Origin of the sequence: Xenorhabdus sp. SGI240, from assembly GCF_040081915.1 — a bacterium.
Classification (GTDB): domain Bacteria; phylum Pseudomonadota; class Gammaproteobacteria; order Enterobacterales; family Enterobacteriaceae; genus Xenorhabdus; species Xenorhabdus bakwenae.
In genome coordinates, this window is the sequence record NZ_JBEBMB010000032.1 from 1 (window position 1) to 97,749 (window position 97,749).

73 protein-coding genes, 9 tRNA genes and 2 pseudogenes are annotated in these 97,749 nt (G+C 41.7%); 25 read left to right on the plus strand and 59 right to left on the minus strand.

All coding sequences use genetic code 11. The features are described from left to right. The 3 genes from ABLA76_RS08560 to ABLA76_RS08570 all read left to right on the plus strand — a co-directional run. Nucleotides 1-243, plus strand: a 243-nt coding sequence (locus ABLA76_RS08560; protein WP_348987602.1) for a transposase, incomplete at its 5' end; no start/stop codon positions are given. Between the two features lie 700 nt (nucleotides 244-943). Beyond that, on the plus strand, nucleotides 944-1,891 hold the full coding sequence (locus ABLA76_RS08565; RefSeq protein WP_348987603.1) for a glycosyltransferase family 9 protein: 948 nt from the start codon (nucleotides 944-946) through the stop codon (nucleotides 1,889-1,891). Nucleotides 1,892-2,066: 175 nt separating this feature from the next. Then, nucleotides 2,067-2,438 carry a YkgJ family cysteine cluster protein gene (locus ABLA76_RS08570; RefSeq protein ID WP_348987657.1) on the plus strand — a complete coding sequence of 124 codons (372 nt, stop codon included), beginning with the start codon at nucleotides 2,067-2,069 and terminating at the stop codon, nucleotides 2,436-2,438. Between the two features lie 16 nt (nucleotides 2,439-2,454). Here ABLA76_RS08570 and ABLA76_RS08575 read toward each other — a convergent pair whose 3' ends face one another. The 8 genes from ABLA76_RS08575 to ABLA76_RS08610 all read right to left on the minus strand — a co-directional run bounded on the left by ABLA76_RS08575 (nucleotide 2,455) and on the right by ABLA76_RS08610 (nucleotide 3,497). Then, nucleotides 2,455-2,619, minus strand: a complete 165-nt coding sequence (locus ABLA76_RS08575; RefSeq protein WP_348987604.1) for a hypothetical protein — start codon at nucleotides 2,617-2,619, stop codon at nucleotides 2,455-2,457. Nucleotides 2,620-2,758: 139 nt separating this feature from the next. Next, a tRNA-Val gene (locus tag ABLA76_RS08580) sits at nucleotides 2,759-2,834 on the minus strand. A gap of 22 nt (nucleotides 2,835-2,856) precedes the next feature. After that, nucleotides 2,857-2,932, minus strand: a tRNA-Lys gene (locus tag ABLA76_RS08585). Nucleotides 2,933-2,962: 30 nt separating this feature from the next. Continuing rightward, nucleotides 2,963-3,038: transfer RNA gene (locus ABLA76_RS08590), tRNA-Lys, on the minus strand. A 30-nt stretch (nucleotides 3,039-3,068) separates the two neighbouring features. After that, a tRNA-Lys gene (locus ABLA76_RS08595) sits at nucleotides 3,069-3,144 on the minus strand. Between the two features lie 46 nt (nucleotides 3,145-3,190). Beyond that, a tRNA-Val gene (locus ABLA76_RS08600) sits at nucleotides 3,191-3,266 on the minus strand. A gap of 45 nt (nucleotides 3,267-3,311) precedes the next feature. Beyond that, a tRNA-Val gene (locus ABLA76_RS08605) sits at nucleotides 3,312-3,387 on the minus strand. 34 nt (nucleotides 3,388-3,421) lie between these two features. Then, nucleotides 3,422-3,497, minus strand: a tRNA-Val gene (locus tag ABLA76_RS08610). A 269-nt stretch (nucleotides 3,498-3,766) separates the two neighbouring features. Here ABLA76_RS08610 and gltX point away from each other — a divergent pair. From gltX to ABLA76_RS08625, 3 genes are all read left to right on the plus strand, one after another. Next, entirely contained in the window at nucleotides 3,767-5,182 is a 1,416-nt protein-coding gene (gene gltX / locus ABLA76_RS08615) for a glutamate--tRNA ligase (protein ID WP_348987605.1), read from the plus strand. Between the two features lie 201 nt (nucleotides 5,183-5,383). Then, nucleotides 5,384-5,459: transfer RNA gene (locus ABLA76_RS08620), tRNA-Ala, on the plus strand. Between the two features lie 66 nt (nucleotides 5,460-5,525). Continuing rightward, nucleotides 5,526-5,601: transfer RNA gene (locus tag ABLA76_RS08625), tRNA-Ala, on the plus strand. 30 nt (nucleotides 5,602-5,631) lie between these two features. On the opposite strand, the gene ABLA76_RS08630 is transcribed toward ABLA76_RS08625, so the two are convergent. The 4 genes from ABLA76_RS08630 to zipA form a co-directional block, all read right to left on the minus strand. Continuing rightward, complete coding sequence (locus ABLA76_RS08630) at nucleotides 5,632-5,847, minus strand: DUF3820 family protein (protein WP_348987658.1); 216 nt, start codon at nucleotides 5,845-5,847, stop codon at nucleotides 5,632-5,634. A gap of 94 nt (nucleotides 5,848-5,941) precedes the next feature. After that, complete coding sequence (locus ABLA76_RS08635) at nucleotides 5,942-7,132, minus strand: nucleoside transporter C-terminal domain-containing protein (RefSeq protein WP_348987659.1); 1,191 nt, start codon at nucleotides 7,130-7,132, stop codon at nucleotides 5,942-5,944. Nucleotides 7,133-7,308: 176 nt separating this feature from the next. Beyond that, nucleotides 7,309-9,327 (minus strand): NAD-dependent DNA ligase LigA, encoded by a 2,019-nt coding sequence (gene ligA / locus ABLA76_RS08640; RefSeq protein ID WP_348987606.1) that lies wholly within the window; start codon nucleotides 9,325-9,327, stop codon nucleotides 7,309-7,311. A 61-nt stretch (nucleotides 9,328-9,388) separates the two neighbouring features. Continuing rightward, complete coding sequence (gene zipA / locus ABLA76_RS08645) at nucleotides 9,389-10,318, minus strand: cell division protein ZipA (protein WP_348987607.1); 930 nt, start codon at nucleotides 10,316-10,318, stop codon at nucleotides 9,389-9,391. A gap of 220 nt (nucleotides 10,319-10,538) precedes the next feature. Between zipA and cysZ the strand changes: the two genes are divergently transcribed. The 5 genes from cysZ (at nucleotide 10,539) to crr (ending at nucleotide 15,601) form a co-directional block, all read left to right on the plus strand. Next, nucleotides 10,539-11,315 carry a sulfate transporter CysZ gene (gene cysZ / locus ABLA76_RS08650; RefSeq protein ID WP_348987608.1) on the plus strand — a complete coding sequence of 259 codons (777 nt, stop codon included), beginning with the start codon at nucleotides 10,539-10,541 and terminating at the stop codon, nucleotides 11,313-11,315. 235 nt (nucleotides 11,316-11,550) lie between these two features. Continuing rightward, nucleotides 11,551-12,504, plus strand: a complete 954-nt coding sequence (cysK, locus tag ABLA76_RS08655; RefSeq protein WP_348987609.1) for a cysteine synthase A — start codon at nucleotides 11,551-11,553, stop codon at nucleotides 12,502-12,504. A 431-nt stretch (nucleotides 12,505-12,935) separates the two neighbouring features. Beyond that, nucleotides 12,936-13,193 carry a phosphocarrier protein Hpr gene (ptsH, locus tag ABLA76_RS08660; RefSeq protein ID WP_047767271.1) on the plus strand — a complete coding sequence of 86 codons (258 nt, stop codon included), beginning with the start codon at nucleotides 12,936-12,938 and terminating at the stop codon, nucleotides 13,191-13,193. A gap of 125 nt (nucleotides 13,194-13,318) precedes the next feature. Beyond that, the gene (gene ptsI, locus ABLA76_RS08665) at nucleotides 13,319-15,046 is read left to right on the plus strand and encodes a phosphoenolpyruvate-protein phosphotransferase PtsI (RefSeq protein WP_348987610.1); all 1,728 of its coding nucleotides are present in this window, start codon (nucleotides 13,319-13,321) and stop codon (nucleotides 15,044-15,046) included. 45 nt (nucleotides 15,047-15,091) lie between these two features. Further along, nucleotides 15,092-15,601, plus strand: coding sequence for a PTS glucose transporter subunit IIA (gene crr / locus ABLA76_RS08670; RefSeq protein ID WP_047767273.1), 510 nt, complete (start codon nucleotides 15,092-15,094; stop codon nucleotides 15,599-15,601). Between the two features lie 149 nt (nucleotides 15,602-15,750). Here crr and cysM read toward each other — a convergent pair whose 3' ends face one another. From cysM to ABLA76_RS08700, 6 genes are all read right to left on the minus strand, one after another. Then, nucleotides 15,751-16,632 (minus strand): cysteine synthase CysM, encoded by an 882-nt coding sequence (gene cysM / locus ABLA76_RS08675; RefSeq protein ID WP_348987611.1) that lies wholly within the window; start codon nucleotides 16,630-16,632, stop codon nucleotides 15,751-15,753. Nucleotides 16,633-16,764: 132 nt separating this feature from the next. Next, complete coding sequence (cysA, locus tag ABLA76_RS08680) at nucleotides 16,765-17,853, minus strand: sulfate/thiosulfate ABC transporter ATP-binding protein CysA (RefSeq protein ID WP_348987612.1); 1,089 nt, start codon at nucleotides 17,851-17,853, stop codon at nucleotides 16,765-16,767. A 14-nt stretch (nucleotides 17,854-17,867) separates the two neighbouring features. After that, nucleotides 17,868-18,713, minus strand: a complete 846-nt coding sequence (gene cysW, locus ABLA76_RS08685) for a sulfate/thiosulfate ABC transporter permease CysW (protein ID WP_348987613.1) — start codon at nucleotides 18,711-18,713, stop codon at nucleotides 17,868-17,870. Further along, nucleotides 18,713-19,546 (minus strand): sulfate/thiosulfate ABC transporter permease CysT, encoded by an 834-nt coding sequence (gene cysT, locus ABLA76_RS08690; protein ID WP_348987660.1) that lies wholly within the window; start codon nucleotides 19,544-19,546, stop codon nucleotides 18,713-18,715. The genes cysW and cysT overlap by 1 nt, the downstream gene beginning before the upstream one ends. Then, nucleotides 19,543-20,580, minus strand: a complete 1,038-nt coding sequence (cysP, locus tag ABLA76_RS08695) for a thiosulfate ABC transporter substrate-binding protein CysP (protein WP_348987614.1) — start codon at nucleotides 20,578-20,580, stop codon at nucleotides 19,543-19,545. The genes cysT and cysP overlap by 4 nt, the downstream gene beginning before the upstream one ends. Before the next feature lie 273 nt (nucleotides 20,581-20,853). Then, complete coding sequence (locus ABLA76_RS08700; protein ID WP_348987615.1) at nucleotides 20,854-21,429, minus strand: RpoE-regulated lipoprotein; 576 nt, start codon at nucleotides 21,427-21,429, stop codon at nucleotides 20,854-20,856. A gap of 336 nt (nucleotides 21,430-21,765) precedes the next feature. Here ABLA76_RS08700 and ABLA76_RS08705 point away from each other — a divergent pair, with 336 nt between their 5' ends. Then, nucleotides 21,766-22,008: a hypothetical protein gene (locus tag ABLA76_RS08705; RefSeq protein WP_348987616.1), complete on the plus strand. Its 243-nt coding sequence runs from the start codon at nucleotides 21,766-21,768 to the stop codon at nucleotides 22,006-22,008. Between the two features lie 195 nt (nucleotides 22,009-22,203). Here ABLA76_RS08705 and ABLA76_RS08710 read toward each other — a convergent pair whose 3' ends face one another. Then, nucleotides 22,204-22,626, minus strand: coding sequence for a GNAT family acetyltransferase (locus ABLA76_RS08710; RefSeq protein WP_285809954.1), 423 nt, complete (start codon nucleotides 22,624-22,626; stop codon nucleotides 22,204-22,206). A gap of 140 nt (nucleotides 22,627-22,766) precedes the next feature. Here ABLA76_RS08710 and hemF point away from each other — a divergent pair, with 140 nt between their 5' ends. The 4 genes from hemF to ABLA76_RS08730 all read left to right on the plus strand — a co-directional run bounded on the left by hemF (nucleotide 22,767) and on the right by ABLA76_RS08730 (nucleotide 26,732). Next, nucleotides 22,767-23,675, plus strand: a complete 909-nt coding sequence (hemF, locus tag ABLA76_RS08715) for an oxygen-dependent coproporphyrinogen oxidase (protein ID WP_348987661.1) — start codon at nucleotides 22,767-22,769, stop codon at nucleotides 23,673-23,675. Between the two features lie 248 nt (nucleotides 23,676-23,923). Then, complete coding sequence (locus ABLA76_RS08720) at nucleotides 23,924-24,997, plus strand: M4 family metallopeptidase (RefSeq protein ID WP_348987617.1); 1,074 nt, start codon at nucleotides 23,924-23,926, stop codon at nucleotides 24,995-24,997. A gap of 229 nt (nucleotides 24,998-25,226) precedes the next feature. After that, nucleotides 25,227-26,285: a M4 family metallopeptidase gene (locus ABLA76_RS08725; RefSeq protein WP_348987618.1), complete on the plus strand. Its 1,059-nt coding sequence runs from the start codon at nucleotides 25,227-25,229 to the stop codon at nucleotides 26,283-26,285. A 225-nt stretch (nucleotides 26,286-26,510) separates the two neighbouring features. After that, a complete protein-coding gene (locus ABLA76_RS08730) occupies nucleotides 26,511-26,732 on the plus strand; it encodes a protealysin propeptide domain-containing protein (protein ID WP_348987619.1) in 222 nt (73 codons plus the stop codon). Nucleotides 26,733-26,980: 248 nt separating this feature from the next. On the opposite strand, the gene der is transcribed toward ABLA76_RS08730, so the two are convergent. The 22 genes from der to trmJ form a co-directional block, all read right to left on the minus strand. After that, on the minus strand, nucleotides 26,981-28,477 hold the full coding sequence (gene der, locus ABLA76_RS08735; protein WP_348987620.1) for a ribosome biogenesis GTPase Der: 1,497 nt from the start codon (nucleotides 28,475-28,477) through the stop codon (nucleotides 26,981-26,983). A gap of 160 nt (nucleotides 28,478-28,637) precedes the next feature. Continuing rightward, a complete protein-coding gene (gene bamB, locus ABLA76_RS08740) occupies nucleotides 28,638-29,810 on the minus strand; it encodes an outer membrane protein assembly factor BamB (RefSeq protein WP_348987621.1) in 1,173 nt (390 codons plus the stop codon). Between the two features lie 16 nt (nucleotides 29,811-29,826). Beyond that, a complete protein-coding gene (locus ABLA76_RS08745) occupies nucleotides 29,827-30,447 on the minus strand; it encodes a tetratricopeptide repeat protein (RefSeq protein ID WP_348987622.1) in 621 nt (206 codons plus the stop codon). A 14-nt stretch (nucleotides 30,448-30,461) separates the two neighbouring features. Further along, nucleotides 30,462-31,739 carry a histidine--tRNA ligase gene (gene hisS, locus ABLA76_RS08750; protein WP_348987623.1) on the minus strand — a complete coding sequence of 426 codons (1,278 nt, stop codon included), beginning with the start codon at nucleotides 31,737-31,739 and terminating at the stop codon, nucleotides 30,462-30,464. A 103-nt stretch (nucleotides 31,740-31,842) separates the two neighbouring features. Then, nucleotides 31,843-32,964 carry a flavodoxin-dependent (E)-4-hydroxy-3-methylbut-2-enyl-diphosphate synthase gene (ispG, locus tag ABLA76_RS08755; protein WP_348987624.1) on the minus strand — a complete coding sequence of 374 codons (1,122 nt, stop codon included), beginning with the start codon at nucleotides 32,962-32,964 and terminating at the stop codon, nucleotides 31,843-31,845. 91 nt (nucleotides 32,965-33,055) lie between these two features. Next, on the minus strand, nucleotides 33,056-34,006 hold the full coding sequence (gene rodZ / locus ABLA76_RS08760) for a cytoskeleton protein RodZ (protein ID WP_348987625.1): 951 nt from the start codon (nucleotides 34,004-34,006) through the stop codon (nucleotides 33,056-33,058). A 116-nt stretch (nucleotides 34,007-34,122) separates the two neighbouring features. Next, complete coding sequence (locus ABLA76_RS08765) at nucleotides 34,123-34,485, minus strand: fimbrial assembly protein (protein WP_348987626.1); 363 nt, start codon at nucleotides 34,483-34,485, stop codon at nucleotides 34,123-34,125. A gap of 128 nt (nucleotides 34,486-34,613) precedes the next feature. Beyond that, nucleotides 34,614-35,792: a bifunctional tRNA (adenosine(37)-C2)-methyltransferase TrmG/ribosomal RNA large subunit methyltransferase RlmN gene (locus tag ABLA76_RS08770; RefSeq protein ID WP_348987627.1), complete on the minus strand. Its 1,179-nt coding sequence runs from the start codon at nucleotides 35,790-35,792 to the stop codon at nucleotides 34,614-34,616. Nucleotides 35,793-36,013: 221 nt separating this feature from the next. Next, entirely contained in the window at nucleotides 36,014-36,442 is a 429-nt protein-coding gene (gene ndk / locus ABLA76_RS08775) for a nucleoside-diphosphate kinase (RefSeq protein ID WP_047768450.1), read from the minus strand. A 295-nt stretch (nucleotides 36,443-36,737) separates the two neighbouring features. Continuing rightward, nucleotides 36,738-39,071, minus strand: a complete 2,334-nt coding sequence (gene pbpC, locus ABLA76_RS08780; protein WP_348987628.1) for a peptidoglycan glycosyltransferase PbpC — start codon at nucleotides 39,069-39,071, stop codon at nucleotides 36,738-36,740. Between the two features lie 57 nt (nucleotides 39,072-39,128). Continuing rightward, a complete protein-coding gene (locus tag ABLA76_RS08785) occupies nucleotides 39,129-44,132 on the minus strand; it encodes an alpha-2-macroglobulin (protein ID WP_348987629.1) in 5,004 nt (1,667 codons plus the stop codon). A gap of 347 nt (nucleotides 44,133-44,479) precedes the next feature. Then, nucleotides 44,480-44,908 (minus strand): enhanced serine sensitivity protein SseB C-terminal domain-containing protein, encoded by a 429-nt coding sequence (locus ABLA76_RS08790; protein ID WP_348987630.1) that lies wholly within the window; start codon nucleotides 44,906-44,908, stop codon nucleotides 44,480-44,482. A gap of 98 nt (nucleotides 44,909-45,006) precedes the next feature. Further along, complete coding sequence (gene pepB, locus ABLA76_RS08795; protein WP_348987631.1) at nucleotides 45,007-46,302, minus strand: aminopeptidase PepB; 1,296 nt, start codon at nucleotides 46,300-46,302, stop codon at nucleotides 45,007-45,009. 170 nt (nucleotides 46,303-46,472) lie between these two features. Beyond that, a complete protein-coding gene (gene iscX / locus ABLA76_RS08800) occupies nucleotides 46,473-46,667 on the minus strand; it encodes a Fe-S cluster assembly protein IscX (protein ID WP_047768460.1) in 195 nt (64 codons plus the stop codon). Between the two features lie 14 nt (nucleotides 46,668-46,681). Continuing rightward, nucleotides 46,682-47,017, minus strand: a complete 336-nt coding sequence (gene fdx / locus ABLA76_RS08805; RefSeq protein ID WP_047768461.1) for an ISC system 2Fe-2S type ferredoxin — start codon at nucleotides 47,015-47,017, stop codon at nucleotides 46,682-46,684. 2 nt (nucleotides 47,018-47,019) lie between these two features. Beyond that, nucleotides 47,020-48,867, minus strand: coding sequence for a Fe-S protein assembly chaperone HscA (hscA, locus tag ABLA76_RS08810; protein WP_348987632.1), 1,848 nt, complete (start codon nucleotides 48,865-48,867; stop codon nucleotides 47,020-47,022). A gap of 107 nt (nucleotides 48,868-48,974) precedes the next feature. Further along, nucleotides 48,975-49,496: a co-chaperone HscB gene (gene hscB / locus ABLA76_RS08815; protein ID WP_348987633.1), complete on the minus strand. Its 522-nt coding sequence runs from the start codon at nucleotides 49,494-49,496 to the stop codon at nucleotides 48,975-48,977. 42 nt (nucleotides 49,497-49,538) lie between these two features. Beyond that, complete coding sequence (iscA, locus tag ABLA76_RS08820; RefSeq protein WP_047768466.1) at nucleotides 49,539-49,862, minus strand: iron-sulfur cluster assembly protein IscA; 324 nt, start codon at nucleotides 49,860-49,862, stop codon at nucleotides 49,539-49,541. Nucleotides 49,863-49,940: 78 nt separating this feature from the next. Continuing rightward, nucleotides 49,941-50,327, minus strand: a complete 387-nt coding sequence (iscU, locus tag ABLA76_RS08825) for a Fe-S cluster assembly scaffold IscU (protein ID WP_047768467.1) — start codon at nucleotides 50,325-50,327, stop codon at nucleotides 49,941-49,943. A gap of 24 nt (nucleotides 50,328-50,351) precedes the next feature. Then, complete coding sequence (locus ABLA76_RS08830; protein WP_047768469.1) at nucleotides 50,352-51,566, minus strand: IscS subfamily cysteine desulfurase; 1,215 nt, start codon at nucleotides 51,564-51,566, stop codon at nucleotides 50,352-50,354. Nucleotides 51,567-51,628: 62 nt separating this feature from the next. Next, nucleotides 51,629-52,129: a Fe-S cluster assembly transcriptional regulator IscR gene (gene iscR / locus ABLA76_RS08835; RefSeq protein ID WP_348987634.1), complete on the minus strand. Its 501-nt coding sequence runs from the start codon at nucleotides 52,127-52,129 to the stop codon at nucleotides 51,629-51,631. Between the two features lie 252 nt (nucleotides 52,130-52,381). Then, a complete protein-coding gene (trmJ, locus tag ABLA76_RS08840; RefSeq protein WP_348987635.1) occupies nucleotides 52,382-53,116 on the minus strand; it encodes a tRNA (cytosine(32)/uridine(32)-2'-O)-methyltransferase TrmJ in 735 nt (244 codons plus the stop codon). Nucleotides 53,117-53,243: 127 nt separating this feature from the next. Here trmJ and suhB point away from each other — a divergent pair, with 127 nt between their 5' ends. Then, a complete protein-coding gene (gene suhB, locus ABLA76_RS08845; protein WP_047768528.1) occupies nucleotides 53,244-54,047 on the plus strand; it encodes an inositol-1-monophosphatase in 804 nt (267 codons plus the stop codon). Between the two features lie 86 nt (nucleotides 54,048-54,133). Here suhB and ABLA76_RS08850 read toward each other — a convergent pair whose 3' ends face one another. Next, nucleotides 54,134-55,375, minus strand: a complete 1,242-nt coding sequence (locus ABLA76_RS08850) for a 3-phenylpropionate MFS transporter (RefSeq protein ID WP_348987636.1) — start codon at nucleotides 55,373-55,375, stop codon at nucleotides 54,134-54,136. 86 nt (nucleotides 55,376-55,461) lie between these two features. Then, nucleotides 55,462-56,715, minus strand: a complete 1,254-nt coding sequence (gene glyA, locus ABLA76_RS08855; protein ID WP_348987637.1) for a serine hydroxymethyltransferase — start codon at nucleotides 56,713-56,715, stop codon at nucleotides 55,462-55,464. A 360-nt stretch (nucleotides 56,716-57,075) separates the two neighbouring features. Here glyA and hmpA point away from each other — a divergent pair, with 360 nt between their 5' ends. Further along, nucleotides 57,076-58,266: an NO-inducible flavohemoprotein gene (gene hmpA, locus ABLA76_RS08860; protein WP_348987638.1), complete on the plus strand. Its 1,191-nt coding sequence runs from the start codon at nucleotides 57,076-57,078 to the stop codon at nucleotides 58,264-58,266. A 188-nt stretch (nucleotides 58,267-58,454) separates the two neighbouring features. Here hmpA and ABLA76_RS08865 read toward each other — a convergent pair. Further along, nucleotides 58,455-59,489, minus strand: a pseudogene (locus ABLA76_RS08865) (IS66 family transposase); the annotation flags it as partial. Nucleotides 59,490-59,515: 26 nt separating this feature from the next. On the opposite strand from ABLA76_RS08865, the gene ABLA76_RS08870 reads away from it, so the two are divergent. Further along, on the plus strand, nucleotides 59,516-60,157 hold the full coding sequence (locus ABLA76_RS08870; protein ID WP_348987639.1) for an IS110 family transposase: 642 nt from the start codon (nucleotides 59,516-59,518) through the stop codon (nucleotides 60,155-60,157). Between the two features lie 432 nt (nucleotides 60,158-60,589). Here the strand turns inward: ABLA76_RS08870 and aroG are convergent, their stop codons facing one another. The 7 genes and pseudogenes from aroG to ABLA76_RS08905 all read right to left on the minus strand — a co-directional run. Continuing rightward, a complete protein-coding gene (gene aroG / locus ABLA76_RS08875) occupies nucleotides 60,590-61,657 on the minus strand; it encodes a 3-deoxy-7-phosphoheptulonate synthase AroG (RefSeq protein WP_348987640.1) in 1,068 nt (355 codons plus the stop codon). A gap of 230 nt (nucleotides 61,658-61,887) precedes the next feature. Next, nucleotides 61,888-63,132 carry an MFS transporter gene (locus ABLA76_RS08880; protein WP_348987641.1) on the minus strand — a complete coding sequence of 415 codons (1,245 nt, stop codon included), beginning with the start codon at nucleotides 63,130-63,132 and terminating at the stop codon, nucleotides 61,888-61,890. Further along, entirely contained in the window at nucleotides 63,104-64,954 is a 1,851-nt protein-coding gene (gene asnB / locus ABLA76_RS08885; RefSeq protein WP_348987642.1) for an asparagine synthase (glutamine-hydrolyzing), read from the minus strand. Before asnB (ABLA76_RS08885) ends, ABLA76_RS08880 begins: the two co-directional genes overlap by 29 nt. A gap of 29 nt (nucleotides 64,955-64,983) precedes the next feature. Then, nucleotides 64,984-66,831 (minus strand): asparagine synthase (glutamine-hydrolyzing), encoded by a 1,848-nt coding sequence (gene asnB / locus ABLA76_RS08890; RefSeq protein ID WP_348987643.1) that lies wholly within the window; start codon nucleotides 66,829-66,831, stop codon nucleotides 64,984-64,986. Between the two features lie 57 nt (nucleotides 66,832-66,888). Then, complete coding sequence (locus tag ABLA76_RS08895; RefSeq protein WP_348987644.1) at nucleotides 66,889-67,287, minus strand: hypothetical protein; 399 nt, start codon at nucleotides 67,285-67,287, stop codon at nucleotides 66,889-66,891. 42 nt (nucleotides 67,288-67,329) lie between these two features. Then, nucleotides 67,330-67,518: a hypothetical protein gene (locus tag ABLA76_RS08900; protein ID WP_348987645.1), complete on the minus strand. Its 189-nt coding sequence runs from the start codon at nucleotides 67,516-67,518 to the stop codon at nucleotides 67,330-67,332. Nucleotides 67,519-68,786: 1,268 nt separating this feature from the next. Continuing rightward, nucleotides 68,787-69,927 (minus strand): annotated as a pseudogene (locus ABLA76_RS08905) (IS66 family transposase); the annotation flags it as partial. Between the two features lie 341 nt (nucleotides 69,928-70,268). Between ABLA76_RS08905 and ABLA76_RS08910 the strand changes: the two are divergent. Next, entirely contained in the window at nucleotides 70,269-71,021 is a 753-nt protein-coding gene (locus ABLA76_RS08910) for a M48 family metalloprotease (protein WP_348987646.1), read from the plus strand. Between the two features lie 230 nt (nucleotides 71,022-71,251). Here the strand turns inward: ABLA76_RS08910 and glnB are convergent, their stop codons facing one another. From glnB to purL, 6 genes are all read right to left on the minus strand, one after another. Then, on the minus strand, nucleotides 71,252-71,590 hold the full coding sequence (glnB, locus tag ABLA76_RS08915) for a nitrogen regulatory protein P-II (RefSeq protein ID WP_045971762.1): 339 nt from the start codon (nucleotides 71,588-71,590) through the stop codon (nucleotides 71,252-71,254). A gap of 15 nt (nucleotides 71,591-71,605) precedes the next feature. Further along, nucleotides 71,606-73,228, minus strand: coding sequence for an NAD+ synthase (locus tag ABLA76_RS08920; RefSeq protein ID WP_348987647.1), 1,623 nt, complete (start codon nucleotides 73,226-73,228; stop codon nucleotides 71,606-71,608). A gap of 107 nt (nucleotides 73,229-73,335) precedes the next feature. Beyond that, on the minus strand, nucleotides 73,336-74,673 hold the full coding sequence (glrR, locus tag ABLA76_RS08925) for a two-component system response regulator GlrR (protein ID WP_047768480.1): 1,338 nt from the start codon (nucleotides 74,671-74,673) through the stop codon (nucleotides 73,336-73,338). A gap of 2 nt (nucleotides 74,674-74,675) precedes the next feature. Continuing rightward, entirely contained in the window at nucleotides 74,676-75,536 is an 861-nt protein-coding gene (qseG, locus tag ABLA76_RS08930; protein ID WP_348987648.1) for a two-component system QseEF-associated lipoprotein QseG, read from the minus strand. Between the two features lie 5 nt (nucleotides 75,537-75,541). Beyond that, nucleotides 75,542-76,981, minus strand: a complete 1,440-nt coding sequence (locus ABLA76_RS08935; RefSeq protein ID WP_348987649.1) for a HAMP domain-containing sensor histidine kinase — start codon at nucleotides 76,979-76,981, stop codon at nucleotides 75,542-75,544. Between the two features lie 657 nt (nucleotides 76,982-77,638). Continuing rightward, on the minus strand, nucleotides 77,639-81,526 hold the full coding sequence (purL, locus tag ABLA76_RS08940) for a phosphoribosylformylglycinamidine synthase (RefSeq protein WP_348987662.1): 3,888 nt from the start codon (nucleotides 81,524-81,526) through the stop codon (nucleotides 77,639-77,641). Between the two features lie 264 nt (nucleotides 81,527-81,790). Here purL and mltF point away from each other — a divergent pair, with 264 nt between their 5' ends. Beyond that, nucleotides 81,791-83,314: a membrane-bound lytic murein transglycosylase MltF gene (gene mltF / locus ABLA76_RS08945; RefSeq protein WP_348987650.1), complete on the plus strand. Its 1,524-nt coding sequence runs from the start codon at nucleotides 81,791-81,793 to the stop codon at nucleotides 83,312-83,314. Between the two features lie 206 nt (nucleotides 83,315-83,520). Here mltF and ABLA76_RS08950 read toward each other — a convergent pair whose 3' ends face one another. Together ABLA76_RS08950 and ABLA76_RS08955 are read right to left on the minus strand one after the other, a co-directional pair. After that, nucleotides 83,521-85,104 carry a hypothetical protein gene (locus ABLA76_RS08950; protein WP_348987651.1) on the minus strand — a complete coding sequence of 528 codons (1,584 nt, stop codon included), beginning with the start codon at nucleotides 85,102-85,104 and terminating at the stop codon, nucleotides 83,521-83,523. Nucleotides 85,105-85,115: 11 nt separating this feature from the next. After that, complete coding sequence (locus tag ABLA76_RS08955) at nucleotides 85,116-86,474, minus strand: hypothetical protein (protein ID WP_348987652.1); 1,359 nt, start codon at nucleotides 86,472-86,474, stop codon at nucleotides 85,116-85,118. 839 nt (nucleotides 86,475-87,313) lie between these two features. On the opposite strand from ABLA76_RS08955, the gene ABLA76_RS08960 reads away from it, so the two are divergent. The 4 genes from ABLA76_RS08960 to ABLA76_RS08975 all read left to right on the plus strand — a co-directional run bounded on the left by ABLA76_RS08960 (nucleotide 87,314) and on the right by ABLA76_RS08975 (nucleotide 97,719). Next, complete coding sequence (locus tag ABLA76_RS08960) at nucleotides 87,314-91,837, plus strand: inverse autotransporter beta domain-containing protein (protein WP_348987653.1); 4,524 nt, start codon at nucleotides 87,314-87,316, stop codon at nucleotides 91,835-91,837. Nucleotides 91,838-92,100: 263 nt separating this feature from the next. Next, nucleotides 92,101-94,047, plus strand: coding sequence for a hypothetical protein (locus ABLA76_RS08965; RefSeq protein WP_348987654.1), 1,947 nt, complete (start codon nucleotides 92,101-92,103; stop codon nucleotides 94,045-94,047). A gap of 371 nt (nucleotides 94,048-94,418) precedes the next feature. Next, the gene (locus tag ABLA76_RS08970; protein WP_348987655.1) at nucleotides 94,419-96,029 is read left to right on the plus strand and encodes a hypothetical protein; all 1,611 of its coding nucleotides are present in this window, start codon (nucleotides 94,419-94,421) and stop codon (nucleotides 96,027-96,029) included. Between the two features lie 187 nt (nucleotides 96,030-96,216). Further along, complete coding sequence (locus ABLA76_RS08975; protein ID WP_348987656.1) at nucleotides 96,217-97,719, plus strand: hypothetical protein; 1,503 nt, start codon at nucleotides 96,217-96,219, stop codon at nucleotides 97,717-97,719. Nucleotides 97,720-97,749: the final 30 nt, after the last annotated feature.

Genomic DNA, 97,749 nt, shown 5'->3' on the forward strand with positions numbered 1-97,749 from the left:
ACCGGAGAAACCTTCGCGGAGAGTGTGCATCATATATTGGGCGCGACGGTCGAAATAGCCAAACGCAGTGAACTCCATATTTTCAAGGTGATACCCAAGCGGTGGGTCGTCGAATGTTCATTTGGTTGGCTGGAAAAATGTCGACGATTGTGGAAGAACGGTGAGAAGCATTTGAATACCCGCCTTCAGTTCGTCAATCTAGCATTCCTTGTCGTGCTGTTGCGTAGAAAAAATACTGAATAAGCTCTAAGCCAGCCATACAGCGTAAAAGCAAACGTACTGGTAAAACCCAACCCAGAGATCAAACTTTTCTCCTAAGCTGTATTCAGATAACCCTTTGAGTTAATTTCCTGCATAGTACAGGTATTCCGGTTCTGAGCAGGAATTATGGCATATCAAAGGGTTAAAATGGCGTTCAAATCCCAATGGTTGCTGTAGATGGTCAAGATTTTGACCATCACAAATTGTGATATCCCATCTTGGGTATAGAGGAAATCACAACACCTTTTAACAGTGCAAAGCCCAAATTAGGGCTTAAGTGGTAACTCATTGATATCTAGTCACAAGCTTGATCTTTCATTCTGCTTATTCGTTCTTTTATTTAAAGGTAGTCAGGAACTGTAGTTAAAGGAATTAAAAAATTAACAAACTTGAGTGTTTTTACGGCAACGGCATCACAAATACATTCAAAATCAATCGCCGCATTGATTTTGTGGATCAAATAGCCTGTATACTCGATAAACTTCAAGTTGTAATTCGCAATACGACGCAAGGCCTTATATTTCCCCGCGCAGCGGGGAAATATAACACGCATCTTGAAGTTGGATTGGTATAGTCTCGACTATGTGTGAGGAGTTTGCTCAGTGATGTTAAAGAATGGTCTTAATTTAGCTATAATGAAATCAACTTTAAATGGTAGAAGTTTTAATTCTGACAATACCCTATGAAAATAGCCATACTACGTCGAAATGGACTGGGTGATCTCATTTGTACTCAGCCATTAATAAAGTTTTTACAAAAAACTTACCCCAACGCAGAGATCAACTTATTTATAGATTCTGGCAATACTGAACTCGCTTATTATTTGTGCCCTGAAATCAAGATCCACATCCTCCCTAGAGGCAATAAATACCTATCTATTATCAAAACTGCATTAGCATTTCGTCGAAAAAATTTTGAGATTGCTATATCAGCCAAACCTACACCTATGAAGCTAAATAATCTATTCTTATGGCTATTAGGGGCTAAAAGACGCTATGCTGTTGTTACAGATAAGCACTGGCATGCAAAGTTAGTTAACTATCCAGTGAAGCAGGAGCAAGTCAATGGTTACCATCAGGCATTAAAAGTATTACGTACATTTTCACCTAATGAGAGTAAATTATCTCCTGAGACTTTTCCTTATATCGAATTTAAAAATACTTTTCAATCTACTGAACAGCAGACTCCCATGGTTTTATTTTCTATATCTAACAGTAGAAAACACAGTCTTATTAATAATGAACGCCTCACTTTAATTGCAAATAAAATCCTGGAAAATTACCCAGATACAAAATTTTTTATTTCTTCATATAAGCATGACACCCCTTTAGCTGAAGATTTAAAATCACGTATAGGAAAAAATAGTGAAGTTGTAGTATCCGATTCTCTGGATTCTTTTTTAACTTTATTGAACAGCATGACACTCATTGTTGTCGGTGATGGTGGTATTTGTCATTTAGCCGCCGCGCTACAGAAAAAGCTTGTTGCCTTTTATGGTGTAACAAGACCGGAAAATTGGGCACCACTGGCTGCAAAAGATACAACCATCACATTGTATGACCCTGAAAATGTCAACAATATTGATTTAGGTAAAGTTTACCCAGCGATATTTTCTTTGCTAAAAGAGTAAACTATTAAATAATTTCAATTGTATCCAAAAGATATAAATTTATCTTGAAAATAGACATAATTTGGCAACATAATTTATTTTTAAGGGGGCTCGATTTCCATTGGAAAACGGGCTTTTTGCGGAAAGGTTATTTTACCTAAGTATAGGTCTTAAACATCAGATAGTGACATCGGGTATGAGTAAAACGTTAATATCTCAATCCAAGTTACAAGACAATCCCTGTATTAATTGCGGAGCTTGCTGTGCGTATTTTCGTGTTTCATTTTATTGGGCTGAAGCTGAGGATGGTGGCGGCACAGTTCCCGTATCTATGACCGAAAAATTAAATGATTTCAGACGCTATATGAAAGGCACCAATGAACCTCACCCTCGATGTATCAATTTATGTGGTGAAATTGGTAAGTCGGTTTCCTGTTCTATTTATGATAAAAGGCCCTCCCCTTGCAGAGAATTTCCCCAAGCCTGGGAAACGGGAGATTATAATGAAAGTTGTGATCGTGCCAGAGCTGCTTATGACCTTCCCCCTTTGCCAAAACCTCAAACATAGTTGATACTCGTTTGATTTACGTCATCCACGCATGAAAAATACCGGCATTATGAATGTTCCCCGTAAATAAACTTAAGGTGACGAGGGTTTTTTCGAGAATAGCCCCAATGACGTTAATACGGCCTTTAGCGTGCCCGTCGTGTGTACCAAAACAGCGCTGTCGTTTCAGGGCGTAATGCATAGCCGACTGCGAAACATCCAAGCGTTTTGCGCTTTTTCATTGATAATCATCGGGAAAATTTTGGATATCCGCGATGAGTACCGGGTCAGGAATTTTCGTGGCGGGTTTGGCGGGTTTATCGTGTAGTGCCTGATGGAAGTGGTGGGCGATACCAGATTCGAACTGATGACCCCCTCCTTGTAAGGGAGATGCTCTACCAACTGAGCTAATCGCCCACTTCATATCCTGCTACCTAAATGGTGGGTCGTGCAGGATTCGAACCTGCGACCAATTGATTAAAAGTCAACTGCTCTACCGACTGAGCTAACGACCCAATTAGGTAATTCTGATTTTGATATCTAAATGGTGGGTCGTGCAGGATTCGAACCTGCGACCAATTGATTAAAAGTCAACTGCTCTACCGACTGAGCTAACGACCCAATTAGATAATTTTGATTTTGATATTTGAATGGTGGGTCGTGCAGGATTCGAACCTGCGACCAATTGATTAAAAGTCAACTGCTCTACCGACTGAGCTAACGACCCATTCTAAATATCAATGTGATACTGGAGACGAAACAACCCGATGAAGTGGTGGGCGATACCAGATTCGAACTGATGACCCCCTCCTTGTAAGGGAGATGCTCTACCAACTGAGCTAATCGCCCACTTCACGATGACTATTAACGACATCAATACCACTGATTTATGATTGGTGGGCGATACCAGATTCGAACTGATGACCCCCTCCTTGTAAGGGAGATGCTCTACCAACTGAGCTAATCGCCCAATCATAAAATCATTTTTATCACTACGAGAAATATGGTGGGCGATACCAGATTCGAACTGATGACCCCCTCCTTGTAAGGGAGATGCTCTACCAACTGAGCTAATCGCCCGTCGTGATGGAGTCGCATTATAGGGATAGTTCGAAGTGAGTCAACGCTTTTTATCACTAAAACAATCGTTCGTCGTAAAATTAAACAGAATGAAATAATTGTAATCACGTTATGGTATCATTCAGATGGGTTATTTTAGCTTTTCTCAATAACCTGCCGTTAACGCCATTGAGGAATTGAAGTGCAGTGATAAAATAACCCCCACTGTTGTTACTTCAATCATCCAACACGCTCTCTAATAAAGAGAAACGTAATTAAGGCAATTCCTGATGAGTAAAATTAAAACCCGTTTTGCACCAAGTCCTACTGGCTATCTGCATGTTGGTGGTGCGCGTACTGCTCTTTATTCCTGGTTATACAGTCGCCACAATAAAGGGGAATTTGTTCTTCGCATCGAAGATACCGATCTGGAACGTTCTACCCAAGAAGCCATCGATGCAATTATGGACGGGATGAACTGGTTAAATCTGAATTGGGATGAAGGCCCTTATTACCAGACCAAACGTTTCGACCGTTATAACCAGGTTATTGACGAAATGTTAGAGCAAGGTACTGCTTACCGCTGCTATTGCTCTAAAGAGCGTTTGGAACAATTGCGTGAAACTCAGATGGCTAATGGTGAAAAACCACGTTATGACGGAAAATGCTGTGATAGCGAGTGCCAGCACAGTCACGATGAGCCACATGTTGTACGTTTCCGCAACCCACAAGAAGGATCTGTCGTTTTTAATGACAGCATTCGTGGCCCGATTGAATTCAGTAACCAGGAGCTGGACGATTTGATCATTCGCCGTACCGACGGCTCACCAACTTATAACTTCTGTGTGGTCATTGATGATTGGGATATGGAAATTACCCATGTTATTCGTGGTGAAGATCATATCAACAATACCCCACGTCAGATCAATATCCTGAAAGCGCTTGGCGCACCTGTCCCGGAATATGCCCATGTTTCTATGATCCTCGGCGACGATGGTAAAAAACTGTCCAAGCGCCACGGCGCTGTCAGCGTAATGCAATACCGTGATGATGGTTATCTGCCAGAAGCCCTGTTGAACTATCTGGTTCGTCTGGGCTGGTCACATGGCGATCAGGAAATTTTCAGCATTGAAGAGATGACTGCACTGTTCAGCCTTGATGCCATCAGTAAATCTGCCAGTGCATTCAATACGGAAAAACTGCAATGGTTGAACCATCACTACATCAATACCCTGCCAGCAGAAAAAGTTGCTGTACATTTAGCCTGGCATATTGAACAGCAAGGTATTGATACTCGCACGGGTCCAGAACTGGTTGATTTGATCAAACTGTTAGGTGAGCGCTGTAAGACGCTGAAAGAAATGGCTGAATCTTGCCGTTATTTCTATGAAGAATTTGCCGAATTTGATGCAGATGCGGCGAAAAAACATCTGCGCCCGGTTGCTCGCCAGCCATTAGACGTTGCCCGGGCGAAACTGGCCGCTATTACCGAATGGACCCCTGAGAATATCCATCACGCTATTCAGGCGACGGCTGACGAACTGGACGTTGGCATGGGTAAAGTCGGTATGCCACTGCGTGTTGCTGTTACAGGTGCGGGTCAGTCTCCAAGCGTTGATGTAACAATCCATGCAGTTAACCAGGCACGTTCATTAGCTCGTATTGATCAGGCTCTGGCTTATATTGCCCAGCGTGAAGCGCAATAAAATAAATAATCATTTACCGATGTTACGTCATAACGTAGCGTGAATAATCAAGGCACTCAACTTATTACAGTGCCTTGATTTTTGTCCTCAAAACGGGTCATTGGCGGCTTTTTCAGCGCTTACACGGAGAAGATTAATGAATTCATTGACAGAGTTCTCCGGTTTTCATATGATTCGCCCCGTTCTACAGGATTTTGATTTGGGGCTATAGCTCAGCTGGGAGAGCGCTTGCATGGCATGCAAGAGGTCAGCGGTTCGATCCCGCTTAGCTCCACCAAATACTTATCTTACTTATTCATCAGAGTAACCGGTATCTGGTATTCAAAACCTGAACCCCATTTGTGGGGCTATAGCTCAGCTGGGAGAGCGCTTGCATGGCATGCAAGAGGTCAGCGGTTCGATCCCGCTTAGCTCCACCAAGATTCTGAAATCCCTGAAGACGCAAGTTTTCAGGGATTTTTCAACGGTTTTACCAACCCGTCCAATCCTTCAATTTTTATTGCAAGCGTCATTTCCATCAACTTTCCCAGTTTTCCCTGTGGGAACTCCCCCTTGCGGGCAAACCAAAGTAAATACTCTTCCGGCAAATCAATTAGCATTCGCCCTTTGTATTTACCAAATGGCATAGCTGTATTGGCTATTGCCAACAAGTTTTCTTTGTTCATCATATCAGCCTTATTATCTCATTATGAATATAAAAAAGTGGCATCTGCCAGGATGCCACTTTCGATTGTTTTTTATCAAATCCAATGAAACAGATTAGACGCTCAAAATCAGTCCGGTAATTGCTGCGGACAGGAAACTCACCAGCGTTGAACCAAACAGCAATTTCAAGCCAAAGCGCGCAACAGCATTACCTTGTTGTTCATCCAGCCCTTTCACAGCGCCAGAAATAATCCCAATGGAACTGAAGTTAGCGAAAGAAACCAAAAATACGGACAGAATACCTTTCGAATGTTCACTTAGTTGAGCAGACATCCCTTGCAGGCTCTGCATCGCCACAAATTCGTTAGAAACTAACTTGGTTGCCATGATACTGCCGACTTTCAGCGCTTCATCACTTGGAATACCAATGATCCATGCAAACGGATAAAACACATATCCCATACACTCCTGGAAAGTAATACCAAATACCAGATGGAAAATTGCATTAATTCCTGCAATCAAGGCAATAAAACCAATCAACATCGCAGTGACAATCAAAGCAACTTTGAAACCCGCCAGAATATAATCGCCCAGCATTTCAAAGAAACTTTGCCCTTCGTGGAGGTTGCTCATATGGATATCTTCTTCATTCTCAACAGAGTAAGGATTGATGAGAGATAAGATGATAAAAGTGCTGAACATGTTGAGGATCAGTGCCGCAACCACATATTTTGCATCCAGCATCGTCATGTAAGCACCGACGATAGCCATAGATACGGTAGACATTGCCGTTGCCGCCATCGTATACATCCGGCGCTCAGACATTTTGCCCAGCACATTTTTATAAGCAATAAAATTCTCTGATTGCCCCAGAATCAATGAACTGACCGCATTAAATGATTCCAGTTTACCCATGCCGTTAATTTTAGACAGCACTGTACCTATTACACGAATGACAATGGGTAGTACTTTGATGTGTTGCAAAATACCAATCAGGGCGGAGATAAAAATGATAGGACACAATACATTCAGGAAGAAAAAAGCCAGATTCGCTTCTATCATGCCACCAAAAACAAAACTGGTCCCTTTCGCTGCATAAGACAATAGATGGACAAATAAATCGTCAAATCCTTTAACGACTCTCAAACCGACGTTAGAATTCAGGAAGAACCAGGCCAGAAAGAGTTCGATTATCAGCAACTGAATAATATAACGAATCTTAATATCCTTCCGGTTATTACTTGCCAAAACTGCCAGGCCGCCAATGACCACTAATGCGAGTAAAAAATGTAAAACATGAGATATAGCCATAAAGAAGAACTCCAAACACGATTCTGTGCAAATTTACATCTGTATTTTATGCAACACATAATAGTAAATCTTGATTACTGTCACACCAATTTACTATTTAGGTGGTTATATGTCTCTATTTAGCTAACTCGATCACACTTTAATAATCGCCTCCCTAAATAGAAGACATATTATTCACCTAATAAACGGAGCATTTCCTCTTCATCAATAACGTAAATTCCCAGCTCATTAGCCTTAGCTAATTTGGAACCCGCAGCTTCACCTGCAATAACCAGATCTGTTTTCTTAGACACGCTTCCTGTCACTTTTGCGCCTAAAGCTGTCAGCTTATCTTTAGCTTCGTCTCGGGATAAACGGTTCAGTGAACCCGTCAATACGACTGTCTTGCCAGCAAATGGACTATCGACTTCATCAAAGTTCAGGCTTTCAGTCGATTCCCAATGAATACCAATATTGTTAACCAGATCATCAATCACCACCTGATTGTGTGGCTCATTAAAGAAATTCACAACATGGCGGGCAACAACACTTCCCACATCTTGCACCGCAATCAGTGCCTCCATGTCCGCTGCACGTAATTTTTCTAACGTGCCAAAATGGGCAACCAGGTTGGCGGCTGTCGCTTCGCCAACTTCACGAATACCCAAAGAGTAAATAAAGCGTGCAAAAGTGGTTTTCTTCGCTTTCTCCAAGGCATTAATGATATTTTGCGCAGATTTAGGTCCCATTCGCTCAAGACCTGTTAATTTCCCGGCTGTCAGTCGGAAAAGTTCAGCTGGCGTTTTGACGTACTCTTTATCCACAAGCTGCTCAATAATTTTTTCGCCCATGCCATCAACATCCATAGCACGACGGGAAACAAAATGTTTCAGTGCCTCTTTGCGCTGCGCTGCGCAGAACAAGCCTCCTGTACAACGAGCGACTGCTTCACCTTCGACACGCTCTATATCGGAGCCACAAACCGGACAATGTACGGGAAAAATCACTTCCTGAGTTTCTGCTGGCCTGTTTTCATAAACAACGCCCACGACTTGCGGGATAACATCTCCGGCACGACGAATAATCACCGTATCACCAATACGCAGTCCCAGACGTTCAATTTCATCTGCATTATGCAGCGTGGCATTACTCACCGTAACACCTGCCACCAATACAGGCTCCAGACGAGCAACCGGCGTAATGGCGCCAGTACGCCCTACCTGAAACTCGACATCACGGATGACAGTCATCTGCTCTTGAGCCGGAAACTTGAAAGCCGTCGCCCAACGTGGCGCTCGGGCAACAAAGCCCAACTTTTCCTGTAATTCGAGGGAATCAACCTTGACGACAATTCCATCAATATCAAAGCCTAGTGTCGGCCGCTTCTGCTCAATGTCACGGTAAAAATCCATCACCCGTTGAGTGCCCTGGCATAACTTCACGTTGTCATTGACAGGCAGTCCCCACCGCTTGAATTGCATCAGGCGTTCATAGTGACTTGCTGGTAACTCTCCGCCTTCCAGCACACCAACCCCATAGCAATAGAAAGTCAGTGGACGCCTGGCAGTAATGCGGGGGTCGAGCTGGCGCAATGATCCAGCCGCCGCATTGCGGGGATTGGCGAAGACTTTATTTCCTGTACGACGCGCTTCTTCGTTGAATCTTTCAAACCCGGCTTGTTTCATAAAGACTTCACCACGGATTTCGACGCGGGCGGGAATATTATCCCCTTTCAAACGCAAAGGAATGGCACAAATAGTACGGACGTTGGCGGTAATATTCTCCCCCGTTGTCCCATCGCCACGAGTCGCAGCTTGTACCAATTCCCCATTTTCATACAGCAAACTGACCGCCAAACCATCAAGTTTTAGCTCACAACAAAACACCAAATCCCGGCCATCTTTCAGACGATCACGAACCCGTTTGTCAAATGCCAGGTAGCTCTCTTCATCAAATACGTTGTCCAGAGACAACATAGGGATCTCATGGCGTACCTGCTCAAACGCCGTTAACGGTGCTGCTCCCACTCGCTGGGTAGGAGAATCCGCAGTCACCTGTTCTGGATGCTGCTCTTCCAGCGCTTTTAATTCTCTCATCAGACGATCATATTCTGCATCAGGGATCTCTGGCGCATCCATAACATGATACAAATATTCGTGATGACGTAATGTTGTTTTTAATTCATTGATTTTTTGGATAATATTTTCCATGACTTACCACCAGAGATGAAAAACCCCCGACTAGCGGGGGCTTGATACTAAAAAAGAGGGGTTATTCACTGACATTGAGCGTATCACGGATACGTGCCTTATAGAGTTCGATCATCTGTGGTGTCAGCAATTTGCGCTCACCATCCAGAACTATACCTCCCACATCAGCAGCGATGCGCTGTGCCGCCTGTAGCATCAGTTTAAAATTCTGATGGGAATCACCATATGAAGGCACAAGCATAAATATGGAAACACCAGGAGTAGTGAAATCGACCATTTGGTCTGGGTCAAACGAACCAGGTTTTACCATGTTAGCTAAACTGAATAACACAGCACCGCTACCCGATGGGTTTAGATGGCGATGAAAAATATTCATCTCACCAAACCGGAAGCCTGCCTGTAAAACGCTTTGGAACAGTACTTCACCATTCAGCTCCTGCCCATGATGAGCGGCCACATGCAACACCAACACGGTCTCTTTTTTAGTCTGTTCAGATTTAGACTGTGCTTCATTTTTCGCTGCTTTTGGCTGCCCTTCCACGATGTCAGAGTCTGCTACCCTGGCCTCTTTCGATGCAACGGGTTCAACCGGATCAAACAAGCCAAGTTGTGGTTCTTCCTGTTGATCATCGACATCTTTCACCTTGACTGTAGAAGCATCAGATTGATGCCTGGCAAGTAAAGGGTCAGTACCATCATCAGGCACTATGGCCGACGATTCAGACGCATGACGTTCGATAACCGGCTCTGCCCGATGTTCAGTCTGCGGTTTGGCCGACTCCTGAACATTCGATTTTGGCATATTATCAAACTGTTCATCGCCATCATCATCCTTTTGCTCCTCCTGATGCCCCTGTTTATGACGTTTAACTGGGCGATCACGAAAGAGTGATGAACGCTCTTTACGGCTGGTCCACAACCCATGTAATAGCAAAGCTATTATGGCTATCGCACCAACAACGATTAATATCAGACGCAAATCCTGCATCATTGCTATCTCTGTTGTTTAAATTAATTGCCATCACGGCGGAATATTCTTTAGATAAGAGTATTTGTCAAATAGGACAAGTGCAAGTCTCTACATACTTTTCTTACCATAATGAGAGAATTTCTCTGTTTTTTCGGATGTTTTTTACTCATAAAACGACTGGTCAGTAGAAAACCCTGCCTATATCATACCGTCTCAATCATCTAAGAGAGAATAAGAAAATATGACGAATTCGACAAAATTGCCAAAATATGCGAGTGGATTTCACTATATTGCCCAAGGTTGGCAACTAATAACCCGTCCTGGCATTAAGAGATTCGTTTTATTACCTTTATTGGCTAACATCTTATTGCTGGGGGGTTCATTTTGGTGGCTATACCATAAACTGGGTGACTGGATACAATGGACTCTCGATAAAATACCAGACTGGATGCAATGGTTAAGCTATTTAATTTGGCCAATTGCAGTTATCTCTATCCTGCTGTTTTTTACTTATTTTTTCAGTACACTGGCGAATTTTATCGCTTCACCATTCAACGGCTTGCTGGCAGAAAAACTGGAGGCTGACTTAACAGGAATTCCGACACCTGATACTGGCGTTATTGACTTACTCAAAGACACGCCCCGTATTTTGAAACGCGAAGGCGTGAAAATTCTTTACTATATTCCGCGTGCATTTATCCTACTGTTACTTTACTTCATTCCAGGAATAGGCCAAACCGTCGCTCCCCTCCTTTGGTTTATTTTCAGTGCCTGGATGCTGACAATCCAATATTGTGATTATCCGTTTGATAACCATAAAGTCAGTTTTACCACCATGCGTAATACGTTACGCCAAAATAAAATAAAGAACCTGCAATTCGGCGCAGCGGTCAGCATTCTGACTATGATCCCGCTTGTGAACCTGTTTATCATGCCCGTTGCGGTTTGTGGAGCCACTGCGATGTGGGTTGATCGCTACCATGCTCAACATGCCCTGAATCGCACATCAGCAAACTAATTTAGTCGTCTGTTGACTACTTCTGCCTACTGCATCCCACAAAGCCCCGACAAATTATAAGCATATCAGGGGGCTTTGTTTAAAAATTCATGCCAATCTTAAATAATCAGAAGAATATAAAATGACCATCAATTATTCTTTTATATAATAAGAATAGACTGAAACCTTATTTCCATAAATAGGATGTTAGCGTATGGTTAATCAGTATTTACGGTATGTTAGGGGCAATCGAACAATGAGCAAAATTTATGAAGATAATTCGTTGACTATTGGTCACACTCCGCTAGTACGTTTAAAAAATTTCGCAAATGGCCGCATTTTGGCAAAAGTAGAATCCCGTAACCCCAGTTTTAGTGTCAAATGCCGCATTGGTGCCAATATGATTTGGGATGCTGAAAAACGTGGCATTCTGACCAAAGATAAAGAACTTATCGAGCCAACCAGTGGTAATACAGGGATTGCACTTGCCTATGTTGCCGCTGCTCGTGGTTATAAGCTGACACTGACCATGCCTGAAACAATGAGCCTTGAACGACGTAAATTACTGAAAGTACTCGGCGCAAATTTGGTGCTGACCGAAGGTGCAAAAGGCATGAAAGGCGCGATTGAGAAAGCCAACGAAATCCGTGACAGCAATCCTGACCGTTATATCCTTCTGCAACAATTCAGTAATCCTGCCAACCCGGAAATTCATGAAAAAACCACTGGCCCTGAAATTTGGGAAGATACCGATGGTAATGTAGACGTTTTTGTTGCTGGCGTAGGAACTGGCGGCACAATCACGGGTGTTGCCCGTTACTTAAAAAATACGCGGGGCAAACACGCTACTATCGTTGCGGTAGAACCCGAAAGTTCACCTGTTATCAGCCAAAAATTGGCGGGTGAAGAACTTAAACCAGGCCCACATAAAATTCAGGGAATTGGTGCTGGTTTCATTCCTGATAACTTAGATTTAACATTAGTTGACCGTGTATTTAAAATCAGCAATGAAGAAGCGATGCAAGTTGCACGAGAAGTTACTGAAAAAGAAGGAATTCTTGCCGGTATTTCTTCAGGGGCCGCTGTTGCAGCGGCTGTCAAAATAGCGCAAGAAGAAGCCTACAAAGACAAAAACATCGTGGTGATTTTGCCTTCATCAGCTGAACGTTATCTCAGTACAGCCCTGTTTGCTGACTTACTCAGTGAGTAAAAATTATACTTAGAATTTTTCACTACATTGACAAAAAGGCACCTCCAGGGTGCTTTTTTGTGCATCAGATCAAAGTTTAAAACTTTCCTAGATGATTTATTCAGGTAGCTTTAGTATTTAACCAGTAATTATTTTGATGCACGAAATTAATCGCCAACCAGACGTTATTCAATTAAAGCATTCTTCGAATAGCGTGTATTAACACCAAATCAACAATTGAGTACATCAAGTATGTTAATTTTTTGATAATGATTATTATAATCCCACTAAATTTCAAGTTAAAATTAGCCACGCAATAACTTGAAAAACGAAGGGAATACACTTTACTTCATTATCATTTTAACGGTCGTATAAGCCACAGAGTATTCAGCTATATCCAATGGAATTCTCTGTGGCTTATCAACGAATATTTAAGTTATTGAGGAAATACTATGTTCCAGCAAGAAGTTACTATTACTGCACCCAATGGCCTCCACACTCGCCCTGCGGCACAATTTGTCAAAGAAGCAAAAGGCTTTGCTTCGGACATTACTCTGACTTCTGGAGGCAAGTCTGCCAGCGCAAAAAGCCTGTTCAAATTACAAACGCTGGGATTGACTCAAGGTACAGTCGTAACGATTTCTGCTGAAGGCGAAGATGAACAACAGGCTGTTGAACATTTAGTTAAATTAATGGGTGAATTGGAATAATCGTCCGTTCAATTAAGCCAATCTATTCCATTCAGTTTATCCCCAGGCCAATAAAATCTGGGGATATTTAGGGTCTTCCCTAAGTCTTAATGAAAGGTAATCACCCGCAGTCAAGGTCATATAATATGATTTCAGGTATTTTAGTATCACCAGGCATTGCTTTCGGTAAAGCGTTATTACTGAAAGAAGATCCCATCATTATCAATCATAAAAAAATTATTCCTGAACAAGTTGAACAAGAAATTTCCCGCTTTAAGCAAGGCCGTGACAAATCTTCCGCACAATTAGAGATCATTAGAGAAACAGCCGAAAAAAATCTGGGTGCAGAAAAGGCTGAAATCTTCGAAGGCCATATTATGTTGCTGGAAGATGAAGAGCTAGAGCAGGAAATTATTACACTGATTAAAAAAAATCTGTTAACAGCAGATGCAGCCGTTCATTCCGTTATTGAAGATCAGGCCAATGCGCTGGAAGAACTGGATGATGAATATTTGAAAGAGCGAGCCGCCGATGTCCGTGATATTGGTAAGCGCTTACTGAGAAATATTCTGGATATGCCAATTATCGACTTAGGTTCCATTGAAGAAGAAGTCATCTTGGTTGCCAGTGACCTGACCCCGTCAGAAACCGCACAACTTAATCTGGACAAGGTATTAGGTTTCATCACTGACCTTGGAGGCCGAACGTCTCACACTTCCATTATGGCCCGCTCTCTGGAATTACCGGCGATTGTTGGCACAACCAATGCAACCAAGCAAATCCAAAATGGCAGCTACCTGATTCTGGATGCCGTCAATAATCACATTTATGTGAACCCATCTGATACTGAAATCGAGAAACTGAAAACGGCGAAAAGTGAGTATCTGACAGAAAAAACCGAACTGGCGAAGCTGAAAGACTTACCTGCCATCACATTGGATGGTCACCAAGTTGAGGTTTGCGCCAATATCGGTACGGTGCGTGACATTGCTGGCGCTGAACGCAATGGTGCCGAAGGTATTGGTTTATACCGTACTGAATTTCTGTTTATGGATCGTGATTCTCTGCCAACCGAAAACGAACAGTTTGAAGCTTATAAAGCAGTTGCAGAAGCTGTTGGTAATCAAGCCGTCATTATTCGTACAATGGATATTGGTGGCGATAAAGACTTACCTTACATGAATCTGCCAAAAGAAGAGAACCCATTCCTTGGCTGGCGCGCGATCCGTATTTGCCTTGACCGTAAAGAGATCTTACATTCTCAATTACGTGCTATCCTGAGAGCTTCTGCATTTGGTAAACTGCGCATTATGTTCCCAATGATTATTTCAGTTGAAGAAATTCGGGAATTGAAAGTTGAGCTTACGTTACTCAAAGAGCAATTACGCAATGAAAACAAAGCATTTGATGAATCGATTGAAGTAGGCATCATGGTGGAAACGCCTGCTGCTGCAACCATGGCTCATCATCTTGCAAAAGAGGTTGACTTTTTTAGTATTGGGACAAACGATCTAACTCAGTATACTCTTGCGGTAGACCGTGGTAATGAGCTGATTTCTCATCTCTACAACCCAATGTCACCAGCCGTGCTGAGCTTAATCAAGCAGGTTATTGATGCCTCACACGCCGAAGGTAAATGGACAGGCATGTGTGGAGAGCTTGCCGGTGATGAACGCGCCACGCTGTTGCTCCTGGGCATGGGGTTGGATGAGTTCAGCATGAGTGCAATATCAATTCCACGCATTAAAAAGATCATCCGTAATACTAATTATGATGATGCAAAAGCACTGGCAGAGCAGGCCTTGACTCAGCCAACAGCAAAGGAATTGATGGATTTGGTTGACACCTTTACCAGAGAAAAAACACTCTGCTAAAAATTAGCCAGAATACGGTCCCATTAAACAATTAGGAGAAGATTCATGGGTCTGCTTGATAAATTGAAATCTCTGGTTTCAGACGATAAAAAAAATAGTGGCAGTATTGAAATTATCGCGCCATTGTCAGGTGAGATAGTCAACATCGAAGATGTTCCAGATGTTGTTTTTGCCGAAAAAATCGTCGGTGATGGTATCGCGATTAAACCAACCGGCAATAAAATTGTCGCTCCTGTTGATGGCACCATTGGTAAGATCTTCGAAACTAATCATGCTTTTTCTATCGAATCTGATAGTGGCATTGAGCTGTTCGTCCATTTTGGCATTGATACCGTTGAACTGAAAGGTGAAGGTTTTAAACGCATTGCCGAAGAAGGTCAACGGGTACAAAAAGGGGATTTGGTTTTAGAGTTTGATCTGGCATTTCTGGAAGAAAGAGCTAAATCAACCTTAACTCCTGTGGTTATTTCTAACATGGATGAAATTAAAGAGTTAACGAAAGTAAATGGCTCCGTAGTCGTAGGTGAGTCAGTCATCATGCGAATCAAAAAGTAACAGAAAAATCATTGCGGGATATGTGCCTCTTTTTCTGTTAACCGATTCATTTTAATTGATGAACTGTTCGTAAATCGTCACTGCTTTATCAGGCTAGTCAGTTCAGGGTGTCTGATAAAACAGGACGATTTTTTACGGATGATAAAAGGTTAATTAAATACCCCTGTAGACAAGTACCTGTCACCACGATCACAAATAATCGCGACAATGACGGCACCAGGGTTTTCGGCGGCAATACGTAATGCCCCAGAGACTGCCCCACCAGAACTGACACCACAGAAAATACCTTCCTTTTGCGCCAACAAACGCATAGTCTCTTCCGCTTCCGTTTGGGTGATATCCAGGACCTGATCCACCAGCGCTTTCTGGTAAATTCCGGGCATATACGCTGGAGTCCAACGACGAATACCAGGAATATGACTATCTTCCGCAGGTTGTAATCCGGTAACGTTCACTCTGTCTGACTGAGATTTCAAATAGCGGCTTACCCCCGTAATCGTGCCTGTCGTTCCCATACTGGAAACAAAGTGCGTGATCCGCCCCTGTGTTTGCTGCCAAATTTCCGGGCCAGTCGTATTAAAATGAGCCAGTGAATTATCCGTATTATTAAATTGGTCCAGAACTTTTCCTTCCCCATTTTTCTCCATTTCTTGTGCCAAATCCCGCGCACCCTCCATTCCCAATTCTTTACTGACTAAAATTAACTCAGCACCGTAAGCCCGCATTGATGCCTGTCTCTCAACGCTCATATTTTCAGGCATCAATAATTTTAGGCGATATCCTTTTACCGCCGCGATCATCGCCAGTGCAATACCGGTATTACCACTCGTTGCTTCAATCAAAACATCACCCGGGACGATTTCCCCACGCAATTCCGCTTGCAGGATCATCGAAAGCGCAGCCCTGTCTTTTACGGAACCCGCCGGGTTATTACCTTCCAGCTTCACCCAAATCTCAGCGTCAATGCCTTCTGTCATTCGCTGTAATTTTACCAGCGGTGTATTACCTATAAATTCTTCCAAGCTTGCCACAGCATTACCTAGTTCGTATGAGAATGGATAAGCAAATAATCATATTAAGGAAACTGTAGCAAGACATTAAGCAAAAAATCCCTGCTTCCTTGCATGACGGAAAATAGGGATTCAATATAAAGGTAAATTAAATCAGGCTGATTCAGCAAATCTCAACACTTTTAAGGGTAAATTCCCCGCATACAAGCGGGCACCCGTGCCCCCAATAAAATAGTGATTTCCTCTAACGGGTATGGATGAATTATCCTGCCAAATCACCGACAGGTATTCATCACCCCACCCTATCGGCTGCACTGATAACAGGAAAAAATGACCGCGAGGGCTGACTTCCACGATTTGTACCGGCAAAGGGCAAGCAGGTGTTTGCCTGGCACTCAGCATCATATCCCAGGGCCGGAAAAAAACATCAACACGTCCTTGATGCAGCGGTGTGATATTCAATGGAAAAATTTTCCCGCCAATACGGAGTTGGGAACCTTTAATTTCACCATTCAGTTTGTTTATTTCTCCCATAAATTCAAGCACGAATCGGCTCTCCGGTTCATGCCATACTTGCTGGGGAGTACCAACCTGTTCAATGCGCCCTTGATTCATAAGTACCACCCTGTCAGCCACCTCCATTGCCTCTTCCTGATCATGGGTAACAAATACGCTGGTAAACTTCAATTCTTCATGCAACTGGCGCAACCAACGACGCAACTCCATGCGAACCTGAGCATCTAATGCACCAAAAGGCTCATCCAATAAGAGGATCTGTGGCTCAACCGCCAATGCCCTTGCTAATGCTACACGCTGTTTTTGTCCACCAGAAAGTTGCGACGGATAACGTTCTGCCAAATGGGCAAGTTGCACCATATCCAGCAATGCCATGACCTTACTACGCAACGCCTCAGCACTGGGACGCTGACGGCGAGCAAGAACCGTCAGGCCAAAAGCCACGTTATCAAATACCGTCATATGGCGAAATAAGGCATAGTGCTGGAATACAAACCCAACACGCCGATCTTTTGCATGTAGCCGGCTGACATCCTGGCCGTGGAATTTCAATTGGCCCGCACTCTGCTGCTCCAGCCCTGCGATGATCCTCAACAATGTCGTCTTGCCAGAACCCGATGGACCAAGCAGGGCGATCATCTCTCCAGATTCGATATCCAGTGAAATGTCATTCAGTATCTGAGATAGACCAAAAGATTTACTGATTTGATTGATTTCAATACTCATATCCCGCTCCTAACCTACCCATGCTGGCGGCTTAAACGCCATTGCAATGCACTTTTGACAATCAGAGTAATAATCGCCATCACCGCCAATAAGGCCGCAGCCGTAAATGCGCCAACCGTGTTGTAATCTTGATACAACAGCTCAACCTGCAAAGGCAGCGTATAGGTTTCACCGCGAATTGCCCCCGATACCACAGACACAGCCCCAAATTCCCCAATCGCCCGCGCATTGGTCAAAACGACGCCATATAACAATGCCCAACGAATATTTGGCAATGTCACGCGCCAGAACATCTTCCAGCCAGAGGCACCCAACAATATGGCAGCTTCATCCTCCTGATTGCCCTGGCTCAACATCACCGGCACCAATTCACGGACAACAAACGGACATGTCACAAACACGGTCACCAATACCATACCAGGCCATGAAAACATCAATTGGATGTCATAATTCCCAAGCCAGCTTCCTAACCAGCCATTCGCACCATAAAACAGCAGATAAAGTAATCCAGCCACAACCGGCGAAATCGCAAACGGAATATCAATTAATGTCAGCAATAATTGTCTGCCGGGGAATTGGAAACGTGTCACTAACCACGCCGTCATCACACCAAAAACTAAATTAAGGGGGACAGTGATAAGCGCAATCATCACTGTTAGCCAGATAGCGTGCAGCATATCGGGATCGAAAAGATTCCGGGCAACTATGTCGATTCCTTTGGAAAAGGCGGTCAAGAAAATCCATGCTATCGGTATGACCAACAGCAGAAGGGAAAAAAGTACACCAGTGCCGATCAGTAACCATTTTCCCCAATTTATAGCGGGGCGTTGTGCCACTGTGTATGCGGAAAATTCAGTCATTAATGTCCCCCGATCCGTTTACCAAAACGACTTTGCAAGATATTGACGCTAAACAGCAGTAATAACGACGCTGCGAGGATGACTGAAGCGATCGCACTAGCCGCCGGATAATCAAATTCTTGCAGGCGGACAAAGATCATCAGGGAGGCAACTTCGGTCTGCCAGGCAATATTGCCTGCAATGAAAATCACGGCACCAAATTCTCCCAGGCTACGCGTAAAAGAGAGCACAGTTCCGGCAATCAATGCAGGTGAAACCTCTGGTAATATAACCCGCCGAAAAGTCTGCCAACGGCTTGCTCCCAATGTCTGTGCTGCTTCCTCATATTCAGGGCCTAATTCTTCAAGCACAGGCTGAACAGTACGCACAACAAACGGCAGGCTAGTAAATGCCATTGCGACCGCAATCCCCAGCCAGGTATTGGCGACTTTGATATCGAAATGACCAAGCCAAGCCCCATACCACCCTGTTGCAGAAAAGAGTGTCGCTAGCGTTAAACCCGCAACTGCCGTCGGTAAAGCAAACGGCAAATCCATCAAACCATCTAATAAACTACGTCCGGGAAATTGGTAGCGCGTTAATATCCAGGCCATCAACATACCAAAAACCATATTGAATAAACTGGCAACCGCTGCGGCCAACAGTGTCACCTGATAAGCGGCAACAACCTGCGGGTTAGCGATGACTTGCCAATATTGTTCCCATGTCATACTGGAAAGCTGTACGACCAATGCGCTTAATGGCAATAGCAGGATAAGGCAGACATAAAACAGGCTACAGCCTAAACTCAGCCCAAATCCGGGCAAGACACGTTTGCTAAATACCCACATTATTTGCGCCCTTCTTTCAACAACTGATCAAGCGTACCGCCAGTATTAAAGTGAGTTTTCATCACTTGAGACCAGCTACCGAATTGTTCTTCGAGGCGAAACAGTTTGGTGACAGGAAAACGGGATTGCTGTGCTTTCATCACATTTTGATCAATCACACGATAACTAAAACTGGCTATGATTTGCTGGGCTGACGGACTATACAGATAATTTAAATACGCTTTGGCAACCGCTTCCGTACCTTTTTTCTGCACACTCTTATCCACCCAGGTCACCGGGAATTCAGCCAAAATATTGACCGGCGGTACAATGACCCGGTAATTATCTTCTCCATACTGTTTACGAATGTTATTGACCTCAGATTCGAAGCTAATCAGTACGTCCCCTATACCCCGTTCAATAAAGGAAGCTGTTGCCCCACGGCCTCCGGTATCAAACACCGCTACATTCTGTAAAAAGTGCTGCATCTGTTGGCGCACTTTAGCAGGATCATGCGGATTTTTTTGCTGAAAAGCGCCCCATGCAGCCAAATAGGTATAGTGTCCATTACCTGACGTTTTTGGATTGGGGAAAACTAATGTCACATCATTTCGCACCAAGTCTTCCCAAGATTGGATATGTTTGGGGTTACCTTTATGTACCAGAAACGCCATAGTGGAATAATATGGAGAACTGTTATTCGGCAAACGCTGCTGCCAATTGACGGGAATAAGATTGCCGCGATCGTGCAAGATCTGAATATCTGTGACTTGGTTATAAGTGACGACATCCGCCCGCAATCCATGCAAAATGGCCAATGCTTGTTTAGATGAACCGGCATGGGACTGCTTAATGGTCAACTTATCCTGCGGGTTCTGTTCATTCCATTGTTTTTCAAATTTCGGATTCAAGCTCAAGAATAATTCTCGCCCGATATCGTAAGAACTATTCAGCAACTCAACAGCCAAGGCGTTAGAGCTATAAACGTTGAGACAGGCAAAAAACAACAAGCTAGTCACTCCGTTTAATAATTTATTTTTTATTGCCACTATTTTCATCCAACACCTTACTCAGCACGCTATTTGACAACAATTTCTCTACTGTATCCAGAATCTTTATAACAGGGTAGTTTACTGGCTACTGTTTTATATACCGAATTTTTATGAGAAATGATGAAAAGCGATAAGATGTAGAAAATATCAGGTTACAGGTGCCAGCCGCTTTTCACGTAATCACGTAACTAAAACGGTTTGAACTCTGGCACACTGCCCTCATCATGCAAGTGGATTAAAAGATTTTTGACTTGATATAACGCTATTTATAGGTGTTTATCAGGATTTCCAAATAATACGCGAAACTTTCCAGCCCTTCAAAACATCATCAGAAGGCATTAATCCTTCAGGGCCTTCCCAAATTCCGGTAAAAACATAGCTGACATGCTGACTTTGTGGAGCGGTACAAATGACTGTAGGCGGCACAGTGAGATCATGGGCGCGCTGACATTTTCCAAATGCCTGGTTATAGAGACTGGAGAAAGGTGTACCTATTTTCGTTCCCCAGACTGTTTTAACTTCATCATCCAACACGTCAATACGATTAACTTTACCATTGACCAGACCGTGAAATTCCAGTTTTACCTGACCTTCTTCCATACCCTGAATCACACTCACTAACTTGCCATCTTGCATCTCCATACCACTACGCAGACGATATTTTCCCTCCAACCCGTTTTCGATCGCAGATTGAGACATATCCGTCTGTTTATTGATTTTTCCTAGACCCTGCTCAGAAACGCTTAGGGAACTGCCAAACCAATTAAACGGTGATAAAGCAGGCCATGACATTCTTAAAGTTCCGGCACAAGCCGTCAACAAAAATGAGCATCCGACTAAACTGCTGGCTACCATAACCCTCTTCTGTTTAGAACAGAAATTAAATGCAAAAAATTTATCCATCGCTGTTTTCTTACCTTTGGCTCTATGGAATTGTCATTTGATATCTATCAGACCACATTCTAAAAAAAACATTCAATTGCAAATATACAAACCATTCATCAACAGAAACATCAAAATCATGTTTAAAAGATGTTATTTATCAAATATTACACATCCATTTATAAAATAAACTGTATTATCAAATTAGCATAATAAATTTTTATCCTTATCTGCCTGCCTGCCAATGCTTATTTTCATATACCCCTGCTATGGCTCATTGGTCAGATGATATAACTCAGGAAAGAAATAATGAATATTCATTATCAATATCATGTTAATTATCAACAACCTTCTGACTGGATCGTATTAAAAGGAAAGTCTCTGTATTCTATTCCTGAACATTATTTTCTATCTAAGGATAAAAATGGGAATATTAAAGTGATGCTTTACATTGACAATGAAAAGCCGGCAATGTCAAAAGATCTTCTTGTTATAAAAAACAAATATATGAGAAGATGGGTACACTCTATTCATGCTTCATCAAAAAAGTAGTGGTTGAAAAAGATAATAGCTAAATAGAGTATATATTCTCGATAAACCTCAGGTTGCAATCCGCAAAACAACACAAGGCCTTATACCTCCCCGCTACGCGGGGAAATATAACACGTATCTTGAAGTTGGATTGGTATAAATAGTATGCTTCTATTCAGCCATTTTATTAGCGTGTATATTTATCTCACGATCCATTTAATCAATAATCAATCGCTTGCTAAACATGACATTTTCTTGGCCCAAATAATCATATTCCATTTTTTCACACATGCAGATTGTTGCATCATTTTCTTCTGGAACCACAATCAAAATACCAGGGCAACCTCTGGCCAATAATTTTTTTTCCAGGCGGGAGATCAATGCATTGGCGATCCCTCTGCCCCTGAATTCAGGATGGACTCCCAGATAATAGGCATAACCACGGTGTCCATCATAACCGCCCATCACTGTACCAACCACTTCTCCGGCAATTTCAGCAACCAGAAATAAATCAGCGTCATGGGTGAGTTTGCGCTCAATATCTATTTCTGGATCATCACCAGAGTTAATCAAATCACAACGTTCCCAAAGTGTGATAACGGCTTCAAAATCGTCTTGCCGAAATACCCGAATTTCCATAGTTAGTCAGCCTATTTAATAAGCAGTTGAATCAATGTTAATTATCACTGCTTTTATTTTGGAATCAATCTGAAAATGCGTTTACTGACACTAGCAGGTATACTGCGGAACTTCGTAACCTAACCAAAATGAAAGCAAAAATGAATACACCTAATTTATATCAAGTTAAGAATTTTTTCCTCTCATTACAGGATCACCTCTGCAAGCAGCTAGAGCAACTTGATGGTCAATCAACCTTCATGGAGGATGGCTGGCAACGAGACGCAGGTGGTGGCGGAAGAAGCCGTGTGTTGACGGAAGGTAAGGTTTTTGAAAAAGCCGGGGTGAATTTTTCACATATCACAGGGGCCTCAATGCCCGCTTCTGCCACGGCTCATCGCCCAGAATTAGCAGGTCGTAGTTATCAAGCTATGGGGGTGTCTCTGGTTATTCATCCAATTAATCCCTATGTCCCAACCAGCCATGCCAATGTCCGTTTTTTTATGGCTGAAAAAGAGGGAGAGCCTCCTGTATGGTGGTTTGGCGGTGGCTTTGATCTCACGCCTTATTATGGTTTCGAAGAAGATGCTATTCATTGGCACACCGTTGCCAAAAATTTATGTCAACCGTTTGGCGATGATATTTATCCCAGATATAAAAAATGGTGTGATGATTACTTTTTTATTAAACACCGCAATGAACCACGTGGCATTGGTGGTTTGTTTTATGACGACCTGAATACGCCTGATTTTGATACCTGCTTTAATTTCACGCAAGCTGTCGGAAATGGATTCCTATCTGCCTATTTACCTATTGTAGAAAAAAGAAAAAATTTAACCTGGGGTGAGCATGAAAGACAATTCCAATTATATCGTCGAAGCCGCTATGTTGAATTCAATCTTGTTTGGGACAGGGGAACGCTTTTTGGCCTGCAAAGCGGTGGAAGAACTGAATCCATATTAATGTCTATGCCTCCATTAGTGCGTTGGGAATATGGCTACTCTCCAGAAAAAAACTCTCCTGAATCTGAATTATATACTTCATTTCTGATAAAAAAAGATTGGGTATGACAATTCAAAACAGGAATACAAGACAATTTCTTTATTCCTGTTTTACTCCTTATTTATAAAAAATTAACCTAAAACAGATGGGTTATTTGTCATAATACTGATAAAAATATTTATTATTTTTCATTAACAATACTCTGCCATAAAAAGTCAATACTTACACTAATGACTCGCCTATTAATTACAGCTAGTATTCAATCCGGGCCCGAAAAAAACGAATACAACATCTAACAACAAAATAGGGTATTATTATGAGCAATAATCAAACCAACATATACAGCTTAATCCCTCCATTTGTTCTGGAAAATATCTCTGATGATTGTGATACATATACTAATCAATATGTATTAAAGACATTAGATCATGTTTATCAATTGATGAGTACGCCTGCTGAAGAAATTATTTCTCAACAGGATAAACAAGAAACTAAAAAAGAGGTGAACGATAAACCGCATCGCACTATCTATGACGCTAAAAATAAAGAGGAATTCCCAGGGAAAGAGTTATCTCGCAGTGAAGGTATGCCAGAGAGTTCAGATGATTCAGTTAATGAGGCTTATGAGTATATTGGTAAGATTCATGAATTCTATAAAAAAATTTTCGGTCGCAATTCTCTTGATAACAAAGGAATCAAGTTAGTTGCTACCGTACATTATGGAAAAAATTATCTGAATGCATTCTGGACCAGAAAACAAATGATATTTGGTGATGGTGATGGAAAATACTTCAATCGTTTTACCTCTGCCATTGATATTATCGCTCATGAGTTAACCCATGGTGTTATCGAAAGCGAAGCTGGACTGGATTATATCTATCAGTCTGGTGCACTTAATGAATCTATCTCAGACGTATTTGGTATTATGGTAAAACAATATGTTAATAACCAAAAAGTCGATGAATCCAATTGGCTATTGGGCCAGGGTCTACTGGGGCCAAAATTTAATCCAGAAAATAAATCCGAGGTTGGCTTACGCACCTTTATTAACCCCGGAAGCGCATTTTCCGGCGATAAGCAAGTAGGTCATATGGATCTATATGAAGACCTTCCCTTCATCATTGATAATGGCGGCGTTCACATACACTCAGGCATTCCTAACAGGGCATTTTATTTAGTGGCGATGGCGTTGGGAGGCTATGCCTGGGAAAAAGCAGGAAAAATTTGGTATGAAACGTTACTGGACAAACGTCTATCTTCAGATGCAGATTTTGAAGATTTTGCCAAACTGACGATTGATAATGCTGAAAAATTATTCAGCAAGAAAACGTCAGATATTGTTAGTCATGGTTGGAAAGAAGTTGGTGTTCCACTTTCCGAAGATAAATGAAATTACCATTAACAAAATACCAATTCATATTTTAAGCAGTAGCATTAAGATAATTCTAAAATAAATAATAAAGGGTTAATAACAACCCTTTATTATGTTTATAAATTAATATTTCAGATCCCAACAAAAACGCCTCCCATTAGTAGAAAATATCATCATTTAGATTAATAATTAATTAAAGTCCCTAGAGATAAAATATGCACAACACCTAAAAATCGGGGGTATCATTATGCGGAATCATCAAGATAAATTAAATAAATCTGGTATCATCCCACCATATTTATTGGAATACGTTGTTAAAATTTGCGGCCAAATCGATAAAGCATATATATTAAAAACATTAGATCATGTTTACAATCTAATGAATAACCCTGATGAAATGGATATATTAATTCATGGATATCGGCCAGGTTTTGACAATAAATTAAATAGAACTATTTACAATGCTGAATATAATGATAAATATCCAGGACATAAATTAATTTTATGCGAAGGCATGGATGTAATTGATGATATTGTAGCCACCGAGGCTTATAATTATCTTGGTAAAACATATGAGTTTTACAAGGAAATTTTTGGCCGGAATTCTATAGATAACAAGGGTCTTAAATTAGTTGCTACTGTGCATTATCAAAAACACTATATGAATGCATTTTGGGATAATAATCAAATGGTCTTCGGTGATGGTTATGCCCCTTATTTTAACTGTTTCACCTCCTGCATTGATATTACTGCGCATGAACTCACTCACGGAGTCACTGAAAGTGAAGCAAACCTTGATTATGCCTATCAATCAGGTGCATTAAATGAATCTATCTCAGATGTATTCGGTATTATGGTAAAACAGTATGCAAATAACCAAAAGGTTAATGAATCTGATTGGTTGATAGGTCAGGGAATATTTGGCCCGGCACTTAATCAGGACAATGACCCTAATGTTGCCTTGCGCTCATTCAAAAATCCTGGAACAGCAAATCCGAAAGATAATCAAGTTGGTCATATGGATCAATATCAGGATTTATCCGTCAGAGATGATAACGGCGGTGTCCACAAGTATTCTGGTATTCCTAATAAGGCATTCTATTTATTGGCAACAGCGTTGGGAGGGTATTCTTGGGAGCAAGCTGGAAAAATTTGGTATCACACATTATTAGACAAACGATTATCCCATAAAGCCAGTTTTAATGATTTTGCACAGCTAACCGTTGACAATGCTGACACATTATTTGGCAAGGAAATTTCAGATATTGTGACTCATTCATGGAAACAAGTCGGAACTTTACTCTAAAAATTGTAATACTTTTCTCATCATTCAAGACCAGGGAAGGTCTTGATTACGTTTATATATTTATCCTTAATTTAATTAAGCTAATCATCTTATCCCGCCATGCCATATCATAAAAAAATTTACATTTTTAGTAGTGACTAACATGGTTAGTTTGGCTACTATTCATATTCGGCCAAATATACACCAACACCATAACATAACATAGATACAAAATAAGGCATTATCATGAGTAATAATAAAGCAATAAAACAAAATATAATCCCCCCTTATTTATTGGAGTATCTTGCAAAAACCTGTAATGCTAATGACAAAGAGTATGTTTTGAACACATTAGATCATGTCAATAAACTTATGAAGCAATCAACCAAAGAAGAGACCTTAAACTCTGAGGATGATCCTTTATTGTATAAAAACAGAAAAAATCCTGAACCAGAAGATAGCTATTAATTATCAGGAAAGTAACGTTACCCTCTGATTTTCATGATTTTTTATATAACAAAAAAGAAATACCGAAATTAATAAAATTAAATATACAGTAGGTTCATTGATAAACTTGAAATATTTTAAAGCTAATTAGCTTAATTCTTAAAATTATTTCTATCTGCTCTGTTTAATAATGGTTAAACTATGCTTTAAATACAGGAATAATAAAGGGCTAGGAATAGCCCTTTATTTATATCAATATTTTTAAACAATTACCGTTTTTTCATATGTTCCATTAAACGTTTACGTTTACGGAGCTGAGTTGCTGTTAATGTATTTTTCTTATCCGCATAAGGGTTAGCCCCTTCTTTAAATTGGATGCGGATAGGTGTTCCCATCACTTTCAAAGAACGACGGAAATAATTCATCAAATAACGCTTATAGGAATCTGGTAAATTTGTTACTTGATTACCGTGGATAACCACGATAGGTGGGTTATGGCCACCCGCATGGGCATATTTCATTTTCACCCTACGACCACGGATCATTGGCGGCTGGTGATCATCTTCTGCCATGCGCATTATACGAGTCAATAAGGAAGTACTCACGCGGCGGGTTGCACTTTCATAGGCTTCCTGAATTGATTCAAATAAATTCCCGACACCACTACCATGTAGCGCGGAAATAAAGTGAAGACGGGCAAAATCAACAAAACCCAAACGCAGCTCAAGCATATCTTTGACGTGATCTTTGTCTTCCTGACTCATACCATCCCATTTGTTGATGGCGATAACCAGAGAACGACCACTGTTAAGAATAAAACCAAGCAGAGAAAGATCTTGATCAGAAATGCCTTCACGGGCATCCACTACCAGTAATACAACATTGGCATCTTCAATCGCCTGGAGCGTTTTAATCACAGAGAATTTTTCAACTGTTTCAGTGACTTTTCCACGCTTACGAACGCCCGCTGTATCAATCAGAATATATTCACGGCCATCACGCTCCATGGGAATATAAATGCTGTCACGGGTCGTACCTGGCAAATCATAAACGACAACACGCTCTTCACCGAGGATACGGTTGGTTAATGTGGATTTACCCACATTAGGGCGGCCAACAATCGCAAGTTTCAGAGGCAAGGTTGTGGGATCAAATGCCTCCTCCTCTTTTTCCTGTTCAGCAGAAGCCTCCAATTCGGCTTGCTCCATTTCTGCCCAATAAGCTGCGTTTGCTTCTTCTTCCGTTAATTCAACGTCTTCTTCTGTTTCTTCTTTGTCAGAAAACGGCAACAACACACGTTCAATCAGTTGTGTTACCCCCCGGCCGTGAGAAGCCGCGATGGAATAAACATCCCCTAAACCGAGTGAATAAAACTCAGCTACCGAGATATCAATATCGATACCATCGGTTTTATTCGCCACCAGAAAAGTTGCTTTTTCACGGCTACGCAAATGCTTGGCAATCGCATGATCAGCAGGCATCAATCCCGATCTGGCATCAACCATAAATAGAACAATGTCCGCCTCTTCTATGGCCATCAGGGATTGCGCAGCCATATGCGTTTCTACCCCCTCTTCCATACCATCGATACCGCCCGTATCAATGATGATGAATTCTTGCCCTTCAACCTCTGCCCGTCCATACTTACGATCACGGGTTAAGCCAGGGAAATCCGCTACCAGCGCATCTCTGGTTCGGGTTAATCGGTTAAATAAGGTGGATTTTCCAACATTGGGGCGCCCAACCAGCGCAACGACAGGTATCATTTTCTTGATGCCTCATGACTAGATTTAAATCGATATCCTGCTGAAAGTGACGTCTCAATATTGTTCACCACAGCAAGATACAAAGAGTCTAAAAAGACGAAACGGCCCCTGTTATTGTCCAGGAGCCGTATAATTCCGTGTTATTTAAACACGCGCGAAGTTAGCGGGTATACAGATAAACTGTCCCGTCCTTCGCTTGTAGCATCAGTTTATCGCTGGCAACAACCGGACGACTCAACAGGCCGGAACTATCAACCTTGTTCTGCGCTACAAATTTGCCATCAGCCATATTCAACCAATGCAAGTGACCTTCAGCATCACCAACAACCAGATAGCCATTGTACATTTCCGGTGCCGTCAGGTTACGGTGCATGAGATCATTTTGCGACCATAATGTCACACCATCACTCTTGCGCAGGGACAAGATACGGTCATCTTGATCAACAATGAAAATATTGCTGTCAGTGACCACCATATCATGCACCGATCCCAGATCACGTTTCCAGATGATCTGGCCTGAACGCATATCCATTGCCACCAAATTGCCGTTATAAGCAATCGCGTAAATAACATTGTCAGAAATGACCGGACTCATATCGACATCATTCAGGCGATCTATTTCGGTAGAACCTGTTACCTGAGAAATACGCTGTTGCCAAATTAGTTGCCCCTCAGACAACAGCACCGCACTAATACGGCCATTGTCACCACCTACAATCGCTGCACCATAGGCTATGGCAGGAGCGGATTCACCACGAACGGACAACGAAGGTGTATCCATATTAACTGACCAGGCAATACTACCATCGGTTTCGTTTAATGCCTGCAACATACCATTGCCGGTATGAATCAAGACAAAACCATCACTCACTACAGGACGGGACAATGCTTCGCCAGCAACCGTCGATTCCCATTCAACCTTACCGTTCGTTGTATCCAGCGCGATGACTTTTGCTTGTTCTGTTCCGACATACAGACGATCACCGGATACAGTCAAACCACCAGAAAGCAGCGCTGGCAAACGGGATGACAATAAACCTGCTTTTTCTGACAAATCCGTTGCCCATATCTCTTTGCCGCTGTCTATATCAAATGCTTTGACAACACCATGACGGTCAGCAACGTAAGCGGTTGAACCCTGCCAGGTTGGTGATAAATGAGAGTAATACTTCCCCGTACCACTCCCAACGGACTTATCCCAAACGATACGAGGTTTGAATTGATTTTCAACCTTCGGTAACGGTGACATTGTTACCGTATCCTGTTCACTTGAACAACCTGCTAGCAGAACAGAAGCAACCAGCCCAACCAAGAGTGTTTTTCGCAGCTGCATTATGAAGTTGGCTCCCTTAGTTGGATAAATTATTAAGTTTGATTTTCATAAAATCCTTAATTACCTGCGGGCCATCAAGTCCAAGCCCTGTGGAATAGGCTGCACGTGCACCAGCAATATCCCCTTTTTTAGCCAGAATATCCCCACGAATATCCTCAACCATAACCTGCCAGCCTTTGCCTTTGACCAAATCCAGCGTTTTCAATGCAACATCTGTTTTATCTTCCGCTAATTGAACCCGAGCCAGACGAAGGTTAGACAATGCCTGCATGTTTCCATCTTTGGCTTTACCGGATGCCGCACGCAAATTTTTCTCTGCCTGAGCCAGATCATTCTGAGCAATAGCCTGTTTTGCCAGTTCCAGATCAGCCATAACACCGTAGACATTGTCTGTCTCATTAGCGAACTTTTCTACGGCAATAACATTTTCTTTCGACCCCGACGCCAGTGATTTGTTCAACTCTTCAAATACTGCGGCCGTATTATACAATTGGTTGGTTTGATGAGACTGCCAGTAACGCCAACCCAACAAAACACCAACGCCTAGCACCAGACCAACAGCAAGGTATTTACCGTTAATAGAGAAAAAACGCTTGATCGCGTCAACTTGTTCAGTTTCTGTGGTATAGACTTGCACTAGAGTTTCTCTCCTTAGCCTAACAGTTCGCTCAAACGCGCTGCGACCGCTTGTTGTGACAACGTTTCTTGTTCACCGTTGCGTAAATCTTTCACTGTAATATTGCCTGCCTGAATTTCATCTTCTCCCAGAATCAAGGCAACTTTGGCACCGTGCTTACTCGCACGCGTCAGCTGTTTCTTAAAGTTACCACCGCTATGATTGGTCATCAGACGTAATTCTGGCAATTGATCACGGATTTTTTCGGCCAATATTAATGCCGCTTGCTGGCTACCTTCACCAAAGGAAGAGAAATAGACATCGGCAACAGCCAAATCAGCAACAAAGTCAGGATTGACTTCCTGCACCAACAGGACCATACGTTCCATGCCCATGGCAAAACCAACTGCGGGTGTTGCCTTACCGCCCAATTGCTCAACCAAGCCATCGTAACGACCACCCGCACAGACGGTTCCCTGCGCCCCCAACGCCGATGTCACCCATTCAAAAACAGTACGGTTGTAGTAATCAAGGCCGCGAACCAGACGCTGGTTGATGCGGTATTTGATCCCTGCACTATCCAGTAGCTGACACAGTCCATCAAAGTGCTCTTTTGACTCGCTATCAAGATAATCAAACAGCTCCGGTGCATCATTCAGAAGCTGCTGAATTTCAGGGTTTTTAGAGTCCAATACACGCAATGGGTTGGTATACATGCGGCGTTGACAATCTTCGTCCAGTTTCTCTTTATGTTGTTCAAGGAATGCCACTAACGCCTCACGATAATTGGCACGGGCTTCTAATGAACCAATTGAGTTCAATTCAAGTGTAACGTGATCAGCAATGCCAAGCTCGCGCCACCAACGTGCTGTCATTAAAATAAGCTCGGCATCAATATCTGGTCCCTGTAAGCCAAACACTTCAGCCCCTAACTGATGGAATTGACGGTAACGGCCTTTTTGTGGGCGCTCATAACGGAACATAGGCCCGATATACCATAAGCGCTGTTCCTGATTGTACAGCAGACCATGCTGAATACCGGCACGGACACATCCTGCGGTATTTTCTGGGCGCAGGGTTAAGCTTTCACCATTGCGATCGTCAAAGGTATACATCTCTTTTTCGACAACATCAGTAACTTCCCCAATTGCACGTTTGAATAACGGGGTCTGCTCTACAATCGGTGTCCGAATTTCGCTGAAACCGTAACCTGACAGCACACGCTTCACCGTAGATTCAACTCGTTGCCAGATGGCCGTTTCAGCAGGAAGGCAGTCATTCATGCCACGAATAGCTGGGATATTTTTTGTCACGTTTTATCTCTTATTAATATTTATACAATGCCAACGATTATAAAAGCGAATACTTGCAAGGTTCAATCTGCAAGCAAATCTATATGCTTATATCCCCAATAAACTACTCATCAAGCTGATTGATGCCGATTCGGTTCTTAACATCGAGGATAGCGGCCTTCGCCCGAATTTTCGCCTCAAGTTGATCAATCAAGTTGTTATTGTCAAAACGCTCTTTTTGACGAATACCATCTTCATAAAAGCCGCTTTTTGTTTTCGCCCCCGTTACGCCAAGCGTTGAAACTTCTGCTTCTCCCGGACCATTCACGACACAGCCAATGATAGAAACATCCATCGGGGTGACTAAGTCTTCAAGACGCTGCTCAAGGGCATTAACCGTACCGATAACGTCAAATTCCTGGCGCGAACACGTTGGACAGGCAATGAAATTAATCCCCCGTGAACGAATACGCAATGCTTTCAGAATATCAAAACCGACTTTAACTTCTTCCACGGGATCTGCGGCCAACGAAATACGCAGTGTATCGCCAATTCCTTCTGACAACAAAATACCAAGGCCAATTGAAGATTTCACCGCACCCGCACGGGCTCCACCTGCTTCCGTAATGCCCAAATGCAGCGGTTGATCAATTTTTTGTGCCAGTAAACGGTATGCCCCAACCGCCAGAAAAACGTCAGAGGCCTTAACGCTCACTTTAAATTGGTCGAAGTTCAGGCGATCAAGAATATCCACATGACGCATTGCCGATTCAACCAACGCTTCTGGTGTGGGTTCACCATATTTTTCCTGTAGATCTTTTTCCAGTGATCCACCATTAACCCCAATGCGAATTGGAATATTATTGTGGCGGGCGCAATCCACAACCTGACGAATACGATCTTCATTACCAATATTGCCAGGATTGATGCGCAGACAGTCAACACCATATTCCGCAACTTTCAGGGCTATGCGGTAATCGAAATGAATATCGGCAACAAGAGGGACATTGACTTGCTGTTTGATGGACTTAAACGCTTCGGCTGCATCCATTGTTGGAACAGACACCCGAACGATATCAACACCTACACGCTCTAACGCGTTAATTTGATTGACTGTTGCTTCAACATCAGTTGTTCGTGTGTTAGTCATTGATTGCACCGCAATCGGTGCGCCATTCCCGATAGGCACATTACCGACATAAATCCGTGTAGACTGACGTCTTTTTATCGGTGATTCAATATGCATTTTTACATTACTCCCCTACATCCCTGTATTTTTGTTTATAAGAATGACAACTATGCTGTGGTGAATAATTTGGCCAAAACAGTTAAAGCATTTATTTCAGAGTCAGTTTAGCCGTGACGCCTTTCTTCACGAAGGAACTTAGATCCACGGGTTTTCCCTGGAACTGAACCTTAACCTTGGCTGGGGCGCCAATACTCACCAAATAAGGTAAATTACCGGAAAGTTTCAGGCTATCCCCTTTCTTTTTTATGCCACTAAACAACACTTTACCTTTAGCATCTTCGACTGCCAGCCAACATTCACCGCTGAAATCTATCACTAATTCACCGTTGTTCGCCGTGCTGATACTATTTACATCAGTCGATGAGGGACTCACAACAGCACTATTTATCTCTGCATTGGCAGCAGTAGCCGTATTTTCTGGTGTTGCATTGGTTGCAGGCTGATTGGTTGCTGTGGATACCGGCGCACTGGAAGATACGGGAGCATTGCTGTTTACTTCTGTGCCATTTGCCTCTGCCAACGATGTTTTTTCCTGGAAAACATCAGATTGAGCATTAGTTTCAGAACCTGTTACCTGATTATTCTGGGCATTTGATTGTGTGGACATTGAAGACAGTTCTGTTTGTTGTACTTTATAGTTCTGCCACCACCACAGGAATGTCATTCCCAACAACACAACAATAACAGCCCATGTTATTTTCATTAACCAACCGTCGCGTTTCTTGCGTTTTTTCCCCGCTGAAAAACTTTGCATAGGGGCCGTTTTTATGTCCCTGGAAGGTATCTGTTTATCCAGGGTACTCAAGATTTCAGTTTCAGGCACCTGAACCAATTTTGCATAGGCGCGAATATATCCACGAAGGAATGTTGGTGAAATATTTGACGAGATATTATCTTCTTCAATATCACGAACAGTGGACAGTTTAAGACACAAGCGATCTGCCACAGTTTGCTGAGAAAGCTCATGTTTTTCACGAGCCTGACGCAAAATCTGACCTGTTGTCAGATTGGCTTCTTCTGGATAAGTTTCAGTCTTCATTAGCAAGGGATACTGGTACTGTTCTGGGTTAAAGAATTTACACAAATTAAATGAACAGAACATATCATTTAATTTGTGTAGCGAAATCATCTAAATACTGCATTTGACACAGAAAATCATTTATCACAGCGATAACGGCCTGTGTTACTTTTCATACTTTTCATGATCAACTGTTCAGCTTTGTCATACTGCTTTTGTTCACAAAGAAAAATATGGTAGTGATGTACTACGGTATCACTTTCAGCCGCATACTGCATAGCCATTCTATAATGCTGACTGGCGGTTTCCGGGCGACCTGCATATTGTTCATGCAGTGCCATGCCTAAATGAGCCTCTGAATGATGAGGTTCCGCCAGCAGGACTTTTTGAAAATGATATTTAGCGGCCGATAAATTTCGTTCCGCCAAATAAGCTTTCCCTAGCTGCAATCGTGTATCTATGGCAACAACCTGATGAGCGCGATGCGTTGATTGTTCCACACACCCCGTTAACAGGCCAAAACAAACTATAGACCAAATTATTGATTTCCGTATCATACCATCTTCATTTATAAGGATATGTTAAAATTTGCCAAATTTTCAGCCATTAATCGATATTAAACAAAAAATTAGACTGTTTTTACCTGAATAGGTTCACCTGCAAGACGTTTTTTCATGGTTCGCTTGGTTCTGTCAATGACATCACCGGCAAGCTGCCCACATGCTGCATCAATATCATCTCCCCTCGTTTTACGCACGATGGTTGTAAAACCGTATCCCATCAGGACTTTAGCAAAACGATCGATGCGGCTGTTTGAACTGCGTCCATAAGGGGCCCCCGGGAACGGGTTCCACGGGATCAGGTTGATCTTGCTGGGAGTATCTTTCAGGCATTCGGCCAACTGATGGGCCTGCTCAACGCTGTCATTGACATGATCAAGCATCACATACTCCACCGTAACCCGCCCCTGATTAGCATTGGATCTTGTCAGGTAACGACGTACTCCTGCCAGAAACTCTTCAATATTGTACTTACGGTTAATTGGCACAATTTCGTCACGAACGTCATCAGTGGGTGCATGCAAAGAAATGGCCAGTGCAACATCGATCATATCCCCCAGTTTATCCAGTGCAGGGACAACACCAGACGTTGACAATGTCACACGACGTTTCGACAGACCGAAGCCGAAGTCATCCATCATAATTTCCATTGCTGGCACGACATTATTCAAATTAAGCAGTGGTTCTCCCATTCCCATCATCACGACGTTGGTAATGGGACGACGACCACTGGATTTCAATGATCCTATAATCTTGGCGGCGCGCCAGACCTGACCAATAATCTCGGAAACTCGCAGATTGCGGTTAAAGCCCTGTTGAGCCGTAGAACAAAATTTACACTCTAAAGCACATCCCACCTGAGATGAAACACACAGTGTCGCGCGATCATCTTCTGGGATATAAACCGTTTCAACCTGTTGATCACCGACAGTAATCGCCCATTTGATAGTGCCATCAGCAGAGCGTTGCTCTTCGGCAACTTCGGGTGCTTTGATTTCAGCAACTTGTTGCAATTTTGCCCTGAGCACTTTGTTAATATCGGTCATCTGCTCAAAATCGTCATAGCAATAATGGTAAATCCATTTCATGACCTGATCGGCACGAAAAGGCTTCTCTCCCATATCGACAAAAAATTGACGCATTTGTTTACGGTTAAGGTCGAGAAAATTGACTTTACCGTTTTTCTTTTCAGGTGTGACAGATACGGCGGAAGTTGCAAGTGGTACGGTTTCGTTAAGTTGGGACATTGTTACATCGCCTCGTTGTTACACTTTCGGCTCTATGCTGATCTGATTTCAGCATTAAGTTTTCATGCGGTGACTGCCAATTCAATGATCATTCTCTCTTTTAATCAGAGCCATATTGAATGGACATTGAAATAAAATAATAAACGCCCCGCTGAACCAAATCAGTGGGGCGCATCATTGTACAAACTTTACTGTTTATATGCTACATGCAGCGAAAAACGTTAGCAGCGAGGGAAAATTTCATCATCACTGAAAAAATAAGCAATTTCGCGGTTTGCCGATTCAATCGAGTCTGAGCCGTGAACGGCATTTTCAGTAAAGCTGTCTGCATAATCTGCACGTAGAGTACCTGCCAAGGCATTATCAGGATTAGTCGCACCCATCAGATCGCGATGACGTTGAACGGCATTTTCACCTTCCAGAACCTGTACCATTATTGGGCCAGAGGTCATGAATTCCACCAGACCATCAAAGAAAGGACGGCCTTTGTGTTCAGCATAAAAACCTTCCGCTTGTTCGCGAGTTAAATGTAGCATTTTGGCCGCGATGATTTTAAATCCTGCACTTTCAAAACGGGCATAGATAGAACCGATAACATCTTTCTTCACGGCATTGGGTTTAATAATGGAAAAAGTACGTTCAATTGTCATTGAGTAACCTCTTTGGCACTTTCAGCGATGATTCATTTTAATTTTTATGCCCCAGAGGGGCAACTCTACCCTGAATCTGACAGGGATAAAATAGGCGTTGATTATAGGAGGAGAGTTTCGGCTTGCCTACAAAAAACATAACATTTCATTAAGACTTTCTTAGCGAAAATATCATTTTTTAGCATAAATCACATTTTCGCTTATATTTCCCCGCTGTGCAGGGAAATGTAACACGCATCTTGACGTTGGATGGGTATATCTTGTTTACTTTCATCAGAGACTATAAATTTTCCTGTTACTTCACCACAAAATTGATTGCGCTAACCTGCCCCCCCAAATCTAAAACACTAAGTTGGTATTTTCCTGATTGTGATAACGTCTCGCTCCAGGGTTGATTATTTTCTGTCACGGCCACTTGTTCACCATTCAAAAACCACCATTGCTTGCCGCTGCCTCCTTGTGTTGTGAGCCGCAAATCCAGGCTCATTTTCCCTGGAATACGCTTCAACACCTCTCCTTCCCGTACACCAATAATCAATAATGGTGCTACATCCGTTTTTATGGGCGGACATTGTGGATTAATAAGAGGCAGCCGATTTGCCCGGCGCTCTTTAGCCGGTAGCCAGGCTTCCAGTGAGATTGGCCATAAGCTTATGGTTTCAGGATGAGCATCCGGGCAATCAGGAGCAACACGCAAGCCATACTTATCTAACCAAATCGGCTCGTTAATGCCTGAAATACCTTCCTGCTCTATAGCGGAGAGTGTCGGAGGAATAGTATTATCCAAAATCCAGCTTAAGCGCTGTTGCCGGCAGTTATTACTGTCCTGGGGCAGGACAGTACCACTCGGCCAGCAAATGGTTGCCTGAGTGACGCGGGCTGGGCGGGGATCAACAGGAATGCGCATTGGACTATAACGCAAGCTCTCCATTAATAAATTATTGATTTGGTTCATGATCGGTATCGCCGTAGCATACCCAGACTGACCAATAACCGGCGTTCCATCGGGTCGGCCGACCCAAACCCCGAAGGTATAACGAGCGTTCAGGCCAATTGCCCATGCATCCCGATAGCCATAACTTGTGCCTGTTTTCCATGCCAGCGGAACACGGGCAGGCAGAATATCATCAGGCTGAGGACGTCCCTCACCGGCCATAATTCTTCTGACAATCCAGGCTGCCCCGGCAGAGAACAATTGCCTGTCCCGTATTTTTTGTTGCGGTGTAAAGCGCAGTGGAGAGACTTTTCCCTGACGGGCAAAGGCACTGTAAACCGAGACCAATTCGTCCATTCGAGCAGCTGTCCCTCCCAAGATAAGGGATAAGTTGGGTTCACTGCCCAACGGGAAACGTAATTTCATTCCTACATTGCGTAAATTAGCCGTGAATCGCTTCGAACCATAGGCTTCAAGAAGCTGTACAGCGGGTAAATTGAGCGATCTTACCAATGCCTCACTGGCACTCACCGGCCCGTTGAATCCACGGTCAAAATTACCCGGTCGATAATCATTAAAACGGCGGGGAACATCCTGCAATAAAGACTCTGCGTGAATTAATCCATCATCCAACGCCATAGCATATAAAAAAGGTTTCAGTGTCGAGCCGGGTGAACGCCATGCACTGACCATATCCACATGCCCAAAGCGACTGTTATCCTGAAAATCGGCGGAACCAATATAGGCTTTAACAGACATATCGGTGTGATCCACCACTAATACGCCAATTGAAGTTTTGCCCGCCAACTGATATTTCCAGTTAAGCACCATATCTTCTAATTGACGTTGCAAACCGATATCAATGGTCGTTTGGATCACTTCCGCCTGATTTTCATTTGCCATTCGCCTCGCCAATAATGGCGCCAGATGAGGGACCTGACGTGGAGCCAGCCAGATATTTTCTTCCTTAATATCAGCCACTTTCTTCTCTGACCAAACATGATATCGCGCCAATCGCTGCAATACTTTGTCACGCGCTGCTTGTGCCCGTTCCGGATAACGATCAGGCCGTAATCGGCTGGGCGCTTGTGGTAAGACGGCCAATAATGCCGCTTCTCCGGCTGAAAGTTCTGACGGTGATTTCCCCAAATAAGCCCAACTTGCCGCCCCTACCCCCTGTAATGTTCCACCAAATGGCGCACGGTTCAGGTACATCACCAAAATTTCATCTTTTGAATAGTGCCATTCCAGTTGCAATGTGTGCCAAAGTTGTTTGAATTTTCCGGTAAGGGTTCGTGAGTGTGGCTCAATCAGTCGGGCGACTTGCATGGAAATAGTACTGCCCCCTGACACTATTTTTCCTGCACGAAAGTCTTGCCATGCTGCCCGCAAAAGAGAGATTGGGTTGATGCCCGGATGCTTATAAAACCAGCGATCTTCATAAGTCAGTAATGCCTGAAGGTATTCAGGAGAAACTTGATCTAATGTAACAGGGTAACGCCAGACTCCTTCGCGGTCAGCAAAACGCCATAACGGTGAACCATCAGCCCCCACGACTACTCGTGTCATTTTGACGTTATGTATTGGCAACGGCCAGATTTTATCTGCCAGCCACAGGGCGGCGGGAAAAACGAATAAAATGACCAGAAACAGCACCAAAATAATTTGATGCTTGCGGAAAGGTGATTTTCTCATTAAAGCCGTATCCGAAGTGAAACAGCCCCTATCTTCCGAAATAGGGGCAAACGATGATTAGCGGACAACTTCCAGTCTTGAATCGGTTTTACCCACCGCCCGCCAGTCAGGGACATACATGGATTCAACCTGTGGTGCCGGTACTTGATAAATACCAGGTGTAACCGCACGAGCCAAATACAGTAATGTCACTGGGGTATAAGATGGCACAGCAACAGCGGCAACAAAACGATCATCGCGGTATTCGATATGGCGGATATCCGCATCCTGTACTCCTTCAACAGAATCGGCCAACCCCGTCGCACTTTCATCCAATCTAGCACTGCGGGTCGCCAGATTTTGATTCTCTATCTCTAATCCGGCGGGTAATAAATCAACAACCAATGCATCTGGCACTGGTTGGGTTGCGCTGATCTCCAGCCTCACAGCAACCATTTCACCACTTCTCATACGCTCGATAGAGGCAGGACGGCCTTCCAGATCAAGGTAAGTACGCTTAATATTCAGAACATTTGAGTAAGGGGCAGGAGTATTCAGTGGATACCCGACGATATTCAGGCGTGAATACAGGGTACTGTCGCCACGATTGCTGATATCCACACCTTTTAAAAGCTGGCTTGCCGTTAGCGTTTCGGTTAACGCACTGTCACGGTTAAGTGGTGGCGTTTGCTGATTAATTACCGCTCTCCACGGTTGTTCAGTCGCACTGATAAAGTAACGTCCGGCCAGATACAGCGAATTACTTTCCTGAGTTGAGAAATAACGGCGGCCTGACAACTCATTGGATAAGTTGAGCAGCTTCTCATCACGCTCTTTTTGCAACATCTTGTGCTCTGTCAACAGAGCAACAATCAGTGCGTTATCACGGATAACACTGCCATAGTCCCCCAGCCCATAACCCGGTTTGCGGGGTTGATTAATTCCCAGATAAACAGCTTCATCACCCCGGGTATTATCTCCCATCATTTTCAGTGCGATACCCAATTGAACCAAAGATAAACCGTTTTCAGCCTGCTTCCGACGTTCATAGAGTTGCCTCAACCCACTCAGCGGTGCTTTTTGCTGACCGGCCAGAACCAGACCAGCATAAGCCTGCACAGAAAATTGTGTCGCTAAACGTGAACCACTGTAACGATCACTGATGATGGTTCTGTCTTGTAGATAACGTAATAAACGGTTATTAGCTGCTTTCAGGGCATCGACAGGAACGCTGTAACCCTGCTGGGTTGCACGGAACAGAAAATCCGTCGCATAAGCCGTCAGCCAAAACTCTTCATTACCATTACGGTTCCACAACGAAAAGCTGCCATCATAACGCTGCATACTGAGCAGATGGGTAATTCCCACCTCAATGGCCTTCCTGCGCTTTTCGTCACTTTGTGTATTAATACCCAGCTTTTTCAACTCAGCTTCATTGGAATAGAGTGATGGATAAAGCCCGCTCACTGTTTGTTCCAAACAGCCATAAGGATAAGCGTACAATTCACGAATATAACGGGCAATTTGCAATGGTGGCCGGCTGGTCAGCAATAGCTGCCCTTCTGTTGTTTCTGGTGCCAGACCTGCAATGGCTGACGGGGGTAATTGCCAGCTTTGCCCTTGATGGATCACGTCAGAAAACGGGATTGTTTTGGCTGGATGAGCAGGACGAACACCGATTTTCCAACTATTTCTATATTGCGTCCGTTTTTCATCGGGCAGATCCAAGCCATTAATCGTCAAGAAAACTTCACCTTGCCCAAATCCATGCTCTGCTTTAACCGGAATTTGAATGGTTGAACGTTTCCCTTTTTCCAACACGAGTTTTTTGCTCGTCACGCCCTGTAATTTAATCAATCCCTTCGCAGAGAAACTCAATGTCAGGGTTTGCGGCTGCTCTGTTAAGTTAGTGAGATCCAACGACAATTGGGATTTATCGCCCCCTGCCATAAAACGAGGCAATGACATTTGCGTAATGACCGGTGCTGCGATAATAATTTTACGCTCACTGTGACCGAATTTATCATTATTCCAGGCTTGAGCCATCAACCTGAGTTCTCCGTTGAAGTCAGGAATAGACAAGGTCACTTCGCCTTCACCATTGGCGTTCAGGGTGACGGGTTTAGCCTGCTCTGCGATAATTTTGACTACCGTTAGCGGCTTTTTACCCCCTCGTTCCAGATCATCATTACTACCATCTCCTCCAAAGCGTAGATTGGCCTGTCGTCCCTCGGCTTCAATCAGATGACCATAAACATCATATTGATCAACGCCATAACGTTTACGACCAAAGAATGCTTCATAAGGATCGGGGGTCTTAAAGTCTGTAATGCTTAACACGCCTGTATCCACGGCTGAAAGCAGAACATTAACCTGTTGCGGCAGTTGTTGCCCTTGTTGAGGCGTTACTTTGATTTTAACTTTGAGATCCTGATTTGGACGCATCTTATCGGGTGCATTTAAGGCTACGTTTAATTTACGTCCTTCATCCATCAGAGGTATGTGCAATACACCGATTGCCCGCTTAGGGGTTGCCTGACGGGATTTATCACCGGGACGCACAACAACGGCAGTGAGATACAGATCATGACGGGCCCATGCCTGATTCATTGGAATTTCAATATCCAGCCCTTTTTCCGGGACGTCTATTTTTTGCCACCACAATGGCCCATCACTAGATTCCACCAGCAAATAACCTTTACCTTGTTGTGGTGCAACCAAACGCACTTGCATTTTTTCGCCCGGTTTATAGGCAGGTTTATCCAATGACAATTTAACCTGATCCGGACGTACAGCCCCCGTACCTCCGGTATTATCCTGCCATGAATAACCCGCCCAGAAATTCAGGCTGGTAACGAGCTGATTTTGAGGGTTAACAACTTCAATACGATAAGACCCAAAATCCACAGGGAAACTGACTTTAGCTGTTCCATTCTCCGCAATCTGGATATGTTCATCGTCCATAACCAAATCTTTCTGGTCATAATCCGAGTTCCAACCGGTATCGTCTGACCAACGCCAATAGTAATCACGCCGTTCATATATCAGACGCGCTCTTAAGTCCGGTGCCGCATATTTTTTACCGCTGGCATCTGCATACACTATTTCAAATTCGGCCAGTGAGTGTTCATCCACACTATAGCGATCTTCATCGCGATCGGTACGGTAATTATAAATGCCCTTTTTGTTGAAAAGCGGACGTATGCCAACCAATTTCTCAGCCGGCCAGATAGCTTGTTCAGCACGGCGTGTCACTGGACGTCCACCCGATTCCAGCAAACTGGCCTGTACAACAACGGTTGCCGGAGATGCCATTGACTTCCAGTTATCCTTGCTGACAGAAAGGTTCGTCTTCCCTTCACTGTTTAAGGTAAGGTCAAATTCATCCAGTGCCCGTCGCAAATCGGTTTCTTTTGCAGAACCAAATTCGTATCCCGATAATTTCGCCACAGCATGTCGGGCAGGACGCAGAAACAATTGCCCCTGCAAGCGATTATTAGCGGCAGGCGCACCGTACAGGTAACGACCCGTTATAGCAAATTCAACATTTTCATTAGTCAATATCGGCTGATTATTAACATTTCCTTTGATCTCCAGCGCCATCCGTTCAGGCATGAAATCTTCAACATTAAATTTGTAATAGCGCGGTGTCTTATCTCCTAAATCAAATCGCAGTGACCACATTCCGGTTTCGGCTTCACGAGGGATCAGGTAATGGTATTGGTATAATCCGTTTTCCGCTTGCCAAACAAAACTATGGACAACCTGATTATCCGCTTTTAATACATCCACCTTAACGGGTTGTGATTTTAACGGGTGGCCATCAGCATCACGCAGTAAGCCATTAACGATCAACGTTTCTCCTGGCCGATAAAGATCCCTGGGTCCAAATACAAAAAACTGCTTACTATATCCTTGCGGCCCACCAATATCAAATTCAGAGAGATCTAAGGCCGGTGAGTTCAAATCAACCATGCTGGTATGTCCACCCTGGATAGCCAGCAATAGTTTAGCTTTGTTATTTTTTTCCAGAGAAGCATGCCCATCACTGTCTGTCGTCGCTTTTGCCACGAGTTGTCCTTTCGCGTCCAACATGCGGATCTCAACACCTTTCAGGCCAGAGCCTTGCCCCAAAGATTGGGTGAATACATCAACCCTGTTCAGATAACGGTGCACAGAAACACCAATATCGCTCAGTGTGAACAGCGTAACCGGATTACTGGACGTATATTTTCCCGCCTGCTGCATGACTGCCAAATAAATCCCATTTTTTTGCAGTTCTTTGATATTACTTAAGGGCAGTAATATTTTTTCGCGGGTATTGGCGGTAGGGTTGAGGTCAAAACGTCCAGTGTAGACTAACTCCGTGTCTCGCAGTAATTCCTCGGAATCCCAATCGTTCATATTACTGCTGTATTGCCAATTGGCGATGAATTTAGGTAAGGCACCTTCCTTAATCTGGAAAAAATTGACATCTACGCTATCAACATTAAGAGCCAGAACAGGTAATCCTTCTGCTGCTTTGCCGGGTAACAATAGCCCCCTGCTGGCAAACCCAACGGTAGGTGTAATAGACGCGGTATCAAGCTTTTTCTCATAAGCTTTCATCAATTGACGCTCATTGATACCTTTTATGCCCGCGTCAACCGTCAGCTGTAACTTACGAGCAGGCGGCAAATGACGTAACCTGAGTTCCATCTGATTATTGGAAAGCTCCCACGCACCATCCAGCTTTCCCGATTTAACATCAACAAGATGCACCTTTTGAGAAAAATCCTGATCAGGTTCCAAAGGAACAGAAAACGTCACGACCATTGCACTGGCGCCATCCAATTGCAGCTCGGACGCATCTAAGATAGTGACATCTTTACCCACATAGCGTTGTGCCGATATTTTGGTTTGTGCATTATTCGAAGCTGTGCCCTCTGTCGATTGCACAACTTTATTTTTTGATGCTTCTGATTTCGTTTTTTCAGATTGATCGCAGCCAGCTAATGCAAGAAGCGAAAATAAGATGGCAAACAGCGCGACCCGATATTGTTTTCTCCATGCCACCCATTGCTGCCATTGATATTGATACATAACCATAATCCTTATCAATTTACCGGATATACCGAGATATTATTTTTTGGGTATTTACTATGGTACTTCTTGTTTCGCATGACTAACGCACAGAAAAAATAACTAATTTGCTGACAAAAGAAAAAGTCATCTTATAGTTATATCCGATGTTTTTGTAGATTTTCGATACTCCTCGCAATATTAGTTTAGCAAATGTTATCAAGTTACATAAACGTAGATCACAAGAAAGTCATAGGGCGGAATAGGTGAAACAGCAATGTCATGCGTTACGTTTAAAATAAATTCTATTGCTGTAGGCGCTGATTTCATAACGAAGAAAACGGTGTCATGGTAAAGCAATCAAGCCGTTATTGATTAATAACTGGGATGGTATTACGCAGCCAGCTCCCTAATTTTCGCTGATAAAAGGGTTGAGTATGATGAAGCAAGAAATGGCTGATACCCCCTTCTTGTTCATCAAGCTGGCAAAAATCGACAGATTCATCTTCATCAAGATATTTGCAAGCCAGTTCACCAGCTTCTTGCATCAGCAAATTAATCTCATTTTCTGTCAGTGTCACACTGAATTCCAAGCCAATTAATACATTGGGTTTTTCATCCACATTTTTATCATGAGCCATAATTAAAAACGCCTGTCGAACAGGTTTATGTTGTTTAAATAATTCAATGAGTGACTCAATAAGCTGAATCGGCTGTTCTTCTGGCTGACTTAGCGTAATAAGGCTTCCGTCAGGAACTTCTATTTCGGTAGCAATAGTTCCATTTAATAAGCTCATGAGCATCTCCGACAATACTGTTTTAATTGAAGTTAAGGTCATCGAAAAATTCAACAATAGCTCCCCACAAGAGGAGCTATTAAGAAAAGAGTTTCAGTTTATTTCGCTTTCGTCAGCAATAAATTGGCAATGGTACGTACACCATATCCCGTTGCTCCCGCCGCCCATTGTTCCACAGCGGATTTACGGTAAGTTGCTGAACAATCTATATGTACCCAATCTTTTTTGTAATTTTCAACAAAGTGCGACAAAAATGCTGCTGCGGTACTTGCTCCTGCCGAATGTGCCGGTGACGCAATGTTGTTCAGATCAGCAAAGTTGGATGGCAGTTGGCTACGATGGAATTCAGCCAGCGGTAAACGCCAGAATAATTCATGTTCATGATCGGCTGCTGCCATTAGGTCAGATACCAGTTGATCATCAAAACTTAAGACTGAGTGGTAATCATTTCCTACTGCGGTTTTCGCTGCTCCCGTCAAAGTGGCAGCATCAATAATAAGTTGCGCTTTTTCCGCACTGGCTTCAATCAAACCGTCAGCCAGAACCAGACGCCCTTCTGCATCCGTGTTCATCACTTCAACCGTTTTACCGTTGCGGTAGTGAATGATATCACCCAATTTGAAAGCGTTACCGCTCACCATGTTATCTGCAATGCTCAGAAACAGCTTTACACGATGTTTCAGGCCACGACTAATCGCCAAAGCCAGTGCCCCTGTTAATGTTGCAGACCCCCCCATATCTGATTTCATAGACTCCATGAAATTAGAAGGTTTGAGGCTGTATCCACCGGAATCGAAGGTAATGCCTTTACCAACCAAACAGGCGAAGACCGGTGCTTTTGCCTCTTTTGTTGGATTGAAATCTAATGCCAGGAACACGGGATCACGAGAAGAGCCACGGCCGACGGTATATACCCCCGCATATCCCTGTTCACGCAACTCATCCCCTTTGATGATGCGATAACTCACGGCATCACCTGCTACCCCGCGCAATAAATCAATAGCTCTCTGGGCAAGCTGTTCTGGTCCCAAATCTTCTGCCGGAAGGTTGATGGTATCACGCACCCAATCAATGAATTTGATCCTTCTTTCCAGTTCCTGTTTTTCCGTCGCAGGGAGTTGTGGCCATTCAATGGTGCGCAATCCTTTAGGGGAACGGAAACCCAGCCAAAATGACCAACTTTTTTCCAGATCCCAGCCCTCACCCACTAAAGCAATATTGCGAATTCCTTGCCCGTCAATTTTACGTCCAGCACGTTGAATTGCACCCAGCTTGCCATTGCCTTCTAAATGGATTGTGATCCCTTGCTCACTTGAGCTAATTAGTGCTTTTTCACCCCAGCAAGCGTTAGCTGGCTCATAAGACAGTGTTATGGGCATGATTTGCTTTGTCATTTTTTCTCACTTCTTATCTTATTGTTCACTGTGTCACATCGGTCACTGTTCCACAGTAAGGGTTTATAAAAAAACTGGCGATTGCCAGTTTTCCACTAAATACAGACTATGCCAAGCTCTTGAGCAGGAATCGGTGAAATTGCGCTATTTTTTCTTAGATAAATTGCACACTATTCATATTCATCCAGCCACACCAGCAAGATTGCTTCCAATATTTTTTCGTTGGATTTCTGTGGATCATCATCAAAATCCGCCAGCTCACAAATCCATTCATGCATATCGGTAAAACGCACTGTTTTGGGATCTAAATCAGGAAATTTATCATACAGCGCTTCGCCAATATCACGACTGTCAGACCATTTCATTTTCTGTTCTCCTGTCAGTGTTCGCGCGCATGGTTAATGGAGTATTTCGGGATTTCAACGACTAAATCCTCATCGGTAACTTTGGCCTGACAGCTCAAACGACTTTCAGGCTCCAATCCCCATGCCTTATCCAACATGTCATCTTCCAGTTCAGAGCTTTCTTCCAGTGAGTCAAAGCCCTCCCTGACGATACAGTGACACGTGGTACACGCACAGGATTTCTCGCAAGCATGTTCAATTTCAATGCCATTACGTAATGCCACATCCAGAATGGATTCGCCTTCCTGCGCGTCCAATACTGCTCCTTCAGGGCAAAGTTCGTTATGAGGTAAAAAGACAATTTTAGGCATAATTAAATCTCATCCACAGAATGACCCGCCAAAGCCCGGCGGATTGATGTGTCCATACGGCGTGCTGCAAATTCCTGCGTTTGCTTGTCCAATTGTTTAATTGCACTTTCAATCGCATCAGGGGAGGTTCCCTGAGCACTTTCGATTAATACTTGTGCGGCAGCATCAATAGCAGCCTGCTCTTCTTGACTCAGTAAATCCGCATCTTTTTCCAATGCACGGGTTAAACTTTCCAGCATTCGGGCGGCTTCTACTTTCTGTTCAGCTAATTTGCGGGCCTGAACATCTTCCTGTGCATTAGTCATGGAGTCTCTGAGCATGCGGGCAATTTCTTCATCCGACAGACCATAGGAAGGCTTAACCTGAATGGAAGCTTCAACTCCCGTGGATTTTTCCAAGGCACTGACGCTCAACAGGCCATCCGCATCAACCTGAAACGTCACACGGATATGTGCACCGCCAGCCGGTAATGGCGGAATGCCGTGCAGCGCGAAACGCGCCAGTGAACGGCAATCGGTGACTAATTCTCTCTCGCCTTGCACCACATGAATGCTCATCGCGCTTTGACCATCTTTGAAAGTGGTAAATTCTTGCGCTTTTGCAACAGGAATGGTGGTATTACGTGGAATGATTTTTTCAACCAACCCTCCCATTGTCTCCAAACCAAGTGACAACGGGATAACATCAAGTAACAACATTTCGCTGTCTGGCTTGTTACCCACCAGAATATCGGCCTGAATGGCAGCACCAACGGCCACCACTTTGTCCGGGTCGATAGAAGTTAATGGCTCACGATCAAAGAATTCTCCCACCATGCTGCGCACCAACGGCACGCGCGTTGATCCCCCCACCATGACAACCTGCAAAACCTCATCAACGGTCACACCTGCATCTTTCAACGCCCGACGGCAGGAAAGTAGTGTGCGTTTGACCAAAGAGATAATTAATTCGTTAAATTCGGCACGGGTAATATTACCCTGCCAGTTGGCAATATTGATTTCCGCCTTCTCAGCTTCACTCAAGGCAATTTTGGTTTGGGTAGCAATATCCAGTAATTGACGCTGCAATCCGTGACCGTTATCGCTGATCCCGGCTCGCTCACGTATCCAATCTGCCAGCAGCAAATCAAAATCGTCCCCACCGAGGGCGGTATCTCCCCCCGTTGCCAGTACTTCAAACACGCCTCGGCTAAGACGAAGAATGGAGACATCAAATGTCCCGCCACCAAGATCGTAAACGGCGATCACGCCTTCCTGACCGGAATCAAGCCCATAGGCAACCGCTGCCGCTGTGGGTTCATTCAAGAGACGGAGAACATGCAAGCCCGCTAAACGAGCTGCATCTTTCGTTCCCTGACGTTGGGCATCATCGAAATAAGCAGGAACTGTGATCACGACCCCATCCAGTTTATCCTCCAACGTTTCTTCTGCCCGTTGTGCCAACGACTTCAATATCTCAGAAGAAACCTGAATAGGATCTACTAGCCCCGCCACGGTATTGATCAACGGTAAACCGTTTTCACTGGCCTGAAACTGATATGGCAGGTTGGGGTAACGTTGTTGCACATCAGCCAAAGAGCGCCCCAGCAGCCGCTTGACTGAGCTGATAGTATTGGCAGGATCAGATGCAGCTTGCTGACGCGCCTGCCGACCAACCAGAATGTCTTCTTTGCGATACTGTACAACAGATGGAAGCAAGTGATGGTTCTCACTGTCTGCCAATGTTTCTGCCTGACCACTACGGACAGTCGCAACCAATGAGTGGGTTGTACCAAGATCAATCCCCGCTGCAAGCCGGCGTTGGTGCGGTGCGGCAGATAAACCCGGTTCGCTGATTTGTAATAAAGCCATATGTGCCCCTATAAATCTATATCAGCATAAATTTATTCAACTGAAATCCATTCAGCCAAAAATCATGCTAAACAATACGATTCAGCTGAAAGTCAGTCAAAAGTCCGCTAAAAATCATCCAACAACCGCTCTTCCAGTTGTTCAACCTGCTGTTGCAATTTATCCAGAAAGCGTAATTTACGGACGGTATCGGCTGCAACTGACCACTCGGCAGCATTGAGTTGCTGTTCCATCTGCTCACTACGTGTTTTAATCATTTTATTCAAGCGAGATGAAAAATCACTCAATGCTGTTGTTGGATCTATGCTACGCCCAATGGCATCAAGCTCTTCACGCAATTCTAATTGCTGCATCAAAAAAGCCGTATCCTGCATCGTGTGCTGTTCGTTGGATAGATCGAACCCGTGCTGAGACAGCATATATTCTGCGCGTTTCAGGGGATGTTTTAGCGTCTGATAACCATCATTGATGGTAGCAGCTTGTTGGAGTGCCAGTGTTTTTTCACGTTCTGGCTGATTGGCAAAACGATCAGGATGAAACTGGCGTTGCAATTCCTGATAACGGGTCACCAACTGTTCACGATCAATCGCATAACGTGCAGGCAGCCCAAATAAAGTAAAATAGTCCATAAGTTACTCTTGGTTTCGCAAAATGCGGGTCAAAAAACAGGGTTAAACGTGGAAACTTTCTCCACAACCGCATTCGCTGGAAACATTGGGGTTGTTGAATTTAAAGCCTTCATTCAGGCCCTCTTTAACAAAATCCAACTCAGTACCATCAAGGTAAATGATGCTTTTACCGTCAACGATGACTTTCACGCCCTTATCTTCAAAAATCTGATCTTCTTCATTTACTGCATCAACAAATTCAAGCACATATGCCATACCAGAGCAGCCGGATGTTCTCACTCCCAAGCGCAACCCGACACCTTTTCCTCGATTGGCAAGAAAGGCCAAAATACGTTGGGCTGCACTTTCTGTCAGGGAAATTGACATACAACACCTCACTTTAAAACTAGTAAAGGTGGATATTGCAACAATATCCACCAGAATTATTTTCTTTTTGCGAAAAAATTATTTGGCCTGGCGCTTGCTTTTGTAATCAGCAATAGCCGCTTTGATAGCATCTTCTGCCAAAATAGAACAATGGATTTTCACTGGTGGTAATTCTAACTCTTCAGCAATCTGAGTGTTTTTTATCAACTCAGCCTGTTCCAATGATTTACCTTTCATCCATTCTGTTACCAAAGAACTGGATGCAATTGCAGAGCCGCAGCCATAGGTTTTGAAACGAGCGTCTTCAATGATGCCTTCATCGTTGACTTTGATTTGCAGTCGCATGACGTCACCACAAGCCGGTGCCCCTACCATGCCACTACCCACTGTCGGATCTTCGCTATCGAATGAACCAACATTACGTGGGTTTTCATAGTGATCAATTACTTTGTCGCTGTAAGCCATGTCGTTACTCCTGAAACCGTCTGATTAATGATGAGACCATTCGATGGTGCTGAGATCCACACCCTGTTTGAACATTTCCCACAATGGAGAAAGATCACGCAGGTGACCAATTGCGTTGTGAATCAAATTGATTGCATAGTCTATTTCTTCTTCTGTGGTAAAACGCCCCAAAGAGAAACGAATAGAACTGTGCGCAAGTTCATCATTCATACCTAGTGCGCGCAGGACATAAGAAGGCTCCAGACTCGCTGAAGTACACGCCGAGCCAGAAGAAACTGCCAGATCTTTCAATGCCATCATCAATGACTCACCCTCAACATAGTTGAAGCTGACATTAAGAATGTGCGGCGCACCCTGTTCTAAATCACCGTTCAGGTAAACTTCTTCAATATCTTTGATACCGTTCCACAAACGCAGACGCAGACCACGCAGACGCACTGCCTCTGATTCCAGTTCTTCTTTCGCGATACGGTAAGCTTCACCCATGCCAGCAATCTGGTGAACAGGCAATGTACCTGAACGCATACCGCGCTCATGACCGCCACCATGCTGTTGTGCTTCAATACGCACGCGAGGCTTACGGCGAACATACAGCGCACCAATCCCCATCGGGCCATAAAGTTTATGGGCCGAAAAGGACATCAAATCAACTTTTAACTGACTGAGATCGATTGGCAATTTACCAACACTTTGGGTTGCATCCACATGGAAAATAATGCCACGGCTGCGGCATAATTCACCAATGGTCAGGATATCCTGAACAATACCGATTTCGTTATTGACGTGCATGATGGAAACCAGAATGGTGTCTTCACGCAGGGCCGCTTCCAGTTCTTTCAGATCAATCAGGCCATTGCTCATTGGTGCCAGATAAGTGATCTCAAAACCTTCGCGCTCCAGCTGCCGGCAAGTATCCAAAACCGCTTTATGTTCAGTTTTGCTGGTGATAATGTGCTTGCCTTTCTTCTGATAAAATTTTGCAGCACCTTTAATTGCCAGGTTATCTGATTCTGTTGCACCTGAAGTGAACACGATTTCACGTGGGTCCGCACCAACCAAGTCAGCAATTTGATTGCGCGCGATATCAACCGCTTCTTCAGCCTGCCAACCAAAACGGTGTGAACGGGAAGCTGGGTTACCGAAGACGCCGTCAATAGTCAAATAGTTCATCATCTTTTCAGCAACACGTGGATCGACCGGTGTTGTTGCTGAATAGTCCAAATAAATGGGTAATTTCATTGCTCACATGCTCCGTAAGACACTTTTAATACTTTCATTGCCACACAAGTATTTGCCGCAAGTTACGCACGCAGATTAACGTTAATCGTCTCTTGAAGTCTGCCGTTAGGGCCAGGGGTACGGCGCTTATCGCCGTCTTGACGATCAGCAACATCCAATACTTCTTGGTTATTGACTAATTCTTCTAAACTGATGCTACTCAGGAAACTCGTGATACGATCACTGAGGTCACGCCACAAGGCATGAGTCAAACACCGATCGCCGCCTTGACAACCTTCTCGCCCCTGACAACGAGTGGCATCAACAGATTCGTCAACGGCTGAAATCACTTCGGCAACGAAAATTTTACCGGCATTTCTGCCCAATAAATAGCCGCCACCTGGACCACGGACGCTAGAAACCAGACCATTTTTACGCAGGCGGGAAAACAACTGCTCAAGATAGGAAAGGGAAATACCCTGACGTTCAGAAATATCGGCTAACGGCACCGGCCCTTCTTGTGAATGCAACGCCACATCTAACATGGCTGTTACCGCATAACGTCCTTTTGATGTCAGTCTCATAACAAAAACTCCGTGGTGAAATATGGGTGAAATTGTGGCATTCCTGAGTATTTTAGTCAACTATTTAACCGAGTAATTTACTCAACTATTATTTGCCTATCTTTCACGTTTTCACTTGCCTATCCCACGGCTTTCCCAACTGCTTTCCGCTATTATCCAGTGACCTATTATCCCGTTAAATTGTATTTTCTGGCGACGCTTCCTGTTACTTTCTGCCACAGTTCTGACTGTACATTTTTTAACTACATCAAGTTATTTTTTATCCCACTTCTCCACGGAAGTCAGTATACCACGCAGGATATTCAGCTCTTGGGTTTCTGGCCGGGCACGAGTATAAAGACGTCTTAATTTATTCATTATCTGGCCCGGATGCGCTTTGCGAATGAAACCAGACTCTTGCAACACCTGTTCAAGGTGCTGATAAAAACGCTCCATATCTTCGACAGGGGGATACTCTACTTCGTGCTCTGGTGACGTTGCCTCTTCTAATTGCTCTTGGGTCGCCAGGTATGCCATGCGAATTTCATAGCTAACCAACTGAACCGCCATCGCCAAATTCAACGAACCGTATTCCGGGTTGGTTGGGATATAAAGGTGATAATTACACTTCTGCAATTCTTCGTTAGTCAAGCCAACACGCTCACGGCCAAAGACAATAGCAACGGGAGAGTGGCTGGCGGTTTCGACACAGCGTTCACCACATTCACGTGGCTCAACCATCGGCCAGGATAGGGTTCGGGAACGGGCACTGGTGCCAATGACTAACTCACATCCCGCCAATGCCTCATCCAACGAATTCACAATCGTTGCATTGCCGATAACATCACTTGCACCGGCGGAAAGTGCAATAGCGTGAGAATCAGGCTGGACAAGCGGATTAACCAGATACAGGTTGGTCAATCCCATTGTTTTCATGGCTCTAGCGGTTGATCCCATGTTCCCTGTATGGGAAGTTTCTACCAGAATAATGCGGATATTCTCTAACATGACGGCTTTTAAATTCAGTATAAGAGCCGAATATCTTAACACAGCATTAGTCATTTTGACGAACTACTGCTATAATGTGCGCCAATTTATTTCCCGTTCTTTAAAATTCTGGTGGAAGAAGATACCCATGCATCCGATGCTAAACATCGCTATACGCGCTGCGCGTAAGGCCGGCAACTACATTGCCAAAAGCTACGAAACTCCTGATGCTGTTGAAGCAAGCCAAAAAGGCAGTAATGATTTCGTTACTAATGTTGATCGTGAAGCAGAAAAGCTGATCATTGACATCATCCGTAAATCTTACCCTAAGCATACGATTATCACCGAAGAAAGTGGTGATCACATAGGAGAAGAGGATGACTTCCAATGGGTTATCGATCCACTGGATGGCACCACCAACTTTATTAAACGTCTTCCCCATTTTGCTGTTTCCATTGCTGTGCGCATTAAAGGCCGCACAGAAGTATCCGTAGTTTACGATCCAATGCGCAACGAGCTGTTCACTGCAACTCGTGGTCAAGGCGCTCAATTGAACGGTTATCGTCTGCGTGGTACTAATGCCCGTGATCTGAATGGAACTATCCTTGCGACCGGTTTCCCATTCAAAGCCAAGCAGCACACTATTCCTTATATGAATGTACTGAATAAATTATTCGATCGCTGTGCCGATTTTCGTCGCACGGGTTCTGCGGCGTTGGATATGGCGTATGTTGCTGCCGGACGGGTAGATGGTTTCTTCGAAATTGGTCTGAAACCCTGGGATTTCTTCGGCGGTGAATTGTTGGTACGTGAATCAGGTTGTATTGTCACTGATTTCGTTGGTGGCCATAACTATGTCACCTCTGGCAATATCGTTGCTGGTAGCCCACGTATCGTTAAAGACATTCTGTCTGAAATGCGTGAAGAATTGACTGAAGCATTGAAACGTTAATTCGTTATTATTGAATAAATATAATTTGAGCAATGTTATTTTTAGGGCACCTCTCGGGTGCCCTTTTTTCTTATTTTCGTTTTTTGTTAGTGCGAAAGTGGATGGGCTTCAACTTTTGGTCTCAGGAACAGGGTGGGCAACGCAACCAGCGCCATCACCCAAAATATGCCACTTCCTATCTGCTCATACATGAAACCCGCAATCATACTCATGACGGCAATACCGCCTCCCATGGCTAAAGCAGAGTAAGTTGCCTGCAACCGGATGATTTCGTTTTCTTTTCTGGCACCAATAAAACGCATCGCTGCCAAATGGCAAACGGTAAAAGTACCACAATGCAGGATTTGAATAACAATCAGCATCGATAATTCCGTTGAAGTTGCCATGAGTCCCCAGCGAACAACCCCACAAATCCCCGACAATAACAGCAAATTACGGGCACTCCAACGACGGAATAATCGCTTGCTAAAAGTAAAGATAATAACTTCAGCCACCACTCCCAACGACCAGAGATAACCAATAGTTGATGAGGAATAACCCTCTTGCTCCCAATAAATGGAACCAAAACTGTAATATCCCGCATGGGCAGCCTGTAATAAAGTTACACAGAGTAAAAAACGCCACACTGACTTTTCAGATAAGAGTTCTTTAAAAGAAACGGCATTGGTTTTGGCGGCTTTAATCTTACCTACCGGCATGATGGAAGGTTTCAACATCATTCCCAGTAACATAGCTGTAACGCTGAATAGCAAAAAAGCCAGAATGATATGGTGTGTGCCAAATAACTCGTGACCAACCCAATGATTCAAACTATCAGACGATATATTCCAGCCAAAATTCAGACTGCTGATTGAGAGATTGATACCATTGGCAGACATCAATATGCCCGTCAACGACGAACTAATCACAAATGCAATCGAACCCCAGACCCTTACCTTGCCATAATCAAAGGTAAACTGCTTTTGCCATGTTCCCGCCAACGCATCTGATAAGGGAACTAGTGGTGAGAAGAATAAGTTGAAACCAACCATAATAAAGAAAAGCCATACCCAATAACTACCGAATACAAAACCAACAGCGAAAAGCAATGCCAGTAATGAGAGGAGACGCAATGCATTAATTAATTTAGCGGGGTTTTTTACCGTAGGAGAGATAACCAGACTACCGACAAAACGAGCTACCATGCCAACACCTAGCAAAACACCTATCATTGAGGCATCAATGCCTTCACCTTTTAACCAGACAGACCAAAAAGGCAAGAATATACCGTAGGAGAAAAAATAGGTGAAATAGCCCAGGCCCAACCAAAATGTTGATGGAACAACCATCCGAATGCCCCCGTTTTTGATACAAAAAACCCGCTCAAAACTTACGTTATGAGTCGGGCTTATTACTAAACTACATTTTATTTAAATTAGGCGTAAACAGGATATTTTGCGCAGATGTCCAATACTTTTTGCTTAACACGTTCAATGGTTGCTTCATCATTGATGTTATCCAGCACATCACACATCCAGCCCGCCAGCTCGCGAGATTCGGTTTCTTTGAAACCACGACGGGTAATTGCCGGTGTCCCGATACGGATACCAGAGGTGACGAATGGGCTACGCGGATCGTTAGGCACACTATTTTTGTTCACCGTGATATTGGCACGTCCCAAGGCCGCATCAGCATCTTTACCCGTAGTGTCTTTGTCCACCAGATCCAGCAAGAACAGATGGTTTTCGGTTTCCCCAGAAACCACTTTGTAACCACGTTGCTGGAATACGTCTACCATCTCTTTCGCGTTCTTGGCGACTTGTTGTTGGTAAACTTTGAATTCAGGTTCCATCGCTTCTTTCAATGCAACTGCCTTACCGGCAATCACATGCATCAACGGACCACCCTGGGAACCCGGGAAGACAGAGGAATTCAGTTTTTTGTAAAACGCTTCATCGCCACCCTTCGCCAAAATCAAGCCACCACGTGGGCCAGCCAATGTTTTGTGCGTTGTGGTTGTCACAACGTGTGCATGAGGTACTGGGTTTGGATAAACCCCAGCGGCAACCAGACCCGCTACGTGAGCCATGTCAACGAACAGATAAGCACCGATTTCATCCGCAATTTCACGCATCTTCGCCCAATCGACAACGCCAGAATACGCAGAGAAGCCACCGATGATCATTTTAGGCTGATGTTTTTGCGCTTGATGACGAATATCGTCGTAATCGATTTTGCCATTTTCATCAATACCATAAGGCACGATGTTATAAAGTTTACCAGAGAAGTTAACCGGGGAGCCGTGAGTCAGATGGCCACCGTGCGCCAGATTCATCCCTAAAACGGTATCGCCGGGTTTTAGCAGTGTCATATACACCGCCGCATTTGCCTGAGAACCAGAGTGAGGCTGGACATTAGCATAATCTGCACCAAACAGCGCTTTTGCGCGGTCAATCGCAAGCTGTTCAACTACATCGACATACTCACAGCCACCGTAGTAACGTTTACCCGGATAACCTTCCGCATACTTGTTAGTAAGCTGAGAGCCTTGTGCCTGCATGACTCTTGGGCTGGTGTAGTTTTCAGAAGCAATCAATTCAATGTGTTCTTCTTGACGACAAACCTCCTGTTCCATCGCTTGCCACAGTTCGGGATCGTAATTCACAATATTCATTTCACGCTTTAACATTGGGTTCTCCTGACTCAGCTACATCTCTTAAAAAATACCCCTGAGGGCCAGAATGTCACACAGTGTAAACTCTTTTTATCGAATGAGATAGTCTTGACAAAACAAATTACGCAAACGTTTGCTTCATAGGTTAGTGGTCGATTAGCCGTTAAATAACGAATTGTTTTGCTAATGATTACGGATTTATTACTGATATTTGTGATCCTGATCGGGAACAGCAATGATAATACCCCTGTTTTTTTGATTTAAAGAAAGATAATCCTCTTTTCTTGGGCTGATATATTCCCAAACCCTATAAGTTGTATTTAAAATACAATTTATAAATTTCAGCATTATGTGAGAAAAATTCAGGAGATCCCCATGCTAGATAATCAGGTTATCGCAACCATAAAATCGACCATTCCACTCATTGTTTCTACAGGCCCTAAGCTCACTGCGCATTTTTACGAACGTATGTTCAAACACCATCCTGAATTAAAGGATATTTTTAATATGAGTCACCAGATCAATGGTGATCAGCGTGAAGCCCTTTTCAGTGCCCTTTGTGCTTATGCTGCCAATATCGATAACCTGTCGGTGCTCTTACCTGCCGTAGAAAAAATCGCCCATAAACATGCCAGCCTTAACATTCAACCTGAGCATTATCAAATTGTAGGTACGCACCTGCTGGCAACCCTTGATGAACTGTTTCATCCCGGTGATGAAGTGCTCACCGCCTGGGGAAAAGCCTACAACGTATTGGCTAATGTCTTTATCAATCGGGAAGAGGAAATCTATCAGGGTGGTGAGTCTCTGGAGGGCGGTTGGCGTGATCTGCGTCAGTTCCGTGTCAGCCGGAAACAACCACAAAGTGATGTCATTACTAGCTTTGAGTTTGTGCCTGTTGATGGTGGCAAAGTCATGGATTATAAGCCGGGGCAATATTTGGCGATCTATGTGGAAGATCCAACACTTGAAAACCGTGAAATTCGCCAATATTCACTGACCGTTGCGCCAAATGGCACCAGTTATCAAATTGCCATTAAACGTGAATCTCAGGGCAAGGTGTCAAACTACATGCACGATAAGATACAGGAAGGGGATATCGTGATGCTGGGAGCGCCACGTGGTGATTTCTTCCTTGATGTGCAATCTGATACGCCAGTGACGCTGATTTCTGCCGGGGTTGGTTTGACACCGATGATGAGTATGCTGCAATCCCTGCATAACCAACACCATGCGGGTTCAGTCAATTGGTTCCACGCCGCAGAGCATGGCGGCCACCACGCTTTCGCGGATAAGGTGAATGAAATTTCCCAGTCCATGCCTGATCTGTATGCACAAGTTTGGTATCGTGAACCCAGAGACTTCGATCAGAAAGGCGTACATTATCAACATACCGGGCTTATGGATTTGTCTCTTGTGCGAGACGCAATAACGGTAGCAGGGATGCACTTCTATTTCTGTGGACCTGTGGCTTTCATGCAACATATTGCCAAACAGTTGCTGGCAATGGGCATTGATGAACAACATATCCATTATGAATGTTTTGGCCCACATAAAGTCATTTAGTACGGTTTCCCTGATACCCCCGAATGCTGGATAAGAAATTGAACTAAAAGCCTGTTCCAAGAGCAGTATCTTAGACCAATAACATACTGCTCTAAAAGGGAACAGGCTATAGACAAAATAGGGGAGCAATTTTGTCTCGACAACAAGTGTCGTCGGTAAGAGGTAACCATTCACCAGCCCTGTATTGACTAGCAGGGAAGCAGATTAAAGACATCCGGATAGGGCTGTTTTCGGGTCACCGCTGTCGCGATTTCACTGAGTACATCCAGTGCCGATAATCCCCGTTGTTTGCAGGTTTCCACCACCGACAGCAGTCGGGAGCGGTACTGTTCACCCCGATAGGAATTTGTCCCAAAGCAGATTTTTCGCATGAGCACACTGCCACGCAGGCACCGCTCCGCCTCGTTGTTGGTCAACGGGATGTTTTTATGATGGAGAAAAACCCATCATCCCGCTTCATGCTTAAGAATATAAGCACACCTGCTGGCATAACGGGAGGCCGGAACCTGTTCTCCCTTTTTCAGCCAGCTCATCAGGCTTTTCCTGAGTCTGGACAGGCGATTGCGCCAGTGTGCTTCGTCAATGTTCTGATTTTCATAGCGGTGTTGGGTGCGGAACACACTATGGCAGAGCAAAACCAGTCGTTGACCGATAAACGCGGTCAGCCCGCCCCCGCTGTAATCGGCCATCTGTTGCAGGTTGCGGGTGATGTGCGCCCAGCAGAACTGATGTCGGGATGGGGCCAGCCAGTGATAGCTGGCGCACTGGTCAGTCACGATAACCGATGGCGTTGTCTCGCCCAGCAGCAATTTGGCCGTTTCCGCATTACGGTAAGCGCGGATTTTCTGGTAAACCGCCTTGCTGCCGCTGAGCAGCCAGACCCAGCGGGTGGCCGCTTCTCCGTTGCGTTGATGGGGCGTTTCGTCAACATGGATAACCGCAGATTGCCTGACATAATGCCCTAACGCCTGATGCAGCGGCGTCAACATTGAACTGATCCGCCCCTGCGCTTCAGAGATAAGGCCCGTGGAAAAGTGGATGCCATAAGTGTCCCGGATCAGGCGCTGTATCTTACTGATGCTCAGAGGGTATTGTCCCGACAGAACCGCCATCTGGCTCATCAAACGGGGCCCCAGTTGTCCGGAAGGCGCATCGTCGGGTAACGTAGCCCGGACGGTGTGATGACAACACTGACAGCGGCCATGAAACAGTTGATATTCGGTGTTTGCATCGGGTTCGCCAGCGGTTAATGAAGAACAGAACGGCACTGATTAATCAAATCCGGGGATTAGGCTTGGAATATGGCATTGCCATCCCAGAAAGCGCCCATAAGGTGGAGCAATGTTTGCCTGAACATCTGGAAAACGCGGAAAATGACCTGACGCCAATGAGCCGTGAGCTGTTTCAGGAACTGTTGTTTGAACTCAAAGAACAACAGCAGCGCCTGATGGAGCTGAATAAACGCCTCGGCCACCTAAATGCGCAACAGGAAGATATCGGGCGGTTACTGACACTGCCGGGTATCGGTCCTCTGGGAGCATCGGCTTTGATGGTCGCCTTGGGCGACAGCAATGACTTTAAAAATGGCCGCCATTTTGCCAGCTATCTGGGACTGGTACCAAGGGAACAGAGCAGCGGAGGTAAAGTCAGGTTATTGGGGATCACGAAACGTGGAGATAGCTATTTGCGTGGAATACTGATCCACGGTGCCCGCTCAGTGGCTTATCGGGTGCAAAAACTCCCCGACGAACGATGTAATGGATTGCAGCGTTGGTTAAAAGGCGTGATAACCCGTAGCGGACTCAATAAGGCAGCAGTAGCGCTGGCAAATAAAAATGCCCGAATAGCGTGGGCACTGGTCAACCAACAATCGAGTTATGAAGCGCGATGAGTCACCCTTTATGTAGCAAAAGTCCATAAGTTGATGTAATGACAGGTAGTACCGACTCTCTGTGAACCTGGTAACCCGGTCAGTCTATCGAGACTGTCGAATTAATGAGGACAGAGAGTGCGGATTTTCATCAGGGCTCACTGAAGCCGAATATATGTTTGCGACTACGTTGTCAGAAAAATTCACCCACCCACTTGAATTAAGTCGGTGTCCATATATACCGGGTTAATTTATTAGCCTGGTAAATCGGAGAAGACAAGCGCAGCGCGTCAGTGTCTCCATAAGTTAAAATGATTATTTTTCTATTTAGTACTACATCCGTACAACGCTTTTCAAAAAATACCCATTTCATACAGATGAAGATGAATATTAATCTAGTGGAAACTTCGGTCTGCATTTTCACACATTAATTCATTATTTATATTGCTCCTTTTACAATTCATATGATTGTTCTGAAAGCCTACGAAATTCCACAGCCTGAGATAATTGATATAATAACATTTCAGTGTCATTCCAACCAATACAGCTATCTGTTACGCTTTTTCCATAAATAAGTGCTTTCCCTTTACATATATTTTGGCTACCCTCAACTAGATGGCTTTCAATCATAACTCCAATGATTGATTTATATCCACTTGAAATTTGTTCACATACGTTTTTACCAACCTCTAACTGTTTTTTAAATTTTTTTTCGCTATTAGCATGGCTAAAATCAATCATGATATATGGATTCAAATTAGCCATTTCCAATTCTTTTTTCGCCATATTAACATGCTTGGAACTATAATTAGGTTCTTTTCCTCCACGCAGAATGATATGGCAATCTCTATTTCCATTAGTAGATACCATTGCTGGATATCCAAATTTAGTTATAGAAATAAAACTATGTGGTGAATTAGCTGCATGAATAGCATCAATCGCAATTTTAATCGAACCATCAGTTGAATTTTTAAATCCAACTGGACAAGAAAGGCTAGATGCTAACTCTCGATGAATTTGAGATTCTGTAGTCCTTGCACCTATAGCTCCCCAGCTAATAAGATCAACTAAATATTTAGGTGTAATCATGTCAAGGAACTCACTGGCAACAGGAAGATCCATTTTATTTATATCAAGTAATAAATTTCTAGCCAAAAATAAACCATTATTTATATCAAAGCTATTATTCATATCTGGGTCATTAATTAAACCTTTCCAACCTATGGTTGTACGTGGCTTTTCAAAATAAACTCTCATTATTATTTCTAAATTAGATTTAGATTTTTTACGCAGTGCACTCAAACGCTCTGCATACTCTAATGCTGACTTTATATCATGAATGGAACACGGGCCAACTACTACCAATAGTCGATTATCTTTTCCATTTAAAACGTTGCGTATTTTATTACGGTGTTTTTCAACAGAACTCATTTCTGAGTTAGCTGTTGGAAGTTCCTCAAATAATTCCATTGGAGTGATTATTTTATTTTCTTTTAAAAAACCATCTTGATAAGGGAGCATTTTTCACCTATTTATTTAATATTATTTAAAAATTAAACAATATGTAATTAATTGCAATATGATAATACCACCACCATTAATAATAATTTATATTAATAGACAAACTAATTACATTTTTTGATAGATATTTTATATCATTATAACTTCTACTTTAAAATAAAGTAAACTTCATCTTAAAGTAGAATATTTATCAAAATGCTTATAAGATATATATTATTGAGATGGAAATATTATTTTTTATGAACATTTGAAAGTCTCATATTTAAATATAATGCAGACACTAAAGAAAAAAGCATTATGACAAAAGCTATACTAGAAATGAAATTAGGACTTTCTGGTTTAATACTCATGATTAATACACCAACACCACTTGCTGCATAAAGTATAGATGTATTCCAAGATAAGTTTGTAGGAATATTATCTTTAGACAACGAAATAACTGAATGTTGCTGACAACTATCAAAAGACCCTGAGAATAAAAACCAAATTAAGATAAAAACAACTGATAATACTAAGCATGATATTTGAAAAGCTAATGGTATGGCTATCATTCCACCTAAAGAACAATATGCCAAAAACATAATCACTCTGTTTTTATTTTTTACAAATAACTTTTCTGAAATATATCCAATAGTCAGAGAACCTAAAAATGTTCCGACTCCACTTAATATTCCTATAAAACCAATATATTTATCATGAACAAAAAAATTTTTTGATAAATATATAGCCAAGAATGAATAAGCTCCTAAACTAGCTGAGTGGAATAAAAAAGTAATAATATAACTCCATCGCAAATGTTTATCCTGCCAAGAAGATAAAAGTGTCTTAATTATATTGCTTTCATGATTAATATTTTCTGATGCTATTTCTATAACACTTGATGAATGAGAAGATATTCTTTTCCAAATGCTGGGTAAAAGTAATACTGCGGATATACCTAGAATAGCTAAGACTGATTGCCATGAGAGAAAGGCAGCAGAATAAGATCCAATAGGAACTCCTAAAACCTGACCTAAAGCAAACGAGGCCATACCAAAAGCAATAGCTTTTCCTCGCAAATTTTCTTCAATCCTGTGGCTAATCCACACCCATGCTGAAGGACCAAAAAAAGCAACGCCAAGGCCAGCAACTCCACGACTGCATATAACAGACCAATAATCATATGTCAATACAGATAAGATATTTCCTATGAAAAATATTACAATACCAATCGTTATCATAAAACGAGGTCCTAATCTAGGATATAAAATACTAATAAATGGACCAAGAATTGCCTGTATAATAACGTAAGACGTAATTAATTGTGCTGAAGCAGAAATAGATACACTTAAATCTGAAGAAATTGCTTCAAGTAGAGGAGAAATAATATACATTTCGCTCCCTACGAGAAAGAATCCCATATATAGTGGCCAAAATGTTTTTATCAATTTACTAGATTGACACAACTTAAACTTTGACATTAACATCATCTCCATACAAATTATACCAACAATCAAAGTTAAGAGCTAATTCTGCCGATGAGTTAGATATGAAACTCCCAGCCTCATCAGCCAATACTGATTTATTTAATTTCTTGAGATCAAATAACTCTCCCAAGCGATGATTGTCTTTCTCTAATATAGAGCCTAGCTGTCTTCTGACCTCTGTTGAATATTTTGGGTCAAGAGTTGAAGGGTAAGGCATTTTTTTTCTGTTAATAATTTCATTGGGAATAAACCCATCAACCGCCGATTTAAGTAATGCTTTTTCTACTCCTTTGGCTGATTTATGTAACCAAGGAGTTGAAAAAACAAGTTCAATTAATCTATGATCACAAAATGGAACACGAGCCTCCACTCCAGCAGACATCGATAAACGATCTTTTCGTTCAAGTAGAGTTGGTAAAAAACGAGTAAGAGCAAGGTATGAAATAAATTGCATATGTTCTTCTTTTCCTAATTTATTTGATGAACTACCTGTAAACTCAATTAAAGCGTTGTCGTAATCTCTTTTTAAATAACCATCAACATCTAGACTCTTTATAATATCTGAACGAAAAACATTCAAGATCCTTTGATGTAATCGTCCATGTGCTGGAGTATCAGCTAGCCAAGGAAAAGTACCTGATTCTACTGCTGACAGATTATGGAACCAGCGATATCCACCCATAATTTCGTCTGATGCTTCCCCAGATAAAACAACTGTTGCAGTTGGTTTTATTGAGTGAAAAAGAGATAATAAACTGAGATCAAGATCTCCAATTCCATTAGGAAGATCCCTTGCTTTTACTGATTCTTCCCGCAAGCTTTTTCTTGTTAGATCTTGATAAGTTAAAAGATACTTATGGTGCTTTGTTCCCAATGATTTTGCTGCGATTTGAGCATATATAGAATCCTCTGTACGATTTGCCATTTCTTGCCCATCTTCATTTTTAAACAAAAAATCAACCTCATATGTATGAAGCTTATTTTTTAGTAATTTTTGAGCAATCGCTGAAATAGCAGTTGAATCTAAACCACCTGATAAAAGGCTTCCTAAAGGAACATCTGAAATTATTTGTTTATTTACTGTATCTAATAATACATCACGTAGAAGGTCAACAGTAGAATTGAAACTCATAGAATGAAAACCTTGGACTAAACTCCAATATTGATTCTGAGTTTTTACAATTTCATTATTATTTATTTTAAATGACAAAATGTTTCCAGGTATAACTTCATAAATTCCTTTATAAGGGGTTTCACCAGGAATTTTATGTAGTGGAAGTAGAAATTTAGTTACTCCTTGCTCACAAATTTCTTGCTTTACGTCAGGATGAGATAAGATGGTTTTTATTTCTGAACCAAATATAACTCCTTTAGAATTTATATAATAGAAAAGTGGTTTTACACCAAGTCTATCACGTACTAAATGAAGAGTTTTTGATGAAGAGTCCCATATTGCAAATGCAAATATTCCATTTAATTCTTTAATTGATTCATGACCTCTATGATTCCACTCTTGTAAAATCACTTCTGTATCACTATTCGTTTGGAATACCATTCCTTTATTTATAAGATTGTTACGCAATTCTTTATAATTATAAACCTCCCCATTATAAATAATTGTTAAATTTTTATTTAATGCTGAATTCATTGGCTGAGCCCCGCCTTTAATATCGATGATAGATAGCCTTCGATGACCTAAAGCTATAGGGCCATCTATAAAGTGACCTTCATCATCTGGACCTCTAAGACGTATAGATTTAATCATACCATCTAATATTTCTTTTCGTTTATTATTATTTGAAACATCCAAAAAACCTGCAATTCCACACATTCTATAAACTCCTCTAAAAGTAAAAAACTTTAAATATTAAATTTAGGATTATATATATTTAGCCATGCATCTATATTTAAGAGAAAACCTAAACCATTCGTTGCACTAGCTGCTGCACGAGGGCTGGGAATAGTTTTATTAGTTGATAAATATTCCTTTACTTTATTAGCATCTATTATATCCCAAATTAAAGCACTACTATCTTCTAGCAGGTTTTTTATTCTTATTTGCAAAAGATCGCTATACCTTGGATCTATTTGAGCAGGAAAAGCACTTTTTCTTCTTTTTAAAATAGATTGAGGAAGTAAATCTATTGATATGTCACGTAATAGTTTTTTCTCAATATTAGAATTATATTTTTTCTTATAAGAAATATTGTAAAGCATTTCAATTAAACGATGATCACAGAACGGTACTCGAACTTCAATACCAGCAGCCATACTCATACGATCATTTCTTTCTAGTAGAGCTGGTAGCCATCTTGTTAAGGTTAAATAACTCACTTTGCGTGATTTAATATCAGATTCGGATTCACCATGAAGAAAAGTTATCTCTGATAAAGATTTATTATAGCTCTCAGAAATGTATTCTTTGATACGCTCTTGTTTAATGAGATCACTTCTTAGTAAAGATGAAAACAAAGTTTTCCCTTCCAGCCAAGGAAATGTTTCTGATTTATGAAGCTCTGTATTATATAAAAAAGGATAGCCAGAAAATATCTCATCTGCTCCTTCGCCTGATAGTACAACAGTAGTATATTTACTTATATTTTTGAATAGAAGATATAGAGATACATCCATTTCTCCCCAACCTGGGAAATCACGTGCTTTTAATGATATCAGTTCATTATTTAATTGTTCATCATATGTTAATAGTGTTGTTCTATGTTTAGAGCCTATATATTCTGAAACTTCTCTAGCAAAAGGTTCATCTCTGGAAGTGTGCCATAACGTCTTCGTGAAAAATTTCTCATGTTCATTAAAGTCAATAGAATATGTATTTAGAATTTCATTCATATCTTTTTTTATATAATTAGCTGCAATAGCAGAAATTACGCTTGAATCTAACCCTCCAGAAAGGAGGCTACCAATATTTACATCAGAAACTAACTGTTGAGCAACAATACTTTCTAATTCATTACGAATTTTTTGGCAGGAATATTCATAGCTATAAATATCCTCTTCAGGTTGTAAACTCCAATATTTATACTCAGAAATATTGTTATTGGTAACAGTAATATAAAAACCAGGTTTTACTTGATTTATATCTTTATAGACAACTTTACCTGGTGAAGGTGCGGAAGATAAGGCTAATAACTCAATAAGTCCTTCTTCACCAACTTCCGTTTTATACAGAGGATGTTCCAAAATTCCTTTTGGTTCTGAACAAAATAAAATACCATTATTATATATATGATAATAAAGAGGTTTTACTCCAAGTCTATCACGCACCAAAACTAATTTTTCTAATTTACTATCCCAAATAGCATATGCGAAAATTCCTCTGAAGCGTTCTGCACTATGCACTCCCCATTGCTGGTAGGCTTTTACAACTACTTCCGTATCAGAAAATGTATCAAACTTATAGCCTAACGATATAAGTTCATCACGTAATTCTTTAAAATTATAAATTTCACCATTGTATGATACAATAGAAGTATTTCCATTATTATCATACGATACCATAGGTTGTTTTCCACCTTGTAAATCTATTACTGATAACCTTCTATGTGTCAAAGCAATATATATTCCTCTATATATCCCTCCCTCATCTGGCCCACGAGAAAACATGGTATTATTCATGGATTCTAAAATTGGTACATATTGTTCTTCTTGAAAGTTTGCTTTCCAGTCTAACCAGCCACTTATTCCACACATATCATTACCTGTATGTTTTAAAATTAAAAAGGATATTTATTATAACAATATGAAATATTATAAACTATTATGTATAGTCCATGAGCAGCCACGAACACCATTGGCGTCTATTAGTTCAAAATCCGCTTTATATCCTTTAGCTGTAATATTAGCATTAGTAGCTATCGTACAATACTCACAAGGCGATTTTAATGTAATTACGACCCCTTTACTTCTAGCTAACTCTCTATATTTCCAAATTCCACACCGTATTATATTCAATGTTGCTTTATTTTGATCTATTTGAAGAAATTTCATTTCTGATTGATACAATTCAAGCTGTTGACGGAGTCTTTCTAAAGGTCCTAAGGGACCGGGTAAACGTGGGATCTCAACAACCATGTGAATAGTTGCATTAAAGTTTGCCCATAATTCTATATCATCATGACCAAAGTGGCTGACAACGAATTTCTCCATTAATGCCTGTGCATTAAAAAAAGCTTTTTTCCATAAGGTTGGTTAAAACGAGGTGGGAACAGATTCGTAAATTTCTTTTTTAATTTGAATCCACTCATCAAAAAAAACTCCTCCTTTTAGTTCTATTAAATATTTATTTAACCCAGGTTCAGCCTCAAAAAGCCTTTGCCTCCATAAAACTGCCTGTTGTTTTTTATTAAGTTTCTTGCTAAAAATTTCATTCTCATTCATATAATAACCTAATGGTATTATTTACGTAAATAAATTAACTTTGTATGTACCAATAAAATATCTGGTGTATTAAATATACATATTAATTTAAATTGTGTAGACGTCAATAAAATAAATTCATATATCCTATTAAATTTTATTCTAGGTATAAATAAGAAAACTAAATGATCATAATTAAATATTTTGTTATATTTTTTTGAAAATTAATTTCTAATTGAAGTTAAATCATAATAGAATAATCACATTTATAAATTTATAAAATATATTATAATAACTTTAATTAAAGTGTTTGTCGTTAATTTTACAAATGAAAATATTTCATTTCGTGAAAATAACTCTTTATTTCATTTAACCATACAGGACAAAATTTTACTTACAAATGTCAAAAGATTATTTTTTAGTAAAGAGGAATATAACCCATTTACAACAGCAATTCTTAATAAAAAAGCGTTCGTACTATTTAGCTCCGTTTCAAATAGAGAAAATTGGCGTTTTTATTTTAATTTCATGTTGTTATAAACTTCAGTTTTCAACTGTTCATTGAGAATTACTGATAAAAAGTTGCCTCTGTTCAATACAATCGATATTATATTTATCTGTTACTACACGATCCTATCGCCTGCAAGGATCGCTTTCGGGTGGCGAAACAAAATCTCCTGTAGCCTGAAAGGGAGAGCAAAATTGCGGTACATCTGCCCACCTTTGGAAGCAGATATCATCGGATAAATAACAAATGTATCGATGATGAAGGTTTCCCGGTTTCTTTATGCACCGGCTTATCACATACATAGAGCAGTAACCCTGCTACGTTCACCATAAACCATTTTACCTTGCACGACCTTTACTCACGCTTTGATTTACGCACGATAAGAGTCCCGAAAGCTTCGCTGCGTCACTTGCGTTTAAGCGGAGCGATTACCAAGTGACGCGGCTAAGCATCAACGTCCAGAGCACGTCCGGTCTGGCTTTACGAACGATTTGAACCACATATTACCCAAAGTCACCACTTTCCATTGGCATTTTTCCGCCTTAATCCACTTATTTCGTTTATTTTTCACTCACTGCCTTGTAACAGGCTGATGCAGTAAAGAAAGGAGATATCACATGTCACGAATAATGAGGCGTTCATCCTGATTGAGATCAGGTGCTGAACGGGGAGTAAACCATCGCCGTGCCTGGCATGCACGTAGCGAACTCCTGCAATAACTCACCTCAATGCTATCTCTGCTACACATTATCTGATGCGCCACGGAACGGTGAACCTAAGCACACCTGCCGGCATAACGGGAGGCCGGAACCTGTTCTCCCTTTCTCAGCCAGCTCATCAGGCTTTTCCTGAGTCTGGACAGGCGATTGCGCCAGTGTGCTTCGTCAATGTTCTGATTTTCATCGCGGTGTTGGGTGCGGAACACACTGTGGCAGAGCAAAACCAGTCGTTGACCGATAAACGCGGTCAGCCCGCCCCCGCTGTAATCGGCCATCTGTTGCAGGTTGCGGGGGATGTGCGCCCAGCAGAACTGATGTCGGGATGGGGCCAGCCAGTGATAGCTGGCGCACTGGTCAGTCACGATAACCGATGGGGTTGTCTCGCCCCGCAGCGATTTGGCCGTTTCCGCATTACGGTAAGCGCGGATTTTCTGGTCAACCGCCTTGCTGCCGCTGAGCAGCCAGACCCAGCGGGTGGCCGCTTCTCCGTTGCGTTGATGGGGCGTTTCGTCAACATGGATAACCGCAGATTGCCTGACATAATGCCCTAACGCCTGATGCAGCGGCGTCAACATTGAACTGATCCGCCCCTGCGCTTCAGAGATAAGGCCCGTGGAAAAGTGGATGCCATAAGTGTCCCGGATCAGGCGCTGTATCTTACTGATGCTCAGAGGGTATTGTCCCGACAAAACCGCCATCTGGCTCATCAAACGGGGCCCCAGTTGTCCGGAAGGCGCATCGTCGGGTAACGTAGCCCGGACGGTGTGATGACAACGCTGACAGCGGCCATGAAACAGTTGATATTCGGTGATATCCAGGGCGATTTTGGGCAGTTAGAACCCCTGATGAGATAGGTCGGGGTCGTATTCGGCTCGACATGCCCGCCACAAAGGGCACAACCGTCATCGGGCAGACAGCGAACGATCGTATCCGTGTCTTTCAATGCACTCAGTGGTCTGCGGTGCCCTGTGTGGCCTGGCTGAGCGCCAGCCTGATTTCGGCGACCAGGGCTTTTAACTTTTGCCGTTCAGCCCGTGCCTGAGGCGTATCACTGGACGGGGAACGCGAGGAATTACGCGAACTCAGTGACAGCCGGTCTTCGTATTCTCGAAGTTTGGCCCAGAGCTCCCGGATAAGGGCATTGGCTTCGCTGATGTTGCTCACCTCGGGTGGCTCAGCGGTAAAGTGCTTCTTCTTTTTCATGGGGTGAAAAGGTTACCTGACTGGCAGGATCAAGCAACAGGGAAAAGCGGATCACGCGATAAACATCACATTTTTGTGTCAATGGGGGACTGGTGAAGGGTTACGGTAAGAGTGTGAGCGGGCATTTGAGAACTCATTTAGATAAACGAAAAGCCATTTTGTTAAAATAATTTAAACTAAATTATTCTACTTATGATTTGATTATTTTTTAAAAATGTTACTGCACTCACATAATCATAAATATTAGAGTTTATTTCTATTGTTATTTTTAGCAAAAGTCATAGTCTTTTAACGCTTTTAAAAAACTATAGTTGCATGTATTACAAAGGAAAAACAATTTTATGAAAATTAAAGCTCTTGTTGCAGTCGCTGTTTCTGCTGCAATTCTGACAGGTTGTAAGAATATTGATCAGGGAATGCTGGCTCATTCTGGAATGCAATTATTCCAGGCGGCAACACTAAGTGATTCTGATGTCAAACAGTTATCTGGCCAAGCATGTAAGGATATGGATGCACAGAATAAAATTGCACCGGCATCCAGCCAATACACTAAGCGTCTGAACAAAATCGCCAAAGCATTAGGCCGCGACGTTAACGGTACATCGGTTAACTATAAAGTTTATCTGACTAAGGATGTGAATGCATGGGCAATGGCTAACGGTTGTGTGCGTGTATACAGCGGCCTGATGGACATGATGAACGACAATGAAGTCGAAGGCGTTCTGGGTCATGAAATGGGGCACGTTGCACTGGGCCACACCCGTAAAGCAATGCAGGTTGCTTATGCTACAGTGGCTGCACGTACCGCAGCTGCATCAGCCGGTGGTGTCGCCGCACAACTGAGCGATTCTCAGCTTGCAGCACTGGGTGAAAAACTGGTCAACTCACAGTTCTCGCAGCATCAGGAAAGTCAGGCTGATGACTTCTCTTATGATCTGATGAAAAAACGCAATATCAAAACTGAAGGTTTAGCAACCAGCTTCGAGAAACTGGCTAAACTGGGCAGTGGTGAAACCAGCATGTTTGATTCACACCCACCTTCACAGGAGCGTGCTCAACACGTTCGTGATCGTATCGCAGCAGATAAGAAATAATAAGTTCTATACCAATCCAACGTCAGAATGCGTGTTATATTCCCCCGCTCAGCGGGGAAATATGAGGACTCGCGTCGTCTTGCGGATTGCAACTTGAAGTTTATTGAGTATATATAAGATAAGTAATAACGGATTGAAAACCGGACACCCCGCACGTCATCTTCCATTAGGGTGTGAGCTAACCGATAATATTTCCGTTATCACTTTTTCAGATGACTTTAGTAACTTGATTAAATCGCTTCTTCGTCCTGCTCACCAGTACGGATACGCACAACACGGGCAACATCGAAAACAAAAATTTTGCCATCACCAATTTTGCCTGTTTGTGCAACCTGCATGATTGTTTCGACGCAGGTATCAACAATATCATCCGGTACGACAATTTCTATTTTTACCTTTGGCAAAAAATCCACCATATATTCTGCGCCGCGATACAGTTCAGTATGCCCTTTCTGACGGCCAAACCCTTTCACTTCTGTCACGGTCATACCAGTGATACCCACTTCAGCCAGAGCTTCACGCACATCATCCAGCTTGAAAGGTTTGATAATTGCATCAATCTTTTTCATGAAGTTTTCCTGTCATTACCAGTTGTTACGTCCGAAACCAGAAGTAATCGGGTAGCGCCGATCTTTACCAAAATCACGCTGCGTAATACGTGGGCCAATAGGTGCCTGACGACGTTTATATTCATTGATGTCAACCAGCCGGATCACCTTACGCACAATGACTTCCTCAAAACCTTCAGATACCAGATCAGCCACTGATTTATCTTTTTCAACATACCCTTCGAGAATCGCATCCAAAATGTCATAGGGAGGAAGGCTGTCCTGATCCAGTTGATTGGGTGACAACTCCGCTGACGGTGGGCGATCAATCACACGCTGAGGAATAGCTAGGGATACGGTATTACGATATTTAGCCAATGCAAATACCATCGTTTTAGGGACATCTTTCAAAGCATTAAAGCCACCCGCCATATCGCCGTACAGGGTTGAATACCCTACTGCCGATTCACTTTTGTTGCTGGTGGTCAATACCAAACGGCGGCGTTTATTAGACATTGCCATCAAAATGACTGCACGGCAACGTGCCTGCAAATTCTCTTCTGTCGTATCTTTTTCTGTTCCCGTGAACATTGGTTCAAGCTGTGCCATAAATGCATCAAACATGGGTTCGATGGAGACAACGTCAAATTCAACCCCCAGCAATTCTGCTTGTTCTCTGGCATCGTGGATACTCATTTCTGAGGTATAGCGGAATGGCATCATGATCGCCTGCACGTGATCTTTGCCCAAAGCATCCACAGCAATCGCCAATGTCAACCCTGAATCAATCCCGCCGGACAAACCAAGCAAAGCGCCGTTAAAACCGTTTTTTTGCACATAATCACGTACAGACAGCACCAGCGCCTTATAAATTTGCGCCAGAGGTGGCAAGTGAGGGATCGGATTTGCCATTGGTTCAATGTCCATTTCATTGAAACAACATTGTTCAACCTGTTCCTCAAATGCCGCCATGCGATGAGTTATTTCACCATGAGCATCAAAGACTTTAGAACAGCCATCAAAGATAAGCTGATCTTGCCCCCCCACCTGATTAAGATAGATAATGGGCAAATGAGTACGCTGGCAGTGGGACTTAATTAATGTACTGCGGATATTCGGTTTTTCACGATTAAAAGGAGAGGCGTTAATCGACAAGATGATTTCTGCACCCGCCTGTTTCAAGGCATCAATTGGTGCGTCAAACCACAAATCTTCACAAATCAATAAACCGAGGTTATAACCTTTGAATGGTATAACACAGTGTTGATCCCCCGCTTTGAAATAACGCTCTTCATCAAAAACGCCATAGTTTGGCAGTAATTGTTTGAAGTAACGTGCCACAATTTCCCCTCGCCAAAACAGGGAAAGCGCGTTGTAAAGTTTGCCATCCTGTTGCCACGGATGCCCCACCAAAATACCAACCTGAGCGCTTGCTTGTTGCAAACGTACCAATTGTTCACAACAACGCTGATGTAAATCAGATCGGAATAACAAATCTTCAGGAAAATAGCCAGACAGCGACAGCTCAGAAAACATGACCAGATCAGCGCCTTTTGCCTGCTGCTCCTGAACTGTCTGCAACATACGTTCGCTGTTGCCTTCAATGTCTCCTACCAACCAATTTAACTGGGCAAGAGCAATTTTAAGAGTACGACTCATAGAATGCGGCTCTCCTGGGCCATAAATCATCTATCTGCCTTACTGGGTTTCAACAGCAAAGCAATTCATTTCTATTCAGTGTAAAAATTTCTGCGGTAGCAGAATAGTTATTCCTTAAAATCGTTAGCATCCAGCTCGTGGCGTGCCAGCAATTTATAAAATTCTGTCCGATTACGCCCTGCGATACGGGCGGCATGGGTCACATTACCTTTGGTTATCTGCAACAATTTACGCAGGTAATTCAGTTCAAACTGCCCACGGGCTTCCACGAATGTCGGCAATGCCGTATTTTCCCCTTCCAATGCCTGAGTGACCAGAGCATCACTAATGACCGGTGCCATCGTCAATGCCACACACTGTTCGATGACATTAACTAACTGACGAACATTGCCCGGCCAACTTGCCGCCATCAGGCATTTCATAGCCGTGGTGGAAAAACTGCGAACAAAAGGTTTATGGCGTTTGACAGCGTCACGTAGCAGATGATTAGCCAATAGAGGAATATCTTCTGCGCGTTCGTTCAAAGCAGGAATTTTCAAATTAACAACGTTCAACCGATAGTAGAGATCTTCCCGAAACTCATTACGCTGCATGGCCTTAGGCAGGTCACGGTGAGTGGCAGAAATAATTCTGACATCAATGTCGATATCCCGGTTACTCCCCAATGGGCGAATCTTACGCTCCTGTAGCACCCGCAAAAGCTTAACTTGCAATGCCATCGGCATATCGCCAATCTCATCAAGGAACAATGTTCCTCCTTGCGCCGCTAAAAATAGCCCTTCCCGACTACTGACGGCACCTGTAAACGCGCCTTTGGCATGACCAAATAATTCAGATTCAAGTAATTGCTCCGGTAAAGCACCACAGTTAATAGCAATAAAAGGCTTCTTCACTCTGGGACTTGCCCGATGAATAGCCTGAGCCAATACCTCTTTACCGGTTCCACTTTGCCCGTTAATCAGAACACTCACATCGGATTGAGCCACCATCTTTGCCTGTTCCAATAAACGCAACATTAAAGGGCTTCGGGTGACGATTTTCTCGCTCCATTGTCCATCGATGGCTGGCGTTGACAGTTCCAGCGCATTATCAATGGCTTTATAAAGTGCGTCACGATCAACAGGCTTGGTCAGAAAACTAAATACACCTTGCTGCGTTGCTGCCACTGCATCAGGAATAGAGCCATGGGCAGTCAGAATAATGACAGGCATACCGGGATGCTGTTTCTGAATCTCGGCAAACAGTGCCATACCATCCATTTCATCCATGCGTAAGTCACTGATCACTAAATCTACTTTTTCTCTCACCAGTATGCGTAACGCTTCATGACCACTCTCTGCGGTCGTGACACGAAAGCCTTCACTGGTCAAACGCATTCCCAAGAGTTTGAGCAAGCCAGGATCATCATCAACTAAAAGAAGATGAGCGGAATTGCGAACTGTCATGATTATTCGGCTCCTTTTTCTTCTGATTTTTCTTCTGAAGGATTGGCTTCCGCGTTTGTTGCGGGGTTGTCTTTCGGTTCTGCTTTATTATCCGATGAAGTGTTTGTGTTAGGAGTCACAACACCACTTTGTTCTTGTTTACGGGAGGAAAGTTGGCGTTCAATATCGGTCAGATTTTCTAGTTTGCGGGACATTAAATGAAGCTCATATTCTAAACGTGCTCGTGTTTCTTTCAGACGATCAATTTTGTTATCACTGTCAAACTGGAAGCGCTGAAATTTGGCTCTTTCTTCGGCAAGATTAATTTTCAGATATTGCTGCTCACGCCACAATTGGAGTAATGGCCGCAAAACGATAGGAAATTGTGTACTATACCGATTAAAGTTTTCCACCGTTTTCCGGCGTTCAGCTAATACAGAAGTCGCCCTGCCCATTAAAATACTTTGCTTAAGCACTTGATGCCAATCAGTCGGCGTCTCTGAGGTAAAACGTTTCGCCGTCTCACGCGCTTCTGCCGAAGATAATCGATCCGTGCAATCAATAAACCTCAGCCAATAAAGCCCGTTTTCCATCGCCGCTGGCTTCGCTATGTCCCAGATTGAATCACAATCCTTAAGACGATAATCCGTGACACTCTGCTCTGGCAAGATAGACTGTGCCAGGGTTGTCAAATTGTCTGCGCCACTCGTTTTAACGCATCCTGCCAGCAAATAGGGAACGAACAATAGCAATATAGCCCGTAAGCGCAGGGTCGAGGTACGTGCCAAGATAGATGGCCTGACAGCCGTTTTTTTCATTGGGTTAGCCACAATATTTTGCTGTTCCGTCTCCGTCATAAAGCGGTAAGTAAACCTGTTATACATATTATTTAGTCATTCTCTGCGGTTAATGGCAGTTCAATTCGAAAACATACATCAGCAAATTCGGATTCTGCCAGGCAAAGCTCCCCCTGCATTTGTTTAATGCAATCTTGCGCGATGCTCAAGCCAAGACCACTTCCTTTAACGGCACCTTTTCGTTGAAGTTTTCCTTGGTAAAATGGCTCAAAGATCATACTTTTCTCTAACTCTGGGATGGGCGTTCCTGTATTGGCAATGTCAATTTGAAGGTTTTTCCCCACTTGCCGACTCGAAATCCAAATGTTACCGGATTCAGCGCCATAGTGCACTGCATTGGAATAGAGATTATCAATCACCCGTGTTAATAAGCCAGGCTCCGCCCAACAATAATCCATATCCAATTGAATTTCTGTATAAATATTTTTTGCCCGTGCCGGCAATTGATGTGAAAGTACGACACTATCCACAATTTCTTTTAGGGAAATAATCTGATGTTCGGCTGCGCCATCGGCTAATTTGCGGTTATATTCCAGTAATTGCTCAATAAGCTGCTGTAAATGCCTGCTACTGCTATCCAGGATACTGACAACTTCTCTCTGGTCTGCCGTCAGAGGCCCTGCAATTTCGTCAGCCAATAACTCCGTTCCTTCACGCATACTTGCCAGAGGGGTTTTCAGTTCATGGGAAATATGGCGTAAAAACTCATGACGCTGAGACTCAAGCCAAGATAAACGCTCACTCAGCCAAATAATGCGTTGGGCCAGTGATCGTAACTCCCGTGGTCCTTTAAAGGAATCAATCTGATTTTCCAATGATTGCCCTTCTCCAAGCCGATTGATCATCCGCTCAATGCCTTTTACTGGCCCAATGATCATACGCGTAAACAAGGTTATCAAGAAGGCACTTAACAAGAATAAAATAAGGCTCTGCCAACCGAAAAATTGTCCTTTATCGGCAATGTCTTTTTGCAGCTGTTCACCACGGCTAAAAATAATATTACGGGTTTCCTGTACCAAAAGATTATTGGCCCTGGAGAATTCTTCAAGTAATTTAGACGAAGCTGCTTCTGGTGCCCCATTACTACAAGAGATTTTGCTCAAGCCCGACAGTAATTCATTAAATTTCTTTGTATACTCGGCATTAGCTAACATCGCCATCTGATTACCAAGCATATTCATATACTGCCGATATTGGCGTTGATAAAGCTTTTCTAGCCGACTATCGCCTAATACACAGTATTGGCGGTAACTGCGTTCCATCTCAAGGGCGACGCCAACCATCGCCTCGCTACGGCGGGCATCCACCAGCGTTGAACGATTAATCTCAGCAGCCTGAGTACTAAGCTGATCAAGACTTTGATAAGCCTGATAAGCCAAAACTAAGAGTGGCAATAACACTAACCAGAAAGCCATAACAACCAACTGGCGCAATGAGCGTGGAAATAAACGCCATTTTTTCAAAGAAATCATCTCATAACCTGTAATGACATTGATGCTACAGTGACTTTTCTTTTATTGAAAATGGTCAGAATAATAGTTGAAAACGGCGGATAATTGAAACAATCAGTCATTGAAAGCGATGCGAATGCATACATAAACAGGGTGGGTTGCCATAATGACGGCGGGACAGTAACTTTTTTTACCATCCCGCCAGTGAGGATCCTGCATGTGAACATGTAGGCGGTGCCTCACTCCACGTGTCGCCCTGTGTTTGATAAGGCCCAAAGGCGAATATCATTAAGTTGGACGGTAGGCACCTTACTTTGGCGTCATTCTGAGGCTTATGTGGCATGTTTCCACCCAATTGCGGGCCGACATAACAAAGTTGAATGAGCAACTGCCTTGTATTATGCATATTACATGCCAATTTGAAAAGAAATTTTTAACCAATTGATATTATAAGAAATAAATAAAAATACAGACTTATTGCATTTTCTTATCGGTATTTATTCATTTTTAATAAACATTAGTGTCGCCTATTTATGACACTTCACCACAGAAAAAAAATTCACAAACTATATCAATGCATTAAGTGTCTCTTTTTTGAGACGCCCAAAAGCATCATTGTCGTGATATAGAGACACGGTAAAAAATAAAGGCCCTGATGCATTTTCAGGGCCTTTGCTATTAACCTAACTGTTTGCGGGCATTACGGAAAATGCGCATCCACGGACTATCTTCTCCCCATTCTTTAGGATGCCAGGAATTGCTAACAGTGCGGTATACCCTTTCAGGATGAGGCATCATCACTGTGACTCGGCCGTCAAGGCTGGTCACAGAAGTAATGCCGTTCACAGAACCATTCGGATTTGCCGGATAGCTTTCTGTCACTGAACCGTAGTTATCCACAAAACGCAATGCGACTTGCTGATGCTTTTCAAGTTCCATCAAACTCAGGTCGTTTCTAAACTCCACCTGCCCTTCACCATGAGCCACTGCGATCGGCAAACGAGAACCGGCCATATCTTTCAGGAACAATGAAGGGCTGTTTACCACTTCCACTAAGCTAAAGCGGGCTTCATAGCGTTCTGAACGGTTACGGACAAAGCGCGGCCAGTGTTCTGTGCCAGGGATCAATTCATGCAAGTTGGACATCATCTGACACCCGTTACATACACCAAGTGCTAAGGTATCCGGCCTTGCGAAGAAACTCGCAAAATCATCACGTACCCGTGGATTAAACAGAATGGATTTCGCCCAGCCTTCACCTGCACCAAGCACATCCCCATATGAGAAGCCACCACAGGCAACCAATGTTTGGCATTGATCTAATGTGATCCGCCCCGCCAATAAGTCACTCATATGAACATCCACCGCCTCAAAGCCTGCCCGGTGGAATGCAGCTGCCATCTCAACATGGGAATTAACGCCCTGTTCACGCAATACCGCAACGCGCGGACGCACTTGTTTTGCAATATAACAAGCAGCAATATCTTGCGCAGGATTGAAGGTTAATTCCACATTCAAGCCCGGATCATTCACATCCTGTTTTGCCTGATGCTCTTGATCTGCGCACTCAGGGTTATCACGCAGGCGCTGCATTTGCCACGTTGTTTCTGCCCACCATAAGCGCAATGTGCTGCGCTTCTGATGATAAACTTCCATATTGCCACTGGAAATCACAAAATCATCGCCCACCCGGGCTTTACCCAAATAGTGCACACATTCATTTAATCCATAATCTGCCAACAGGTTTTCAATTTGCTCCCTGTCAGTCTCACGAATTTGGATCACCGCCCCCAATTCTTCATTAAATAATGCGGCCAGGATATCTTCATCAAATGCACTGATATCGGCATGCAATCCGCAATGGCCGGCAAAAGCCATTTCAGCCAATGTCACCAATAATCCACCATCCGAACGGTCATGGTAAGCCAGCAATTTTTGTTCTGAAATCAACTGTTGGATCGCATTAAAGAAACCCGCTAATTGTTCGACGCTGCGAACATCTGCGGTTTTATCCCCCAGTTGGCGATAAACCTGCGCCAATGCTGTCCCACCCAGCGCATTCTGCCCTTTACCCAGATCGATTAGCAGCAACGCATTGCCATCTTCAGTAGATAACTCTGGCGTCACGGTACAGCGCACATCTTCTACTCGCGCAAAGGCACTGATAACCAATGAAAGTGGTGACGTCATTTCACGCTCTTCCCCATTTTGACGCCAGCGGGTTTTCATTGACATCGAATCCTTACCAACCGGAATGGTCAATCCTAAGGCTGGACACAACTCCTCACCCACTGCCTTGACGGCGGCATACAACCCCGCATCTTCACCAGCATGGCCTGATGCCGACATCCAGTTAGCGGATAACTTCACGCGTTTCAGATCCTGGACATAAGCGGAGGCAATATTGGTCAGTGCTTCACCCACCGCCATACGCGCCGATGCCGCAAAATCCAATAATGCAATCGGCGCTCGCTCGCCCATTGACATGGCTTCGCCATAATAGCTGTCCAAACTGGCGGTAGTCACAGCACAATCTGCGACTGGAATTTGCCAGGGGCCAACCATTTGATCACGGGCAACCATACCGGTAATGGAACGATCCCCTATCGTAATCAGGAATGTTTTTTCCGCCACGGCAGGCAAATGCAAGACACGTTTTACCGCTTCTGCGAGATCAATCCCCTTGCGATCCAAACCTTGCCCTTGAGCTTGCAAGATCTGCACATTTTTCAGCATTTTTGGCGTCTTACCGAGCAAGACATCCAGCGGCATATCGATTGGCTGATTATTAAAATGGTTGTCATTCAACTGCAAATGTCGCTCTTCCGTTGCTTCCCCAATCACCGCGTAAGGCGCACGTTCACGATGGCATATTTCTTCGAACAGGGCTAACTGCTCTGGTGCTACCGCCAAAACATAACGTTCCTGGGATTCATTGCACCATAACTGCAATGGGCTCATGCCAGGCTCATCGTTAAGAATATTACGTAACTCAAAACGCCCGCCTCGACCGCCATCACTGACCAATTCGGGCATAGCATTTGACAAACCGCCAGCGCCTACATCATGAATAAATAAAATCGGATTTTTATCCCCCAATTGCCAGCAACTGTCGATCACTTCCTGACAACGACGCTCCATCTCCGCATTGTCACGCTGTACAGAGGCAAAATCCAGGTCAGCATCAGACTGACCGGATGTCATTGAAGATGCCGCCCCGCCCCCTAAACCGATATTCATGCTTGGCCCACCCAACACAATCAATTTTGCGCCGACCGAAATCTCCCCTTTCTGGACATGTTCTTCACGGATATTGCCGATCCCGCCCGCCAACATGATGGGCTTGTGATAACCACGCAATTCTGAACTGTTATGGGAACAAATTTTTTCTTCATAGGTTCTGAAATACCCGAGCAATGCCGGACGCCCAAATTCATTATTAAACGCTGCGCCGCCTAAGGGGCCTTCCAGCATGATGTCCAATGCACTGACAATGCGATCAGGTTTACCAAAATCCTCTTCCCACGGCTGTTCAAACCCAGGAATTCTCAGGTTTGAAACTGAAAAACCGACCAGCCCGGCTTTCGGTTTAGCACCTCGTCCGGTTGCACCTTCATCACGAATTTCACCACCGGAACCCGTCGCTGCACCGGGCCAGGGCGAAATCGCGGTTGGATGGTTATGAGTTTCCACTTTCATCAAGATGTGGGCTGGCTCTTGATGATAGTCATAAACCCCGGTTGCAGGATCAGGGAAGAAGCGGCCAACATCAGAGCCTTCCATAACCGCTGCGTTATCTTTATAAGCAGAAAGCACGTAATCTGGCGTCTGTTCAAACGTGTTTTTGATCATTTTGAACAAAGATTTGGGTTGAGTCTGACCATCAATAATCCAATCTGCATTGAAAATTTTGTGGCGACAATGCTCAGAATTTGCCTGGGCAAACATATACAGCTCAACATCCGTTGGATTGCGTCCTAACGCCTGAAAAGCGCTCATCAGATAATCAATTTCATCGATAGCCAGAGCCAGCCCTAATTCAATATTTGCTGATTCCAGTGCGGCCCGTCCCGATTGCAAGATATCAATCTGTTTTAACGGCGCAGGGGGCTGGTGAGAAAACAGGACTTCGGCTTGTTCACACTGAGTGAACACACGTTCCATCATGCGATCGTGCAGTAATGCCGACAACGTTTGCCATTGCCCGTCATCCATGTCAATACTCTGAATATAATAGGCAATCCCCCTTTCTAAACGGACAATCTGCTTCAGTCCACAATTGTGGGCAATATCTGTCGCTTTCGATGACCAAGGGGATATCGTGCCAGGGCGAGGCGTGACTAATATAAGTTGTCCTTTAGGCTCAAGTTCGGCCAAAGAGGGACCATACTTTAATAGTTTATTTAATTTCTCTCGCTCATCTTCCGTGATGGGGGCATTAACTTCGGCAAAATGCACATATTCTGCATAAATGTCAGTAACTGGGAGATGTTGATCTTGACACTGGGAAAGGAGCTTAGTGATGCGAAATGCCGATAAAGCGGGTGAGCCACGCAGAATTTCCATAATAATAGGTTCTCTCATCTTAGAAGCAAAGCCTGACTGATGCCTCAGGAAACAGCAAGCATTATAGAGGAATGTTTCCTCTGACGAAACCGTTTGCGCGGTGATTTATCCCCCCAATAATAGACTCAATAAAACGCCAAAATAGGTTTAATAGGGTTGCACATCCCCCTTTTGTTACGCAAAATTCTCGATTACTGGAAATTTAACCATGCTATTATCTTGCACTTCACACGATTACTAATCGTTCTGGAAAGAGATAACTATTTGAATAACATAAAGATAAATTATTTTGTTATCATAATTATCACGCTCCTCTCTGCTGCCATCATCGGCCTGAATATCAATTGGCCCAATAAACAGCAGGAGCAGATAAACAAAATTCTGGCACGAGGAGAGCTACGGGTTAGTACCATCAGCTCTCCTCTGATCTCTCTTAACAACAAAAATGAGCCAACAGGATTCGACTATGAGTTAATCAAGCGGTTTGCCAATTATCTGGGCGTTAAACTGGTGATTAAGTTTCGTCCCAACATTAAGCAACTTTTTGACGACTTGGAAAACGATAAAGCCGATTTCCTGGCTGCCGGGCTTATCTACAATAAAGACAGGCTGAACCAGACACGCACTGGCCCAGCCTATGTTTCAGTCATACAACAACTGGTGTATCGCAAGGGGGCGACACGTCCACATTCGTTTGGTGATTTAAAAGGTAGACTCATCGTCACGGCAGGCTCAGCTCATGTAAGCGAACTGAAAAAGTGGAAAGAAAAGTCTTATCCTGAGTTAACCTGGGAAGAAACACCACACGAGAATACGCAGCAATTGCTCGAACAACTCTCCGAGGGAAAAATCGACTATACCATCAGTGACTCCCTCAGTTTAGCCTTGCAACAGCGCATTCATCCCAATTTAGCCGTTGCTTTTGATGTCAGTGAAGAAAGCCCTTTAACCTGGTATTTAAAACGTAATGGCGATTATAGCCTCTACTCCGCTATGCTCGATTTCTTCAGTATGTTGACTGAAAACGGCATCATGTCGCGGCTACAAGAAAAATATTTCAGTCATGTCGGCTCATTCGATTATTTCGATACCCTTTCATTTATTCGTGCCATCAATACGCTCTTACCAACCTATCAACCCATTTTTCAACAATACGCGGGATCGCTTGATTGGCAATTGGTGGCTGCCATTGCATGGCAAGAATCACATTGGGACCCACAAGCCACTTCACCTACTGGTGTTCGTGGATTGATGATGCTCACACGCCCGACAGCAAAATGGGCTGGAATTCACGATCGGCTGGATCCGGAGGAGAGTGTAAAAGGCGGAATGGCTTATCTGCACTACCTGATGGCGCGTTTGCCAGAAACCATTCCTGAGGATGAGCGCATTTGGTTTGCCCTTGCCGCTTACAACATGGGGTATGGGCACCTTCTTGATGCCCGTAAATTAACCGCGGCACAAAAAGGGAATCCAGACAGCTGGCTGGATGTTAAAACGCGCCTGCCCCTGCTCAGCAAGAAAAGATATTACGCCAATACAACCTATGGCTATGCCCGTGGCTATGAAGCTTATCGTTACGTTGAAAATATTCGGCGTTACTATTTAAGCCTGGAGGGATACCTTAGAGCGAAAGCCAACCGCGAGAACGCAGAGGGAAGTGAAGCGAAAACGGAAACCACCATAATTAGCGAGCCACAAGCTGAAAATGTGAGAACTGATGTGGCTGACACTGAAAATAATCATGCGGAAGACAATCACAAGATTAGAAGCCAAATTGGCGAATAAGAGGCGTTTTACAACTCGCATAGACACACGATAACTTGAGAGATAAAACGCCTTATGGGCTATGACCTATATATACAACTGGCCGAAACAGAAAGATACCCGATTTTCAGCTTAATTGAGTCAAAGATTCCCCCAAAATGTTAGCTTTGGCGGGAGTCGTTATAATATTATCAATATTAGTTGAATCAGTTACATACTAATGGCACTTAATGATTAATACTGCTATCGGTATCATTCCCCATACGCGTATCAGCAAGGATTTCTGTAATGTACCAATGATCTTTACTCTGATCCTGCCGCAAAAAATATTGGTACTCATCAATAAAGAATGGAACCAGATATTGATAACTCCTATCCCATGAATCTTGATGTTCATTTATTCTATCAGGTATTCCCCCACTATATAGATAACTGACAAACCAATAATTATCGTAGAATCTTTGTCCTGTGTAATAATAATTGTTTCCAATAGCATATGGGAACTGCGGGTAATAATAATATGCCCAAGTATTTTGGTTAACTAAGTTACCTATCTTTCCATTTTCATTTAATTCATAAGTAAACATAGCACGATTAGCGCTCGTATGGATATATATATATTCTTTTCCTTCCATTGAGAAGAAGAATGTCGCCCCATAAAAATTATCCCAATCACTTTGTTCTATTATTGTTCCCATTTTTCCATTTGGCAATATTTCCCGTATAATATAAGGAAATTTACCTTGATCATTTTTACCTTTACTATGAAGATAAATAAATTGACCTTCACCTGTTTTATAGGAAAACCCTACATCATAATCACTGTCCCAATAACCACTATCGATGATTTCTTTGTGCCCTTTTTCATCTAATTTTGCAATTATCCAATAAGATTTATACGTATTTTTTGACGTATTAATAAAATTCTTGGCTAACCCAAAAATATATTGTTCTTCATCAAGCACGAAAGGAAACATTAAATCATAAAAATTTACCCACTTCTGCCCAGTGGACGTTTGACCTCTTTGCATTCCACCTGATATTAGTTGATGTACAGTCACCAGATGATCACATTGACGCTGACGCAAAAGATAATATTTATTATCAAGATAATAACTAAAGATGGTCCTAATATATTTTCCATCAGAAGGGGGATTTGCGTCACAATCCAGATTACGTTGAAAATGGATTTGTTCGGTTGCGTGGGCTGCTTTGCTGACATCCAAGAAAGCCGTAAGTACTACCGTTTCAGCATCTTTATTGGTATTATAAAGTTCAAAACTCACATTGCCTGTTTCGTCAGTCTCTATAGAAGTGGTCTGAACTACATGGTTTTTCTCAAAAGAAGCGGAACCTGTAACACTTAAATCCAGATTACGCTTGGTAAGATTTACTCCTGAACCTGTTCCGGTAAGCTTCGCCGTGACTTTATTACTTTGCACACCATCAGCCATTGCATAATCATTAATAACATTAAAGTTAAGTGTATAATATGCCGTGGCTTTAAGATGATAGGGTTGGACACCAATCTGTTTACCATTGCCTTGAAGAGAGACTGTTAAGTGACCATCACCACCTATTTCAGAACCGACAATCGAAACAGAAACTTCTCCGCCATTATCTGTAAAACAAGAAAGTGTATTGTTGCCTGTATCCTGACCATTAATAATAAAGCTACCTAATGAGCATTCAAGAATTAGACCTAATTCAGCCAAATCAATGTATTCATCATGGACTAAAAGCTGAATATCAGTAGCAGCTCTACCTTGATAGAGTCGATACGATTGAAAAAATCTCACTGAAATATTCATAATATTCTTATTTAAAATGTAAGGGGATCGGTAAAAACAATAGTATTCTTAATTTGATCCATAGAAATACCACTAACATTAATAGTAAAATTCGAGCGAACCGCTTTCGTGGATGTCAACTCATAAACTAATATTTTTTTAATATCAGGACTATCTATTTCTGAAATATTGCTCGCACCATTAATTTTAATATCAGGACTATTGAAATTCACTGTAATCCCCGTAATATTTTCTGAGAAGAGTTTAATAATAAGTAAACATTGACAAGTACCATCTGCGACACCATAAGAACTATAGGTATAAGAGAGTTCTCCCGTTGAAGATGACATCCAATTGCCAAAATCCAAAGGAACTTTACAGGCAATCACTGGATCTTCATAGTTAAGAATTAATGCACTATTTTTAGTAATATCATCACTATAGATATGAAGATAAGCTACACCATTTTCATCAATTTTATCCACCACTGTCTCAGGAGTATCATCAATAAATTTGGCATTTGTCAGTCGAGCATTTATTGGTTCGTTATTTGAACCAGTATATATTACTGCGGTTAAAAAAGGCTTTATATCTGGATAGTCACTTAGACTACTGCCTATATTTTTAGTTGTTTTCACTTTAATATTGACAGTATCTAAATCATTTAAAATGGAAACTTGTGTAGGATATTGATTTATTTTCTTATTAATAACAGTAAAGGATGCAACAATATATTTTACTTCTAAAAAATTAACTTCATTTGTTTTAATTGTATGGTCCTTATGACCATCATTTATTGCATTCGAGTCTAAATCAATATTGTCAGAATGGATAGTTATTAACTCTGTACTATCTTCTCTTAAAAATTTGGCCTCTATAATTATGGTATCACCAACTACAAGATCTTTAAATTTAGCCTGAAGCCTAACACCTTCTTTAAGATTTATTGTGTGTAAACTTAATATAGAACTTTTAGCATCAAGAAAAATGACCACATTGTCGGCATTACTCATGTTAGTACCCCCTATAATAGTGATATTTGATGTTGGTGAATCAAGATGATTACCATTTAAATCTGTTACTGTATATTTGGCTTCACACAGACCTGATATATCCATTTCATTAACTCGAAACAATAAAAAATAGAAATTATCTTTTAATTTATCTGATGTAACATGATAAGGAACGCTTTTTACCTTAGTGGTTATATTATCTTTTACATAAATCTCACCCTCTATTTTATCTAATAATTCCACACCTTCATATTTATTCACCTGCATCATTACATACTTAATTTTCATTGCAATAACGTCAGGTATATTAATTACAGCACTTAAATTTCCTTGAGGAAATATAGGTGGCAATAAAATATTTTTGCTTTTGTTATTCATAAAAAGCCTTTTTTTGAAAAAACCTTTAAAAACAAACCCATAAAATAATAAACTTTATGATTGGTTTATGCATTACAATTAAATTCATTTGGTTATTTTAAGGATAATTACTTTTATTATGAAAATATAAATATAATAACACTGAGTGAGCTCATTATTTACACAAACAAATGAAGTAATATCCGAATTAAACTGTGTATTATTATCATAATTTTTATTAGTTATTTTTTTCAGTGAAATAATCGGTTTATCCGAACTTAATATGGCAACAAAAATCACATACTGACCTATGATTAAACTCGCATTAGGTTGAGTGTAAACTTCCATTTTACTGTTGTTATTTGACATGTTATCACCTCATGCTTTAATTAAAAAAACTGCCACATCAATTATTATTTTAAATATGAACCCCTTCAGATCAATGAAATAATAATTCATTGTTATTATCACTATAGAATTGTTCTTCTGATGTTGCTTTAGAATAAACAGAGTGAAACTCAAAAACCAATGATAAAAGGTTATCAATTGATAAATTTTTATTATCACAGGCTTCGCATAATAAGTGAAATACGATTATCATGAAAGCAAATGATCACGCATAAAATTAGTTTACTTCGTGTATAGAAGGCCTCTGAATCATTCCCCTGCTCGAAAGCGCTATTTCAATTGAGTCAAAGAGAAAATCCAAGATACTCTGCTAATGATATGATAACTATTTTGAATGATGCTAATTTGAGTTTTCTTGACTAGAGTTATATACGGGAATAAATGGGGTTGTTTAAGAGATGGGAAATTAAGTGAAAATAACGGTTGCTATGAAATTTTCGAGGCACTCACATATGTCATCATATACTAGAAAAATCATTGGTTTTTTTATTTTCTTCTACGTATTATTCATGCCTTCTACAATTATTAACGCTTTAGCAGAAGCTACTGTCAAGACTGATGACAAACTGTATACTCATTTTAAAAAAAAAAATGACACTTCAGATCTGAGCTCCCCACATATCATTATCAGCAATATCCAGAAAGCTAGTCATATTTTATCTTCTTCCCCTTCAGAACTCGCGGAACAAGCAAAATCCTATGCTTTGGGTAAATTTAATAACACCCTATCCTCAGAAACTCAAAAATGGTTATCTCAGTTTGGTACTGTCAGAATCAACTTTGGGTTAGACAGGAAATGGACGCTGAAAAATAACTCACTCGATATACTATTACCCCTTTACGATGACAAAGCAGATTGGTTGTTCTTTTCCCAATTGGGTTATCGTAACAAAGATAGCCGAAATACCATGAATCTGGGTTTAGGTGGTCGCTATTTCTATCAGAACTGGATGTATGGCTTAAATGCTTTCTATGATCATGACTTTACTGGAAAAAATCAACGTTTGGGACTAGGAGGAGAAATCTGGGGCGATTATATTAAACTTTCCGCTAATACCTATTATCGTTTAAGCGACTGGCAAAAATCACGAACCTTTCAGGATTATTATGAACGTCCCGCCAACGGTTATGACATTAATGGGGAGTTTTTCTTGCCGGCTTACCCTAATTTGGGAATGAAACTAACCTATGAGCAATATTTTGGTGATAAGGTCACTTTATTCAACCGTGATACTAAACAGAAAAATCCAAGCCTGGCTAAGTTTGGCCTGACATATACCCCAATCCCACTAGTTACCATGGGCGTTGACTATAAGCAGGGGGAAAGTGGCCATACTGAAACACAGTTTTTGGCAAACTTAAATTATAAATTCGGGGTTCCCTTTAGTATTCAATTGTCACCCGCTAATGTGGCTTCAATGCGGACATTAGCAAGTAGCCGTTATGATTTGGTGGAAAGAAATAATCATATTGTTTTAGATCATGTAAAAAGAGAACAAGAAATACTGATCGCGTTAGAGCCTATTGTCGGATATGGCCATCAAGAGATACCCATTAATCTACCCGTCCCCTCTAATATTAATATTAAAAAAATTCGCTGGATTGTTTCAGATAAAGCATTTCTACATAACAAGGGGAAACTTTCTTCTGACTCAGGTAAGAGTATTGTTATTACTCTCCCCAGCTATCAGGAAACACATAAAAATGATTACCTGCTTGATATATTGTTAGAATATACAATCTATGGTCAGAAAAAAACAAAACCGATTCAGATTCCTATGAAGGTTTTGCCTTTTATGATAGAGGGAAAAGTAAATATCATTCCACCTGAATCACCGATAGCAACCGGCGAAAAAGAAAATGGGTATACGTTTGGCTCACCCATTATTACTTATGCAGGTTCCCCATCTGGAAAATTTGTTAAAAATGCCAGAATCGATAAAGTTGCCTGGACAACCGAACCGGCTTTAGGCACTGGCTCTGGTTTAAGGTTTTTATGGAATAATCAGCCTGCCCAAACGAATGAAAAGGGTGAATTAACCGATGAAAAAGGGAAATTAATACCTAACATTTTATTGAGTGAAAAACCCCATAAAAAAGTCGATATTTATATACAATTAGACGGTGCTCCACAGCAAAAAATAGGTTCAGTGACGTTTAGCAAAAAACAACCTCACTACAAAATAAAAGACAATAAATTGAGTGTGGCACCGGACCCCAAAAAATCATTGGTGGCGGATGGTACACAAAAATATACTTATACAGCAGACATTACCATTGATGGCGGTTTAGCGGCCGATAACGTTGATAATGTGAAATGGAGTGCTGTCGGCAAAAATTTAGCGGGTAAGGAAATTAAGGATATTTCTGTCGAAGCTCCAACAGGTACGGTGAAGACGAATAACGGGAAATTAAACGCAACATTAAGCAGTAAAACGCCATTAAAGGACGTTGTGGTGACACTTTCGATTGCAAACAAGGAATCGGCTTCAGCCGAAGCGGTTTCTTTTGTTGCTGATCCGAAAGAATATCGTGTTGATCGCATTATGATTGATCATCAAAGTCCGCTAATCGCAAATGGTCAAAATACTTACACCTATACGGCCTATATCGTCGATCAAAGTGGAAGTGCATTGCCGGAAGGCCAGAACATTTCCAACATTCACTGGGATAAAAACAAGGATACCCAGGGGCTTAATTTCACTTTCAAAAATGGGGTTGACAGCACGGGAGCAGGTGGAACACTCACGGCAAAACTGAGTAGTGTATCGGTTGTCGATAGTGTTGCCGTTTCGCTCTCTGTTGAAAATCAGCAGCCCCCCATTTTAGCTAAGCCCGTTGCTTTTATTGCTGATACATCCAGTTACCATATTGACGGTGGCCTGACCGTGGACCCCAAAGGCCCCCTGACGGTCGGTGATGGAAAATTTTATACCTTTAAAGCCACTGTTATTGATCGTCAGAAGAACAAAGTGATTAACCAGCCTATTGATGGCGTAATATGGCAAGCAAAAGACGATAAAGGACAAGAGGTTAAGCTAACAACACAAAAAACAGAAACAAATGAAGAAGGGAAATTGATCGCAATACTGGATAGCTCAGTACCATTAAATGGTGTGAAGGTTTCATTAGCTATTGAACACCATGCGGTCGTTACCGCTGAAGCGGTTTCTATTGAGCCTGAAAATATTAATGTGCTCTGTAAAGCCACTAATGAGCAGCAACAACCTGTATTAGTCACTGAAACTTACACCTGTACGGCAACAGTCACCGATGTGGCTGGTCAAGGCGTATCAGATAAGGCAGTGAGTTGGCAAGTTAAAGATAATATTAACCTTAAACCAACGACTTCTTCAGAGAAAACCAATTATGCTGGAAAAATAACGGCAACATTAACCAGTCCCATTGAGGCTTCAAATATTATTGTTATAGCTTCTGTTACTTCTGCTGATGGCCAATCCAGTCAAGGAGAATCAAAGGATAAAATTAATTTTGTTTGGCCGGAAATTACCATGGAGAAGGAACCAAAAGATCATGATGTCACTATTGGCGGGCAGGAAAAATATCTTCTTACTGCAAGGGCATGGCGTGAAAAAAATAAGACAGCATATAAAGAGCCAGATATTAAGTTCAGGTGGTCTAAACCTCAAAACCAGAATGGTACGGAAGCGACAGATGTAACCTTATCGCCATTACCACCATCAACAGATAGCTCTCAATCAGTGAACCCCAAAGATGGCACACTGCAAGTGAATGTCGTTAGCAGTAAGGCACAGCAGGTGAAAGCGTGTATTGATATCGATGGCAGAAAACCGGCTGCGCCGACATGTTCAGAAGGTATGAATTTTGTTGACCCCCCACCGGAGTTCGATATCTCCTCGGTTGAAGTGACGGACTTTGATGCAAATAATCCATTACAAGGTAATGGCACCGATGAATATCACTACAAGGCATTGATTGTAAAAAAAGGGACAACAGAGCCTCTGCGCAAGTATACGTTTAATGGTGCGCAGTGGACACACGACCATGACAAAATTAAGGAAACTAAGTTCCCTCAGCCTAAAGCTTATTCACCGGAAGATCCTACAAACGAGGAGACTAGACTTAAAACAGATGATAAAGGATATTTACATGCAAAATTAAAAAGCTCTGTCGGTGTTGAAAATGTCACTGTAACATTAACCATGGCTGAACCAGATGGTACTGATGTGAAACGTGATGCAGATACACAAATCGCATTTAACCCTGTTCCGAAACCTGCGGTGCTATATGTTTATAATAAAAACAATACAGCAGTATTTAAATATTTTAATAATAAAGGTGGCAAGGATCACCCACACACTGTTTTTGATTCGTTGCGAGGAGAATTAAGAGAGACAGAAAATTCTGGCTCTTTTTATGATGATAAGGAAATAACCGATATTGCTTATCACTTGCCGCCAGATAAAACCAACTCAATATATGGAATATTTATGTTAGCCTTTGGTGATGGTTCTGGCCCAATACAATTTAATGCACCTGGAACTACTGAAATAAACACAAAAGTCACGATGGATAGCGGAGAGATTAAATTATACAAGTATGAAATTAATATTAATAAATCATCAGGTGCTATCCCGAACTATCAATACGTAGATCCAAGTGGTGTAAATATTAATTGTCAAAATAAGAATACCCCACAAGGAGTAATTCAAGATTTATATTCAGATAAGGAAGCATATGACCCTAACAATCCCACAGATTTTTATTCTCTACATAATGAATGGGGTGGAAATTTTGATTTATACGATTGGGGAATATTTGATCACATCTCTGGTCGTAGCCCCGATAAAGTCACAATTATCGTAAACAATACCGGTTCTGATAGTCATAGCAAACCGTTTAGGATCTATGACGCTAAAAATAATACTTTCGATAAACAGACGGAAGGTATTATTTTTTGTTACAGTGCACTAACTAAAACAATAGAAAAGTAAAAGCACAAGATAAAAATAATTGTGTGAATATAATCAACTATCGCGATGAAAGAAAGTTATCAGGTGATAACTTTCTTTCATTAGTTTTTTATTTTTTATACGGCTATGTTGAGAATCAAAATTAAAAGGATTACAAGTGAGGTGATATTAAAACTATTTTCATGTGGTAAGTTTATTTTTAATAACTATTTCTGTAGTAAATTTTTTAAACGGAATAAAATTAATATGATTTATTAATAGCAATAATAACACGAGATGATAAAATGACAGCTAATACTAACATGGGAATTTCACTTAAACCGTCTGATAATTTATTTATAGGTCAGAAAATAACATTCACAGTAACATTGACTTCAAGTGAAGCTATTGATGGAGGTAAGTCTATAACAGTAAAAACAGGCAACAATAAAAATATAAAATTTGATCAAGATATTAACAAACCTATTAACCTTGATTATGCGAAAGGAAATAAAACGGCATCTGTTAATTTGAGTTTTACAGTGCTTAAGACGGTAGGAAGCAACCCAGTAAATTATGGTGATAATATTACATTTGATATAGACACTAATGCTACATCGGATAAAACTCCATTTAATAAAGTGCATTTCACCGGTAAAGCTAAGGCAGTGAATAATAATAAAATGGAGATTTCAATTAATCAGAAAGCAGATTTAGTGATAGGCCAAAGCGTGAATTTCACGGTAACATTAAGTTCAGATCAACCTATTTTGCTGAGCAAAAATGTTTTCATAAAAAATGTCGGTAAAAATATAAAATTTGATCAAGATATTAATAATCCTATTCAACTTATTTATCTAGACGTTGCTAAAAAAGCCTTTGCCCAATTAAGTTTTACTGTGGAAAATCCAGATGGTACACCAGTACAAGATGGTTCTGAGATTCATTTTGAAGTTCATACTGATGCAATGACGAGTGAAGGTGATTTCAAGGTTATATCATTTGCAGGTAAAGCAAATGAAATTGATTTAAATTCATTAGCACTTTTTATTGAAAATAATATCTTACAAATGCAATTAGATGGGAGTCAAAAAATATACACACCAGTATATGCAACGTTAAAAAATAAAAACACACAGGAATCATTAAAATATACCCCTGTATTTATCACGTCACAACAGCATAATAAAATGGAAGAATTTACCTTTAAGGATGCTGGAAATATTAATGATCTTGTTCTTGAGAAAGAAGGTCCCAATAAAGGAATTGTTATCGCTTCAGATGGAAGTGGTGTAATAAAATTTAATCTCCATCTTAAAATTTCACTTGTAAGTGTACTTAATTTATCTACTGTTATTTTGAGTAATATAACTAATATTTCGATCCCAGCTAAGAAAGTAATTTATGCTATTAATTATAAAGCACCGGGTTATCTTAATTCTATAGGCATGCCAAGTATTGATGGTAATACTCCCGAAGGATTAACAGCACATACTACAGATCCTAATTTCCTGGCATCAATAAGTAGCTATGATGGAGTAGAAAATGATGATGTCATTTTATTTTTTGTTAACGGAAATTATAGTGGGCAATTTATAACTATCACAGATCAAAAGAAACAGTTAGATAATTATAGCATAGCGCTTCCTTATGCTATTTTTAAACAAGGTGAAACATCTGAGTTTTCTTATACCGCAGTAAAATTAAATGGCGATGCTTTTTATTCTGAACCAATACCGGTAACTTATTTAGGTGGTATTCCTTACGAAGCTAACCCGAATGTTAATAGAAGTTATGAACATTGTTTAGTTCATACCAGTATTGGTGTTGGCCCTGATAATATTATTCCAACTCATAATGGTGTTGCTTATGCCAGCATTATGCAATATCCCGGCTATAAACATAATGGATTATTTATTGAAATTGTTCGTTCTAATATTAAGGATCCTAAATCAACAGTAAATACGGTTCCACTAAGTGTAACGGAGTTTACTTTAAATATGTATATAGATTCACCGAATAGAAATGTAATGTTTACTTATCACAAACCAATTACATTAAATGATATTGGCGGAGATGGTAACAAATATTCTATTTTCTTCCAGATTCCTTATACGGATTTAGCTGGTGTAGAATATGGAGGACTTAGTTTTGATTATCAATTTTACTTAGATGAAAAATTACAATATGGTGTAGTTTGGAATGGATCTATTGATACCTATGCAGCTCCAGTAGGCGTGAAAAGCCAATGATAGTTAAAACCATATAATAATACACTTATTTTAATCATTATATTTTATAAGCTATGTATCCCGCATCTATATGTAAATTTTTAATTTATCTTAAATGTAAGCTTTAAACTTAATAAATAAGTTATAAGTAAGATGCGGGGTGCCAGCTAAAAATACTCTATTTTTATTACACTCAGAACTCTAAAATAAAATTAAATAGCATATTTTATTTAGGCTACTAATATTTATATACTCGATAAGATTCAAATTGCAATCTGCGAGGCGAGGCGAGGCGAGGCCTTATATTTTCCCGCTTCGCGAGAAAATATAACACGCATCTTGAAATTGGATTGGTATAGATATTTAATCAAAATTAAATTGTGGGTAATGAAATGATAAATAACAAAATGGAAATTTCAATTAATAAAAAAGCAGATTTAATTATAGGTCAAAGTGTTAGTTTTACGGTGACATTAAGTTCAGATCAACTTATTTTAATGGACAAAAGTGTTTTCATAAAAAATGTCAGTAAAAATATAAAATTTGATCAAGATATTAATAATCCTATTAAACTTATTTACACAAATGGTAATAAAAAAGCCTCTACCCAATTAAGTTTTACTGTGGAGGATCCAAGTGGCGGGGTGGTACAAGATGGTTCTGACATTAATTTTGACGTTTATACTGATGCAACGACTAATGAAGATGATTTCAAGTTTGTACCATTTACAGGTAAAACAAATGAAATTGATCCGAATTCATTGGCACTTTTTGTTGAACAATCTTTCTTACAAATACATCTAGATGGTGGAAAACCAAAATATACATCAATATATACAACTTTGAAAAATAAAAACACTCAAAAAGCACTGGTAGGTACACCAGTATTTATTACATCTCAACAGCATAATAAAATGGAAGAGTTTAGCTTTAAAGATGAAACTAATACAGTTCCTCTCTTTCTTGAAAAAGTAGGCCATAATAAAGGATTAACTATCACATCGAATAAAAATGGGTTAGTGAAATTTTATCTATATCCTAAAACAACACTAGTAAGTGTAGTTAGCTTATGGAGTTATATTTTAAGTAATGTAGTTAATATTAGAAGTGAAGCTAATAAACTGATTTATATCATTAACTATAGTGAACCAACTTTTTTTAACTCTATAGGTACACCCGATATTTTAAGTTACAGCCCAAGTGGTATATACGCAAATTCGGGACTATCATATTTCATGGTGTCTATAAGTAGTTATGATCAAGCTTCACCAGGTGACATAATTTTATTCTTTGTTAAAGATTTGGATACTAAAATTACTAATTTTACTGGTTATTCTGTGATTATTGAAGATCTAAATAAGCAATTAGATCAATATAGTATAGAATTACCATATTCAATTTTTGAACAACAAGCTAAATCATATGAGTTTTCTTATATTGTAATTAAAAAAGGAGGTGATGCTTTATACTCTGAAGCACTACCAGTCACTTATTTAGGTGGTGTTCCTTATGAACCTGTTGCAGGTGTTAAAAGAGAATTTGAACCTTGTATAGTTCATGCCAGCATTGGTGTTGGGCCAGATGACATATTACAACCTGGTTGGGGTAATTATATTAATTATGATGCTATAATGAGATACCCTAGATATAAATACAATGGATTATTTATTGAAATTATACGTTCTAATAATATTAGTTCGAATGCAGAGACAAATCCCGTCCCATTAGATATAACAGATATTACTCTGACAATGTATATAAATTCAGACAATAACAGTTTCCAAAAATCTTACACTAAACAAATACCTTTAGCTCAAATTGGTGGCTCCGGTAATCCAGACTCTATTTTTTTCCATATTCCTTATAAGGATATTTCTGGTATAGAAGGTCATGGTTATATATATATTGACTATCAGTTCTATCAAAATCAATTTTTGAAATATAGTGTAGAATGGACTTCAAATATTGAAACAACCGCAGGCCCTGGTGAAACAGGTAACTAATTAACAAAAAATATTAAATATGAGCGCTGATTGTAGAAGCGCTCTTATACGCGATAAACTTCAAGTTGCAATCTGCAAGACGACGCGAGGCCTTATATTTCCCCGCTTCGCGGGGAAATATAACACGTATCTTGAAGTTGGATTGGTATAAATCTAATTTTCGTAAAATAAAAAAGGAAATAAAAATATGGCTGGTACAATTGAGTTTTCCCTACCTAATAATGCCGATTTAATTATCGGACAAAAATTTTTGTTTACAGTAACGCTATCATCTGATGAAAATATTGATGACCCTTCTACTATTTCATTTTATAATAACAAAAACATTACTGTACCACTTGATCCTATCTCCTTAACGCTAGATCACAGTAAAAAAAAGGCGGCAGCAACAGTCACTCTTACTGTATCTAACTCTATAGCAGAAAATGAAAAAATTTCTTTTAGTGTAAAAACATCGTCAACCGATTTTCCAACTAAAACATTACAATCCACAGCAAGAATTATTGATTCGGATTCAGTGAGATTACATATTGATAACCCATGTATAGTTATTCCAATCTCATTTACCGACGCCAAAATTGGCTCTCTATCAACTAAAATTCATACAATTCTAAGAGATAAAAATGGAAAAACATTATCAGGAGTACCTGTATTTATAAAAGCTAATGTCATTAATGAGTTAAAAGAAATAAATATTTACCACAATGATAAAACTACAAAAATAGATGTTCATGAATTTGGTAACGATCAGGGTATTTTCGTAAACTCAGATGAAGAAGGAAAGCTGGAGTTTTACATTTCTCCGAAAAAAGCAGTATTACCGATTATTCAATTATCTTCTACCATACTAAACTCAACCGACTTTAAGTTTGCTAATGATCCTATATTTATATTTGTTGATAATGTTAAAGATTATCGTCAACCCTTAAATATCGTAACCGCTATTAATGATAATTTAAAATCAGAAGGAGAAAGTAAATTCTGGGTAGATATATCACCATGCAATGATTATAAATTGGGTGATTTTTTACTATTTTTTGTTAACGATGAATATAAGTACTACATCAGAATCCTTAATAATAAGGAAAGAGAGCCCTGTTTAAAGTCGTTACCTTATTTTATTTTCAAAAAAGATGCACCATCAAAATTATATTATTTCTTAATCAAACCAAGTGACAATATAATCGCTAAATCCAGTCCTACTGATGTTATTTATAGAGGAAAACCAAATCAACCCTGGAGTGATATTGATAGAACATATGAGCCGTGCCAAGTTTACTCTAGCTTCGATGAACTTATAAATCAGGGTAGCTCCATCATTGACAAAACCATATCGAACCATGCCAATAACCCAGACGATGCTGGCCTGTTTGTCAGGATAACAGGAACTAATGATTTTAGCGATGGCACTAAAATAAAATTAGGTTCAAAAGTCATCTTAAATTTATATATTAATGCAAGTAACAATACGACAAAGCAAGTTTTTAACGGTGACATGCCCTATCAACCAGATGAAATAGGAGGAAAAACAGCAACATTGAAATTTAATATCCCTTATAATCTTTTAAATAATAATTTAGCATTTCCTTACCATGATGGAGAGATCTTCTTTGATTATCAAATTGGTAATGATAATGATAGAGATGTGACATATGGTGGTATTTGGTCAGGCCACATTGTTACATTTTAAAATAGATAATATAACGCGATGCTCGACTTT

Coding starts and splice junctions, on each gene's coding strand:
- rodZ (WP_348987625.1), bottom strand. CDS start 34,006: ATGAAGACTGAAACTTATCCAGAAGAAGCCAATCTGACAACAGGTCAG.
- asnB (WP_348987642.1), bottom strand. CDS start 64,954: ATGTGTGGAATTGCAGGTTTTTTGGATGTTTCAAATAATAATAAACGA.
- ABLA76_RS08770 (WP_348987627.1), bottom strand. CDS start 35,792: ATGTCCCAACTTAACGAAACCGTACCACTTGCAACTTCCGCCGTATCT.
- ABLA76_RS08960 (WP_348987653.1), top strand. CDS start 87,314: ATGTCATCATATACTAGAAAAATCATTGGTTTTTTTATTTTCTTCTAC.
- ABLA76_RS08710 (WP_285809954.1), bottom strand. CDS start 22,626: ATGGAAATTCGGGTATTTCGGCAAGACGATTTTGAAGCCGTTATCACA.
- iscR (WP_348987634.1), bottom strand. CDS start 52,129: ATGAGACTGACATCAAAAGGACGTTATGCGGTAACAGCCATGTTAGAT.
- fdx (WP_047768461.1), bottom strand. CDS start 47,017: ATGCCTAAAATTGTCTTTTTACCTCATAACGAACTTTGCCCTGAAGGA.
- bamB (WP_348987621.1), bottom strand. CDS start 29,810: ATGCAGCTGCGAAAAACACTCTTGGTTGGGCTGGTTGCTTCTGTTCTG.
- ABLA76_RS08830 (WP_047768469.1), bottom strand. CDS start 51,566: ATGAAATTACCCATTTATTTGGACTATTCAGCAACAACACCGGTCGAT.
- ABLA76_RS08950 (WP_348987651.1), bottom strand. CDS start 85,104: ATGAATATTTCAGTGAGATTTTTTCAATCGTATCGACTCTATCAAGGT.
- iscX (WP_047768460.1), bottom strand. CDS start 46,667: ATGAAATGGTCTGACAGTCGTGATATTGGCGAAGCGCTGTATGATAAA.
- ABLA76_RS08725 (WP_348987618.1), top strand. CDS start 25,227: ATGCGGAATCATCAAGATAAATTAAATAAATCTGGTATCATCCCACCA.
- asnB (WP_348987643.1), bottom strand. CDS start 66,831: ATGTGTGGAATAAGTGGCTGGTTAGACTGGAAAGCAAACTTTCAAGAA.
- ABLA76_RS08870 (WP_348987639.1), top strand. CDS start 59,516: ATGAAGAACAGAACGGCACTGATTAATCAAATCCGGGGATTAGGCTTG.
- zipA (WP_348987607.1), bottom strand. CDS start 10,318: ATGATGCAGGATTTGCGTCTGATATTAATCGTTGTTGGTGCGATAGCC.
- hscB (WP_348987633.1), bottom strand. CDS start 49,496: ATGGACTATTTTACTTTATTTGGGCTGCCTGCACGTTATGCGATTGAT.
- gltX (WP_348987605.1), top strand. CDS start 3,767: ATGAGTAAAATTAAAACCCGTTTTGCACCAAGTCCTACTGGCTATCTG.
- ABLA76_RS08850 (WP_348987636.1), bottom strand. CDS start 55,375: ATGGTTGTTCCATCAACATTTTGGTTGGGCCTGGGCTATTTCACCTAT.
- crr (WP_047767273.1), top strand. CDS start 15,092: ATGGGTCTGCTTGATAAATTGAAATCTCTGGTTTCAGACGATAAAAAA.
- pbpC (WP_348987628.1), bottom strand. CDS start 39,071: ATGAGAAAATCACCTTTCCGCAAGCATCAAATTATTTTGGTGCTGTTT.
- aroG (WP_348987640.1), bottom strand. CDS start 61,657: ATGCTCCCTTATCAAGATGGTTTTTTAAAAGAAAATAAAATAATCACT.
- ABLA76_RS08570 (WP_348987657.1), top strand. CDS start 2,067: ATGAGTAAAACGTTAATATCTCAATCCAAGTTACAAGACAATCCCTGT.
- glyA (WP_348987637.1), bottom strand. CDS start 56,715: ATGTTAAAGCGTGAAATGAATATTGTGAATTACGATCCCGAACTGTGG.
- ABLA76_RS08700 (WP_348987615.1), bottom strand. CDS start 21,429: ATGGTAGCCAGCAGTTTAGTCGGATGCTCATTTTTGTTGACGGCTTGT.
- ABLA76_RS08720 (WP_348987617.1), top strand. CDS start 23,924: ATGAGCAATAATCAAACCAACATATACAGCTTAATCCCTCCATTTGTT.
- der (WP_348987620.1), bottom strand. CDS start 28,477: ATGATACCTGTCGTTGCGCTGGTTGGGCGCCCCAATGTTGGAAAATCC.
- glrR (WP_047768480.1), bottom strand. CDS start 74,673: ATGACAGTTCGCAATTCCGCTCATCTTCTTTTAGTTGATGATGATCCT.
- cysA (WP_348987612.1), bottom strand. CDS start 17,853: ATGAGTATTGAAATCAATCAAATCAGTAAATCTTTTGGTCTATCTCAG.
- ABLA76_RS08880 (WP_348987641.1), bottom strand. CDS start 63,132: ATGGAGATGATGTTAATGTCAAAGTTTAAGTTGTGTCAATCTAGTAAA.
- purL (WP_348987662.1), bottom strand. CDS start 81,526: ATGGAAATTCTGCGTGGCTCACCCGCTTTATCGGCATTTCGCATCACT.
- trmJ (WP_348987635.1), bottom strand. CDS start 53,116: ATGTTAGAGAATATCCGCATTATTCTGGTAGAAACTTCCCATACAGGG.
- hmpA (WP_348987638.1), top strand. CDS start 57,076: ATGCTAGATAATCAGGTTATCGCAACCATAAAATCGACCATTCCACTC.
- pepB (WP_348987631.1), bottom strand. CDS start 46,302: ATGACAAAGCAAATCATGCCCATAACACTGTCTTATGAGCCAGCTAAC.
- ABLA76_RS08575 (WP_348987604.1), bottom strand. CDS start 2,619: ATGCATTACGCCCTGAAACGACAGCGCTGTTTTGGTACACACGACGGG.
- ABLA76_RS08910 (WP_348987646.1), top strand. CDS start 70,269: ATGAAAATTAAAGCTCTTGTTGCAGTCGCTGTTTCTGCTGCAATTCTG.
- cysP (WP_348987614.1), bottom strand. CDS start 20,580: ATGAAAATAGTGGCAATAAAAAATAAATTATTAAACGGAGTGACTAGC.
- cysW (WP_348987613.1), bottom strand. CDS start 18,713: ATGACTGAATTTTCCGCATACACAGTGGCACAACGCCCCGCTATAAAT.
- hscA (WP_348987632.1), bottom strand. CDS start 48,867: ATGGCTTTATTACAAATCAGCGAACCGGGTTTATCTGCCGCACCGCAC.
- ABLA76_RS08975 (WP_348987656.1), top strand. CDS start 96,217: ATGGCTGGTACAATTGAGTTTTCCCTACCTAATAATGCCGATTTAATT.
- ABLA76_RS08565 (WP_348987603.1), top strand. CDS start 944: ATGAAAATAGCCATACTACGTCGAAATGGACTGGGTGATCTCATTTGT.
- qseG (WP_348987648.1), bottom strand. CDS start 75,536: ATGTATAACAGGTTTACTTACCGCTTTATGACGGAGACGGAACAGCAA.
- cysZ (WP_348987608.1), top strand. CDS start 10,539: ATGACGAATTCGACAAAATTGCCAAAATATGCGAGTGGATTTCACTAT.
- glnB (WP_045971762.1), bottom strand. CDS start 71,590: ATGAAAAAGATTGATGCAATTATCAAACCTTTCAAGCTGGATGATGTG.
- ABLA76_RS08970 (WP_348987655.1), top strand. CDS start 94,419: ATGATAAATAACAAAATGGAAATTTCAATTAATAAAAAAGCAGATTTA.
- ABLA76_RS08955 (WP_348987652.1), bottom strand. CDS start 86,474: ATGAATAACAAAAGCAAAAATATTTTATTGCCACCTATATTTCCTCAA.
- ABLA76_RS08790 (WP_348987630.1), bottom strand. CDS start 44,908: ATGAGCTTATTAAATGGAACTATTGCTACCGAAATAGAAGTTCCTGAC.
- iscA (WP_047768466.1), bottom strand. CDS start 49,862: ATGTCAATTTCCCTGACAGAAAGTGCAGCCCAACGTATTTTGGCCTTT.
- hemF (WP_348987661.1), top strand. CDS start 22,767: ATGAATACACCTAATTTATATCAAGTTAAGAATTTTTTCCTCTCATTA.
- ABLA76_RS08965 (WP_348987654.1), top strand. CDS start 92,101: ATGACAGCTAATACTAACATGGGAATTTCACTTAAACCGTCTGATAAT.
- ABLA76_RS08630 (WP_348987658.1), bottom strand. CDS start 5,847: ATGAACAAAGAAAACTTGTTGGCAATAGCCAATACAGCTATGCCATTT.
- suhB (WP_047768528.1), top strand. CDS start 53,244: ATGCATCCGATGCTAAACATCGCTATACGCGCTGCGCGTAAGGCCGGC.
- ligA (WP_348987606.1), bottom strand. CDS start 9,327: ATGGAAAATATTATCCAAAAAATCAATGAATTAAAAACAACATTACGT.
- cysK (WP_348987609.1), top strand. CDS start 11,551: ATGAGCAAAATTTATGAAGATAATTCGTTGACTATTGGTCACACTCCG.
- ABLA76_RS08730 (WP_348987619.1), top strand. CDS start 26,511: ATGAGTAATAATAAAGCAATAAAACAAAATATAATCCCCCCTTATTTA.
- iscU (WP_047768467.1), bottom strand. CDS start 50,327: ATGGCTTACAGCGACAAAGTAATTGATCACTATGAAAACCCACGTAAT.
- ptsI (WP_348987610.1), top strand. CDS start 13,319: ATGATTTCAGGTATTTTAGTATCACCAGGCATTGCTTTCGGTAAAGCG.
- ptsH (WP_047767271.1), top strand. CDS start 12,936: ATGTTCCAGCAAGAAGTTACTATTACTGCACCCAATGGCCTCCACACT.
- ndk (WP_047768450.1), bottom strand. CDS start 36,442: ATGACAATTGAACGTACTTTTTCCATTATTAAACCCAATGCCGTGAAG.
- ABLA76_RS08705 (WP_348987616.1), top strand. CDS start 21,766: ATGAATATTCATTATCAATATCATGTTAATTATCAACAACCTTCTGAC.
- ABLA76_RS08785 (WP_348987629.1), bottom strand. CDS start 44,132: ATGTATCAATATCAATGGCAGCAATGGGTGGCATGGAGAAAACAATAT.
- ABLA76_RS08895 (WP_348987644.1), bottom strand. CDS start 67,287: ATGGAGAAATTCGTTGTCAGCCACTTTGGTCATGATGATATAGAATTA.
- ABLA76_RS08920 (WP_348987647.1), bottom strand. CDS start 73,228: ATGAGTCGTACTCTTAAAATTGCTCTTGCCCAGTTAAATTGGTTGGTA.
- ispG (WP_348987624.1), bottom strand. CDS start 32,964: ATGCATATTGAATCACCGATAAAAAGACGTCAGTCTACACGGATTTAT.
- ABLA76_RS08935 (WP_348987649.1), bottom strand. CDS start 76,981: ATGATTTCTTTGAAAAAATGGCGTTTATTTCCACGCTCATTGCGCCAG.
- ABLA76_RS08900 (WP_348987645.1), bottom strand. CDS start 67,518: ATGAATGAGAATGAAATTTTTAGCAAGAAACTTAATAAAAAACAACAG.